The sequence below is a fragment of the Sphingosinicella xenopeptidilytica genome (assembly GCF_042676985.1).
Taxonomy (GTDB): Bacteria; Pseudomonadota; Alphaproteobacteria; order Sphingomonadales; family Sphingomonadaceae; genus Sphingosinicella; species Sphingosinicella xenopeptidilytica.
In genome coordinates this window covers 793301-884698 of sequence record NZ_JBHTIK010000005.1, presented here as the reverse complement: position 1 = coordinate 884698, position 91398 = coordinate 793301, and the positions used below count along the sequence as shown (strand labels likewise).

The window sequence follows — 91398 nt, the reverse complement described above, 5'->3', positions numbered from 1 at the left end:
TCGCTCCTTCCAAGCGCAAAATAGCCGAAACTCTCACTTTCAAAGCGGACCAGTTTTCAGGGGGAAGGCCAGCCCAAGAACCAGCTCCGTGGGTAGGCGAAGCTGGTGCGGCAATAGGCGCAAGAGTTAGGGTCTAGCTATGAGCAAAGCTCGCGTTGGTCCCTAACAACCGAAGCGCAAAATATCGTAGCGTTACGTCGGAACCTGATCCGCCCCCGCTGAGTGGCCCAGAGATTTATGACAGTCTGGACCACTCAGCGGGGAGGCAGATAGCTACGCTTGAAAGGTAACCACATAGCTTTGATAAAAGCGTGAGCATGTCGCTATCAGGAAACGTCTCGCGCACTAAGCCCTTCCAAAGGTTATCATTCGCCGCGCGAAGTTAATACGGAAAGCGGGCGTCTGAGGCGGATACGCGGCTGCTCTACAGACCTCAGTTAGCTTCAGCCATGTCAGAAGCAGCGCCATTACATAACGACCGCATTATAACTCACATGCAATCGATGATGCTAGTCCGAGACAGGGGCGTCCCCTTATTTTCGCGCGATAACGGGCCCGGAGCCAATCTTCCGGTCACACCGATAACCTAAGGGGGAGGAATGATAATGCATCATCATAAAATCGCTCGTAAATTTCCTATGCCGGGCTCCATCGCGCCGACGCTGATCTGCGCGTTTCTCGTCACCACAGGCCTCACTTCGACTACGGCATTCGCACAAGTCGAAACGGCTGACGACAGCTATGCACAGTTGCAGGAGATTGTGGTCACGGCACAGCGGCGTTCGGAACGCCTGCAAGATATCCCTGTCGCGGTCAGCGCCTTCAACGCGGAAGCTCTTCAGGCTAGCGGCGTCGCCAATCTCGCTGATCTCTCACATGTGGCTCCATCACTGCAGGTTTCCTCCACTGCTGGCGTCTATCTGCCGTTCCTTCGCGGCGTGGGAAACAACAACGGTTCACTGGGCAACGAATCCAGCGTCGCGACTTATATCGACGACGTCTATTACACTCGGCTTGCGACCGCCTATCTGGAGCTTGGAAGCATAGACCGCGTCGAGGTGCTGAATGGTCCGCAAGGAACTCTGTTCGGGCGCAATTCGTCTGGCGGCGCAATCCAGATGTTCAGCAAGGACCCGGGCAGAGATGCCGAAGTTAACGCTACGATCGGCTACGCCAATTTCGACAAAATCAGCGGGCAGTTCTACGCATCCACTCCCCTTACCGACACTCTTGCCTGGAATATCACCGTGGCAGGATCGGATCAGCGCGACGGATGGGGCAAGAGCCTCACCACGGGCGAGGACGCCAACCTTGGTTGGTTCGTGACCCTCCGATCCAAGCTCGTTTGGGAGCCAACTGATCGTACCGGGATCAAGCTCGTTGGCTTCTATGCGAAGTCGCGGAGCGATATCGGGTCGGTTCAGGACTTCTACGAGGGAACGTTCGGCCTCAATGTCGTCGAGGGAACCGTCCTGACGTCATTGAAAAACGACAAGGAAACGTTTTACGACACGCGCCTGGACCATCGCCCGGACTCATCGGAGGAAGGCTATGGTGGCTCGCTCAGGATAGACCAGGACGTGGGCTTCGCTGACATTGTCTCGATCTCGGCGTTCCGCAAATCCGATGGCGTTTATCGCACCGACCTGGACTACAGCGGGCAGCCCTTCTACAGCGCCGATCTCGGTGACCAGGATGACCAGATCACGCAAGAATTTCAGGTAAAGTCCAAGGGTGACTCGAAGATCAACTGGATACTTGGCGCCTATTATCTGCACTGGAAGGCGGGCTACAATCCAGCCGTGGGATATGGCGACCTGTTCAACTTGTTTGTGGCCCCGGGCGCGCAGTTGAACTTTTTCAGTCGGCAGATCGTCAACAGTTATTCCGGTTTTGTGCAGGTCACCGCGCCTCTTGGCGAGAGGACAAACCTGACGGTTGGGGGGCGGTACACGCATGACAGAATCTCGGGCTACGGCGAACAGAATTACGTGATCCCAGGCGTTGGTGAGGTTTCCGCAGCCGCGCCAGGCGTGCCGAACCCTTTCAGTGACAAGACGAAGACAAACGCCTTCACTTATCGTGTAGCGCTCGACCACCGCTTCACCGATGACGTGATGGCATATGCATCCGTCAGCCGCGGCTTCAAGGCGGGCGCCTACAACACGCTTCCTCTTCAGACCGAAGCTGCCGATCCTGAGAAGGTCCAGGCTTATGAAATCGGACTCAAAACCGAGCTGCTGGATCGCCGTATCAGGCTGAATGGTGCGGCGTTCTGGAGCGACATCACCAGTCCGCAGGTGCTTACGACCATAAATACCGGCACGGTTTCGGCTGTTAGCCTCACCAACGCTGAAAAGGCAAGGATCCGGGGCGCGGAAGCTTCGATCGAGGCCATTGTATCCAAAGGGCTCACACTTCGCGGCGCAGCGACGTACCTGGATGCGGAATACACTAGATTCACCAACACCCCGATCTTTTCCGGTGGGCTCACTCCGGGCTCGATCATCACCGGTCCGGTGCTAGGTGATGGCAGTGGCAACCGGATGGCCAACGTTCCGGAGTGGCGGTTCGACCTAGGTGCGAACTACGCGGTGACAACAGATATAGGCGAGTGGGTGGGCGACGTCAGCATGTCCTATACCGGGTCCTATCCGTGGACGGCTGACAATAATCTCGCTGCGAAATCTGTAACGCTCGTAAACGCTTCGCTGACATTCACACCCACTTCGCTCGACTGGCTGACGGTCAGCTTGTGGGGCAAGAACCTCGGAAACGAGCGCTATTATCTCATCGGACAGGAGTCGGCAGGTCCCGCTGGTACTGGTGGATATCCGGCCGCCCCTGCCGCGCCTCGCACTTACGGCGGCTCCTTGTCAGTGAAGTTCTAAGGCGAGCAGCTCAAGCGGAAAACGGGTGCCGGGATCATCTCGGCGCCCCTCTTTTTTTGGTCGAGCTTGCCGGAGCTTTTTTGGGGATGTCGACAATTTTACTTCCGCTTCGGTATGGCGGTTCTGCGGCACGGGATGCAGGTAGCGCTCAGCACGCGCCGGCAGATCGGCCTGTTGAAATTTCCGGTGCGTCAGCAAGCGATGACATCAACACATTTCAGCCTGGCCTGCCCCCGCATACGTGATCGGGTGAAGCCAGCTGCGTGACGGCGTTGAAAGGCTCCAAATAAGCCACGGTCAGTGAGCCGATCCGGCCGATGTGGGAGGTCGTCGCATGCGGGCCAGCCAGCGTAGTTGCCCTGGCAAGTGCTGCAGTCATACGCCCGACTCCGATGATCCCGCCTGTTCTGCAAAAAGCGCTCGCAGTTGCTTCTTGTCGATTTTTCCGACACTTGTTCTGGGAAGATGATCCATGATCCTGAAACGGTCGAGCTTCGCATAGCGCGTGATCTCACCGCTTGCGATAGCGTGTTCCACCGGGCCGTTGATGATCTCCAGGGTAAGGTCAGCGCCAGGCCGGGGCACCACGATAGCCAATGGCCGCTCTCCCCATTTTGGATCTGGCACCGCGATCACCGAAGCCTCTGCAATACCTTCAGCCGTCGCCACGAGCTCTTCGAGCTGGATGGAGTCAACCCATTCTCCCCCAGTCTTGACGACGTCCTTCAACCGATCGCGAATCTGCACACTGCCCAAGGGGTCGATCGTCGCGATATCCTGGGTATGCATCCAGCCGCCGCGCCAGAGAGCTTCCGACGCCTTGGGATCGCCGGCATAAGCAGCGGTCAACCAGGGAGCCCGCAGCACAAGTTCGCCGCGCGTCCGACCGTCATGGGGAAGCGGGTTCATCAATTCGTCGACGATTCGCACCTCGACGAGTGGAACGGAAATGCCTGAGGCCGTGAAGGTGGCCAACATCTCATCCTCGTCGCTGAACGCGACAGATGTGCGCCGGGCGGCCTTCAGAATCGTCGGGCACGTTTCGGACATCCCGTAGCCAGCGGCCGAAAGCATACCGCGCCGGCGGGCCTTCCCGCACAGCGCCTTGGCGAGCGCTGAGCCGCCGGTGGTCATCTTCCACCCCGTCAGGTCCGTTGCGGTCTGTTCGGCGGCTTGCAGAACCATTTCCAGCACGGTCGGAACGCAGTGCGAGTAGGTGATTTTATGGTCGTCACGCAGCTTGCAGATCATCTCCGGCTCGTAGCGCCCGGGATAGACCTGCTTCACCCCCAGCATGGTCGCAATGTAGGGGACCCCCCAGGCATGGACGTGGAACATTGGCGTTAGTGGCATGTAAACGTCTTCAACCCCCAGACTGGGAGAAGCCGTCGATGCGCCATATGGCCCGGCCACAGCAAGTGTGTGAAGTACAAGCTGGCGGTGGGTGAAGTAGACGCCCTTCGGATTACCCGTGGTGCCGGTCGTGTAAAAGGTGGTCGCTACGGCGTTCTCGTCAAAATCCACGAAGGGATAGTCAGCTGGCGCCTCAGCAGAGAGAGCCTCATATTCCCCGCGTGCCCAAGCGGGGAGCGGATCATGGATGCCGTCCATGATCGCGATGACCGCCTTGATGGTAGGGAGAGCGGGGAGCAGCGCCTCGACAATTGGGAAGAAGTCGCGATGGACGAGAAGAATCCCGGCCTCTGCGTGCTGCAAGGTGTAAGCGATCTGAGGTTGGGGCAGCCTGACGTTCACAGTTTGCAGGACGGCGCCCATCATTGGAACAGCGAAATAGGCCTCGAGGTAGCGATGGCTGTCCCAGTCCATGACCGCCACAGTCATGCCCTGCTCGGTCCCTAGCGTCTCCAGCAACGACGCCAGTCGTCCAACCCGGTCCACAAATTCGCGGTAGGTGAAGGCCGCCTGATCGCGATAGACAATCTGCTGATCGCCCGCCTTTGTCAGAACACCATCCAGCAGATGCCGGATGATAAGAGGGGCATGATAGGCCTCGGGGGCGGGGTTGGCAAAGCGCAGGGGCATGGCGATGTTTCCCGGTTGGTTTGTCGGTCAGGCCTCGGCATTGCCGAAGAGCGAGCCTCCATGGGCTGCGCATCGGGCGAGAAGAGGCGAAAGAGAAAAGGCGGCGCCGAGCCCGTCACAATAGCAGTTCAGGGTGTCTACGACCTTTGTCGAGTCCAACCTGTTCAGCCCGGAACATCGGACCACCTGTGTGCCGAGGCCAGTCATAGCCGTTGAGCCAGACCTCATCGATGTCCGAGGCGCATTTTCAGAGCGTGCCCTTGATGGTGGATCCGCCATCGACGACGATAGCTTGCCCGGTCACATAGGCGCCGGCTTTCGATGCCAGGAAGACTGCGGTGCCTGCTATCTCTTCGGGTTCTCCGATGCGTCCGAGCGGGGTCGCCCGTCGTAAGGCTGCTTCAGCCTCCGGGTCTTCCCAAAGCGCGCGCGCGAAATCGGTGCGAATGACCCCAGGCGCGATTGCGTTGATCCGGACATTGTGCGGGCCAAGCTCGGTCGCAAGGTTGCGTACAAGCTGGAAATCGGCCGCTTTCGAGACATTGTAAGCGCCAATGACATCAGAGCCGATCAAACCGCCGATTGAGGAAACCACGATGATCGCGCCTTCCCGTCGTTCAATCATCCCGGGCGCGACCATCCTTATTAGCCAATGATTGGCGAGCACATTATTGTCGAAAATCTTGCGGAACTGCTCGTCGCTGATGCCCGCCATCGGACCATAATAAGGGTTGGAAGCCGCATTGCAGACAAGCAGGTCGATATGTCCGAACCGCTGCCGGGTTTTGGCGATCAATGCCTCCAGAGCGCTCTTGTCGGAAAGGCTTGCCGCGACCGCGATCGCGCGCTCCTCACCATAGCGGGCATTGATGGTGCCGGCCACGGCGTCGCAGGCGGATTGCTTCCGGCTGGAAATGACGACGCGGACGCCAGCCTCCACATAGGCCTCCGCGATCGCTCGACCGATGCCGCGCGACGAGCCTGTCACAACGGCAACCTTGCCGGTCAGATCGAACATTTCCATTTTTTTCCCTTCATTCTGTCGATCCCGTCGATCGCAAGTTGCGCGATTCTGTGACCGCAAATCTCCCGTCATTCCGTCGCGCGGAGCAAGATGCATGCCCCGGGGGAAGGTGCAGCACCTTATGCAGTATCGACGGTAGCCGTTTGGCGCACCACCGCCGGAAGGATCAAACCATGAGGCCGGAGACTTGAGTTGCTGCCATCGCCGTTCAATCAGAAGCTGCTGAATAAACGCATCACTTCCGGCGCTTCAATCCATGCTTCTTTAACCGGCTGTCATTCCGCCATCGATCGGAATCTCGGCACCTGTGACGTGTCTTGCCCCGTTCGAGACCAGATAGGCCACCATTTCGCCTACCTCTTCGGAGGTACAAGCAACTCCGATCGGCACAGCGGTCTTGGCGACTTCGTCCGGCTCGATTGTCTCCAGGCCACGACCGTGACCAGCCTTGGTGGCGTCATCGATGTGCTTCCGCAGCGCCGGCGTATCGACAAATCCCGGATGGACCGAGTTGACACGGACGTTGTTGCGCATGCCGGCGCACTCAAGCGCTACAGCCTTACTCATCATCCGGATAGCGCCTTTGGAGGCGCAATAGGCCGTCATGCCGGCGATGCCTTTGAGGCCGGCCATCGAGGAAATGTTGACCACGGACCCGCCACCGGAGTTCGCGATGATGGGGACGGCGTGCTTCATGCCCAGAAAGGTGCCTTCCACATTCACGGCCATGATTCGCCGGAAGTCCTCCAGCGACATCGAGAAAGTGTCCGTTACCATCGAGGTGCCGGCGCAGTTGACGAGGATCTTCGTTTGCCAGTGTTTCGACCACCGCCGGAAAGGATGGCGGCGCGACTATATCCGGATACCCCTGGGCGCGCGCCGCCTCAGCGTCGGTAAAAATCGGATTGGACTCTCCCAGAACATTAGCAAGGAATTGCATGCGGCCGCGTTCGAGTTGCAGGGTGATGGGCGCGGTGACAAATCCCTTCGTCTCGCGCCTGAAAAGACGGCGCGGTTCGACCGGTGCAGTCGTGACTCCCATTCGTTTCCGCCCCTTCGACCAGCCCGGCTCGACGAGCATACGGCGTCGACGCTACATTTGCCCCGTCACCCAGGCCACGATCGAGACCAGCTGTAGCTGTCTTTTCTGCTCCCCAGCCCCACCGGGGCACTGAGGAGCGTGCGCCGCTGTATGCACGGCCTGCAAGGACTGCAGCAATGCTGCCCCGGTTATATTTCCGATGTCGCAATCTGACCTAGTCGCTGGCCGTCAGCGCCTCGAAAATAGCCAAAATGCCCGAAGCCGGGGCTGAGCAAATCAGGAGGGGAGTTGTGGCACATTGATGCGGAATGCCGAAGCCGCCCCCGACAATGTCTGCTTGCCGGCGGCCGGGTGTTTTCGGCAAACCTTACGATGCGGCGTGACGGCTCCTGCCCGACAAGGTGCACCGCTGCCCCAGCCTCGATTTTATTAGGAAAATGCGCCGACGCGGAACGCCCGCCAGCGTGTGGTCCATTGGCATAATTATCGGTCGAAGAAGAAGGAATACGCTTATGGATCAAGCAAGTGCCCGTCAGGCTGCCAATCTCGTCATCTCGCTCTATCGAGGAACCGCTGAGCGGCCGGTGGTGCGATTCCCCGAAGAATGTCGCCCCGCTTCCTTCTTTGATGTACAGAAAATATTCGACAGCCTTGTCGAAAATTTTGATCAGCCTGTGAAGGGATGGAAGCTCTATTTCCCATTCAAGGCGGGACAGCCTAATCTCGTCGCACCGATCTTCAACCTGCTCCGCTCGGGCGATCATATCACGCCCGAGATGTCGCGCATCCGGATCTGGGAGCCCGAGATCGTGTTCCGCGCCAACCGTGATCTTCCGCCACGTGCCGAGCCTTATAGCTACGAGGAGGTTGCACAGGCTGTCGATGCTGTTCCTGCGATCGAGTTCCTCGCCTTCCGGTTCGACGTCAACAGCATGCAGGACATGGCGGATCGCCCTTTCGAAGCCTATGCGGACAATACGTTGAGCGGAGGTTTTGTGGTCGGCGAGGCGCTCGCCGACTGGCGCGCTCTCGATTTCAGAAAAATGCGCCACGTGGCGCGAGAGGGCGACAAGACTGCAAGCGAGGCCGTCGGCGGTCACCCGGTGGTCGACCCGTTCATTCTGGTTTTCGTAGGTGCCAACACGGCACGTGAGCGGCAAGGTATACAGAAGGGCCAGATCCTTGCGACGCTGTCGCCGTCCGCATTGCTCACCGCCGGGCCGAACGCGGCAATCAGCGCTCATTTCGAGGGGCTTGGCGGCGTGTCCGCAGTCTTCGATTATTGAGCGGAACAAGGGGAGGTCACGTGGATCTAAACGGCAAAATCGCCATCGTCACAGGTGGCGGCACCGGCATAGGGCGTGCAACATCGCTCAAGCTTGCCAAGCGAGGTGCCCACGTCGCCGTCAACTACCGGGCCAGCCGGAGTGAAGCAGAGGAAACTGCAGAAGCTTGCCGCCAGCTTGGCGTCCGGGCGGTCGCCATCGCGGCGGATGTCGGCAGCGACAAAGATTGCCGCCAGCTGGTAGCGGCGGCGGAGATAAAGCTTGGCGGCAATGTGGGAATCCTTGTGAATAATGCAGCTGCCACAAAGTTCGTGCCCCACGCCCGGCTTGATGGGCTGTCCGACGAAGACTTTGCCAATATCTTCCGCACCAATGTGACCGGTGCCTACCAGATGATCCGCGCGGCAGTGCCGGGGATGAGAGCGCTCGGCGGAGGTACTGTCGTCAATGTCGCATCGATCGCCGGATTGTTCGGAGGTGGCACGTGTTCAGCCTATGCAGCGTCCAAGGCTGCCCTCATCAACCTCACGAAGACTCTGGCACGCGCGCTCGCTCCTGATATTCGCATCAATGCTGTGTGCCCGGGCTTCGTGGCGACCCGGTGGTTTGAGGACCGCATGTCACCAGAAGATTACGCCGTGGCGCTGAACGAGGTTACCGGTGCGATGCCGCTCGGGCGCGCACCGACGCCGGAGGATATCGCCGGCGGCATCACCTATTTCTGCTCGCAAGATGCGGCAGCGATCACAGGAGAGACCCTCATCATGGACGCGGGCGCCCATCTGGACCTTGCAATTTCCCGTCGTGCGGTGGGCAGGGAATAGCCGGGCGGGGTCGACACAAAATTCTCCGGACATGGCTGCAATGAGCGGTAGGCATTGGTCGCCTGGTCCCTTGTCCAGTTAAATTCCGAATAACCGACTTGACGTGGAGAGCAATGGAATGAGCAACAATTATGACGGCTTCGAATACCTCGAGGTCGACCGGCCCCGGGAAGCGATCCTGCGGGTGACGCTTAATCGTCCTCAAAAGCGCAATGCCATGAGCAACGGGTTACGGCGCGAACTGTTCTCCGTGCTGGAACAAGCGGATACCGATGACACCGTTCGCGTCATCATTCTGCGCGGCGCGGGAAAATGTTTTTCCTCTGGCTATGACCTTTCCGAGGGGTCGGTGGAGGGCAGCGGGGACAGGCCAGTTCCTTACTACACCGCGTCCGGCATCGGCTATTGGAGCCGCCATGTCGTGGAAGGCTGCTTCCGGATGTGGGACCTCGCCAAGCCGCTCATCGCGCAGGTGCACGGCTATTGCCTCGCCGGAGGAAGCGAACTCGCCTCGGCCTGTGACCTGGTCTATGTGGCGGATGACGCCGAGATCGGCTATCCGCCGATCCGCCTTATGAGTCCTCCGGACAACCAGGTTTTCCCTTGGCTGATGGGCATGCGACAGGCTGCGGAAATGATGCTGACGGGCGACTCCATCTCGGGCAAGCGGGCCGCCGAGTTCGGCTTTGCAAACCGGTCCTTTCCCATCGACAAGCTCGAGGCGGCCGTGCTGGACATAGCAGAGCGCGTGGCGAAGGTCCCCGCTCCGCTGCAGCAGATGAACAAGCGGGCGCTTCATCGGCAGATGGAGGCGATGGGCATCCGGGCCGGGTTACGCGCTGGAACGGAGATCCAGGCGCAGGCGTGGTTCACGCCCGAGGTCATCGCCTATGTGGCCGAACTCCGAAAAAGTGTCACCGGCGCGCTCGACCAGCGCGACGGCCAGTATGGCGATTATCGCACCACCGACCGGGTTTGATCTCCGGCTATTATCGAAGAGGGCTATCTATGAGCACCGAGGTCAATGCTGCGAGCCGGCTTCCGCTGATCGACATCGACAAGATGGAGGGACCTGCGGGAGAGACGCTGCGCTCGCTTCCCATGCGGATGAACATCATAGCAATGGCAGCGCACGCGAGCACCTGCGTCATCCCGCAGCTCATGCTGGGCAACGCGGTCATGAACGAGCAGGTGCTTCCAGGGCTACGGCGCGAACTGCTGATTTTGCTCGCCGCCCGACTCGACGGCGCACAATATGTCTGGTCGCAGCACCGCGTCATCGCCGAGAGGCTTGGAGCCACTCCGGCGATGGTGGCGGCGATTGAGGAGCTCGATCTTGCCTCTGCCGCGTTCGATGAAGCGGAGCAGGCTCTTCTGGACTTTGGCAAGCAGGTCATTGAGGGCGGCAATGTAGCGGATGAGGTGTTCGAGCGCTTTTCCTGCCACTTCACCGCGCAGGAGGTTCTCGAAGCCATTATCGCCATCGGTTACTACATGACGATGAATCGCCTTACACTCGCGACACGAACGCCGCTGGAGCCAGGCGCGGATGCAATGAGGATGCGCGAAGGCGCTTAGAGCAAACCTCGATCGGCAAGGGGCGATGCTGCGTGTCAGGAGCTGGCTTTGTTTCTGCCTTATGGCCGCAGCGTGGGGAACGACTCTCCGCTGCGGCCGATGCCGACGTTCATGCGAGGACATTCCCGGGCATCCTAAGATCCTGCGGGCTGTCCGGATCCCGCAGTCCCACCCCGGACTCTTCGCCGACAACATCCGTAAGACTCTGGCCATTGATGCCTCGCAGGCACTATTCTCCTGCGTTGCTTTTGGTTATCCGCCTCCTTTGCCGATTTACCGCGGCGAGCGACGCATCTCAACCAGCTTGAAAAGCAACTGCAAAGTCAGGATACGAGCCGTTAGTATTTTACCGAAGACATATCGTGTTTGAATAAGGAGATGATCATGGCAACCGCGAGCGAAAACTACAAACTTGTGACTGACTATTACGGGTCTTTTGGGGAAGGCGGCCCTGAGGGCCTTGCTCGGATGCTGAGTTTTTTCGCCGAAGGAAAGGCGAATTATACCGCCGGCAATTCGGAATTCGCGGGCACTCAGAATAGCCCGGCGGAATCGGAGAAGGTTCTCCATCGCATCCTCGAGCTGAATGAGGGCAACCTCCAGATTGTCGGTACGCCGACGATCCTGCTGGCGGGCGACGCGATGGTCGCAGTCCTGCTGAAAGAGAAGCACAAGCGCGCCGGGCACCCTGAATTGATCGTTCCCCGCCTCTGCGTCTACGAGATTGCCGACGGCAAACTGACCCGATCCTTCATCTGGCAGCTCGAGTCGGAGGCATACGATGCCTATTATCCGCGGCCGTAATCGGGGCTGTGGTGAACACTCGCGCACGCTGCCGGTCATCTACACTTCCACAGGCGCAGCAAGGGCGGGGTCAGCGCCCTCCTCGTAGCGGCACCGGCCACCCTTGCTGCCGCAAACCGCGCTTTTCGACGGCGTTGTGGTGCCTTGGCCTGCCTTGTAGCGATGCGCAAGGTGCGGGCGGGAGTCGATAATCTTGCGGCTTTTGCGGACCCGAGGATCGCAGATTTCTCGAGCGCCGCGATGTGCCCTACTGAATCGCAGCCCTCCAAAAGCAGGTTGGCGACATTACTTTACGAAGATCGCATGTTCGATTTGCCACCAGCCCTCAGCGTCGATCTGCTTGCAAAAGGAGCATCCGGTAACATCGATGCCGTCGGATGCTCCTGGGCATCTCATCCTGTCAGTTGTGGAAAATCACTGTCTCCTCGATCGAAGCCTTGTCGAGCGGGAAACTGTTCACCGGATTTCCCGGCTCTGGATAACCAAAAGAGATACCAAACAGCATCTTGTACATGGGATCGATACCCAGAACCTCCCGCGCCGTGCCGGCGAAGAAGCTCAGCAGTGTCTGGGGTACGCCGCCCAGCCCGTGGGCCGCGAGCGACAGAAGCAAGGATTGTCCGTACATGCCCACGTCACCTGCAACGCGCACGGTCTCGTATACCGGGGCCATGAAGAGCAGAGCGACATGCGGCGCGCCGAAAAATTGGAGATTTTTCATGACAGCGAAGTTGCGCTGTCCAGTGGCATCGCGTGAGATTCCGGCCGCTTCATAATAACCTGCTCCTTGCTTCTGCCGGCGCTCGGTATAAATGCCGTAGGAGCTGTCGAAGTCGAATGGAAAATCCCACGTGAAACTCTGCTGGCCCGCCGCGTTCAGAAACGCCGCGCTCAGCTTGTCGCGTGATGCCCCGGATGCTATGTGGATCATCCAGGGTTGATAGTTGCAGTTGGAGGGTGTGTTACGCGCGTCCTCGAGCACCGACTGGAGCACCTCTTGAGGCACCGGGTCTGGCAGGAAGCTGCGCGGAGACCTGCGGCCGCGAATGACATCCTGGAATAGTTTGGCTTCAGACATTGAGACTTCTCCGATAACAAAACTGGCATGGGTTGGTACGAAGGTTACGCGCCTATGCGGGAGTCAAACAGCCAGGCGAACACATTCCCGGCATAACCTCAATCTTATGGCTCACGCCCCTGCCCCAACCCTTTCCGCCTGACGCCAGGCGATGGCCATCAGTTCTGGCAGGACAGCAACCCGCTCGCGTGCTTGGGCCGAAGAGGCAGTCCCCCTGAGGACGCGGCCCTTGATCCCATGGAAGATTGCCGCCAGCCGAAAGAAGTTGAACGCGATGTAGAAATCGTAACCCGGCATGCCCGCCAGACCGCGCTGCGCGCAATATGCGGAGAGATAATCAGCTTCGGAAGGAATACCGAGAGCCGCAAAATCCGCGCCGCCAAGACCGGCCACGATATGCGGCGGCATTCGGAACATCATCGCGTGATAGGCAAAATCCGCGCCCGGGTGTCCCAATGTCGACAATTCCCAATCGAGCACGGCCAAAACCCTTGGCTCAGTCGGATGGAAGATCATATTGTCGCAGCGAAAATCGCCATGGACAATGCTGGTCTCGTCGCCAGCCGGAATGTGCCGAGGCAGCCAGTCGACAAGGCGGTCCATATTAGGGTCACGTCCTGCCTCGGCGTCTTCAAGATATTGCTTCGACCAGCGCGCGATCTGACGCTCGAAATAATTGCCTGATCGGCCGAAGTCGGCGAGCCCGATGGCTATGAAATCGATACTGTGCAATGCTGCGATAGCATCGTTCATCGCGTCAAAGTGAGCGGCGCGCGCGCCGGGCGACATGCCCGGCATCGTGGCATCCCAGAAGATTCGACCCTCGACCATCGCCGTGACATAGAACCAGGTGCCGATCACAGTCTCATCAGTGCACAGACCGTAGACATGAGCGACCGGAAACCCCGCTCTGCCCAAAGCCATAAGGACCCTGGCCTCGCGATCGACAGCATGTGCTCCCTTGAGAAGCTGGCCGGGGGGCTTGCGGCGAAGCACGTAGGATCGCTGCGGGGTCGTGAGCTTATAGGTGGGGTTCGATTGCCCGCCTTTGAATTGCTCGATCGTCAGCGGTCCGGCAAAGCCGTCTACATGATCTTTCATCCAGCGGTCGAGCGCGAGGATGTCGAAGGCATAGCCTTCGCGAACGGTGGTTGTACCCGAATTCGCGCCGGACTGCTCCGTCACTGTGCCACGCTTGCCCGTGCGGCCGACCAGTCATGCTTGATCTTCTTTGCGAGAGACCATTTGTGCACCTCGGTCGGCCCGTCATAGATGCGAAAGGCGCGTATTTCACGGAAAGCCTGCTCGACGATTGTATCTCCGCTTACGCCGCTGCCCCCCATGACCTGAACGCAGCGATCGACCACGCGGAAAAGAGCATCGGATACCGCAACCTTCGTCATTGAGCTCTCGACGGTACCAAGGGAACCGGTGTCGAGCACGCCCGCGCACCACGCGATGATCAGTTCCGACTGCCTGAGGTCGATGAGGTTATCCGCCAGCATGAAGCCCACGCCCTCGTGATCGATGAGAGCCTTGCCGAATGCCTGGCGGCGACAGGCATAGTCGCTCGCGATTTCGTTGGCGCGAATGGCAAGGCCCAGCCAACGCATGCAATGAGACAGGCGCGCAGGGCTCAGGCGCACCTGCGCATATTTGAACCCTTCCCCCGATGCACCGAGCATCTGGTCGGCTGGCACGCGAAGGTCCACGATGTCGATCTCGGCATGGCCGCCGGGCATCGAGCTGTCGATCGTGTCCAGCACGCGGGTTGTTCTGATCGCCGCATCGGGAAGGTCGACTAGGAACATGCACGCACCATCATCCGATCTGGCCATGACAATGCCAACTTTTGCGCCTTCGGCACCGGTGATGAACTTCTTCCGGCCGTTGATTACCCAGTGGTTGCCGTCCAGCTGACAGGTCGTCTTCATCATCGAAGGATCGGAGCCTGCGCCCCCCTCCTCCGCGGGCTCGGTCATGAAAAAAGCCGATCGCGCCGCCCCCGATACCAATGGTTCGAGAAAGTGCGCCTTCTGTTCGGGCGAGCCAACCTTGCCAAGCAGATACATATTTCCCTCATCGGGCGCCATGGTGTTGCACGCGAGCGGTCCCAACGGAGAAAGGCCTGATCGAACGAAAACCGCGGCTGTCTCGCTCTGCGTCAGATGGGTTCCGTCGCTCATGATGTGCGGCGTCAACACACCAGCGGCCCTCGCCTTCTCCCGCAGCTCCTGGACCAGTTCGTCGGTCGGCCCATGTCCACCAAGACGCGGGTCACGCTCGTAGGGAATGACCTTTTCACGGACAAAAGCGTCAACACGGTCCGCAATGTCCTGCGCCCGGCCACTCGACGCGGCGCCATATTCGAAACTCACTAGACAGACCTTCCTGTTGTCGGGCTGGCAGGCGGGATGCCGTTTCTCCCAATATATTCGACCTCGGTTGAGGCATCCAATCGTCAGTCTTTATTGGAGCCATGCCGGATTGCCCGGTGGCCGCCATAAGAACCGTCTCAGGTCAGGCATTTCTTGATGAACGCGATAGCCCTTTCATGCGCATCGGCGGCAGCTCTGCAGGGCATGGCAACAAAATTGTGCGGGGCCCCGGGATAGACCCGCAGTTCGCTCGGACTTCCGGCGGCCAGCCAGCGCATGTGCATGAAGAGGCTGTCCTCAAGCAGCGCATCTTCGGTACCGACAAGGAACAGCGCTGGGCATGCGCCGGCCAAATCGGCATAGAATGGGGAAACATCGGGAGATCGGCGATCGCGGTCAGGACCGATGAAAGCGTCCACAAAGCCATGCAAATCCGTTGTACGCGGGGTGCTGCGCGCGTCACCGAATTGCTGCGCCCAGGGCGTTAATGCAAGATCGAAAAAGCCGTAGACGAAATGCGCGCCGGAAAAGCGGACATCGAACGCATCGCGCATCTCGATCAGGGTCAATGCGGCAAGATGCGCCCCCGAGGAATCGCCGCCAACCACAATCCTGTCCACGCCCCATTTGTCTACCGCATTGTCCACCAGCCATTTGGCCACCGCCACACCGTCATCCAGCGCCGCCGGGAAGGGATGCTCTGGTGCCAGTCGATAGTCGACGCTCACGCAAACGACGTTTGCCTCGTCCGCGTAACGCACGAGCATGGGATCCTGGAGATCGGCAGCGCCCATGAACCAGCCGCCGCCGTGGAAATGGAGGTAAATGCCCTTGGGCGCCGGCGCCGCTATGACCCGGACGGGCACTTCGCCGTCAGATCGTTCAATATGCAGCGTCTCGGCTCGCTCTGAGCGGATGATTGTCGGAAAGCCGCCAACCCCGGTATTGCGCGCGTCGCGGATTGGCTTGGCGTGGTCGGGGGTCCATAGGGGCGGCAGCGTCGTGAGCCGGGCTTTTGCTCCGGCCGCCATCGCAAGCGTGTCCTCTGCGACCTCGCTCCCGTCGAATAACGATGACGTGAGTGCCTGCACTTCTTTTCTCCTGATCTTCGGCCTACGGGCTCGGTGTCCACGTGGATGAGCGCTTGAAATGCGTTTGCCGCATGCCTCCGTCACAATACAGCCATGCGTTGATTGCACGCCGACGACACCATCAGCTGACCAGACCGGTCACATCGAGAATGACGACGATCGCGCCGAAGATAATCGCCTTGAAGGCGCTGCGGGTGGCCACGCATCGACTGACATTTCCCGCAAGCGCTGCATTGGTGGCGGCCCGCCAGTACGCGTACATGCCCATGGCGAAGATGAGGATTTCCAGAGCCAATGCTGCCTCCGGCATAGTCCAGAGACCGAACCCGAACTTCGGCAAACCGCCAGGGCTTCCGGGAAGTAAGGGCAGATCATCCCGATGGACAATCACGTCGAGAAACCAGTGAGAGAGCGCCAGGGCTCCCACGAGCAGGCCGCTGCGGGCGCCCCATTTCCGCGCCGACGGGCAGGCCAACGCAACCGCGAGCAGTGCCGCCCCAACCAGGGAATGCGTATAGTCCGCGTGTATGGTGAGACCGCCATAGTGGGGCGCCCCGGGGACCCGTTCAATCCACTCGACGCCGACGGCAAGGAAGGGGATGAAAACGACATCCATCCAGACTGTCGCCAACATGAGTACCCAAAGAGGAATGGAGGGCTCGCGCGCCTTGACGGCGGCGGCCAAACCATAATGGCCGATAATCATTTCTCGTCTTTGCTCGAAGGCCAGGGCAGCCTGCGATCGGAAAGGCCTAGAAGCACGACGAAGAGAAGGAGGCTGATGATGAATGCCATAGACGTTTTTCCGTCGCGAGAGTTGGCTGGTGTCAGCCGTGGAACGGCACGCTTTCGAGAGTCGATTGCGCCGAAATTCTTTCGGCGCGCAGCTGGCTACGTCGCACCTTGCCCGCTTCGTCGCGAAGAGGCTCGTCGGTGAATTCGTAACTTGCGGGCAGTTTGAAACGCGCGAGCCTGGTGGCCAGGAAATCGTTCAGTGCTTCCGCTGTCGGCGCTTCCGGCATGTCCTGGGAAGGGTTCACGATAGCATGGACCACTGCTCCGAGGTCCCTGTCGGGTAGGCCGATCACGACGGCAAGTGCCACGCCGGGATGCTCCGACAGCGCATTCTCGACTTCGGCGGGATAGACATTCACGCCACCACGCAAGATCAAATCGGCGCGTCGATCGGCAATGTAGAGATACCCGTCCTCGTCCAGCCACCCGAAATCGCCGATGGTCTCGTAGCCATCGTCCGAACGATGCGGCTCCGCGCCTAGATAGCGATAGGTTGAGCCCGCGCCGGTGAAGGGCAAAAAATGGATCTCTCCCACCTTGCCAGGGCCCAACTGCTGGCCATTTCCACCAAGGATGCGAATATGGCAGTTGATCGGGCGCCCGACGGACCCGCGATGGGTCAGCCACTCGATGCCACTCAGGACAGTGTTGCCCTGTCGCTCGGTTCCACCGTAGATTTCCCAGACCTTCTCAGGCCCGATCCAGTCGATCCACGCCTCCTTGAGCCAGGCGGGCATCGGCGCGGCGGTGTGCCACACGGCCTCAAGCGAGGAAAGATTGTAGCGCGAGCGCGTTTTTTCGGGTAAGGCCCAGATGCGGCTCATCATTGTGGGCACCAAATTTGCCCATGCGACCCGATGGCGCTCAATGAGGCGCAGCGTTTCCTCAGCATCAAAACGCGGCATGCTGATGACGCTGTTGCCATGATGCAGCGCCATCGACATGAACGTGAACGGCGCATTGTGGCAGAGCGGGCCAGCGTTGAGCACTGTTCCCCCTTGGGGCAGGTTGAGCAGGGGCTGACCGATGTTCACGGCGCCCGGCCCCATGTCGACGATCATCTTTGGCCGCCCTGACGAACCGCCTGACGTCATGGCTTTCCAATGGTTTCCGATAGTCGAGGGTAACAGCTCATCGCTGCCTTGTTCGAGACCATAGTCAGCGGGCAGCGCCCCCGTTGCCGCACGGATAGCAGGATCGGACGCGAAGACGGCACGTGGACGGGCAAGATCGAGCACCGCCCTGAGCTCGTCCTCCGGCAGCCGTGCCGAGATGGACGATGGGGTGGCTCCAAGCTTCCAGAGAGCAAAGGAGAGCTCGAATACCGCATTTTCATTGGGCAGCACGAGCGCCACGATATCGTCTTTGCCGATACCAAGCCGCTTCAGGGCCCAGGCGCGACGGTTGACGCGTGTCGCCATGTCCCCCCATGAAAGACGGTCATCTTGATGGACGACGCACAGGCGGTCGCCACCAAGGCGCTCGGCATACAGGGCGGGGATATCGCCCATCGCGACAAGACTCATGTATCACTCCAGTTGAACGCCCTTCTGCCGTCGGAACGGCGCACTCTGCCCCGATGCTACGCGCTGCCTGCCCCGCCAAACAGCGCCCATAGCGGCATTTCCGGTATAACATTGCGGTTATGGCTTGATCTTTGGGGGCGGCTCTTATTTAAGCCTCCAGGGAGTTGACATGAACATATTGAGCTTGCGCTATTTCCTGAAAATCGCTGAACACGGCAGCATAACGCGCGCGGCCGGCGAGTTGCACATCACACAGCCGGCGCTCACCCGTCATGTCGCGCATCTTGAAAATCATTTGCGCGTGAAGCTTTTGATGCGACATGGTCGAGGTGTGCGGCTGACGGAATCGGGTCGTTTGCTCACCACGCGGGCGCAAGCCATCCTGGCGGACATCGACATACTTTCGGAGGAATTGCTGGCAAGGCAGACCGAGCCTCAGGGAGAACTCTCGGTGGGCCTGCCTTGGTCCTGGTCCGAGGGCATCACCGCACCGGTCGTCAAGCAGTTCAACGAGCAGTATCCGGATGTCCGGCTCAACGTTATCGCAGACTCAAGCGAAACGCTCGAGGGTATGCTCAAATCGCAATATCTTGACTTTGCGGTACTCACCATGGTCGAGGATGACCCCGAGATCGACTCCAGTCCGGTTGCTCATGACGCGGCATATCTGTTCGGCCCCAAGGGTTGCGGACTTGCCGAGCTTAAGGAGATTTCCATGGCCGATCTGGCTGAGCGACCGACGATACGCCAATATAACGCTACGGTAGTGGCCAAACGTACCGACCAGCGGCTGGCGCGGCTGGGGCGCTCGCAAAACGTCGTAATCAAGACAAGCGCGTCAATGATGCTGGAACTGTCCGAGCTCGGTCTTGGCTATGTGGTGATGACCGGATGCGCGATGGGCTCCAGGCGTTATGATATGGAGGCGGTGGCAATCGCGAATCTCTCGGTCACATGGACGATCAGTACATTGCGCACCCATCCCAGAACGGCCGCGGTCAATGCGTTCGAGGCACTCTTGCGCCAGACCATTCGCGCCCGTGTGGACGCCGGCGACTGGCCGGGTGTCACGCTGATCGAAGGTGCACTTTGAGACCCAAGGTCAGAATCGTGACGATTGGGCCGGCCGACGGCATGCAGGAGGGTGACGGTGTGATCTGCCTGGCAATGGACTATCAACCGTCGGTCACGGCTGGCGGCATGCCCTTGTCGCTACCTTATGATCGCAGCGCTTTCGTGAGGTCAGGACATGTCAGATATCGTTAGTGACGAGCGCGCCATTACCAATTTGATGGCGCGCTATGCATTCCTGATCGATGATGGCGACTACGCGGGAGCAGGCCAGCTGTTCAGTCACGGAGAACTCACGCTCAATGACAATCCTCCAGCTTCAGGTGCCGATGCGGTCGAGGCATTCTTGATCAGGGCGCTCAAAACCTATGATGACGGCACGCCGCGCACGCGCCACGTTACGAGTAACATCATACTCGAGATCGAGGAACCGCCCCGGGGGGCTTCGGCATGTTCCTATGTGACGACTTTTCAAGCCACCGAAGGTTTCCCGCTCCAGCCAATCGCCTGCGGACGGTATAATGACCGATTTGAAAAGGTCGATGGACGATGGCTCTTCCGGTCACGCCAAATCGTGACCGGACTCGTTGGCGATCTCAAACATCACCGCCGCTAAAATCCTCCACCCAAGCCGGATTGTTCAAGGGAAGCGCCAGGCTCATGATCGCATCTGGACGTTCTACGCCGACCACCGGGATTCAGCTGCCGTCATGAACACTGATTCGATGATGGCACCTCGTGCTTCGCCACAGTCGCTGACCCGCGCTTTGCAAGACATCGTCGGCAGGCGCCACGTCCTGACTGGCCCCGCGCGAACCAGCCGCTTCACCACGGGATATCGCTGGGGCGGAGGCCCCGCCCTCGCGGTTGTACGCCCTGGCACTCTCGTCGAAATCTGGCGCGTATTGTCCGTCTGCGTGGACGCGCGGGCCATCGTTATAATGCAGTCGGCCAACACCGGGTTGACCGGCGGATCGACGCCCCATGGGACCTATGACCGCCACGTTATCGTCATCAACACCCTTCGCATCAAGGGCATCCATCTAATCAATGGGGGGCAACAGGTTGTCTGTCTGCCGGGCACAACCCTCCACGAGCTCGAAACGCTTCTGCAGCCGCTCGGACGTGATCCACATTCCGTAATCGGATCATCATGCATCGGAGCGTCCGTGCTGGGCGGGATCTGCAATAATTCAGGTGGCGCCCTCATTCAGCGGGGACCCGCCTACACCGAGATGGCTCTGTTCGCGCAGGTCGGGAACGATGGTCAGCTGCGGCTGGTGAACCATCTGGGCATCACTCTCGGCGAGGAACCTGAAGAGATTTTGCGTCGGGTTGAAGCGGGCACTTTCGGGCCGGATGATATCGAGCTTTCAGACGACCGCAGGGCATCGGATCGCGACTATAGCGATCATGTGCGAAAAATCGACGAGCACACGCCCGCCCGCTTCAATGCAGATCAGGCCCGGTTATACGAGGCATCCGGGAGCGCCGGAAGGGTGGCGCTGCTTGCGGCGCGCCTGGATACTTTCCCGAAAGACGCCGCGACCGCGACCTTTTATATCGGGAGCAGCAGCGTCAGCGATCTCGCGCAGCTCCGCCGAGATGTGTTACGCGACTTCAACGCGCTTCCGATCTCGGGGGAATATTTTCATCGCGAGGCGTTCGACGTTGCGGCGCTTTATGGCAAGGATATGGTGATCGCGATCGAGCGGTTAGGGACCGCCCGCCTTCCGCTCCTGTTCTCCTTAAAATCACGCATAGACGAGCTAGTACGCAAGCTTCCCGTCCTGCCCGAACATCTCAGCGATCGCCTCCTCCAGCTCGCTGGCAGATTGTTTGCCGATCACCTGCCACAACGAATGCGGCAGTACCGTGATCGCTTCGCGCATCACCTCGTTCTCAAGATGGGCGGAACAGGCATCTCGGAAGCGCAACAATATCTTGAGAGACGATATCCGAACCAAGCGGGCGATTTTTTTCAATGCACCGAAGCCGAAGCTGCCAAGGCGTTTCTCCATCGGTTCGCAATCGCGGGCGCTGCGATGCGGTACCGGGCGCTCCACGGACGGGAAGTCGAGGATATCATATCCCTGGATGTGGCCCTCCGACGGAACGACGCCGAATGGTTCGAGCAGCTTCCTGTGCCGCTCGACGATAAGTTCGTTAAGAAAATCTATTACGGCCACTTTTTCTGCCATGTCTTTCATCAGGACTATGTTTTAGCCAAGGGCGCTGATGCGGCTGCAGTGAAACGCCAATTGCTCGACATCCTCGATGACCGCGGGGCTGAGTATCCAGCCGAGCACAATGTCGGCCATCTCTATGAGGCAAAGCCCACGCTCATGGAGCATTATCGCGCACTGGACCCGACAAACCACTTTAATCCTGGGCTTGGGGGCACCTCAAGGCGCGAGCACTGGGGTTAGCGGGAAATGCCTCAATCGATCATCGCACGGAGCAATCTGGCCGACAGGGCGCCCGCGATACCAGCAAGGGCCTGTCATAGCAGTTCGGCTATGGCTGGTATAATCGCATCATTGTAGCCTCCAGGCCGCCCAGGGACTATTTGACACGGCATTCATCTGCGAAGTGCTCGATGTCCGGTTGGACTGATCGCCGCAAAGGGCGAAGGTAAAATGGGGCGATCGGGCGCTCGTCTTGGGTAAAAAAGGTTGAGCCTGGAGAGGACATGGATGCCGACGCTAGCCCGCATTGGGTTCGGGCCGGCACATCGATGCCGCTGCTGCGGATCCATCAGCCTTGCAACCTGACAAGTCTGAGGAGCACCGCCATGGCAGCCAATGTGACAAACAGTGAAACCTTCAGGCGCTGGACCGTCGGTGCAGCACGCATCACGCGGGTTCTGGAGCTGCCTCCGCTCAATGGAGATCCGGCAGATTTCATCCAGACCACGAAGGACGAGATCGTCAAGCGGAACGACTGGCTCTGCCCCCATTTTTCGGACGAGGAAGGCAACATCACGCTGCACTTCCAGGCCTTCATCATAGAGGCCAGCGGCAAGCGTATCCTGGTTGATCCCTGCATCGGGAACGACAAGGAGCGGGATATTCCCGAATTCCACAAGCTCAATGGTCCTTTTCTGGAGCGTCTCGAAGCTGCGGGCTTGCGGCGCGAGAGCATCGATTATGTGCTTTGCACCCACCTTCATCTCGATCACTGCGGCTGGAACACGATGCTTGTCGATGGCGCCTGGGTGCCGACATTTCCCAATGCCCGGTATATATTCGCAAAAGCGGAGTATGAGCATATTCGCTCGGATGATCACCGCGATTCCATTGCCGTTATGGGCGATTCGATCAGGCCGATCATCGATGCGGGCTTAGCGGTCTTCGTCGACGCCGATCACGTCATTGTGGATGAAGTCCGTCTTGAACCGACGCCCGGCCATACGCCAGGACACTGCGCCATCGTGATTTCGTCCGAAGGCCAGGAGGCCATCATCACCGGCGATCTTATTCATCACCCTGTCCAGGTGGCGATCCCGCACATTGGTGACAATTTCTGTTGGAACCAGGACATGGCGAGATCCACCCGGCGAACTGTTCTGGAACGTGTCGCGGATCGCAACTCGCTACTGCTGGGCTCCCACTTCTCGGGTCCGACCGGCATTTATCTGAAGCCGGAGGGTGATGCCTGGATCGTTGATGAGGCGACGTTTGCCGAAGTTGCCGCGCAAGCCAGAACGCCCGCATGATAGCTATACGTTTGGCCGCCACGGCGATGCCCTGGCGTGAAACGCCTTGATCGCCTCGGCGCCAGGCGACTGGAAAGCCATGCCGAGCTATGCGCGAGATTACGGGCCAGCATGCAAGAAACGTTCACCGATTGGGCGAAATATATGACGAACAACCCGATCATTGGCAGCCCTAACAAGCTGAAGCTGGGTATCTTTTGCACGAACGGCCGGGGAACCGCCCAGCACACACGGGTTCCGGAAGCCAACCAGCAAGATTGGTCCCTCTCGCTGCGCGCGGCATGCGCGGTCGATGATGCTGGCTACGAGGCGATTGTGCCGTTTGCGAGATGGAAGGGCTATCTCAAGGACAAACCCGATCATGTTTCCGCCTATGCCCTTGATCCCTTCACATGGGCTGCCGGCATCGCGCAGGCTACAAAACAGATCGGGATATTCGTAACTTCACACGCAGCGTCCATGCATCCCGTCCTGGCGGCCAAACAGACGGCTACGATCGATCATATTTCGGACGGCCGCCTGACATTGAACGTCGTTGGCGGATGGAATCGACCGGAGCTCGAAATGTTCGGGGCTCCGCTTCGAGAGCATGCCCAGCGGTACGAGCATCTTGCCGAGTGGTTGAAGCTCGTCAGAATGCTTTGGCGTTCGTCTGAAGAGTTCGACCATCATGGCGAGTTCTTCGACATCGTCGGCGGGGTCTCTCTTCCCAAGCCCGTCCAGGGGGGCGGTCCCCTCATTATGAACGCCGGAACTTCCGAGCGCGGCAAGCGGTTCGCGTGCGAACACGCCGATGTGTGTTTCATCGGCCTGCCCTCGGAAGAGCCCGAGGATGTCCGTGAGGGTATCACATCCTATAAGCGCCTCGCTCGGGAAATGTTCGGACGCGATGTACAGGTATGGGCCCATACGTTTGTGGTCCAGCGCGATACCCAGCGCGAGGCTGAGGACTATCTGAAATATTATTCCGTCATTCATCAGAATCGCGCCAGCGTCGATGCCTTGATCGAGAAGACCGCTCAGGAATCAAATGGCCTCTCGCGGGAATTCCTTGAACAGGTTCGCGATCGGTTCGCGGCCGGCGCCGGCGGATTTCCACTCGTGGGAACCCCGAGCCATATCGCCGCGAGGCTGGAGATGCTATCCCATGCAGGCTTGGACGGCGTGCTTTTTACCTGGGTAGATTATCTCGACGGGATCGAACGCTTCAACAGCCAGGTGCTGCCTCTTCTGGAGCAAGCGGGGCTTCGCCGACCTTTCGGCCGCGTCGGCGGCCCGGAAGAGGTCGGTGCCTCAGATCCTTCTCTGTCGCTGGCATAGCGGCGCTGGAAGCCTGTAAAGCCGAACTGACGTACGGACCCTAGCTGGTGAAGACCGCCCATCTCCAACCAATAGCGCCGGAAAACTCATGATTATAAGTTCGGGAGCAGATTTTCGATCCGCCGCTCAGCGGCGATTGCCACGCTTTCTTTTCGACTATATCGATGGCGGCTCCTATGGAGAGGATACACTCCGCCGCAATGTCGAAGATCTGTCGCGAATTCACCTTCGCCAGCGCGTTCTCCGTAATGTATCGGACATCAGTCTTGAAACGCGCTGGTTCGGCAAGAAATATGGCCTCCCCGTGGGTCTGGCACCTGTCGGCCTGACAGGCATGTATGCTCGACGCGGGGAGGTTCAGGCCGCTCGCGCTGCGCAATCACGAAAAATCCCCTTTTGCCTCTCGACCGTTTCCGTCTGCGACATCGCGGAAGTCGTACGTAGCTCAGGTTCAATATGGTTCCAGCTCTATGTGATCCGCGATCGCGCATTTATGCGCGACCTTCTCGCGGTGGCAGCCGAAGAAGGTTGCGAAACCCTTGTCTTCACGGTGGACATGCCGGTGCCCGGCGCTCGCTATCGAGACGCGCATTCAGGTATGTCCGGCCCCCTCGCTTCCTCCCGACGGCTGCTTCAGGCCATCAAAAAGCCAGCCTGGGCATGGGACGTGGGAGTTTGTGGCAGACCACATCGCCTGGGCAATATAGCGCCTATTCTGGGTACTAACAGTGGCTTGACCGACTTTATGGGCTGGCTCGCCAAAAACTTCGACCCATCCATTCAGTGGCGGGATCTTGAGTGGATCAGATCCACATGGAAAGGGTCTCTCGTCATCAAGGGGATTCTCGAACCGGACGATGCAAGAGCAGCTCGCGATCTGGGCGCAGATGGTATCGTCGTTTCAAATCATGGCGGCCGACAACTCGATGGCGCGCTTTCGACAACGGCAGCGCTTCCTGCTATCGTGGAAGCTGTCGGAAGCGATCTTACGGTACTGGCGGACTCCGGCGTTCGAACGGGGCTCGATGTCCTTCGTATGCTCGCGCTCGGTGCCCACGGAGTTCTGCTCGGCCGCGCCTGGGTGTACGCATTGGCGGCTCGCGGCCAAAGCGGCGTTGAAACTCTTCTTGATCTCATCGAGCGTGAGATGCGGCTTGCGATGAGCCTCACCGGCTGTACACGCATCGAAGATGTCAACCGCAACATCCTGGCTTGAAGCTGCCCGGTCAATCCTGCCCGACATTGTGGACTTGAACCGGCTTTTCGCGCTTAAAGCGCGCAACAGGAGACCGGTGAAATAATCAGGCACACAGAAGAGTTCAAGCGGGAAGCGGTACGGATTGCATCGACCAGCGGGTTACCCCGCGAGCGGGTCGCACCGAATTGGGTATCGACAAATCGCGGTCTCCTCGCGATTAACGCTTCTTATCCTGTCGTCGGGCTTCAGGCACGGGCCGGACGGCGGCAAGGCCATATCTCCACCGCGTTCGGCATCCAGGCGCTCGAGCGCCATCGCAAGAACGTCTTGCCACCGCGTTTGCGACACTTATCATCGGCACAGGAAAAATCGTCCAAACCTCCAGTTGCATTGTTTGACAATCACGGCTTGTTTTTTCGCGTATCCACAAACGCCCGGGCGAGCGGCGACCCCGCGCTCGATCCTCACCTTGCAACATTGCTTTCGAGCTGAACCTGAAATCGAGATGGAGACAGCAGTGACAGGAAGCGCTGATATGATCGCCCGACATGCACGGCAGCTGCGGGAGGCACTTCTGACCGCCGACCGAGCGGTGCTCGACCGGCTCGTGTCGGACAGCCTCATCTTTTTTCATCTTGGGGGCACGCAGGACAACAAGGCCGGCTTCGTCTCGGCGGGAGACCGCATGCGGCTTCAGAAGATCGAGGTGAGCGATCAGGAGATCGCCATCTATGGTGAGGCGGCTGTCGTCACCAGCGAGGAACGCGTGGAAGCCACGCTGGTCGGCAAGGAAGCGCCAATCTCGCTGCACGCCCGATTGATGACGGTCTGGGCGAAGGAAGATGGCCGATGGCGCCTGACCCGTTACCAGCCCACACCGATCTTGCCGTTCAAGCCCACCGCGACCGGCTGAGGCGCTGTTTCAGCCAATTTTCCAGTCCGGATATTGGGGGAGTGCAAGCGAATTGTGAATTTCCCGGTTTTTCAGCGCCCGATCGTCGGGTGCAGCACTGTTTTGCAGCATCGCCAGCCGCTCGCGGCGAATCGCTACCGCTTCGGCGGATTTCGGCACGAGCGGCCAGCTGTCGGGCGGCGCGATCGCCTGGTTGTCCGCGACAAATTTACTGATTGTCCTTGATCGGGGACGTGCTACGATAAATAAAGATTACTAAGGCTCTGTCAGACGAACGCGGCAGAGTGTGGTGGCTGGCTGGATGCCGCGCAATTCCAGGGAATATCAGTAATCTTGTGCGCGAGACCGTTTTATCGTCATCAGATGACGAACCGTTCGCCGAAGATCGCGGCGAACTGGGTCTTTGCCTCGGACCACTGGCGCGGTGGCCGTTTCCATTCCTGAGCTGCGTTGTGCGCACGAGGTATAGCCGCCTGATCGCGGTATCGTCACCTGGGAAGTGGCCACGCGGCCGAACCGCACGGCGCAGCTTCGAGTTCAGCGCTTCGATTGCGTGCGTAGTGTAGAAGGTCAGTCGCACGCCCTCGGGGACGGCGAAGAACGGGATGGCGAAGACTTCCAGGACAGCATCGGCGATCGTCGAAATCAGATTGGGCGAAACGTCGATGCCGTAGCCATGCAGGGTTCGAACGCACAGATTGCGATTAAATCGATGTCCTCATCCGTCTGGATGCCCAGTACCGGAGTTCGATAGTCCGGGCTCATTGAAAATTGCGGGGGTCCGTCAAGAATTCTCAATGGAAAAGGCGGCGTTCCGCGAGATTATGTCCCGAAGATATCGCCGCCTCCGCCATTTATTCACACTCAGGGGGATAGCCGTCCCTGTTATCAGAACTTCACCCGCGCACCGGCTACGAAGAAGCGACCGACAACATCGTAGAAGCTGGTATTGCGCGATTCCGGCGGAGGCGCCTTGTCCAGCAGGTTGTTAACATTGAAATAGAGTGACAGCGTCTGGTTATCGTCCCGCTGGACGTCCCAGTTCACGCCTAAGTCAAGATACATGAAGGCGGGACGGCTATTATTCTGGATAGTATTGTTGTTGCGGTCATATTTCGATTTGGAAATGAACCGCGTACGCAGATTGGCCTGGAAGTCACCCTTAGCGTAGTAGAGTGTGGTATTCCAGCGCACTCGCGGAACCGCCAGAGAGAATTGTGAGCCCGTCATGCCAAGGTAGCTGACAGTGGTCCCGCTCAGCGGATCGGTTGTCTGGAACTTGCGCACCCAATTGACCGTACTTTGCAGTTGCATGGTGCCGAACGACTCCGGTACAGGCAGCTTATATTCGACTGCACCGTCGATACCGCTGGTCTTGAATTGCGAGAGGTTGACGAGTGAACCGACAACCTGGGTCAATACGCCGTCAGAGTTCCGCGTCAGGCCGGCACAGAATGCCGCAATGCCTTGCGCGCATCCGTTGATCTGGTTCTGGGCCGTTACCGTGCCGATCGCTCCATCGATGGTAATCGTGTAATAGTCTGCGGAAATGCTCAGGCCTGGAATGAACGACGGCGTGAGCGTTGTGCCAAAGCTGGTCGTATCCGACGTTTCAGGTAGCAGTGGCCCCGCGCGTCCGGAAAAGGTCTGAACAAAGACGGGGTCATTTCGTTTTGACGGATCGCTGTTTGCCGTATCAATAAGTGTGGCAAGGCCGACGGGCGCGATCGGCGCGAACAACTCGGCTATCGACGGCGAACGAATGTCGCGCGAATGTGCGAAGCGCAGGCGTATATCATCTGATACCTTGTTGGTCAGACCCAGCTTCCATGACCAGACCGATCCGCTGAGATCGTCGGTAATTCGCGCGGCGCCCTGGAACTCCATCAGCTGCGCGAGCGGAACATCTCTAAGCAAAGGGATAATGACTTCAGCAAATCCCTCCTTCGTCCACATATGCTCCTTGGGAAATTGCGCCTGGTTGACGATGCCGAGAACACGAGCACGGTCGTTGGCGCTGACATTCGCCAGGAGGGAATCACGTCGAACTTCGGCACCAACCGCGACTGAAACGGGCCCGGCCCAAAGAGATACCGGCTCGCCACGCAGGTTCAGGCCAAAGGCGTCGAGCGTGCGCTCAGCATGGAAATAGCCGGTGCCGAGCACATAGTCGCGCGCCTGCTGCGAGACATTACCAAGGCCGAAGATGTTGATCGGCACACAGGCGGAATCGTTGTTGCCCGGATCGAGATCGACATTGACCCGGCATGCCGGTGAACCCGTGCCAGGGTCGATTACCGCATCGACCGCGCGGTTGAAGTTCGGAATGATACGCTGCTGCGACATATCCGTGTTTTCGTTCAGCTTGCCGTGAACATAGGAAGCCGACCAACGCCAATTGTCGCCAATTTTTCCGTCGAGGGCCAGCGTCGCCTCTGTCGATTCACGCTCGAACTTCGTGATGGTTTGCGCAAAATCAGCATTGAAGCGTCCCATCGAGAACGACGTTTCACCGGCCCCGATCATCTGGTCGCGGACCGACGTCGGCAAGAAGGCGTTGTCAACACTGATCGAGATGTTGCCACGGTTGACGTCGACGAGCGTGTCAAACGAGCCGTAGACACGCGCATGACGCAACTCCGCAGTTACCTTCAGACTATCGGAAAGCTCGTATGTAAGCCGACCCAGCGCAGCATACCGCTTATAGGGTGCGGCCAGGGCGATCACGTCGTCGAGCGAAGGCTGTTCTCCGCCTACCGCATTCGACCCCGTAACACGACCGCTGTTGAAATCACGCAATGCCAACCCGTTGTCTGTAAAACTCTTGCCCGCATTGACACCGGACAGGATCAGACCTGCCCAGCTTACATTCGCAATACCGACATTGGGAGAAAGTATATTGGCCTTCTCCCCGTTGGTGGGCGTGTAATTTGGATTGCCCACCAACGCCCAGCGGCCTGCATTGGCACGCGCGGTTTTTGGGGTGATGCCGTCGCTCTGGATATACTCGCCGCCGACCAGGATATGACCGCGTCCGCCGGCGAAGTCACTGCCGAAGGCGATATCGCCTGCCTGCTCGGCATTGTCTCCACGCGACGAGATGCCGGCACGGGCACCCACTCGGAAGCCATCCAGTTTTTCATCGATAATTACGTTCGCAACACCAGCGACAGCACCTGAACCCCAGGCTGCGGACGCACCGCCGGTCACGACATCGACCCGCTTCACGAGCGACGATGGAATCAGCGATAGATCGCCGCCGCCAAAATAGGTGGTTGCACCGATGTAGCGGCGACCATCGACCAGGACCAGGGTACGCGGCTGGCCACCATTGCTCAGACCACGAAGATCGACCGGAGATAGCGCGGGATAGGTCGATCCACCGGTATTGGCCGGCGAGACGCTCGCCTTGAATTGCGGTGAATCCTGAAGCGCGAGGGCGACGTTCCCCCGAAAGCCTTGGGCAAGCTCAGCTTCGCCGAATTTTATGACGGGTGTCGGTGCGTCAAAATTGTCGCGGTCGATGCGCGAGGCGCTGACGACGATCTCGTTGTCAAAATTCTTGTTCTCTTCTCCTTGGCCGCCCGCATTCGCGCCGGAGTCCGTATCTTGTGCCAATGCGGACTGACCGCTCGCCAAGGCGATTACACAAACGGACGTCGCGAGATAGCGGACGATCAAGGATGTAGTGGATTTCATGATGAGAGCCCCTTTTTTCTGACCGGGCGACATGCACCCTGACGGCTAGACGCGCACTGCCACGAAAAATGCACTTGCCTTTTTTCGGGCAGGTCTGATGCAGACAGGCATTGCTGTACGCGGTGCGCTTTCGGTTGCCCTGCGCGTCCTTTGAGCAACGCTTCGACGGCTGGTCCTGCTCGACGGTCTTGAAGGCCAAACAACGGAGAAACGAATGAACGGTGCAGACCTGCTTATTTCCACGCTGATCGCAAACGAAGTCACCACATGTTTCGCCAATCCCGGCACCAGCGAAATGCAGTTCGTCGCTGCACTCGACCATCATCCCCAAATGCGCTCAGTTCTCTGCCTTTTCGAAGGTGTCGCAACCGGCGCAGCGGACGGATATGGACGTATAGCGCAATCTCCGGCCTGCACGTTGCTTCATCTTGGCCCTGGCTATGGAAACGGACTTGCCAACCTGCACAATGCCAGGCGGGCTTTCACACCAATCGTGAACATCATCGGGGACCATGCCACGGGTCATCGGTCCTATGATGCCCCGCTCCATTCCGATATCGAAGGCATTGCCGCACCCAATTCACTATGGGTAAGATCGGCGGAAACGGCCGACTCCGTCGCACTGCTCGCGGCTGAAGCGATCTCGGCAAGCCTGGCTCCGCCGGGTGGGCCCGTCAGTCTCATCCTCCCGGCCGATGCCGCCTGGAACAAAGCCGACGCGCAGCCGACAATCGCACAACGCCGTTCATGGGCTGGGCCCGCACCCGAGGCATTAGGGGAAGCCGCGCGGAGGATCAGGGCAGCAGGGCAGCCTGTCGTTCTGATCGGGGGCCACGCCTGCTCCGAGGCGGGTCTTGCCGCCGCCGCCCGCATTGCCGCAACGGGCGTTCGTGTGGTGGCCGACACCTTCATCGCCCGGTTGAGCCGGGGTGCGGGCAGGTTTGCGCCACACCGCATTCCTTACTTTGGCGAACTTGCGATGGAGGATTTGGCCGGTGCAGATTTGATGGTCCTGGCCGGTACGACGCAACCGGTGGCCTTCTTCGCCTACCCTGATCGGCCGTCCCTGCTTGTACCAGACGGCGCGTCGCTGTGCTCGATCGCCGATCGTCGCGAAGATGCGGTCGCTGCACTGGAGGCTCTGGCCGACACACTTGGCGCTCCATCGCATGGTTCAAGCCAACCTTATGATATCGCGGATGCAGCGCCACGCGGCGCCTTGACGCCGCATACTGCAGGTGTGTCGATCGCGCGCCATATGCCGGAAGGTGCAATCGTATGCGACGACAGTGTCACCTCGCGCACCGGTCTTACAATGCCCGCACTGACGGCAGCGCCGCACGAGGTCCTCGCAGTGACAGGGGGCGCAATCGGCGAGGGGCTGCCGCTGGCGATCGGCGCCGCCCTTGCCGGGCCGCAGCGCAAGGTCATCTCTATGAACGGAGATGGCGCGGCGATGTACACGGTACAATCTCTATGGACGATGGCGCGGGAACGGCTGGACATACTGGTCATCATCATGGCCAATGGCAGCTACCGGATTTTGAATAACGAGATGGCCCGCACATCGGCAGGTGACGCCGGACCGCGCGCGGCTCGTCTGCTGGATCTTGGTGATCCGCGGATCGGCTGGGTGGATCTCGCCAGGGGGCTTGGAGTGGAGGCATTGCGTTGTGACGCTGCTGAGACGTTCGACGCGGCCGTCGCGCAAGCAATGCGTCAACGTGGCCCTTTTCTGATCGAAGCCGTCATCTAAAGAGAATCCGACCTGCCAGCAACAACTGTCGCGAGCCGCACCAATCCGCGTTCGATTTGTGCATCGGCCGTGGCAAAGCTCAACCGGATGAAGCCGGGGGCGCCGAAGGCGGTTCCCGGAATCACGGCGACGCCAGCCTCGAACAGACGCGCGACGAAGGCCGGATCTTCATCTTTCCGCAGTCCAATCTCTGGCAGAGCCTCACGACAATCGACGAGCACGTAAAATGCCCCATCGGGCGGCGTAAAGTCTAGTCCGTGGATTCTGAGAAGGTGCGAAGCAACCAGGTCACGTCGCCGCCGATATGCCTCGCATGCGGCAATCCTGTCCTCCTGCGGACCGGTCAAAGCGGCAACCGCTGCCGCCTGGCTCAACGTGCTCGCCCCTGAGGTGGATTGCGACTGTATGACCGCCATCGCCTGGATCAGTTCGGGCGGCCCCGCAGCATAGCCAAGACGCCAGCCGGTCATGGCATAGGCCTTGGAAACGCCATTGACAATCAGGCAACGATCCCCAAGGTCTGGCGCGACCTGCAGGATATTCCTGACGGGTTGTTCGAAGGCGATGTGTTCGTAGATATCGTCACACAGAATGCGTACGTGCTGGTGCCGGCGCAGGACTTCAGCCACACCACGGAGCGTTTCCTCATTGTATATCGCTCCCGTAGGATTACCGGGCGAATTGAGCAATATCCATTTGGTGCGCGGCGAGATTGCATGATTCAACAGGTCTGCATCGAGTTGAAATCGTTGACTCACATGGGTTTCGACAAAAATCGGCACACCTGCCGCGACGCGAACCATATCCGGATAACTTGTCCAGTAAGGCTTTGGAATGACCACCTCATCGCCCTGATCGAGCGTGGCCATGAACGCATTATAGATCGCCTGTTTCGAGCCCGTCGAGACGATGATTGATCGTAGCCCGAACTCCAGCCCGTAATCCGAGATAAATTTGCCTATGATCGCCTGCTTCAACGCTGCCGTTCCGGTCAACGGCGGATATCGGGTGTCCCCCTTGTCCATTGCTACCCGCGCGGCCGCCACTACATGGCGGGGAGTTGGAAAATCGGGCTCTCCTGCCGTCAGCGAAATAATCTCGATACCCTGCTCACGCAGCGTCGCTTCCTTTTCGAGCATAGCCAGTATGATGCTCGTCCCAACACCTTCAATCCTTCGCGACAGAGACATGCGATCTCTCCATTCTGTATGTTGCAAGACGCGCGTGAGCGCCCGAAGCGCACCTTGCGCGCATGATAGGGAGCAGTGCGGATTGGGCTTGAACACGCGTCTTGTATAGACAGGCACAGAAGCGACAGTGTCGCCAGAGAAAGGAATCTTCGGTGACGATCCAATCGAACAGTGGGACCACCTTGCGCCAAGTCTCCTGCGAGGCTTCCGCTATCGCCGCATTGGGCGCGCGCAGCCTGGAAAGTGGGCCCTATCCCGGCCTCGTGCTCTCGGTATGGCGGGGTGGACACACCATACTTGAAGAGGGATTCGGGTACGCCGACCTCGAGAATCTCATCCCGGCCACGCCGCAGTCCGTTTTCAAAATCTGTTCGCTGAGTAAGTCCTTTGCATCGCTGATCATCGCCCGGCTGGTGGAGCTCGGCCTCGTCGACCTCGACATACCCGTGGGCCGCTACCTACAGGGCTATGTTGGTCCCGGCCGTGATATTCCCGTGCATTTCCTGATGAACCATCGCAGCGGACTGGAAAATTACGTCGATCTGCCGGTTTTCCCGCTCGGCCGTCGCGGCGATGTCAGTCAGGAACAGATTATTGCATCATTCGAATCCGCACCGCTCGTCTTCCATCCGGGCGACGCCTATAGTTACTCCAACTCAAATACCCATCTCCTCGGCCTGATCGCCGAGGCAGTGTGCGGGATGCCATATGCCGCAGTGCTTCGACAGTTCGTCACGTGCCCATTGCAGCTTGAAGACACGCAACTGGACGACCTCGAGCGCATCATTCCGCGCCGGGCCCGCGGCTATTTCCCTACATCCAGCGGGTTCCGAAACGCCCCGGAGATCGGAGGCTCGGCCTGGTTCGCCGCCGCCGGCATCGTCAGCACGGCCGCCGACATTCAACGCTACCTTGATGGGGTTCATCGCCGCAATCTGTTCGGCGACACCGTACGAGCGATCCTGTACACGCAAGACCGCTTGAATGACGGCACCCCGCTCCAGTATGCGCGCGGCGCGTTGATAATTCGCGAATGGGAAGGCCATCGCAAGATGGCGCATGCAGGCGATTTTGTAGGCTTCTCGGCCTATATGGCTTATTATCCGGACGATGATATCTCGATCGTGGTGCTCGCCAACACTCGCGATGTGTTGCCGAGCGTCATTGGTCTCGAACAGAAGATAGCGCGCATTCTATTCGGTGCCGCCTTGCCCGAGCCCTCCAATCAGCCCCTGAGTAGTGAGGAAATTTCCCTGTTGTGCGGCAAATATCTACCCGGACCAATCCGGACCAGTTTTGAGCGGATCGCAGTCGCGCCGCAGCAGGATGGCGTGATCGCGGCAGTGCCGGAAGGTCCAAAATGCGACGGCACCACGCATAGGCTTATCCATGTAGGCGGTCGAACCTTCCTGTCGGCAATCGATGACGAGATGCGGTTCGTCTTCAGCCCCGTTGAAGGCAAGGCCGACGCTGTCACGGTCGAATGGTTCGGCCGGAAGACGTGCTTTGAACGAGGCCGCTAACGGCATCCTTTTTCCATGCATCCTCACGCATACGCCTCCCCGAGCGTCTCGTTCGCTCGGGGGAACTTTGGGATGCCGAAAAGGAATATGGCCGCGTTAAGCACGCTTGCCGTTCCGCATACCAAAGCCAAGGCTGTACCAATCATATGCTCGCCGCCGAGCGCCCCGGACATCAGGCTGATCGTCAACGGCGCAAGACCGGTGAAGAAGACTGCGCCGATCACAATGGTTATGCCCAGATTAAGTCCGCGCAGTTCGCTTGGAATGACGATCAGATTCAGCCCCAACGCACAGGTGGCAATCGTAAAGCCAGCGACGAGAAACAGGCACATAACGAACGCGACAATCGTCACGCTGGGCAACAAGGCAAAGAACGCGCACGGAATACTGAACAAGGCAATAGCAGCCATGCAGGTGAGCACCAGCCGCGGCCCGCCGCGGCGCATGTAGAAATCCACGAGCGGCCCACCGAATAGCAGTCCGAGAATGCCGCTTATCAGCAATATCGAACCCATGATCGCGCCGATCTGATCCGGAGGCAGGTGAAATTTTCGAGCGAAGAATGGCGCGCCCCAAACGATCACAGCACCATCGGCAATGCTCAACGTCGCGCGGCCAAGCTGGATTGGGACGACTACGCGACGATAATTCCATAACATTCGCATTGCGACATGGATGGATAGGTTTCCGCCCGATGATGTCTGATGATGGCGGGGTTGTTCACGCAACAGCAGGAGCGGCAGAAGGAAGGGCAAGGCGAGACCGGCCATCCACAGCAGTGCCCAGCTCCAGCCCTGCAGCTGGGCCGCACCAATCTGGGGCGCGGTCGCCGGATCGTAGGTGACAAGTACAGCGCCGCCCAACGCGAACGCCAACGGCCCGCCACATTTCTCGCCAATCGCGACGAATGTCGCCGCACGTCCGCGCTGGTGCAGCGGCACCAGATCCCCGACCAACGAATAGGCCGCGATGAGCACACCCGACGATGCGATGCCGAGTGGGATGCGTGCGGCACCCAGGCCAAGGAAACTCTGCGCGAATGCGCTGATCACGATCGCCAGGAGGCCAAGCGCCATGAGCATGACGATCAGCCGGCTACGCGAGACACGATCGGTGATGAATCCCAATGGGATAGACACCAGAGCGACCGGGATAGACACCATAAGCCCCTGGATCAGAGCGATCTGGTTGTCGCTGAGCAGTAGCGAGAGACGCAAATCCTCCTGGAGCGGGCCAAGCGACTGACGAAAATAGGTCATTATCGTCACTGCGAGAGCGAGCAGAGCCAGCTGGAAGTAAGGGGCCCAGGGTTTTGCATTATTGAGCACGTTATCCTGGACCATCATATCCTCATTTTATTAAAAAGAAGAATGCCCACTCCTTCACAAGGAGCGAGAGAGAGATATTCCTAAAGTTCTTGGCTTTATATAAACGGTCGAAGGATAGAACAGATCGGACCCGGCAACCAATACTCCGCGTTCGTCTGTGATATTATTCAGGAAAACGTCTATCTTCCATTCTGAAAACCGGACGCTGGCACGTAAGTCTGTCCTGGTATAGCCGGGCAATTGCGGCCGTATTCCTGCGGGATCCGATGCGCTGGCAAAACCACCCTGACGATATCCGACATAGCTGAAGGATCCGCCGAGCGAGACACCTGCGGATCCGATCTTCAACTTCTTGTCGATCGTAACACCACCAGTGAAATGCGAGCTGAACGGCAATTTGTCTCCAACAGCACCCCGCACCGTCGTTCCACTCGGAAACGGCTTGGTCAGCTCCGCATCCGCCAGCACGCCCCACCCCGTCAATTCAAGCCCCGACCCCGGCATCAGCGTGAGGGATAGCTCGATGCCCCGGCTAAGGGCGCCACTGCCGTTGATGCGATATCCCTGGTTCCCGATCGGATCGATCGTGAACAGCTGGATGTTCTTCCAATCAATCCAGTAAAGTGACGTGTCCAGATAGATCTTGCCGTCAAGAAGGTCGCCCTTGATGCCGATCTCGCGATTGATCGTCTTGTCGGGGGCATATTGACAGGGGAAACTGTACGTCGAACAGAGCACCACATTCGCGCCCCCGGGCCGATATCCCGATGCCAATCGTCCATAAAGAATGAGCTCGGGTGTAATCCTGTATCGGGGTGTGATCATGTAATTGACCGGGTGCGCGCGCGCACGTTGAACATCGCCGACAGACGGCTCCTCGCTGGCGAACAGGGACAGGGTCGTTTGTTGGAAACTTTGCCGGATCGCACTGGCTCGCCCGCCAAACTGTACATCGAACGCCGGCGACACTCGAAAGGTGAGATTTGCGAATGCCGCCAGCTCGTTATAGGTACTGAGGAAGGTGGAATGATAGGGGACGCCGACGACGCGCTCGCTCGTCAATTCGCGCGCATAAATAGTCTGTTCGATTGGTGCATGTTCATAGGTATAGTAGGCACCAAGAAGGATATCGGTGCCCTCCGACAGCGTCCCTGAAGCGCGGAATTCCTGACTGAACTTTCGTTGCTGGCTGATATTAACGAGCTCGGCACCACCGACTCCATAAAGCGCGAGGACTGAGGCCCGCCGAAGAATGTGATCGATGGAGGATTGTGCCGTCCGGTTGCTGTACCCGCTTACCGAAATCAGGTCCCATTGTGCAAAGCTGCCGCGCAACTTGAGGCTGTAAGCCCCTACCGCGCCTTTGTTCCGCCCAGTCCCTACGATCTTCTCCTGTTTGAGATCGCCAAGCGACGGATTCACATCATTGCCGCCTTCGGCGTCGAAATTTTGATATAGCGCGTTCAATGTAGCCGAAAAATTAGTTGTTGGCCGCCACAATAGGGAAAGCCGACCGCCAAATACCTTTTGCCGGTTGACGCTCCTCAGCTCGAGGGCGTCATTGTCGATATAGCCAGCATCCTCGCGTTCAAATCCGCTTATTCGGACGGCGACCTGCTCCTGTACGGCAATATTGGTGGAAGCGTGAATACTGTAACCGGGCGTTGGTCCGTTTTGCACGGTATGGACGCTGGCCTCGACCAAGCCATCGCTCGTCCCGATCACCGGCTCGGATAATACATATTTGACCAATCCGCCGAGGCTGTTCGCACCGTAAAGCGTGCCTTGCGGCCCCCGCAAAACTTCAACCCGCTCCAACTCGCGGGGATCGAGGTCGGGAATGACGAGGCCATAACCCAGCGCGGTGGACGATCCGAGCTGCTGTTCATCCAGAGTAATGGCGACAGCAGGATTGCCTCCCAGGCCTCCCGCGGTGATTCCCCGAATGGAGAGGATTTGCCCGAATTCTCCTGCGGGCGTGACGCGTAGACCCGGAACCTGGGTCTGATAATCTTCCAAACGCAACTGATTGTGGGCCACCAGCTTCAAGGCATCGATACTCGTCACCGGGACAGGAACATCCTGCAACCGTTCCTCGCGCTTTTGCGCTGTGACAATGACTTCGGGGGCCGCCTCGCTTTCGATACTGGAAGACCGAATACCCCCCTTTTGATGATGAGCTGATCCGGCTGCTTCCAGCCTGGCACGATTGCTCTCCTTGTTCGCTCTCACTTTTTCCGTGACCAGCGTGAATCCACCATCCGGAAGCACGACCACGCGCAGGCCTGTGCCCGCGCTCAGCCGAACCAATGCCTCGTGTGGTGTCATTTCGCCCGATATCGCGGTGCTCATGCGGTCACGCACCAGGTCGCCGGGCATGAGCACCCCCAGGCGAGATTGGCGCGAAAATTGTGCCAGCGCTGATGCCAGACGCTGTGCCGGTATATTGAAGAAGAGCCGTGCCGACTGGCCGGGAGCACTTTGTACCGCCGCCGGTGACTGACTGGGCGTACCACACGTTGCAAGGGCCGCCAGGAGGACCCAGGTGCTGACGCTGGTATAGGCCGATGTCATGCCTCGGCCTTCCCCCTGTTGTGCGCAAAAGCCAACCCAGCAATCGCCACGCCAGACAAGCTGCGCCTTCTATTTCCATGAAAAGTCGTAATCATGAGGACTCACACATGCCGTAAGCGAACCTCGAGCCAAGAATTACGGTCTTCCTACAAGCAGCACTTCGTCGTCAGAACGCCGAACCGAGATTGGCATTGTGGCAGCAAGAACCGACAGCATCCCATTGATCTGTTCGGGACGATACGCCGCGGTCACGCGCAGGCCAGCAATGTTCGGGTCTGCAATGCGAATAGGCGTCTCGACATAACGGTTCGTGTCAGACACAATCTCGTCCAGTGTCGCGTTCTCGTATATGAGCAGCTTGTCCCGCCATGCTCCGGGCTGTGGACGTGCCGCCATGGCGACCGTGTCCACAGCGAGCAGCCTGGGCGTGACAAGGATCTGGCGTCCCACTGTCAGCCGGTGTGTGCGGTCGCCAGAAATCGCATTGCCTATACGCCACGGCTCTACAACATCCACAATGCCTTCCGCTACTGTGACACGCACGGCCGACCGGACGGCGTGAATTTCGAACTCCGTGCCGATGTCACGGATATCGATGCCCCTCGTCTCGACTACGAACGGACGTGCCGTATCCTGTCCGACGCTGAAATAGGCCTCGCCCGAGGCGAGACGGACACGGCGTTCTTCATCGTTGAAAGCGGTCTGGAGCTTGCTCTCGGGCGCCAGCGCAACCACCGACCCGTCTGACAGCTTGACTGTGCGAACCTCACCGTGCTTCGTCTCGATCAACGGGCTCCACTGAGGGTGCCCGGGCTGGATAAGGAAGAACAGCAGAGCGATGCTCGCGGCAATTGCCAGCCCTCCCGCCCAGACAGTACGCCAGGACCACACCCGCACTTCCTCGCGCGGCTCGCCGGCGAACCGGCTTTCGAGAGCTCCGAGCGCATAATAAACATCAAGCTCCGCCTCATAGGCAGCGGCATTGAGGTGATTGGAATCATACCATACCCGAAACGCGGCATGATCACCGGGGCCGACATCAGCGTCGGCCATGCGAAACACCCAGTCACGCGCCTCGCTTCGCAAGCCGGAAGATTGTTCGGACATCATAGCTTCATCATTCCGGCTTGATTCCGGAGCGGCGGCTGGACGCCTCCAGCGCGCTGACAATTTCTGTCATGGCGCGCATGACGTGCCCCTTGGCGCCGTTGGGCGTCATACCCAGTCGGCGACCGATCTCGGAAAAGGAGAGGTCGTCAAATCTATGCATCAGAAAGCACCGTCTCCGCATATCAGGCATCTCGCGCAAAACCGCTTCAGCAATGTTCAGTTGGTCTCTTGCGAGTATGACGCGCTCGGGTGTGCATTCGGAACTCGTCTTTTCAAGGTATTTCGTTTCCGCAGCATGTGCTGAACGTACCGCGCGCTTTCGCCGCTCGCTGTTCAAAAGGTTTTCCGCCGTCCGGTAGAGGAAAGCTCGAGGGTTTTCAATAATGGCAATTGTCTCGTCAGGGAGCGCCGCCAATCGGGAAAATGCTTCATGCATCACGTCTTCGGGCTCGGGAGGACCAGCGCCATATTTACGCCTTAAGTAGCGACATAGCGCCGCGCTTTGCTCATGATAAAGGGAGATGAGCCAGCGAGGCGGTTGCTGTCGGGCTGGCTGCTCTGGCCCGGCGGAGTCATTGCTATCCGCCATGCGTGTCAACTCAAATTGCGACACGACATCGCTTTGCTGAAATTGAAATACTTATTCCAACGTAGCTGCACTTCGCCGTCTGCCCCTGCGGGATGATCGACGATTTTGATGCCTGCGGTTTCGCCAAGTCAAGGCTTATGATGACGGTTTTGATACATAAGCTCCCAAACGCGCAAATTTTGCTCCCTGACGTCCGCTCACAAACGCTACTGAGCCCACGGATACACCTGGAGCGGATCAAATCGCTTATAGTTGAGCTGTCGCGGGTCGGGAGGCGCGGCGCCTGGCGCTGCCATGTAGAGGATATGGTCCGAAATCGTTGCAAAAGCGCTGTAAAAATGCTGCGTAGATTTGGGTACCAGAATTGATTTTTGCGTAGGATCAATGCCAAGCGCTGTGAATACCGACGGCGAAAAGCATTGGCAGCGCTTGCTGCCCACAACAATCTCAACACCTCCGCAGCGCAACGCGACGATATCGCCGGCTGGATAGAATGCCGGCTCCGCATTATCCTGCGGAAAGGGATGCATATAGTCGTCGAGCATGCTGAGGACTTCGACCTCAAGATCCAGGGGATCGCCGGAACTCCGACCGGTCTTGCCGCCGAGGCGGACTTGGATCGTGGCACCGAGTCCCGCCTTTCTGGCGATCTTGACCACTTCGGGATCATGCAGGATCGCCAGCCCGGCATTTTCGACGCGGTGTTCCAGGAGCCAGCGCAGCGCCAGCGTAGAGTCGCCCGGCGAGCCCAGCCCCGGATTATCCGACTGATCGGCCACGATTGTCAGGTCCGGATTGCTCGCCGCGCGGCTCAAAGCCTCTTCCAGCGACAGCGATGTGGTTTCGAAGCCGATCTCATGGCGCAGTTCATATAACTGCGATCCAAATTCGCGAGCCGTCTGCGCCGCTAACAGCCGATCGTCGTCAGCGACCACCAGCATCTTGGCCCCCATGTCCGGTCGATCAGCGAACTGGAATCCATGTCCAAGCGACACGGAAAGAATGCCCGTCCTGCGTTCTGCTTCCACCATTTGATCGACGAAGCCTCGCATTGGTTGGCGCGTAGTACCGTACAGGCCGACCATACCGCAATCGAACAGGGCCATCACGGGTTTGACCCGACCAAGTTTCGTCGCGACAGCGAGATCGAACAGTTCAGCGCCGCGCGCCTCTATGTCGGTATGAGGATATTCCTTGTAAATGACAATGACATCCACGGCTGCAATCTTCGTTTCGTTAAGATGGCAATGCAGGTCCAGCTCGACCCCGATAACAGTCTCCGGGCCAACCATCGATCGGACATGCTTGATGATGTCCGATTCACAATCCTCGTAGCCCTGCGCAATCATTGCACCGTGCAGATTCAGCAAAACGACATCGACAGGTAGCGCGGCGCGCAGATCGGCAAGCATTTCGTCACGCAATGCCTCATAGGTGCCGCAGGTGTTGATGCCTCCCGGCTGCGCCCAGGCCATGAGGCTGAATAAGAAAGCATGGCCCCCCGAGGCTGCTTGCTTGCCCCAGGTCTGGCACAGATCCTGCGACGGATAATCCATGGGGGAGCCCGGTGCGCCACGCTGCACCAGGTAATCGCTATAGGTGGTAGGCTCCGACACGAAGGTATTGGATTCATGTGCTATTCCGGCAGCAAAAATCTTCATACCCGCCCCTATCCCCACAGCTGCGCGCTTGGTGGAAACATGTCGCTGCCTCGATAATCGATCGCGTTGGCGATGTCCGTGCTGGACCATAGCGGTCCATCCAGGTCGACAAAAGCACAGCGTTGCGCAACAACGAATGCCGGCGCCATCGCAAGCGACGAACCCATCATGCATCCGGTCATCAATCCCAGGTCCAGCGCCTTCGCCTGGTCGGCGAGCCGTAATGCCTCGGTAAGACCGCCCGTCTTATCAAGCTTGATATTGATGAACTGATATCTATCGGCGAGGTCGGCCAGCGACGATGCCGTTTGAATGGATTCATCCGCGCAGATGGGAATCGGGCTTTCGAATCCCCGCAATGCAACGTCATCGCCGGCCGGCAACGGTTGCTCGATGAGCAAGACCCCAAGGTCGGCCAGCCCATGCACGAATGACTCGAGCTGAGCTGGACGCCATGCTTGATTGGCATCGACGATGATCTCGACCTCCGGTCTGATGTCGCGTACGGCGGAAACCCGATCGATATCACCCTCACCACCAAGCTTCAGTTTCAGGATATCGAAAACCGCCGCTTCGGCGGCGGCTTTCGCCATGGCCGCAGGCGTGTCGAGGCTGAGTGTGAAAGCCGTGCGCAGAACTTTGACTTCATCGATTCCCGCCAGCTCCCAGGCGCGCTTTCCCGCACGCTTCGCATCCAAATCCCACAACGCGCAATCGAGTGCGTTGCGCGCACCGCCGGCGGGTAACCGTTCCTGTAGGTTTTCGCGGGTGAGGCCGTCAAAAAAATGGGCGGGAAGCCCTTCCAGCTGTTGCTGAAGGCTGGCTGCCGTTTCGCCACGGTAGGCCACTCCCGACGCTTCGCCACGGCCGGCCAGGTCGCCGTCCCGCAGCTGGACCATCACCGTTTCAGCATGCGTGCTTTCCGAGTAAGAAATCCGGAACGGCGCCTTATGGCGCCAGTCGACCCGCTTGACCTCAAGCTTCACCAATACCCTCGTTCGCCAGTGTTCAATCATAGGACGCGCCAGCTAGGCGAAATCGAACCTACACCCGAGAAGACGCTTCGGGTTCCTCAGCTCTACGCACAACGCCTTGCAACGGGCCTCGGAACTATTGTTAACGCGCTGGCGCCCGTGTTATCGGTCGATTCTCTATCACTATGGTTGAATGTCCAAGCTGGAACGCTATTCTGGGAACTTCCTGCCGTTCGAAGTTCCCGGTTCACATCGATCCTCTTCAATCGGGGTATTATGGAAGAATCAATTCTTGTGCTCACGACAGGCGGCACGATCGATAAGCAGTATTTCGATGCACTGAGCGCGTATCAGATCACCGACACAGTGATTGCGCGGATGCTGGATATCGCACGGGTTACCCAGCCTTTTTCTGTCGAGGAGATCACGCGCAAGGATAGCCTCGATCTTGACGAGATCGACCGTGCAAAACTCCTGAAGCGGATCGAGACAGCTCGGGAAAAGCGCATCGTCGTCACGCACGGCACGGACACGATGACGGACACTGCCCGCATATTATCCGTCGTCCGTAGCAAAACCATTGTTCTGGTCGGCGCACTCACACCGGCGCGGTTTGCCGAAAGCGACGCCGCTTTCAATCTCGGGATGGCATTCGCCACTGCCCAGATCGCCACACGCGGTGTATATATCACGATGAATGGCCATGTCTTTCCGGCCAATAAAGTCGTCAAGAATCGAGCTCAGGGTGCATTCGTGCCAATCTTTTGATCGGATCAGGCCCGAACGTGCGGCCTCGGTGAAAGGCCACAATCGGGAGAGACACACTCTTCTTGAATTGGAAGACATGGCGACGGTCTCCGCTGAATTGCAAAAGCAATTGACACTTGCGCTACATCGCACAGGCCCCACTCATCAGGCGAATCCTTAAACCGTGCTCATTCGCAAAAAGGCAGCTGGACTCCAATTCGGGCTGAAGAAACCGGGGGACACGTCAGAAACCGTTAATGATGTCGCCGAACAACTTCCCTGACTTATTGATGAGACTATAATCAGCGCAGACTGCATGCCGCAATCAGCTACGTCAACACCGCGCAGCTCGAGAAGCAAATAGCCAACCTTTAGCCAATCAGCAGCCTGACCCTGTCCGAGTCCAGGGGCTACTCTACGTATCTCCGGTCCCACCTTGCGGGAAGCGGGCACCATCACTTCGAGCGCGCACCATGAATTGGAGGTTCCGCTTCACGCTCCGGACGCAAAGATCCGAGGCGCCAATGCCAACGGATCATAGCACGAATGCTTCGCACTCGCCGTGATCAATTAGCCATGGAAGGTGACCGTCTCGGCAATGGAGGCCTTGGAAAGTGGAAAGCTGTTTACCGGATTGCCAGGTTCGGGATACCCGAACGAAATTCCGAATAGCATTTTATACATGGGGTCGATGCCGAGCTCCTCGCGCGCCGTTCCAGCAAAAAAGCTGAGCAGTGTCTGCGGTATGCCGGCGAGCCCATGGGCCTCGAGTGAAAGCAGGAAAGATTGGCCGTACATGCCGACATCGCCGGCCACGCGCACCGTTTCGTAGACAGGGGCCATGAACAGCAACGCGACATGCGGCGCGCCGAAGAACTGGAGGTTCTGCATCATAGCGTAGCTGCGCCGTTCCTTCGCGTCCTTCATGATGCCGGCCGCCTCATAATAGGCGGCGCCTTGTGCCTGCCGACGCTCAGCGTAGATACCGTAGGAACTTTCGAAATCGAAAGGAAAATCCCAGGAAAACGTCTGCTCCGCCGCCGCCTCAAGGAATGCTGAACTCAGCTTGTCACGCGAAGCGCCCGAAACGATATGAACGATCCAGGGCTGATAATTGCAGTTGGACGGCGTGTTTCGTGCATCTTCGACAACTACCTGAAGCAATGCTTGAGGCACGGGAGTGGAGAGAAAGCTCCGTGGAGATCTACGGCTGCGAATAACATCTTTAAAAAGCTTGTCTTCGATCATCTATCTCATCTCCAGCCCGAAATTCATTACAAACAAGACCGACTGAAATTTACGCAAGTCCAGCGGAGACAACCAGCCGGGCAATTGTATTTCCGGCATAACGCCTTCTTATGACTTGATCGACCGGAGGGGTGTGTTGCGCTGGAGTGATTGCTTGCCTACGGACCAGACAAAGGCAGCGTCGCCGGGTTGGTACGGCCTCTCTCATGCTTTCGACCACGTAGAATTAGCTCATGATCTTCTGGATAGACGACCTCGACCGGATGTTTGGGCCCCAGGTTTAACGACCCCTTATCGCTGCAGGATGGAGCTCTATGTGGGAGGACTATCAGGACAGCGGTGGACCTTCCGGCCAGCCTTGACAGCGTAATGCTCAGCCATCGATCCAGTCGCGCTCGAGAGTTCGTGAGCAGAGCCAGAAGAAGGCAGCGCTCAGCAGGTAGAGGCAGACAGAGGCTAAAATCGAGTATTTCAGGGCATCATTGCCGAACAGGGGAGTCAGCAAATCTGACAGAAAGCCAAGCAGGACAATGCCGATCCCGATGCCGATGCTGTTGTTGATAAATAGATAGCTGGCAATACCGGTCGAGCGCATGCCTGGACGCACCAGATGTTGCACCGCCACATAGATCGGCGTCGAATATGCGAATGTCAGGATCATGCCGAGGAAGATAAATAACACGGCAACCCATAGAGTGCTCGCGCTCAGGCCCACGACATAGATCGGAATGGCAATGAGCCCCGCCACCGCCGGCAGCAGGACGTAGAGCCTGCGGTTGGAGCCACGTTTGTCCATAATCCAGCCGCTGATCCAGTTGCCCATTATACCCGCAACCGCCGTGGTCACGCCAAAAACAATAGCGCGCTCAATGATCTCCAGCTCGTAGGTGCGTTCCAGGAAGGACGGCAACCAGAAAAGCAGACCCTGCAGCACCATCGAGCTGAAACTGGCTCCGATGGCCAAACACCAGAACGTCGAGGATCTAAATAACTTCTTCAGCCCGTTCCTGCGTTCTGACGGAGCAAGCTTTGCCACGGCGACGACGTCTTCGCCGCGGGTCTGCTCCGAGGGATCTCGCACCGCCCAGCGGAAGTATGGCACGAACAGCAGCCCGCCGACGCCGGCAATCACGAAAGCTGCTCTCCAGTGGATGATCTCGGTGATGAGCGCACCAGCCAACGGTCCAATCGCCACGCCGAGGGGCGCGGCGAAATTAAGAAGGGCCAGCGCGCGGCCGCGTTGATTGGGCGGGTAATAATCCGAGACCAGCGAGAAAGATGGCGCCGTGCCGCCCGCTTCGCCAAACCCCACACCCAAACGACAGAGAAACAGTTGCGCCCCGGTCTGCACCACGCCGCACGCCGCAGTGAAGGCACTCCAAACGCCTAAGCCGATAGCGATCACGTTTGCTCGGCTCCAGCGGTCGGCTATCCAGGCAAGGGGCAGGCCGCAGGTCGCATAGAATAAGGCGAATGCCACACCGCCCATCAGGCCAAGTTCAGTGTCGGAAAGATTCAGGTCGGCTTTTACAGGACCAGCCAGGATCGATAATAATTGGCGATCGGCGGTATTCAAACCATAGCCGATGGCAAGCGCAATGAGCGCCAGGCGACGCCGTCCTGCTGACCAGCCTTGCGGGGTCGCGGTCATCACCTCGCTCATCGGATTTCCTTATAACGATGGCAGCAGATTATACACTGCCGTAATCGGGCGGCTATTACTGGCAAGACACGTGCTTCAGAAAGGCAATAGCGCGATCTTCCGCCTCCTGCGCTATGCGGCTGGGAAACGCTATGAAATTGTGTATCCCGCCAGCATATACTGCGAGCTCGCCGTCATTTCCCGATGACAGCCATCGCATGTACATGAACAATGAGTCGTCCAAAAGCGGATCCTGCGTTCCCACCGTGAACAGCGCAGGGCAGAGGTTTTTAAGGTCAGCGTATAACGGCGAGATATCCGGCGCAGTAAGTTCACCTTTCGGTGCGAACGCCCGCACATAGCTTCGCAGGTCGGTCGTCCGGGGCGCGATGCGATCATCGCCAAACATTCGTGCACTGGGCGTCAGCGTGAGATCAAAAAAACCGAAAATGAGATTTGCGCCTGCGAGCACGATTGCATGCTTGTCTCGTAGGCGCAGGAGAGTGACAAGAGCCAGATGCGCGCCTGACGACTCCCCACCAATCGTGACGATTTCGGTCCCGAACTCAGCTTCGGCGTTAGCCAGGATCCAGAGAGCAGCCGCTTCGCAATCATCGGGAGCCGCGGGATAGGGATGCTCGGGCGTTAACCTGTAGTCGACGCTCACACAGGCCAATTGCGCGCGCTCGGCAATAATTTCCAACCTGGGGTCCTGAAGGTCGGCTCCTCCCATGAACCAGCCGCCACCATGCATATGCAAATAGATACCCCTGGGATTGGCCGGAGCGATTACGCGAAGCAAAACCACTCCCCCAGGACCGGGAATTTCGATCATACGCGCACGGGGTGAATGGTAGACCGGGAGATACAAGCCCCCGCCCCGGGCGCGAGCCTCCCTTATGCCCCTGGCGGATTCAGGCGTCCAAAGTGGAGTTTGCGCGAGCCGCGTTTGCGCCGCCATTTGAATTTTGCGGACATCATCGTCCAAGGCAGCGTCATTGAACTGCCAGCCGTCAATTTTGCCCATTATTGCAAATAGTCTGGAAAACGTGGCATGGAGTTCCAGTCTGCGCGCTCGTGCTGAATAATGATCCTTGCACCCAGCTCTCGTGCCAGACCTTCTATCCGCGCCATGGATTCGAACGTCTGCTCGCGATCAGTATTATTCGAAGGAATATTCCGCGTTGTCCGGCAACGGCAGGTGTACCAGAGGTCTCCTGTGAATATAACTGGACCGCTCTTTGCGAGGTTCACTAAAAGTGCTGCATGACCGGGGGTGTGCCCGGGCGCTCGCAGTATGACAACGGATCCATCACCAAAGACGTCGTGGTCAGCCGTAAATGAACAGATTTCTGCGTTTTCGAGCTCGTGATAGTTCTCGAACTCCTTACTCTCACGCGCAGTATCGCGAAACATGAACTCTCGCTCCGCCTCATCCACGATCCAGGTGGAGCATTTAAAGAGATTGGCGTTCCCTGAATGATCGAGATGCGAGTGGGACAGCGCAAAATAATCAATGTCGTGAAGGTCGATAGCCATGTCTTCCAGTTGCTTGGAGACCTTCCTGGTAAGTGACCACACGGACCGGCCGGAGTTATAGCCATCCGGCAGATCGGCCAGGCTGTCAGAGAAACCGCAGTCCCACATCAGCATGCCCCGTGGATGAACAACGAGATAGCATGGATTCGCCATGTCCCAGTGTTCACCCTTATAGTTCCCATCCGCTGAGAAGATGCTCGCATCTTCCGTCACAAGACGGCCGCCATCAAGAACGTAAACTTTGAGGTCCATAATGGTTCCCATACATTGCGGGGCATCGCCAGTCGGCGGCGCATTCGTCAAGACGCGCCGCCGCCTGTACCTCGCAGTTTAGTAAAAATGCGCCAATAGGGTAATCCCGTAAGTTCTAGGAGCCGCCCGCATCTCCCAATCACCGCGACCTTGCACCTCGGCTTGCGAAATATAGTATTTTTCGTTTCCGAGATTCCGTCCCCAGATGCGAACCTGGTATTTGCCGTCGGCTAAATCCATTGTGATCGAGCTATTCAACAGCACGTAAGACGGTTGGCGGAGACGATTGTCTGCATGCCAGTAAAAGCCGTCATTATATACCATGTTACCAGACGCCGTCACCTGATTTCCGCCAATCTGCGTGCGGTATTCGACGCCGAAATTGCCGGTTATTTTCGGAGCTGCCACCAGCTGGTTACCGCTGGCGTCAATAATCGAGAATTCCCCGTTTGGGCCCACCGCCGGCGCAGGATTGAAACTCTTGTACTTTGTGTCCAGCAAGGACAAAGCGGCTCGGAGTGTCAGGTTATCGGATGCCGCCGCCTGGAGCTCAGCCTCGATACCCTGCACTTTCGCAGTAGCGGCGTTCTGAATCCGATTGCCAACAAGAACCGGCTGTTGCAGCTGGATATCCTTGTAGTCATAGTAGAAGGCCGCAACGTTCAGCCGCAGCCGACGATCAAGAAGGTCAGATTTTATACCGACTTCGTAGGCATCGACAACCTCTGGATTATAGCTTGGAGAAATATGGCCTGTGGGCCGATTAAGCGCTCCAACATCGAGAAGATTGAACCCGCCGCTTTTGTAACCACGGTTGTAGCTCACATACCCCATAACACCTTCGTTAAATTTCTGATCGAGTGCCAACCGCCACGTCAGCTTCTCCTTGCTGAACGAGTCGTTGAATGCATTTTCAGGCACGCCAAGATTGACAGACCGCATTTTCAGCTTTTCCGTCGTCCAGCGCAATCCGCCGGTGACTGACGTGCCAGTGCTCAGCCTTAGCGTCGCTTGCCCATAGCCGGCCCATGACCGGGTCGCCTGCTCAGCGCCCCATAAGAATCCGCCACCCACAGACTGCCAAGGATCATACCCACCCACTACGTCAAAATAATAGAGGCCGGCCACCCAATCCAGATTGCCCTCGGACTGGCTCGCAAGCTGGAATTCCTGCGTCCAGTTTCGAGCATAGCTTTGATAGAGTGAGCCCCCTTGCCTAAGCGGCCCTTGATCTGAGTCGAGATTAAAGTCATGCAGTGACTTTCTGCGCGAGGTGATGGAGACGAACTTCACCGCTCCGAGATCCTGATCGAGGCGTAATGCAAGGCCCCAGCCCTTGGTCCTGACCAGCTGCTCTATATCCCCGAGCGCATTAAATTCGCCGGCATAAAGAGCCTCGCCGTATGACGGCGTCACAACGCCGGGCCGGTATTGATAGGCATTGTTGTGAAACATCTTCGAATAGTCGCCGATTATCCGAAGCTCGGTACCCTCGGCCGGCGACCACAACAGCTTGCTACGCATGTCCGTATTGCGCTTTTTGAAAATTTCCTTGTCGAGGGTGAAGTTCCGTCCATACCCGTCGGCCTGGTTCTCGTGGACGACAGCAAAATCGATCGCAAGTCCGTCAGTAACCCCCGTCGTCCCGTAGAAGGCCTGGCTGAACGTGTTGAAGTTACCGTAGCCCACACTGATGTCTGCTGATGGGTCCTCGCTCGGATCGCGTGTCACGACCTGAATGACGCCCCCGGTCGCATTTCGGCCGAACAGCGTTCCTTGCGGGCCCTTCAAGACTTCGATTCGCTCAATGTTATTGAACGAAAAAAAGTTGGTCTGCGGCGACGAGATATAAACACCGTCAACATACGTTGCGACCGAAGGCTCGGAAGTCGGGTCGGCGAGGTTTGAGCCTACACCGCGCAGGTATATGCTCCCGAAGTTCGAAGTCTGGTTGATCTGGAGGCTTGGCGCTACCGCGGTTAGTGCAAGCGTTCCGGTAATCCCCTGGGCAGCCGCCTGGTCCGACGTAATTGCGGAAACGGCAATCGGTACCCGTTGGAGATTTTCGGCGCGCCGTTGGGCAGTTACGACAATCTCTTCCAGTTGCGCTGCGCTATCGCCTGCAGTTGTTGTCTGCGCAAAAGCAGATAGCGGCGTCAAAGCACTGGTCAAAAGAAAACCATATGACAGCCCGGCCACGAGCAGCCTGCACGGTCCACGCCCCTCGGAATTTGGATAATTCTTCATATTTCTCCCCTCAAATTTTCTTTTCTGAAAAATTGAACACTTCTATGTTTCTTCCGGCAGACTGGTCCATTCCGCGCAGCATTCAGGATTGTTTTTGCGGTCTCGGAGTGTAGCCATGTCTCCCCATTTATGTCGGGCGTTCTAAACGACGAAGGTTTGAACGCTCTGTTCTGCTAACACAGGCTAAGGTGGTGTCTGACGAAGAACTATCGTACTTTTGATTATGGAAGCCATACGTCTCGGGAGATGTGCGGCCCTTTCGCAGCTCCTGTCCGGGCTGGATCGCTAAATGGGGTCCAAGGTGCTTATTCAGAACACATAGCCCGCCGCAGTGGTTTTCTGCCAGCTTCGTGTATGGCAGGCAGAGAAGCGGTTATGCGAACTGCCTGCGCAAGCAACACCCTTCCTGTTCTCGCGTCGAATAGTCGAGATCGCAATCGCCTATTGAAGCACTCCAGAACTATTGTTTGAAAAATCCTGCAGTTGGCGGGAGCGCCATAAGCGCCTTGCTCATTCTTCAGGATGCAGCGAGGCGGTTCAGCGCCCGAGCGCGCAGTTCCGCCCGGCGCACCTTTCCGGCATCATCGCGGAGGTCGTCGTTTGTAAACTCGTAGGAGCGTGGCGTTTTGGATCGCGTCAGCCGCTGCTCGACGAACCTCGAAAGCGCCTCCTCCTCGAGCACCGCACCACACACTGTCCGTTTGATGATTGCATGCGGTACGACGCCCATATCTTCGTGAGGTATACCAATCACCACGGCGGTATCGACGTCCGGGTGCTCCATCAGCACACTCTCCACCTCAGCCGGGTATATATTGGCTCCGCCGCTGATGATGAGGTCAGTTCGACGGTCGGCAAGAAACAGATAGCCGTCTTCGTCAAGCCAGCCAAAGTCCCCTATCGACTCATAGCCGTCGGCGGCAATCCTGGGCGTGGCGCCCAGATAATGATAGGTCTGGCCTGCGCCCGCGTCAGGTCGCATGAAAACTTCCCCGATCTCGCCAGTAGTCAGTTCCCGCCCGCTATCATCAAGAATGCGGATGGAGCAGTTAAAGGCGCGCCCGACCGAGCCTCGATGGGTTTGCCACTCGGCACCGTCGAGGATCGTGTTGCCCTGGCGTTCGGTGCCACCGTAGATTTCCCAGACCTTCTCAGCACCGATCCATTCGATCCAGGCGTCCTTGAGCCATGCAGGCATCGGTGCTGCGCTGTGCCACACGGCTTGGAGCGACGAGAGATCGTAGCGCGCCCGCACGTCATCAGGCAGGCGCCAGATCCGGCTCATCATGGTAGGCACCATCATTGCCCACGCTATGCTGTGCCGATCGATCAGTTTGAGAGCCTCCTCGGCGTCGAACTTCGTCATGCTCACGACGCAGTTACCACGATGCAAAGCGCCGACGGTGAAGCGGAAAGGCGCATTATGGTAGAGTGGCCCGGGATTCAGGACGGATTTGTCCTGCGGCACGTTCAAGAGCGGCGCGAAGGGATCAACGGCCCCGGGCTGATGATCAATAATGACCTTGGGGCGGCCCGTCGAGCCGCCCGACGTCATAGCTTTCCAATAGGTACCGACGACAGCTTCGACCGGCAAATCTTCTCCCTCGCTCAGACCAAAGGAGGACGGCAGGGCCGAGCTCACAGTGAGAATGTCGGGATTCGATGCAAAGACCACCTTCGGCCGCACAATATCGAGGATTGCGCTGAACTCTTGCGGCGGCAAGCGATGGGAGAGCAGCGACGGGGTCGCGCCCACTTTCCAGCAGGCAAAGGCGAGCTCGTAGAGCGCATTGCAGTTTGGAAGACTGATGGCGACAATATCGTCCTTGGCCACTCCGCGCGCCAGCAACGCATTGGCGCGCCTCGTCACCCGTCGCGCCAATTCACCCCAGGTCAGGCGGTCGTCGCCGTGAAGAACGGCCAACCGCTCGCCGCCAAGGCGGTTCGCATGAAACTCCGGGATATCGCCCATGGGCATTAACATGACAGTCTCTCTCGTTCACGCATACTTGAAGGTCGCCGCGAGTGCTGCTCAACAGCGCCAATATCGCCGGAGATCTGATGACGTCTCCCCGAGGCTCAGCGAGCGACAGTTCCCGGCTGCCTGTCCAGGCTCGGCGGTTGCTCAACATCCGGCGCCTCGAGCGGCGTGAGTGTCGCCGAGGTGATGCGATTCATGGTCATGTAATAGCCGATCGCCAGGATCGCCTCGACGAGCTCACGATGAGAATAGCGCCTCGCCGCCGCGCGAAAGGTGACTTCATCAACCGCTCCGCCGCGCACCACCTGGGCACCGTAAACCAGCAGCGCTCGCTCGTCGGGACTGAATGCCTTGGAAGCTATATCACCTTTCTCCAGCGCGCTTATTTTCTCACGCGAAGCACCATGCTGGATAGCGATCGGAACATGCTGGCGCCAAACATACTCGCCATCCTCCAGATGGGCCGTGAGCAGGATAAGGAGTTCCCGCGAGAGCGGGTCGAGATCCTGCTCGCTGTTGACGGCGCGCCCAAGCTGCAGCTGCTGGACGACACAACCCTGCGCGTGGGCCATCATGGCCACAATGTTGAGTTTACTGCGCCGACCTCGCAATGCGTCGCCCACAGGCCCTTCCAGCGCCTCGACGTCGAGAAGCGGAATACGGGTGGTCATCGTCTTTGATCCTGCATCATCCGGTCGTTGAACTCCGGCCAGCACGCGGCCGCCACAATACTATTCAGACTTATTGGTCGTCCGATAATCACCGTATTTTCCGTCGCGGGCATCCAGCGCTTCGGTGATGTTTTTGCGCAGGGAATCGTAATATTCCTTCACTTCCGGGATGAAGATGGCTTGGGCCTGAATCTCGGCACCGGCGCGTACGCCCGCTCGAATTCCCATAATCTCCATCTGCCTGTGAACCGCGCGTTTATTCATCTGCTGTAGCGCCGGTGGCACCTTCGTCAGCCGCTCGGCCATGGTGAGCACCCCGGCCTCCAGACTGTCTAGGGCAAAGGCTCGATTGGCGAAGCCCGCTTCGACGGCCTCGAGGCCCGTCAGATAGTCACCCGTAAGCATCATTTCCATTGCACGTCGCATGCCCATTAACCAGGGAAAGATCTGATTATCGGGCGGGCTCATCATCCGAACCGGCGGATAGCCGATCTGGGCATCCTCGGCTACGTACACGAGGTCACAGGAGGAAGCGAGCTCAGTCCCGCCAGCCAGGCAGTAGCCGTGCACCTGCGCAATAACAGGCTTGGCGAGATCCCAGATGCGAAAGCAACCTTCGACCACATGACGCGACCAAAGGCCAATACCCCGTGAGGTATGATAGGGCCAGTTGTCGCGCTTGAAAGAAAGATCGTAGCCCGACGAGAAACATTTACCCGCACCTCGCAAGATGATGACACGGACCTTATCGTCGACGTCCGCGACTTCCAAAGCCTTGAAGAGCTCGATCCTGAGATCATTGCTCATCGCGTTTCGCTTCTCGGGTCTGTTGAGCGTAATACGTTGAACGAATGGCATCGGCTGGTCGATGAGTATATATTTATATTCCGACGACATTTCGACCATGGCGGCGATCTCTCTACGACTAATCAATTGAGCCCCTAGGCTATGGCCTGCCCGGACATGGAACCACATCGAAATTCGTGATCGAAGCCATGCCCCAAGCCGGGTTGATTGGCCGAATCCCGAAATCTCCATGCCAAATGCCGAAAAGTCGCTGCATTTGGATATGCTGAGTGTTTTTTGCCCTGGTGAATTCTTGCCCCCCAGCAGCAACCATCGACCTATAAGGTAAGAAACATGATTTTCTTTTATACCGGATCGGTTATCGTGACGAGAAAAGGAGGGGGACGTCTGTGAACATCCGAAGCTTGCGCTATTTCCTCAAAGTCGCCGAGTACGGCAACGTAACGCGTGCTGCCGCCGAATTGCATCTCACCCAGCCCGCACTTACGCGCCATATCGCCTTGCTGGAAGACGAGCTGCAGGCGAAGCTTCTGATGCGCCATGGACGCGGTGTCCAGCTGACCGAAGCGGGACGTCTCGTTACCGAGCGGGCAGCAATTCTGATCGCCCAGATCGAAGATCTTGCGGATGAGCTGGCAGCGCGCGAAACACAGCCGCAAGGCTCATTGTCGGTCGGCTTGCCATATGCATGGTCACAAATGGCCGTGGAGGTGCTTGCCCGTTTTCGCGAGTTACATCCTGATGTCCGCATTAGATGCATCATCGACTCCAGCGAAACCCTCGAGGGAATGCTCAAATCACGATATATCGACGCTGCGGTCCTTACTTTGTTGGAGGATGACGCTGAGATCGAGACACGTGTTCTGGCCAACGACAACCGTTTCCTTTTTGGGCCGATGGACTCCGATCTGCGCGATATTGACCATGTGCCGATGACTGAGCTTGCATACAGGCCGATCATCCGTCAGCACAATGCCACCGTGAGCCTCAAGCGCATGCACCAGAGGCTGTCCCGTCACGGTCTCACGGTGAACACTGTCATCGAGACGAGTTCTTCGATGCTACTTGATCTGGTCGAAGCCGGCCTTGGATATGTCGTGATGCCCGGATGTGCACTGACCCTGCGCGGCCACAATGTTAAAGCCACCCGCATCGAAGGACTGACAACGGTCTGGACCTTCGGCCGATTGAAGACGCGTCCGAGGACGGCCGCGATCGACGTGTTTGACACGCTCTTGCGCGAGACCATGAAGCCGAAAGTCGCATCCGGCGAGTGGCCGGCGGTCACTCTAATGGATGTTTAACCACTGAAGCGGCAGCACCGGCACGCGACATGGCAAGTTCCAAATGGGCGCCGCTGTCCATGATGAGGGTCTCTCCCGTCACCAGATTGGCGCCTTCTGCCAGCAGAAATATGACGCCATCGGCGACTTCCTCGGCCGTTCCAGAGTGCCTGAGCGGCAGAACATCGATCATACGCCGTAAAAGAGCCTGATATTCCGCCGGCGGAAGCCGGTTCTCGTACCAGCGAGTCGCGATGAAACCCGGGCAGACGACATTCACTCTGATTGTCGGTGCCAGGGCACGCGCCATCGTTTTCGTGAGATTGATCAGTGCACCTTTTGATGAGGAATAAGCAGTCGAAGATCCGCCGCCAAACAGGCCCGCGATTGAGGCGATATTGACGACAGATCCCCTCCCCGCCGCTTTCATGGCAGGCGTCACTGCTCGAATCATCTGATAAGCACCGACTAGATTGGTGCGATAGATCGAGAGGAAGTCATCTGCCGAAAGCGCGTCTAGATCGGAATGCGCGGCAAATTTGGTAGTGCCGGCATTGTTGACCAGCATGTCGATCGATCCGCCGAGCTCTTGCGCAATGTGCGCGAGTGCCCGGCAATCTCGGTCCTCACCCACATCGCCCTTGGCAGCGACCGCTTTGACGCCAAGCCGCTGGCAGCGCTCGGCAGCCTCTTCTGCTTCCATGGCACTCGATCGATAATTGATGATCACATTGGCGCCTCGCGCCGCAAGTTTCAACGATACGGCTTCACCAATCCCGGTGCCGCCGCCAGTAACAATCGCGGTCTTGCCCTGCAAATCCATCAATTCCACCATGATATTGCTGTGATTCAGAATGCGTAAGAGGTCTCGACCCTACCGAAACCTTCGAACTCTGCGACGATCTCGACACCTTTCTCGGCAGTGAGGAGTCCCGTCGGAGAGAGCGTCGCCAGGACCTGATTTTTTTTGACACCTTGCAAAGACCGAAGCAGATTGACACCAACGTAGATGAGGATGAACGGATCCTTTACCGGATGCCCCCCCGTCTCATCGGAAACGACCTTGCCGCCGAAGGTCGTGACGATCCGCATCCTCAGGAAGTCGAGAGCACGCCAGTTCGGATTGGCCTGGCCGACGACAAAGCCTCCGCTCAGCGTATTGTCGGCATAAATCTGCGGGTCCTTCTGTCCAAGCAGGCTTGTAAAGTCGCCGCTGAAGCGCGTTGCTAGAAACTCGAAGGCCGGCACGGCCACAAACGCGCTTGCAACCTCCTCATAGCTATAGGGTTCGTCGCGGGGCGGCAGATCGCGCTCGGCCCGAAAGAGGATTTCGGGCTCGATGAGATGAAGATTCGCAACCTCTGGCGTAATTGCTGCGCCGCTGGGCAAGATGTTGAAGATCGGCGCGAACAGGTTCGGCTGCGTCGCCTTGAAGGGGAAATAGCACTTATAGCCCTGTACGGGACGGCCCAGGCTGCCAGCCAGCTCGTTGAGGATTTGCTGTGCGTCGGCGATGGATTGCGGACGGCAGGATTCCGGTAACCTCTCCAGCGAGAGCTCGCCACGATAGAGAGAAGCAATGAGATTTGCGGCCTCGACAGCCTGACTATTTTCCATACAGACACCTAATTAGCTGCGCTGAATCCGAAAGATTTATGAGCACGTTTCCATCGAGAACCCTTCGAGAATCTCGAGAACAATACTTGCTGTTGCGAACTTGAGTTTAGTTACGGTCTGGCGACCCTATCCGGCGCCGCATCGCTCGACATCAGCGCTTTTTTTTATCAATGTCATAGCCACTTGCGGCTCTCCTTCGTTCAGATTTGAGGTCGCGTGAAAGCCGAACCAGTTCCTGGTTCTCCTTCAACCGCCTGCTGGCCTTATGCCCTGCCGTTCTGCACTGTCTTCGACAGCGATACTTCACTCACCAATTGTCATGGCCGGCTTGCCGAGCGTAGAGCCGCCATCAATGACGAGCTGTGCTCCGGTGACGTGGCGGGATTCTTCAGAAGCAAAATAGAGAACGCCATATGCCACGTCCGATGCCTCGCCCAGGCGTCCGAGCGGGACGAGGTCCTCCAACTTCTGGCGTGCCTTTTCGGCGGGGATTTCCATATCCTGCTCGATCTTGTCGAAAAGTCCCTGCAAGATCGGTGTTGCGGTGTAGCCGGGGTGGACGGAGTTGCACCGGATGCGTAGCGGCGCGCCGAACTGTGCGACCGACCGCGTGAACTGAGCGACTCCTGCTTTGGAGAACCCATAAGCTGCATTCATTGCAGTCGGCGTCGCCGAAGCTATGGACGACATGTTAATGATCGACCCGCCGCCCGATGTGCGCATTGCGGCGATCCCATATTTGCACCCGAGAAACGTTCCCTCGCCATTCACGCGCTGCATCTGTCGCCAATCGTCTAGAAGCCCGACATCCGGGGTCGATGGATGCGGCGCATTGCCGATGCCCGCATTGTTCACGAGAATGTCGAGCCGCCCTTCCCGCTCGAGGACGTCATCAGTAAGCGCCCGCCATCCTTCCTCATCGGCCACATCATGACGAACGAACCGTGCTGCGGGCCCAAGAGTTTGCGCATACACCTGCCCTTGGGCAGACACATCCGCGAGGATGACACGCGCACCCTGTTGCGCGAAAAGTTCAGAGATCGCCGCTCCTATGCCGGACGCCGCGCCCGTGACGATGGCCACCTTGTTCTGAAGTCGCCCCGCCGCGCTCACGCAAATTTCCTTTTCGATATTTGTCGTTTCGACACGATTGCTTCGCCTCGCACGACCTCGCCCACGCCCTCGACCTCGGCCCACAAAGCGACCCGAAGACAGATTTCCCCGGCGAACTCGACCTCTCCGCGGACTTCCGTGAAACATGTGGCTGAAGACAAAACGGGCGTGATAGACATGAATCGTACATTCCAACGCCGAATGCCGGACGGTCCCGCCCAATCACTGAGTTGTCTACCCAATTGCGCCATGACAAGCATTCCCGGCACAATGACGTCATCGAAGCCTTTTTCTTTGGCAACATCGATATCGATATGGATAGGATTGTGGTCACCCGAGCCACCAGCGAATAGCGCGAGCTGTGCCCGGCTGAAGGCGCCAGCGGATAAAGGTACCGGCGACTTCGGCAGAGTATCTTCAGACATAAAGCCTTTCTGGACCCGCGTCATGGATTTTGAATGACGCCAACCATCCGCGATCGGACGCAGAGTTCGTTTCGCTGGTTGGTGGCTTCGGTGTCGATGACGACGAACGAAAGTTTGCCGCCCTTCTTTTCATACCGGTCCACGACGTTGCGCCGTAGCAAGAGCACGTCCTGGGCATAAACAGGTTCAAAATATTCGAAAGTCTGCTCGCCGTGGAGCAGCCGGGCGCGATCGATGCCGAGGCATTCTGACAAGCTTTCGGAATCGAAGGCCAGGAGAGCCAACGAATAGGAGAAGGTAGGCGGCGCCAACGGGGCCGGCAGACCGGCGGCCTCGGCCGCCGCCGCCTCGAAATAGATTGGATTTGTTTCGCCGATCGCCTTGGCAAAAAGCTTCAACTGACCGAGTTCAACGCGGATTTTGCGCTGGGCATGACCCAGTGACCCCAATTCTTCCATGGCGATCCTCTCTGGAGAGGAAACCTATCAATGCGCGCGACGAAAAACAGGCACGAAACCCTTATGCCGTCGATAAGCTCATGCTGGTTGATGACGGTGCCTTGGCGCAACACTTCGCCCGATGCGCAATCCAAAACTTCAGACATTTTTAGGCTGTGCGGAGCAAGCGTGGCGAAATGGGCTCAGGAGCCTCGTCGCTACGTACACCAGCGCCACGACGGCAATGATGCCGGGTATTTGGGTCCGCCCCTCAACGTAATTTCGGCTCCGGGGAGCTTCTTGTGAATAGCTGGCCCAGGCTCGACCGGCAGGCCCGGAATTTGCGTGCGAAAGACTTCACGCGTTCGCAGGCCTGACCTCGGCCTGGTCGCCATAGTCCTCGCCGGACACCTGCGTCTCTACGCGACGACGCAAGCCGACCATAGCGACGATACACAGGACCAACGACGCCACGCCGCTAAATCCCCCCATCAGGGCCATTGCTCGCGCGTAAGTTCCAGGCCCCTCCGGCATGAAGCTGGCGATCCAGGGGAGCAACACCGGGCCCACGCCAACTCCTAGAAGCGCAATCACGAGATAGTAAGCGGCGATCGATGAACCGCGCATGCGATTTGGCAAGAGCAGACCGACCGCGATCGGCGGAATGGATGTGATGCCGATTGACGAAAATATCGCGACACCCAAAAAGACGAGTAGTTGCGCCGAGTTAGCAGCCAGAGGCAGCATAGCATAGACAAGCGTCGCTGCCGTGATGGCAATCGCACAGACAAGGACGAATGCTACACCTCGTTGCAGCCGTCTGAACAGGGCACCGGCGAGCGCGCCAAGGATAATTTGGCCGGTAGGCGCCGTGACGAGTTGAGTCAGCCCGAGCGTCAAACCGGCTTCAGCGATGCTATAGCCATAATCGCGCTGCAGGATGGTCGGCACCCACGCGGCGATCGATGCAGGCGCGAGCTGTGAAAAGGCCATCGCAAGAAAAAACGCCCCCATGCCCCACCATCGGCCTGTAACCAGGGACAGCAACTCCCGCACCCCAGAAGCCTTGTCATTCGCATCGACCCCGGTTCTTTTCGGCTCGCGTATCACGAATATCATAAGCATCGCGAGCAGAAGGCCGGGTACGCCGACCGCGATGAACGTCAAGCGCCAGGGTTCAGCCCAGCTCGGCATCATTCCCGATGCAATCAATGCGGTCATTGCAGCAACCACCGCGCCCCCGACGATGAACGAGCCGCCAGCACCTATCATGCCGGATGCGAAGAAAACAGAAATCGGAAGGGCTCTTGTCTTTGGAGAAAATAAATCCGAAATGATCGACGTGGCGGCAGGAGACAAGGTTGCCTCGCCGATTGCTACTCCGATCCTGCAAATGAACAACCATTGCAGCGCAGTTGCAAATCCCGCTAAAACCGTCAGCAAGCTCCAGACGGTCAAGCCACAGACCACGAGCCATTTCCGATTGCCTCTATCAACTACAAAGCCAATGGGAATACCAGCAAGAGCATAGACGACACCGAATGTCGCACCAAAAAGCAGCCCAATCTGAATGTCGCTGGCCTGGAAAGTGGCCTTAACCGGTTCGACCAGAAGCCCAAGGATCAAGCGATCAACATAGGACATGAAAAAGCAGATCGAAAGGGTCGCGGTCACGCCCCATCGGCCGAACGTCAGCTTACGTTGAGTCATTTTGATCGAACCAATCGACTGATAGGTCTGGAACGTGGCGCGGCCCACGAATTGAAGGGTGTGGACCGACTTACCCGCCAAGGAGCCATCAGTTCACACCGACCAAGAAGATCTTGCGGAAACCTTGCTTTTCCTGATCATTGTTGTGTCCACCCCTCACTCCGCAGAGAAACCTACCAGTCTCTCAGGCGAAAAACACGCATGAAAATCTTATGTGGCCGATAAGCGCAGCCGGGTTTTCAAACGGATAAGAGCGATTTTGACGCGGTGAGCGTCCCGTTGCCCGCTCGGCCGGTGACACGGTGAAACCTGCATAGCGATGCGTATCAATGCCATAATGATTTCGCTGTATTAGAAGCGGCGGAACCGCCCTAGGGTTGCTCTGCTCGGCGTCAGATACCCGCTGAAAGCGATGACGGACAATGCACCACCGCGAGTTTGATCGCAGAGCGCGACGGCAATGTGTGAGCAAAATTGTCAAGAAGGTTTAGCTCGGGGAGATAAAGATGAGTTTTGAGGGAAGTGTAGCCATTGTTACGGGTGCAGGCGGAGAGGGCGGGATCGGCGAGGCGATCGCGCTCAAGCTCGCGCGTAGTGGCGCATCGGTCGCCGTGGTGGATATTTGCCATGACGATCCGGAGGCACCGAGACGGAAGCTCGCTTCCTGGGACGAACTGCAAGCCGTGGCCGAGCGGGTGAACGCGGCTGGTGGAACCGGCCTGGCGATTAAGGCCGATCTTACAGACGAGGACGCGGTAGCCGATATGATTCGCCAGGTGGAGACACAGTTTGGCGCACTCAACCTCCTGTTCAACAATGCTGCTGGCGGGCGAAGCGCGGGTCCGATCAATCACACGCCCGTCACGCAACTCTCCCGCAGCGACTGGGATTTTACACTTGCGGCGAGCCTTACCTCGGTGTTCCTGTGCTGCAAATGGGCAGCGCCGTTGATCGCCCGGAGCGGTGGCGGGGCAATCGTGAATACGAACACCATGTCTGCCCATTATGGTGTGCGGGGAATGTCTGCGTATCTGTCGGCTAAATATGCCTTGGTGGAGTTCACCAAGATTCTGGCTCTTGAGCTGGCACCCGACAACATCCGGGTGAACGCCTTCTCGCCGGGCATGACGCTCACCCCGTCGCTGCGCTTCAGGTACGAGGAGATCGCGGCCGAAAAACCGGAACATAGCGCCGAGGAACATATGAAACTGCGCACAGTCGATATCCCGCTCGGGCGCATGGCAGATCCCGAGGAGATGGCATCGGTCGCCTGCTTCCTCGCCAGCAAGGAAGCGAGCTACATGATCGGTCAGACCCTGGAAGTCGACGGTGGAAGACGCGTATAGAACTCTGGAGTTGAACATTGACCTGCCCCATTAGGCGGGTCCACCGGATAAGAGAGAGTTCCGGCGGTCGTGGTCGCCGTGGTGGGCTGACCGGAGCGAAGCGTAGGGCAGACCAGCAGGGCGAGGCAAGATGGCTTGCGGGGCCGGAGGCAGATAGCCGATCGAGCTGTGCGGCCTGATGGTATTATAGTGTTCGCGCCAACGGCTGACCAAGATCTGGGCCTCCCTGAGCGTATAGAAGATCTCCCCGTTGAGGAGTTCATCGCGCAGCTTGCCGTTAAAGCTTTCGCAGTAGCCATTTTCCCAAGGCGATCCGGGTTCGATGTAGAGCGTCTTCACGCCGATCCTGCCCAGCCACTCCCGCACGGCATTGGCGGTAAACTCAGCGCCATTATCGGACCGGATATGGGCCGGAGGGCCATATTTTACGAACAGATCGGTGAGTACCGCCAGCACATCATCGCTTTTGAGCTGGCGCTGCACATGGATCGCCAGGCACTCCCGGCTATGTTCATCTATTACCGTCAGCATGCGGAACGCTTTGCCATCATGGGTTCGATCCGCGACGAAGTCGTAACTCCAGACATGGCCACGATAACGCGGCCGCAGTCGTACGCATGAGCCATCGTTCAACCACAGACGGCCGCGCTTCGGCTGCCTCTTTGGTAATCTCAGCCCCTCGCGACGCCAGATGCGTTCGACCCGCTTGGCGTTCACCGTCCAACCCTCCTGCCGTAGCAAGGCTGTGATCCGACGATAGCCATATCGACCGTAACGCGATGCCAGGCGGACTATATCCGCCGTCAGGCGCTTTTCATCGGATCGTGGTCGTGCAACACGGCGCTGGGTCGAACGGTGCTGGCCGACGGCCCGGCATGCACGACGCTCGGACACACCGAGCGCCGCACACGCATGGGCTACGCCAGCACGGCGTCGCGAGGGGCTCAGTACTTTCCCTCAATGACCTCCTTCAGGATCAGCGCATCCAGCGTCAGGTTGGACACCGCCTTGCGCAACCGCGCATTCTCCTTCTCCAGCGACTTCAGACGAGCCGCCTGCGTCACCTTCAACCCGCCATATTCACGCCGCCAGCGATAATAGCTCTGCTCCGAGATACCCAGGCCACGACATATCGACCCCGTCTTCTCACCTCCGGAAAGCCGCACCTCAGCCTCCCGCAACATCCCAATAATCTGCTCTGCCGTGTAATTCTTCCGTGCCATTCCTCGCTCCTTCCAAGCGCAAAATAGCCGAAACTCTCACTCTCAAAGCAGACCAGTTTTCAGGGGGAAGGCCACTCGCCTGCGTGCGCATTGCATCGTAGTTGCCGTAGCTCGCGTAGACGGTGCCCTCGACGGTATCCGTCGGCTCCTTGGTGACGATATTGATCACGCCGCCGATCGTGTTCTTGCCGAAAAGCGTCCCCTGCGGCCCGCGCAGTACCTCGATCTGTGAAATCTCCGCGAGATCTGCATTATAGCCTGAGGTGCGCGGAATGTAGACGCCGTCGAGATACATGCCGACACCCGCCTCAATACCGATGTTACGGGAATCACCCCCAACGCCGCGGATCGTGAGCTGCGCTGACAGGCTGCCACGTTCGGTGAACTGCACGCCCGGCATCAGGTGCGCTATGTCGCGAAAGCTGTTCACACCGGCGGTTTCGAGTGCCGCGCTATCAAACGCCGTCACCGACAGCGGAATATCCTGAAGGCTTTCAGCACGCCGTCGCGCCGTGACGACAATCTCGCCGCTCGTGACAACATCGTCACCAGCCGGAACGGGCTCCGCAGCGAATGCGGTAGCGATTGGCGCCAACATGATCATCACACCAAGAGAACTTGCTGATTTCAGAATGGATTTGGTCATTTTCTTACCCCCCTCGACGGTTCGAGTTTTTTGGACATGTTCCATCAATCGGTATTCTCTACCGTTTTAATTGAAAAACTGTTTTTACCGATCGTAAGTGATCACGATTTCTTATAGGCAGGCATCAGCACGGACCTTCCGCCGAGCCCGAACCAGGTCGCCCGCGCGAGCAGCGCCATGACGGCTGTCGATGCGAACATGGCGGGTCCGACAACAAGACTCATCGCGCTGCGCAAATCGCCAGCATCGGTCGCCATTCCCGTGGAAAGCGCACCAACAAGCGTGGGGCCGAGACCAAGGCCGATGACGTTGATCACCAGCACGTAGAGCCCGGACACTTGGGCCCGCGCATCCTGAGGCGTCGCGAGCTGCAGGAACGCCGGAACCACACCCATCGGCATCGACACCGCGAAGTGCAACCCGGCCGCGACCAGCAGCAGTCCATACGGACCCTGCGGCACGGAAAGCAGCAAGGCGAAGGGCAGGCCGATAAGCGCGGCAAGTGCAGCCACGCGCACGTGAGCATTCGCAGCACCGCGGCGCACGATAACGTCCGCCAGCCAGCCTCCGGCAAGGAGCCCAACGGGGCTCGCGAGCAGAACGGTGAAGCCGTAGCGCGCGCCGACCTCATCGGTGGACCAGCCGAACTCGCGGCCGAGAACGGCGGGCATCCACGAGACAAGCGCGTAGCTTGTCATGATGACCCCAGACATGCCCAGGAAAAGCGGCACATAAAGCGCGGCGCGAGCTTTCACGGCCGCGACCATACCGAGCTTCTGTTCGCCCCGCACACCGGCTTCTCCCGCCTCTCCCGGAACACGTTCCGGTTCCTTGATGAGCGCGATGAGCGCCACGAAGAGTGCACCGGGCGCAGCGATGGCAACGAAGGTTTGCTGCCACGGGCGAAGATCGGCAACGAAAGGTAGACCCGCACCTCCACCATCCGAGAAGTAACGATAGACATAACCAGTGATGACGAGCGCCAGACCCGCCCCGATGACACCGCCAACCTGAAACAGGCTGATCGCGCGCCCAAGCTGCTCTTTCGGGAACCGATCGTGGACGATCGAGTAGCTTGCGGGCGCCAGCGCCGCTTCCCCTGCACCCACACCGATCCGCGCGAGCAGGAGCTGCACGAAATTAGAGGAGAGGCCGCAAGCTGCAGTGGCGGCGGACCAAAGCGCAACGCCGAGCATGATGGTGCCCTTGCGCGTCCAACGATCGGCGAGCCATCCGAGCGGGAGCCCCATGACAGCGAAAAACAGGCCGAACGCGATGCCCTGCAGCAACCCGATTTCGGCATCGCTGATCCCGAGATCGGCACGAATAGGATCGACGAGCAACGACAGGGCGATGCGATCGACAAAGGACAGGATAAGCGCCGCCATCAACAGCAGCACCACCAGCCAATCTCTGATCCGTCCCTTTTGCACGCCCGTCATTCCCTCCCGTGCCATCCCTTTCGGGGTGACGTTATCAAAGCAGCATTTGCTCCGCCTGAGCCGCCTTTGCCTCACCATAGGCTTCCCGCACTGCGGATGGAGACACCCGCCCTGCGCGCAGGTCCGCCGCGATTGCCGCGACATCACGCGTCTCGGCCGGCCCAAAGCCGCCGCCGCCGGGCGTCTCGACGCGCACCGATTGCCCTGGCGCAAGCACGAGACGCGGCTGGTTCGCGGGGATTTCCTGCTCCGCAGCCGTGCCCCTGTCGCGAATGATGTGCGCCACAGCGCCCTTCCCGCCGCCGAACACGCCGTCGGCGGGAATGATCGTACCTTCGCTGGAGGCGTAGCAGAACGTCTCGTCGTCGAGTGCGCGAATCTGCCGGGCAATGCCCATACCACCGCGCCACTCGCCTGCGCCACCACTGTCGGTGATCAGGCTGTATTCGTCGACCACCAACGGGTACTCGTTTTCCAGCGCCTCGGCCGGCAGGTTCGAGGAATTCGTGATGTGGACGTGTGTACCGTCGGCGCCGTCGTGCCCGAAGCGCGCACCTGCACCGCCACCGATCGTCTCGACATAGACATAGGTGCCCGCGCGTCTGCGACTGCGCCCGGAAAAGACCATCGCCGGCATGGCGTCGTTGCTCGACGCCATCACCCGCTCACGCGGCAGGAAGTGGGAGAACGCGCCGATGATGGACGCGGAAACCCTCTGCGCGGTGTTGGAGCGCATACCGACCGCTGCCGGGAAGGTGGGGTTGGTGATCGTACCCTCGGGCAGCTTGATGCTGATGGCATCGAACATACCCTCGTTCGCCATCAGCTCCGGGTCCAGCATTGTCTTCACGACATAGTAGACGCTCGCGCGCATGGCGCTTTCAGGCATATTGTAGCTGCCGCGGCACTGCGGGCCGGAACCCGCGAAATCGACCGTGAGGTTATCGCCGTCCACGATCAGCGTCGCCTTGATCGCCACCGGATCTCCGCCGAACCCATCGTCGTCGAGATAGGCTGTATGGCTTCCCGTACCATCCTTCAGCGCGGCAACGCGGTTGCGCAGCCGACGGGCCGTGTAGGAGAGAATATCTTCGATCGACTGCTGCACGGCATCGATGCCGAGCTGGCGGACAAGCTCCAGCATCAACTGCGCGCCGCGGTCGTTCGCCGCGATCTGCACCTTGAGGTCGGCGATACGATCTGCTGGTTCGCGGCTGTTTTCCGCCAGCAGCGTCATCATCCCCATGTCGAGTTCGCCTTCGCGGACGATGCGGACGAGCGGGATGCGGATACCTTCCTCGAACACCGTTCGCGCAGTGGGCGATATGGAGCCCGGGTAGGTGCCGCCGACATCGGAATGGTGGCCGATGTTCGCTGCGAAGAAGCGGCAGACGCCGCCCCAGAAGATCGGCGTGACGATGGTGATATCCGGCGCATGGGTGCCGCCGGCGAGGTAGGAGTCGTTGCAGATGAAGGCGTCGCCCTCACGCACGTTCTCGATGCCATACTTGCCCAGCACGGTCTCGACACCCCCTGAAAGCGAGCCGAGGTGCATCGGGATATGCGCCGCCTGCGCGATCAGCCGCCCCTTGCGGTCGAACATCGCCACGGAGCAATCCTTCCGCTCCTTGATGTTCGGCGAGAATGATGCGCGTACGAGGCGGTTGCCCATGTCCTCGGTGATCGAAAGCAGGCGGTTCGAGAAGACCTCCATCGCGATCGGGTCGAAAAGCTGGCCGTCGGCCTTTGTGATCTGAGCGTCCATGTTTGCCACTTTCGCGCCTCCTACTCGAACACCGACACGATGAGATTCCCGACCGGATCGACCGTGACGGTCTGCCCTGGCCGCACGATGAGCGTGGAGCTCATTTCCTCGATGATCGCAGGCCCCGCGAAGGTCCGGCCGATGGGAAGCTGTCCCCGGCGGTAGATCGAGGTTTCGATCCAACCCTGCTCGCCGAAGTATACCGGCCTGCGCCCCTTCACCGCATCCACACCCGGCACCGGGATCGGCGGTGCGATGGGGACGCGCGACACGCGCCCGATCGCCTGCACGCGACAGTTCACGATCTCGACCGGCCGGTCGGAGACGTCGTAGCCGTACTCCTGCACATGCTGGCGGCGGAAACGGGCGATCAAGTCCTCAAGACCATCAGCGTCCACACCGTCCAGCGGCACGGAAACCTCGAAGTTCTGGCCATCATAGCGGGCATCCACCATGATCCGCAGCACCGTGTCGGCTTCGGGAACGCCTTCGCGGCTAAGCCATGCGGCGGCTTCGGCCTCCATCTCCGCAAGCACCTCGCACGCCCGCGACCATGCCGCCGGCGTGGCGATGCTGAGTTCGCTGCGCACGAAATCCATGTTGATGTCGGAGAGCAGGATGCCGCGCGCGCACAGCGTTCCCGGCTCCTGCGGCACGAGCACGGTGCGGATGCCGCAATCCTGCGCCAGATCGCAGGCGTGAAGCGGCCCCGCCCCGCCATAGGCGAAGAGCGCGAAATCGCGCACGTCGTGTCCACGCTCGGTGGAGACCGAGCGGATTGCCCGGCTCATGTTCGCGTTCGCGATGCGAAGGATCCCGTATGCTGCCTCCTCGACCGAAAGGCCGAGCGGCTGGGCGATCTGTTCCTCGATCGCCTTGCGCGCTGCCGCTGCGTCCACAGGCAGGCGGCCTTCCAGAAGCGCGACCGGATCGAGCCGCCCGAGCACGATGTTGGCGTCCGTGATCGTCGGCTCCGTGCCGCCGCGCCCGTAAGCGACCGGCCCCGGCGCCGCCCCGGCACTGCGCGGCCCGACTTTGAGCGCGCCCGCATCGTCGATCGCCGCGATGCTGCCGCCACCGGCCCCGATCACATGGATGTCGATCATCGGCGTCTTCACCGGATAGTCGGCGACCAGTCGGTCAGAAGCGAACAGCGGCTTGCCGCCGACGATGACCGAAACGTCCGTCGACGTGCCGCCAACGTCGAAAGTAACGAGATTGGGGAAGTTCGCGACCTGACCGATCTCCGCGGCGCCGATCACGCCCGCGGCCGGACCCGAAACGCAGGTGCGCACCGGAATCTCGCGCACCGTCGGCACCGACATCAGGCCGCCGTTCGAATGCACCGTGTTGAGCTCGCCCGTGATGCCGAGATCGGAAACGCGGCCGAGCAGGCGCTCGAGGTACGTCCCCATGCGCGGGCCCATGTAGGCATTGAGCACGGTGGTCGACATACGCTCGAACTCCCGGAACTCGGGGAGAACACTCGACGAGAGGCTGACGTAGGCGTTGGGCAGGATGGCGCGGACGATCTCGGCAGCGCGGCGCTCATGCTCGGGTCGACGATAGCTGTGCAGGAAGCAGATGACGACCGCGCCCACGCCCGCCTCACCGAGCTTCCGGGCGGCTTCCGCGACCTGCTCCTCGTTCAGCGGCACTTCCACCGTACCGTCGGACAGGACGCGCTCGTCGACCTCCAGCCGCAGTTCGCGGGTGACGAGCGGTGTCGGGCGGCTGATCGAATAGTCGTAAAGATGCGGCCGCGTCTGCCGCCCGATCTCCAGCGTATCGCGGAAACCGCGGGTCGTGATGAGGCCGGTCAGCGCACCCTTGCGCTCGATCACCATATTCGTCGCCACGGTCGTGCCATGGCCGAGATGGCGGATTCGCGCGGGATCGATGCTGTGAACGTCGATAAGTGCCGCGAGGCCCGTTTCGATCGCTTCGGACGGATCATGCGGCGTGGAGGGCACCTTGAAATAGTGAACCGACCCGCCGTCCTCATCCAGCATGGTGAAATCGGTAAAGGTTCCGCCGACATCGAACCCGATACGATACATTCAAAATCCCTCTTCCAGACGACCAGACCCGAGAACGGGTACCCATCGTTTCATCTTCGGGGTAACGCAGCGGCGGCGCGGGCGGCCAACGCGATTTTCCGATGAAATCCGATCAGCAATTGCAATAGGCGCAGAAAACCGGGGCTTTCGGACCACGCCAGCAACGCCTGATCGAAATCCATCGGAAGAAACGATGACGGGCCTGTGCTGCTCCGGCTGGATGTTCGCGGGCAGGCGGCTACCATGCGTGCGAAGACATTGTACCGAACGGAATGCCCGCATGAACACGCGCTTTCTTGAAACCTTCCTTTGGCTGGCACGGCTGAAGAGCTTCAGCCGGACAGCCGAAAAGCTCCATGCGAGCCAGCCTGCCGTTTCGGGACGGATCGTCGCGCTCGAGGAACTGCTCGGCGTCACGCTCTACGAGCGCCATGTCAAAGGCTTCGAGCTGACGCCGGCGGGTCGGCGTATCCTCGATCGCTGCGAGCAGATCGTGCAGCTTTCAAGAGAGCTGAAATCGGTGGCGTCGGAAGACAATGTCCTCGGACGCCCACTGCGGATCGGTGCGTCCGACGCGATCAGTCTCAGCTGGATGCCCGATCTGGTCTCCATGCTGACGACGACGTTCGCTGATTACCAGTTCGACATGATCACCGACAGCGCGCCCAATCTCAGCCGTATGCTGATGAACGACGAGATCGACATTGCGCTCATTGCAAACGGCATCGACGAGCCCCGCATCGTCAACGCCCCGCTTTGCAACTATCGCATCGAATGGCTCGCAAACCCGCGCAAGTTCAAGATCGACAAGCCCATGAACATCGAGCAGCTTTGCGAGCTGCCCATCATCATGCCGCCGCCCTCGACCCCCGGGTACATGTGGCAGGTGGAGTATCTGAAGCGCCACAATCCGAACTATTCGCCCGACGATCCGAAGACGATGCGCATCTCCTGCGGTTACTCGCCCGGCACCGGAATCCAGATGGTCGCGCTCGGCTTCGGCGTGATGCCGGTCCCCGTGCTGCTCGCCCGGCCGTGGATCGCGGCGGGCGACCTTGCCGTTATCAAGGTGAAGGAGAATTTCCCGCCCTGGGCGATGTACGCGTCCTACAAGACGCCGCCCACGATCCCGATCATCACCAGCCTCGTCGAAACGGCGCAGGCTGTCGCGAAAGCCTATGCGGATCGCCGGGGCGGGGAAGATTTCTGGCCCTGAGAGATACGCTCAGTTCAGAACGTCGGCGGCGTGCAGGCGCTGACGACACGCGCAGGCTCGGCACTTACGCAGCGAAAACGATGCGGTATCCGGCTCTCGAAGCTGTAAGCGTCGCCCGGGCCGAGGACGCGCCTCTCGTTACCGACTATCACTTCGATCTGGCCTGAAATGACAATTCCGGCTTCCTCGCCGTCATGGCTCAGCAGGATGCGGCCTGTATCCGAGCCTGGCTTGTAGCGTTCGTCCAGCATCTGCAGCTTGCGCCCCGTCATCGATCGCCCCACCTGGCGGTACGAGACATTCCCTTTGCCGATTTCGATCAGGTCGCTTGCCGCGTGGAACGTCGCGTCGTCCGGTTCCCGCTCCAACGCGAAAAACTCCGACAGGCCGACCGGGATCGCATCGAGAATGCGCTTCAGCGCACCGAGCGACGGATTGGCGCGATCCGCCTCGATGAGTGAGATCGTGGAGTTCGTGATACCCGCGCGTTTCGCAAGGACACGCTGCGAGAGGCCCGCCGCATGTCGCACATGACGCAGTCGCCACCCAACGCCTATATCTTCCGACACCGCGCTCCCTCCCTGCGTTCACGTTGTTGAACCCTACTCAACACCTCGCCTTCAATGCGCCGAAACGCGCGTAGAGCAAAGCACAAAGAAAACGCCTTGTTTTAACCCGCCCGGAGTGTTGGAGTGCTTGAGAAAGGACAACACATGCCGACCAATACCGCCGCCCTCGATAATTTCTGGATGCCGTTCACCGCCAACCGGCAGTTCAAGGCTGCGCCGCGCCTGCTCGCGGAAGCAGAGGGCATGTATTATCGCAGCGACGATGGCAGGCGTATTCTGGACGGCACTGCAGGCCTCTGGTGCGTCAATGCGGGTCATGGCCGACGCGAAATCGCCGAGGCCGTGGGCGAACAGCTCCGCACGCTCGACTATGCGCCCACTTTCCAGATGGGACACCCCATCGCGTTCCGCTTTGCCGAGCGGCTCGGCGAGATCGCACCTGCGGGACTCGACCGCATCTTCTTCACCAATTCCGGCTCGGAATCGGTCGATACGGCCCTGAAAATCGCCGTCGCTTACCAGCGCGCGATCGGGCAAGGCACGCGCACGCGCTTCATCGGCCGGGAACGGGGCTACCATGGTGTCGGCTTCGGCGGCATTTCCGTCGGCGGTCTCGTAAACAATCGGCGCGTCTTCCCGACGCTGACCGGCGTCGATCACCTGCGCCACACTCACGACCCGGCGCGCAACGCCTTTTCGCCGGACCTGCCGGAACATGGCGCCGATCTTGCCGACGACCTCGAGCGGCTTGTCGGCCTGCACGGTGCGGAAACGATCGCGGCGGTGATCGTCGAACCCATGGCGGGCTCCACCGGCGTTTTGCTGCCGCCGAAGGGCTATCTGGAGCGGCTTCGCGAGATCGCGACGCGCCACGGCATCCTGCTGATATTCGACGAAGTGATCACGGGTTTCGGCCGGCTCGGCACGCCGTTCGCAACGGAGAAATTCGGTGTTCGGCCCGACATCGTGACGACCGCCAAGGCCATCACCAACGGCGCGGTGCCGATGGGCGCGGTCTTCTGCTCGCGGGATGTTCACGATGCCCTGATGCAAGGCCCAGAGTCCGCCATCGAGCTGTTCCACGGTTACACCTATTCGGGCCACCCGGTCGCCTGCGCGGCGGGCATGGCGACACTCGACATCTATGCGCGGGAAGGCCTTCTCACACGCGCGGCAGAGCTCGAAGCGTACTGGAAGGAGGCTGTTTTCAGCCTGCGCGATCTGCCGGCGATCACGGACATTCGCGCGATCGGTCTCGTCGCCGGTATCGAACTCGCATCGCGCGAAGGTGCGCCGGGCAGCCGTGCCTACGACGTATTCACGGATTGCTTCCAGCGCGGGTTGCTCATCCGCGTGACCGGCGACATCATTGCCTTGTCTCCGCCCCTCATCGTCGAGAAAGCGGAAATCGATACGATGGTCGAGATGCTTCGGGAAACGATCACGGCGGCGGCGTAAAGGTCGCCGCCCTTACTTGAAGGGCGGCGTTTCGAACAGGACCTGCGCGTTCACGTAATCGACCTGTTCGGCGACGTGGCACGCCTGACAAGATGAGTTGGCAAGCTCATATGCGGCAACGGCCTTCACAGGATCGCTGCTTTCGACGCCTGTACGCACTTCGTCCCACGTCGCATCAAGAAACACCTGCCGCGCATTTTCTGCTCGACCCGGACGCTTTTCGATGCCGTTTTCTATGGTGACACGGATCTTTCGCCACTGATAGGCGGCGAGGTCATAGTTACCCCGGCCGAGTGCTTCCTTGAACGAACGGTAGCGTTCGCCGACCTCAAGCATAGGCTGGTCGAACCCGCGCATCTGCTTCTGCAAAAGGCGTGCACGATCATCCGGATCGGGAACCGAGAGCAGCCAATCGTTCGGAGAGAATTGAGGTGTGTCGTCGCCCGGAGCAGCAGCGATGATCGCGACAGCGGCCACGGCCAACCCGACGGCCATTTGGATTTTCATGGAACGGCTTCCTTGATGGATACGCCGCCATGCGCGAGCGTATCAGGTTTCTGCGAACAACCTCAAGAGGTTGGACCGTGATTTCGCGATGAGGTCAAAAGCCTCGCCTTTGCCCGTCGTTTCCAGAAGCTGCCGCTCCGCAATACTGAGGTCGAGCAGCATTTCCCGAACGCGCGGGTCCCGTACCAGGCTCTGTATCCAGCCGACCACGACAAGGCGCTCACCCCGCGTCACCGTGTTTACCCGATGTATCGTCGTCGCCGGATAGAGCACCATTGCACCGGCGGGGAGTTTCAGGACCTGGTCGCCTTGCGCGTCCGACACGACCAACTCACCACCATCGTAACTGTCTTCATCATTGATGAAGACCGTGAAGGCGAGATCGGTGCGGATCGGCGGATCCCCCATCACCGCATTATCCGCGTGGGGGCCGTAGCCCATGCCCGGTCCTGCACGACTGATCAGCAGTCGGGACATGAGACGGGGCAGTGCAGAAGCTGCAACAACCTCGTTTTGACTGACCGCCTCTGCAACAATAGCCGTGATTTCAGCATAGGCCGGATCGGTGCCCGGAAGCTGGTCCACCTTTTTGACAGTGCTTGCCGCACCCCCGGCAGTTCCACGGCCATCCATGAAACCACCACGTGCCGCAAGGGCGCGGATGCTTTCAAGCTTCGAACCGTCAAGGACATCGCCAATACAGATGATCATACGATGCCCCCGACGATCCTTTATTCGTCACACCTTAGTGAAGATGTGGCTGGAATGCAGCAAGCTCCTTGCCGGGAACGAGATCCTTGCCGCTTCCGTACATGCGCTTTCCATCGCCAATGATGACATACTTGCCCATGAAGCCCAAGTAGTAGCAGCCTCGGCCATCCGCGGCCTTGCCCGAATAGGCAGGCATACAGACAGTTCCATTCTTGATCTCATACGAGCCGACAACCGGATTTACGGTAGCGGTGTAGCAAATACCGTGCTCGATTTCATAGTTGCCACCGAGTGCCGTCGGGCATTCCTTCATGTCCGCCTTCGCCCAGTCCCGCTTCCAGCCCTCGACCTTGCCGTCGGCACCGAAATAAAGCGCCACGGCCTGATCCTTGCGAACCGTGTTGCCCACGAGCGATGCCTTCAGTTGCTTGTCGGTCAGCGCGTTGATGACGAACTGCTTCCCGCCCGAGGAAAAGCCGATACCACCTTCGCCGTTTTCGCCTGCGAGAACCTTCTTGAGTGCCGTAGCGAACGGATAATCAGGCTTGTGCGTCGCACCGAAATAATTCTCGGCAGCAACAGCCGCCGGAGTGCCGGCCTCGCCGCCTTCACCCGCCTCGCCAGCCTCACCCGACTGAGCGGCCGCCGTACCCGCACTGAGCGCGACCACACCAAGACCGCACCAGATTTTTCTCATAAGCATAACAACTGTCCCCTACCCTGAGTTAGAATGATGTTTCGATGGAGAACCGCACCGAAGGCGGTAGACCGGGCGCGAGCAGGCTCGAGCTGGCCGATGCCCAGTATTTCTTGCCGGTCACGTTATCCGCATAGACGCGGAACGTGGTTTCCTTGCCGATCAGCGTTTCGGTCGTATAGCTCGCGCCGACGTCGAAGGTCGTGTAGCCGGGAACCTGATAGGCATTGGCCGCATTGCCGTAGCGCTTACCGACGCGGAACACGCCCGCGGACACCGCCAGCCCCTCGACGACCGGGAGATCATATTCGAGGAACAGTGAGCCCGAGAACTTCGGGGCGTTCTCGATATCGTTGCCGATGTTGGTGCTGCCGCTGATCTGCTCGGTATCGAGCACGAGCGCCGACGCGTAAACTGACAGGCTCGGTACGATTTCGCCGGTCAGGCTGAACTCGGCACCTTTGTAGCGGGCAAGGCCATCGAGAACGAACCTGTTGTCGGCGTTCGTGAACGATGAGCCGCGCTCGATCTCGAAATAGGCGGCCGTCGCCATCAAGCGACCGAACTCCGCCTTGATACCGAACTCTTTCTGCTCGCTGACCGCGGCCGGAAGCGATTCACCGGCATTGATCGTGCCGGCGGGCGCGACGCGGGAATTTTCCAGACCTTCGATATAGGTGCCGTATACACTGATCCACGACACGGGCTTCACGAGGAGGCCCGCAGACCATGATGTCGGCTTGGTCTCGTAGGTGACGCGGCTCGTTTCCACGCCCGCTGCCGAGAAGTTACGCGTGTCATCCTTGAAATCGGTGTAGCGCATACCGACCGTCAAATAGACGAAATCGTTATAGGACACACGGTCGAACGCATAGAGACCGACATCCTCGATCTTGGACGTGTTCAGAAGCGCTCGCGCCGGCATCGGCGTTTCCGGCACAACGACCGGATCGAAATAGTTCTGCGCGAACGCGACCGTCGGCACGCGCGGATTGATGGCATCGCGACGGTTGCTGCTTGCGCCGGCTATGATCTCGTGACGCAGCGGTCCTGTATCGAACGTACCCGCGATCTCGCCGCGGAAATACACATTCTCATAGCTGTTGTCGTTGGCGAGCTCGACCGTCAGCGTACCGGGCCCGAGCGTGGGATTGGCAAGCGTGGGGTTCGTGAACCGGAAATCCGAGAAGCGACGATCACGCTTCAGGTTCGAAACGCCGGCATTGAGGGTGAGCGCCCAGGCTGGCGAAATCTTGTATTCCGCACGTGCCAGCAGGTTGTACTCACGCGCCGGCGACTTGAACCACTGCGATCCGACATTCCGCTTCATCGAAATGATCGGCGGCAGGGTCAACACGCCGCTTTGCGTATAAGGGCGAAGTGTCGTCGGTTCGGTGAGTGTCTTGTAGATATACTCGCCGTCGAGCTGAAGGCTGAAGGAATCGCTCGGCTCCCAGTCGATAGCTGCGGAGGTAAACCAGCGGTGTCCTTCGGTGCGCGCCACGCCGGTTTCGAGGTTCGCAGCAAGAGCGTTGACGCGAACGCCGAAGTCGCCGAACCGGCGGCCAATATCGACATGACCGCCGGCCTGCCCGTGAATATTGCCGAAGGCGCGCAAGGACGTGACAGGATCAGCCGTCGCGCGCTTCGAGACAAGATTGACGATGCCCGAGGGCGTGCTGAAACCATAGTAGAGCGCCGATGCGCCCTTCAGGGCTTCCACGCGCATCTTGTTTTCCAGCGGCAGGTCGATGAGGTTCACGATCGGCAGGCTGCCGTTCAAGCGCCAGTTGCCGCGGTTCTCCACCGGAATGCCGCGAACAGAAAGGTTGCTGTAGACGCTGGCATTGATGGACGCGGTCGTCACGCCCGGCGTGTTGCGCAGCGCATCGAGGACCGAAGTGGCGAGCTGGGCTTCCAGCAGTTTTTCGGGGATGACGCTGACGGTCAGCGGCGTATCCATCTGATGACCGTTGCGGAACGTGCCAGCCTGCAGGAAATCAGCGCCGAAGCTATCGGACCTGTCGGCCGTCACCACGATTTCTTCAAGCTGCGGCGATCCCGCGTCCTGCGCGAACGCAGCACTCGCGCCAAACGATAGCGACAGGGCCGTCGCAGATATCAGAACCGTTTTACGATTGATCACAGTTGTCCCCCTTTTTTCCGGCAACCTATGAATGCATTTTTCAACGCAAGAAAATATTGTTGTCTTTATATTGTCAATAGTACATTTTAAATCACATCAAAAACGCGGTGACGCCTCGACGAGAGCGCGCGTGAACTGATGTGCCGGATGCGCGAAAATCATCCCGGCATCACCGGTTTCAACGACCCGCCCACCGTCCATCACCAACGCCCGCGATGCGACCTGTTCGATTGCCGCAAGGTCATGCGAAATGAACAGACACGTGAACCCCCGCTCCGCCTGAAGCGTTTGCAGCAAAACCAGAATCTGCGCCTGGATCGTCATGTCGAGCGCCGAGGTCGGTTCATCCGCAACAACCAGATCGGGCTCGCGAACGAGAGCACGCGCGATCGCTACACGTTGGCGCTGACCACCCGAAAGCTGATGCGGAAGACGTTCGCCAAAACCGCCGAGTCCAACCTTCTCGAGAAGTGCGTTGGCGCGGTCGCGGCGTTCGGCCGCAGACAGATCCGCTTCGTGTCTCAACGGGTCGGCCACGGCATTTACCAGCTTGCGCCGCGGATCGAGCGATGAATAGGGATCCTGAAAGATCATCTGCGTTCGTGCCCGAAACGCCGGGCTGCGCGGCATGGAAAGCGGTTCGCCCACAAAACGGACAGAACCGGACGAAGGACTGACAAGCCCCATGATCGCACGCCCAAGAGTCGTCTTGCCAGACCCGGAGCCGCCGACGACCCCGATGAACTCCCCCTTCCATGCGTCGAAGGACACGTCATCAAGCGCGCGCTTTGCGGCTACGGATGCTCCACCGCGCGCCGGATACTCCACCGACAGGCCACGAACGGAAAGAAGAGGATCGCCATCTGCGCGAGGCGCAGGCATTGCAATCTCGCTCCTGCGCGGCACAGCCTCGACCAGTTTTCGCGTATAGGGCTGCGCCGGCGCCGCGAGGACCACCCTCGCCTGCCCGCTTTCGACGATATCGCCATTGTTCATCACCGCCAGCGAATCGGCATAGCGATTTGCAAGCGCGAGATTGTGCGTGATGAGCAGAACAGCGGCTCCGCTGTCGCGGCCCAGTTCAACCATCAGATCGAGCACTTCGCGCTGCGCGAGGGCATCGAGGGCTGTGGTCGGTTCATCGGCAATAATAAGTTCGGGTTTCAGCAGAAAGACCGAAGCGAGCATGATGCGTTGTCGCATCCCGCCAGAGAATTCATGAGGATAGGCACGCAGAAGCGCTTCTGCGTCACCGATTCGAACGCGCTCAAGCATCGCAATCGCGCGCTGCCTCGCTTCGCGCCGCGAGAGCTTCTCGTGCCAGAGGAGCGCTTCGACCAACTGATCACCGATCCGCATAGCCGGATTGAGCGATGACAGCGGCTCCTGCAGCACCATGCCGACCCGCTTGCCGCGTACCTTGCGAAGATCTGTATCCGCCATCGCCGTGAGATCATCGCCGCCAAGCCGGATACTACCGCTGAGGCGTCGAACGCCCGGCGGCAGCAAACTGACCACGGCCCGCGCGGTCATCGATTTTCCGCTGCCGGATTCGCCGGCAAGCGCGAGGATTTCCCCATGCTTCACGCCAAGGTTCACGCCCTTCACCAGCAGCTTATCACTGCTCGCGATGGACAGACCGCTAATCTCCAGGGCCGAAGGTGTCATGTTCAAAGCCGGCTCCTCGGATCAAGATAGTCGCGCAGCGCATCGCCGAGCAGATTGACCGCGAGAACCGCCGCCGTGATGCACAGGCCCGGAACAATCGCGAGATGGGGTGCGACATCAAGATGGGGACGCGCCGCCGCAAGCATGTTCCCCCACGTCGGCGCCGGCGGCGAAATGCCTACACCCAGAAAGCTGAGCGCACTTTCCGACAGCAGGACCCACCCGAACATGCTGGTCATCAGAACCAGCACCGGGCCCGCGAGATTGGGCGCCACATGGCGCAGCATGATCGTCACCGCACCATCTCCCGAAACACGCGCAGCCTCGATGAACTCCTTTTCGCGAAGGGAAAGCGTCGCGCCGCGCACCACGCGGGCGACGATCGGGATATAGGCGAGGGTCAACGCCCCGATGATTCCCCACCGGCTTGCACCGAACACGGCAACGAGCGCCAGTGCGAGCAGGATCCCGGGAAAGGCGAGAAGCGCATCGATCAGGATCATCCAGGCCCTGTCCGCCCAGCCGCGCAGGAAGCCCGCAACAACACCGATCGCGCCGCCGACCGCTGTTGCCAGCAGCACGGTGGAAAGTGCAATACCACTGCTGATCAGCGCGCCGTGCGCCGTGCGGGCAAGGATGTCGCGTCCGAATTCGTCCGTGCCGAACCAGTGCTGCATGGAAGGCTTGCCGAGCCTCAGCGCAAGGTCCACCATAAACGGATCTTGGGCAAACGGGTTCGCGCCGAGGATAACGACGACAGCAAGCGCCAGCGCAGCGGCGCCTCCTAGCCAGAGATTGAGCCGGGATATCGAAAGCATGGCGCGGCTCATCGATTGACGATCCGCGGATCGAAGACCGGATAGATGAGGTCTACGACGAGATTGACGACGATGTAGATGGATGCCGTGAAGAGCAGACAGGCCTGAATGACCGGATAGTCGCGGGCAAGGACGGCGTCGACCATCAGCCGCCCGAGCCCCGGAAGCGTGAAAACGGTTTCGATCACCGCGATTCCTCCGAGAAGATTGCCGAGTATGAGACCGACCAGTGTCAATGTCGGTGCGAAGGCATTCGGAAAGACATGCCGCGCGAGAACCGTATCGTCGTCGAGCCCCTTGGCGCGCGCGTGAAGCACATAATCGAGCCGCAAGACATCAACGGCGCTGGCACGCATCATCCGTGTAAGAACACCCGCTTCGACGAGTGCCAGTGCGATCGAAGGCAACACGAGAAACCGTATCGCCTCGTGCGCGTCTTCTGAAAACGGAACATAGCCGACGACGGGAAGCCATCCGAGCTTGAGCCCGAAGACGAGCAGCAACATCAGACCCAGCCAGAACGTCGGAATCGAGAGTAGCACAGTCGCGCCCGTCACGATTGCGAGATCGGCGGCTTTCCCGTGATGCAGCGCTGCCCACAGGCCGAGAAGCACGGCAACGATGGTGGCAAGCGCCACCGCAATCAACACGATCGGTGCGCTGACTGCGAAGCGATCGAGCACAAGCGTCCCCACGGACTCGTCGGTCATGAGCGAGGTGCCCAAATCACCCTGCAGCGCATTCGTTGCCCAGATCGTGAACTGCGTAAAAATCGGCTTGTCGAGTCCCATCGCGGCGTGCGCAGCGGCAAGGCTTTCCTCGTCGGCGCTATCACCCAGCATCACCTGAGCCGGATCACCCGGCACCAGACGAACCAGCACGAAAACGGCGACACCCACGAGAAGCAGCGTCGGGATGGCGGCAAGCACCCTTTTTGCGAGATAGCTCAGCATGACGCGGCTCTCTTTCCTGTCTGTCCCGCCATCATTTTTTGGATACACCCCAAAGTCGCTGCTGAACCGCGGGCCACGAACGCGCACCTTCAACCCCTGCGCGCGTGGCGATGATGTGCGCGGGATTGTAGGTGACGACGAGCGGTGTCTCGGTGAGCATACGCGTGTGCAGAGAATCGAATGCGGCTTGTCTGTCGGCGGCCGCGGTCGCCTGAGCGGATCTCGACAGCAGGTCGGCCGCAACCGGATCATCCCAGACCTTGCGCGGTTCGTCGTCCTTGTTGCCGATCACGGAGCCGTAGTTGAAGCTGGGATCGAGGCGTGCGGAATAGGCGAAGGTCATCGTTTGATACGTGCCTTCGCTGTAGTGATCGAGCTGCGTCGCCCAGTCGAATGTCTGAATTTCGAAGTTGATTCCAGCGTCACGTGCCATAGCCTGGATCAGAACGGCAGCATCGAACATCTGCAGATAGCGACGATTCGTGATCAACGTGATCGGCTCTCTGCGATAGCCCGATGCGGCGACAAGCCTACGCGCCTCCGCAAGATTCTGCTGGATCAGCGCCTTGTGCGCGCCTTTGTGGAATGGGCTTGGAACCGGCACCATCGAACTGTTCGCGCCCGCGGTGCCGTTGCTGACCGCCACTGCAAGCCCACCGACATCGATGGAAAGTGCAATCGCCTTGCGAAGGCGCGCGTCCTTGAGCAGCGGGTCCCGCGTCTGCAAAAGGAGGGCGTAGACATCCATCAGCGGCACGGACTCGATGCGGATGTCGTCAGTCTTCTCCAGAACATCCATTTCGTTCGGATTGACGCCATCATAGATGTCTATGCTACCACTCATCAGCGCCGCGGCCGCGGCCGAACTGTCCGGAATGATGAGGAAGCGCACACCGGGCACCAACGGTTTCTTGTTGCCTACGTTTCCGTCCATCGGCCCTGAGAGTGGCGAATACTCATCGAAGCGCAGCAGTTCCACATACTGGTTCGGAACATGTCGGGAGAAGCGGAAGGGGCCGGTTCCGATCGGCCGGTTCCAGCTGCCGTCCGCATTGACCGAATCGGGATGCAGAACAGGTGCGCCAGCACAATCAATGCGGGCAAGCGTCTTCAGTAGCAGCGGCGCGGCAGCGGCGAGCGTGATCCGCACATGAGTCGCGTCGAGCGCACTGACTTCCAGAATATCGGCGATTCCACCCGTGAGGTCGGAGCGACAACGCCAGTCGCTGTCCTCGCGGAGATAGCGGCGGAGCGACCACACGACCGAATCGGCGGATAGCGGGGCGCCGTTGTGGAAGCGCACACCGCTGCGCAGCGTGAAATCGTAAACCTTTCCATATTCGGAGATTTTGACGGCACTTGCGAGGAGCAGACCGACCGAACCGTCTTCCCGCAACCCCACGAGGCCTTCGCCGACATGCATAAGGACGCTGTCGGTATTTTCGTCGCGCTGATCGCCAGGTTCTGTGGAAATAATATCACTGTTGAGCCGTGAAATCAGAAAGCCGCCATGCCCCGTGCCCCTGCTTTCCGGGGCAAGTGCAAACCACGTGGCCACCAAGGCCACGATCAGTGCCAGGACAGTGAGTGCGATGCGTTTCATGATCAGCTCGTCCCGCTTTGCTTTTATCGCACGCCGTGCAGATTGTAGCGTGTGAATTCAGGCGCGAGCGCAGGCAGCATCGCGATTTCCATCGTCCCCTCAGTCGGATCCATGATGAGGGACGCAACCGTAGCGCTGAGATTGGTGAACGCCGACGGCCGCGGTGGGCGACAGATCGACCACGGCGAGCCGTAACCATCGAGAAGCACTTCGCGGATATCCTCGACCGTAATCGACCCAAGCTTCGGCATGAGCAATCCCTCAGCGCGTACCTGCCGCTGGTAGCTGCACGGAAACGCACGCGCGCCCGTATTCCGGAGCTTCACCTGCGCCGCCAAAGAGAGCCAATGGTTTGCGTGAATCATGAGCCCGTTCGCGGCCGGCACGTGAAACATCTCATCCGGCGCACACTCGAAATCGAGGATCATGCCGTCCCGGTCTGAAAGCACGATGTTGTTTGACGCCGACTTGCGCGTGCAGACGGCCTCGACCGCCTTCGCCATATGCGTCTGGTCCAGAATCTTGCGGCGGATGAGCGACAGCGGCACACCGAGGTCGCGATAGTCGCGCTCGCATTCCAGATAGTTCCCGGCCGTCGCCAGACCCACGCTGTTGAGCCCGAAACGTCCGAGTGCACCGGCTTCTGTAAAGGTCAGATAATCAGGCCCGTCGTCGCGGCGTACCCTGAGCACGACGGAAGTCTCGGCACATTCCGCCTTCCAGTCCCAGTTGTGTGCATGGATCACTTTGCCATCCCGGGTCGCACCCGGGCCGGCGACGATTGCCGTGCAGCCATCGGGCGCTTCCGCTTTGAAGCGCTTTTCCATTTCGGGATTCGCGGCGATCTTGAGCAGTTCGGTGCGCGCATTGATCAACATGATCTCGGAAAAGGAAACGCCGGCACCGCGCGCGATCGCCCGCATCTCGACCACATAGGCCTCGTCGAACGCCTCGACGATGGGAAGGTAGTGAGCAACGAGCAAGTCCAGCCGCGCCGAGTCGACATTGAACGCGGAAAGTTGTTCGGAATAATGGCCGATGCCGCGCCGAATGCGATCCGCAGCCTGGACGCCATAGGCATGGGCGCGCGCTTCCGGGGAACCGGAAACATCGATGAAAAAGCCCTGAACCATGAGACGTCCCCTCCTGACGTTGACAGGGTCTAAGAAAGCAAAATGCATTTTACAACACAAAAAAGCAATTCTATAGCAAAGACACGATGAGCATGATCGGCAGGACACAATGAGGGCGGCAGAAGCAGCAACAGCGAACAGCAGTGTTGCGGCGATCAATGCTCCGTTGTGGGCAGCAACCGCGCCGCCCGGCGCATTTTTCCCTGAACTCTCCGGCAGTGCAGACGCGGATGTGGTTATCATCGGGGCGGGCTTTACCGGCCTTTCCACGGCACTCGCGCTTGCCAGCCGGGGGCAGAAGGTCGCAGTTCTCGAAGCCGGAGAGCCGGGTGAAGGCGCTTCCGGGCGGAGCGGCGGGCAGGTCATTCCAGGCCTCCGCCACTTCATGAAAGATCTGAATGCCGCCTATGGAGAGGCCGCCGCACGGCGTGCGCATGATTTTGGCAGCACGGCGGCAGATGCCTGTTTCGATCTGATCGATGCAAACAGCATCGCGTGTGAAGCCGTCCGCTCAGGCAAGATACAGGTCGCCGATACACAAGCAGGGCTTGCCGACGCAAAGGTACGCGCCGATGCTTGGCAGAAGCGCGGTGCCCCTGTCCGGTTCCTGGACCGCGACGAACTTATCGCTGCAACCGGCACGCGCGGCTATCTCGGCGGCTGGATCGACATGCGCGGTGGCTCGGTGCAACCGCTGGCGCTGACACGCGGCCTGGCAAGCGCAAGCCGCACTGCCGGAGCTACGGTGTACGCGCGCTCCCGCGTCCGGTCCGCGGCGCGGACGGGCGCAGCGTGGCGCGTATCGACCGCGAACGGGCATGTAACCGCCCCCAAGCTGCTGCTTGCAACAAACGCAACGACGGACGCGCTCTGGCCGGGCCTATGCCAGACGTTTCTACGCGTCTGGTCATACCAGATCGCAACCACGCCTCTTTCGGCAGAGCTCAGAGCGCATATCCTCCCCGGCGACCAGTCAGTGTCTGACACGCGCCGGGTTCTGCGCTATTTCAGAACCGACGCGGCGGGGCGCCTCATCGTCGGTGGCAAGGGGCGCGCGAGAACACCTGCCTCGATAGACGATTTCGATTTCCAACGGCAGACGCTCGGTCGTCTCTATCCCGAACTTGCGGATCATCCGCTGGAATATGCTTGGGGCGGGGAAGTCTGCATCACGGCAGACCGGTTGCCACGGATCATCCGCCTCGGCCCAGATGCCTATGCTCACCTCGGTTGCAATGGCAAGGGCGTCGCCTGGTGCACTGCGATCGGCGAGGCCTTCGCCGAAATGTTCACGAGCGGTGACGAACGCGCGCTGCCGATCCCGGTCACACCATTGAAGCGCATCCCGTTCCACTGGCTGCGCCATGTCTATGTCGGCGTCGGCGGCGCCTGGCTGCGCCTACGCGACAGCCTCGATGCCGCGAGTGCGCCCACTCTCAAGGAAAGCAAATGAACAACGCCGAGTCCCTGCGCAGTTACTGGATGCCGTTCACTGCGAACGCGAAATTCGCGGCGGCCCCAAGGCTGTTCTCGTCTGCGGAAGGGATGTTCTACACCACGACCGACGGCAGGCCGATTCTGGATGCCATTGCCGGGCTTTGGTGCGTGAATGCTGGCCACGGCCGCCGAGAAATCACGGATGCGATCAAGACGGCGGCCGAAACGCTGGATTTCGTTTCGTCGTTCCAGATGGGACATCCGGCCGCCTTCGAGCTTTGCCGTCGCCTCTCCGAAAAGGCGCCCGAGGGGAAAGGCCACGTCTTCCTCAGCAATTCGGGATCGGAAGCTGTCGACACAGCGCTCAAGATCGCACGCGGCTATCATCGCTCGCGCGGCGAACCGTCGCGGACGCGCTTCGTCGGCAGAGCACGCGCCTATCACGGCATGGGCTGGGCAGGTCTCTCCGTGGGCGGCATCGGCCGTCACCGCCGCGATTTCGAGCCCCTGCTCCCGCAGGTTTCCCACATGCGGCACCCCTATGATCCGCAGAAATCCGGATTTTCGCGGGGACTTCCGGAGTGGGGAGCAGACTTCGCCAACGATCTCGAAAACGTTCTCGCCGTTCACGATCCAACGACGGTCGCAGCCGTCATCGTGGAGCCGGTGGCGGGCTCGACCGGCGTGTTTGCGCCGCCCCGCGGCTATCTCGAACGGCTTCGGCAGATCTGCGACAAGCACGGCATTCTTCTGATCTTCGACGAAGTCATCACCGGCTTCGGGCGCCTCGGCTCCACCTTTGCGGCAAAGCGTTTCGGCGTGACACCGGATATCATCACCTGCGCAAAGGGCCTTTCGAATGGCGCTGCGCCGATCGGCGCGACAATCGCTCGCCCCTTCATCTACGACACATGGATGAACGGCGCGCGAGACGCGATCGAATTTTCGCACGGCTACACCTATTCCGGCCACCCGCTTTCCTGTGCCGCAGCACTCGCCACAATGGACGTTTTCGACAAGGAGGATTTGTGGACACGTGGGCTCGGCATCGAACAGATGTTCGAAGATGCCGCACATGATCTCGCTGATCGGAACTGTGTCCGCGACGTGCGCAACATTGGTCTTCTGGCCGCCATCGATCTCGAGCCGGAACCCGGCAAACCCGGCGTTCGCGCCCAACAGGTGAATGCCGCCTGCTTCGAGGCTGGCGTACTGATCCGTACAACCGGAGATACGCTGATGATCTCCCCACCGATCGTCGCCGAACCGGCGCAAATCGATCGAATCTTCAGCACGCTACGCAACGCGATTGGCACGATTGCATGAGCGGAGACGCTTATCCCGCGCATCGTCTGTCACTGCGCATCGACGGCGAAGAGATTCGGAACGAGCGGGAAAAGATTCCGGTGGTCGACCCGGCAACCGAAGCCCCGCTCGGCCAATTGGCGTGCGCCACGCCCGAAGATGTCGACCGCGCCGCAGATGCAGCTTCGCGGGCCTTCCCGCTCTGGCGCAAGACGCCGCCTCATCAGCGCGCGCAGGTGCTGCGTGGTGCGGCCGCACGCATTCGCGGCAAGCTGGATTCGCTCGCCCTCATCATGACGCTGGAGCAAGGAAAACCTCTTGCCGAATCCAGAACCGAGCTAACGGCAGCAGCGGACCTCTTCGACTGGTTCGCCGAAGAGGGCCGCCGCGTCTTCAGCCACATCATTCCAGGCCGAACACATGACGTTTCGTACCGTGTCGACCATGAGCCGGTCGGTCCGATCGCCGCCTTCACGCCATGGAATTTTCCTGCGACCTCTCCCGTGCGCAAGATTGCCGCTGCGCTTGCCGCCGGATGTACGGTCGTCATCAAGCCCGCCGAAGAGACGCCGGCGACCGCACTTGCAATCGCAGACGCTCTTACCGATGCGGGCCTGCCAGCCGGTGTTCTGAATGTGCTGTTCGGTGATCCGGCGATGATTTCCGAGCGCCTTGTCGCCTCGCCCTTCATTCGCAAGATTTCGCTGACCGGCTCGACGCGCGTGGGTCGTCTCATCGGCGAGATGGCAGGCCACCATATCAAGCCCGTCACCATGGAACTCGGCGGCCACGCACCCGTGATCGTTCTGGAAGATGCAGATATCGTGCGCGCAGCACGCCTTGCGGCAGCAACGAAATTCCGAAACGCTGGGCAAGTCTGCATCGGGCCGACACGCTATCTCGTCGCGCGGGATGCCTATCCGGCCTTCCATGAGGCCTTTCGCGAACATGCCTCGGCTATCCGTCTCGGTAGCGGACTAAGCGTTGAAACCACGATGGGTCCGCTCGCACATGCACGCCGTCCGGAGGCCTTGTCCGCGCTTGTCGACGATGCCGTGCGAAAGGGCGCGGGTTTGTGGACCGGTGCGCACGCCTCCACGAACGCCGGATACTTCATGGCACCGACGATTCTCTCCGAGGTGCCCGTCGATGCCGCTATCATGAATGACGAGCCGTTCGGCCCTGTCGCCATCGTCAACCCCTTCGACAGCGAAGATGAGGCCGTCGCGGAAGCGAACCGTCTACCTTACGCGCTCGCCGCTTATGCCTTTTCGGGCAGCCCAGGAAGGCTCGCGGCACTCGGCGAGCGGATCGAGGCGGGCATGGTTGGTCTGAACGGTTACGGCATCACGATTGCGGAAACCCCCTTCGGTGGCAAGAAGGACAGCGGCTTTGGCTCGGAAGGCGGACGCGAAGGGCTCGAAGCCTATCTTTCGGTCCGTTTGACTGGAACAACAATGAGCTAAGAGCAGTTGCCGAGTGGGAAACGAAAGAATAACAGCGGAACAACAGGACGATCAGTTCCGGAGGCAAGTGGAGGATCATGGCGAACGCTGCACGTTCGGCACCGGTATCTGCGACTGCACCTAGCAAGTTGCAGCAAAACCTTGCTGCGCAGATCGCCGCGCTGATCCGCGCGCGCGGCTACGCGATCGGCTATCATCTCGTCGAGGCCGATCTGTGTTCGCACCTCAGCGTTTCACGAACACCGATCCGCGCCGCTTTGGCGCTTCTGGCACAGGACGGCATTGTCGAGTATCGGCCTAACCGCGGTTTTGCGGTCGCTTCCATTCCCAAGGCCGTCGACGAGCCGCCGCCCGCCGGTGAGACGGACGAAGAGGAAAATCAGCTTTTCATTGCCATCGCGCAGGCGCATCTCAACGGGCGGTTGCCAAGCACGTGCACGCAGCAGGAGTTGCTGCGCCTGTTTGATGCACGACTGCCTATCGTCGTGCGTGTCCTGCAACAACTCGCAGCGTTAGGCCTTGTAGAGCGCAAGCCGGGAAATGGCTGGTCATTCCTTCCGTCGATCGATTCCACGCAGACGCAGAAAGAAAGTTATCAGTTCCGCATCGTCATCGAACCCGCGATCCTTCTGCAAAAGGAATTTCGTGCGACACCGGAGTGGGTTGAGGACATGCGGGATCGACACGAACAGTTTCACAAACGCAGGTGGCGCGATACGCTGGCCATTGAATTCTACGAGATGAACGCCGAATTCCATCTCGGCCTCGCCGAGGCTTCCGGAAATCGCTACTTCATCCAGGCGATGGAACAGCAGAACAAACTGCGCCGCTTCCTTAACTACAATTGGGATTTTGGTATCGAACGTGTTCACGAATCCATTCGTGAGCATCTCGATCTTCTACGCGCGATCGAAAGCGGTGATCAGGAACTCGCTGCCGTTCTGATGCGCGGCCATTTGATGCGCGCGAGCGATACGCCGACCCTGACTTCATAGGGTTGATGCACGTCGACGCCTGATGAGCCAAAGCCGGAAGCCGTAAACGGTCAGAGCGATCAGCCACAGGCCGACCGAAAAGGTGAGCAGGCGCCCTGCAGTCCCTGCCCATTCCCCCGTATGCAGAGCATATAAGGAATCGACCGCAGCCGCGACCGGATGCCCCTCCTCGGGGCTCCATGCCGCAAGAACGGTGCCGTCAGCGGCGTCCACATAGACAATCGTCGTGCCAAGCGTGGCCCGAAGTTCGGAAGGCCGCGTCAGCCGGATTAGATACCATGGCCGCTCCGGCGTCGGCATCACGAGGATCGCAAGCTCTCCGTCCGGATAACGCGCCTGTGCCGCCCGAATTGCCGTGGTCGGGCGAATGACAACGGGCTTTACCGTCTCCGCCACCTCCGGCTTTGGTGGTGCGATACCAAGCCCTCTCTCGATCTCGCCCCGCCAAACCATCAGCGTGCCGCAAAGGACGATGAAGATGGCGATCGGCGCCAACCAGAAACCGATCGACCTATGCAGCAGCATTGCGGACGAGGATTGTGAGCGCGTTTTCGGGGGAAACAATACCTGCTTCCAGCGCCCCCGAGCCGGCCAAGCCAGCCACAAGCCCAGCACGAGATTCGTCAGGAGCAGAAAACCCGACAGACTGACGAAACGCTTGCCGAGTGGCCCAGAGAAGAATTCGTTGTGAAACAGATAGGCAAGGTGCAGGGGTTCCATTTCACTCAGCGGCCCCTCCCAGAGATCGCTCCCCAGAATGCGACCGTCCGCTCCATCGATCCAAACGCGCGTCTGGCGCTCCGCTTCGTGTTGCAGCAGCACATCGAAACGCCCGGGCTGCGCGCCTCCGGCAAACAATTCTTCCACTGTCCCGTATTGGGCACTTACGCGCGCAATAGCCGTATCGACGGCCTCGGCGTTCACCCGGTGACCGGATACGCCAAGCCACTCATCTTCGAGCTGGCGATGGAAGCTCAGCACCAAGCCGGTCGCTGCCTGCAAGAGCCAGATTCCCGCGACTGTGAGGCTCAGATAACGATGCAGGCGCAGCATCCTCAAAACGAACTCCTCTTATGGCCTGATTCGAAGATGGCAATAATGTTCTTTTAAACTTATAAAGACAATATAGCGAAAGCTGCAGCGATCTGGCGCGCCGGTTTGCTTGAGGGACTTCGTGCGCGTTTAGATAATCGAGGCTCTCAAGCCTCTCGCACCCTTCATCAGAATCCCGATATCGGTTCCGATCGACACCAGCGAAGCGCCCGCAGCGATCCTTGCCTTTGCGTCGTCGACAGACAAGGCGAATATTCCCGAAGCCTTGCCGGTCCTTCCTATTCGCGCGAGCGCGTCGCTGATGGCGGCTTGCACGTCGGGATGATCCGCGCCGCCGAGGTGCCCAAGGGCCGCGGCAAGGTCTCCGGGGCCAATGAACAGGGCATCAACGCCGTCTGTCTCTGCAATCTCTTCGATCGCATCGAGCCCCGCACGGCTTTCGATCTGGACGATGAGACAAATATCTTCATGCGCATCCACCAGATAACGGGGGTTGGATCCGAAGCCGGATGCACGGCTCGTCGCACTTGCAACGCCGCGTATGCCGCGCGGCGGGAACCGTGTCGCCGAAACGAGCATACGCGCCTGCTCCGCGCTTTCGACCATCGGGATCAGAAGCGAGCGGAAACCGATATCGAGGTACTGCTTCATGATGGCGGGATCGCCAACTGGCGGACGCGCGATCGGCTCCACGGGATAAGGGGCTACGGCCTGAAGCTGCGCGAGGAGCGTTTGCGGGGTGTTTGGGGCATGCTCCCCGTCGAACAGGAGCCAGTCATACCCGGCCCCCGCGCAAATCTCTGCCGTGTAAGGATTGGCGAGCGCCTGCCACAGACCGATCTGCGTTCGGCCTTCCCCAAGTGCTACCTTCAGGGGATTCATGCGAACCTCACGGAGATCGAACCCATCGGTCCAAAATCGACATGGAAACTATCGCCAGCGTTTGCGAACACAGGCGCGGTGAAACTGCCACCAAGAACAATCTCGCCCGGCATCAGCTTTTCACTGTGCAGCGCGAGCTTGTTTGCGAGCCATGCCGGGCCCTTTGCCGGATGCCCGAGAACGGCGGCAGCAACACCCGAGTCCTCGATCACGCCATTGCGATGAATCAGCGCAGAAACCCAGCGCAGGTCCACTGCGTCCGTCTTTACTGGCCTACCTCCAAGAACAAGGCCCGCGTTCGCGGCATTGTCGGAAATCGTGTCGAACACTTTGCGCGTGACGCCCGTGTTTCGGTCCAGACGCTCTATGCGTGCATCGATGATCTCTATGGCCGGCACCACGTAGTCGGTCGCGTTCAGAACATCGAAGATCGTGCAGTTCGGTCCCTCGATGCGACTTTTGAGTACGAAGGCAAGCTCCACCTCCACACGCGGCTCTATGAAACGGGAGAAGGGGATATCGTTTCCGTCTTCAAACAGCATGTCATCGAGAAGCGCGCCGAAATCAGGCTCGTTCACATTCGAGGAGCGCTGCATGGCGCGGCTGGTGAGGCCAATCTTGTGGCCAATGAGCGTGCGCCCCGCAGCGATCTTCCGGCGAACCCATGCGCGCTGGATCATGTAGCCGTCATCGATGGTCATGTCGGGATAAGCCAGCGAGAACTGGCCGATCTGCGTCCGCGTGCGCTCGGCTTCATCAAGCTGTACCGCGCAAGCTTCAATGATGGATGGATCGAGCGGCATCAGTCCGCCTTTCTAAATCGCTTGTGAATATTATTGTGCTTGAAGCTGCCCGCCTCGTCGGCTTCTTCCACATACAGAGACAGGGCCAGGTAGCGGCGCTCGTAAAGCGTGGCGAAGTGCGTCTTTACCGCCTCGAACAGTTTCCCGAAGAATTCGCGCTTGAACTCTACGCTGCGCCCTGCCCCCATCTTCACGGTGATGTTCACGAAGGCATCGTCGACTGCACCGTCTGCGATCACATAGTCATCAATGCGGATACCGCGTACACGAATACCGCCCCATGGGAACACGCCGCCGGAATCGCGCATGTTGGCTGCGATCAGTTCAAGAAGTCCCTTGATATCGGCTTCATCCGCAAGGTTTGCGGTCCATTCCACGATCGCATGCGCCATCAGACGATCTCCAGTGTACCGATCGTGCAGCCCACGGCGAAGATCGGAATCGGCTGATAATGATGCACCGCTCCCTTGCCGCCCGCCGCCGCAGCAGCGGCAATGAAGGTGCGGATTTCGAAACCGCCCTGACCACCTTCGGCATAGGTCTCGGTGTCCGTATAGGCCAGCATCGCATCCTTGTCGCTGCGCGACCAGCGATCGAGGAAATCCCGATCCCATGCTTCGTTGATGCGGCCGCTGTCCGGCGTTGCCGGCCAGTGCGAGATGCCGCCCGTGCCGACAAGGGCTATGCGTTCCGGTACTGCGTCTGCCGCGCGGCGTAGTGCCTCACCGAAGGCCCACGCGCGATGCAGCGGTGTCAGCGGCGGCCCCTGACAATTGATATTCGCCGGGATGAC

At 59.3% G+C, this 91398-nt stretch carries 77 protein-coding genes and 2 pseudogenes (1 of these 79 running past the window's edge); 24 read left to right on the top strand and 55 right to left on the bottom strand.

Translation table 11 applies throughout. The features are described 5' to 3' along the window. Nucleotides 1-605: 605 nt before the first annotated feature. Entirely contained in the window at nucleotides 606-2891 is a 2286-nt protein-coding gene (locus ACFQ00_RS11900) for a TonB-dependent receptor (RefSeq protein ID WP_381490848.1), read from the top strand. On the opposite strand, the gene ACFQ00_RS11895 is transcribed toward ACFQ00_RS11900, so the two are convergent. The 5 genes and pseudogenes from ACFQ00_RS11895 to ACFQ00_RS11875 all read right to left on the bottom strand — a co-directional run. After that, entirely contained in the window at nucleotides 2877-3089 is a 213-nt protein-coding gene (locus ACFQ00_RS11895) for a hypothetical protein (protein WP_381490845.1), read from the bottom strand. The genes ACFQ00_RS11900 and ACFQ00_RS11895 overlap by 15 nt on opposite strands. 177 nt (nucleotides 3090-3266) lie before the next feature. Next, complete coding sequence (locus ACFQ00_RS11890) at nucleotides 3267-4934, bottom strand: long-chain-fatty-acid--CoA ligase (protein WP_381490842.1); 1668 nt, start codon at nucleotides 4932-4934, stop codon at nucleotides 3267-3269. Between the two features lie 247 nt (nucleotides 4935-5181). Next, on the bottom strand, nucleotides 5182-5958 hold the full coding sequence (locus ACFQ00_RS11885; protein WP_381490906.1) for an SDR family NAD(P)-dependent oxidoreductase: 777 nt from the start codon (nucleotides 5956-5958) through the stop codon (nucleotides 5182-5184). 264 nt (nucleotides 5959-6222) lie between these two features. Next, nucleotides 6223-6762, bottom strand: a complete 540-nt coding sequence (locus ACFQ00_RS11880; protein WP_381490903.1) for an SDR family NAD(P)-dependent oxidoreductase — start codon at nucleotides 6760-6762, stop codon at nucleotides 6223-6225. Next, nucleotides 6749-7000 (bottom strand): annotated as a pseudogene (locus ACFQ00_RS11875) (FAS1-like dehydratase domain-containing protein); the annotation flags it as partial. The gene ACFQ00_RS11880 and the pseudogene ACFQ00_RS11875, both read right to left, overlap by 14 nt. Nucleotides 7001-7464: 464 nt before the next feature. Between ACFQ00_RS11875 and ACFQ00_RS11870 the strand changes: the two are divergent. The 5 genes from ACFQ00_RS11870 (at nucleotide 7465) to ACFQ00_RS11850 (ending at nucleotide 11492) form a co-directional block, all read left to right on the top strand. Then, entirely contained in the window at nucleotides 7465-8286 is an 822-nt protein-coding gene (locus ACFQ00_RS11870; RefSeq protein WP_381490840.1) for a hypothetical protein, read from the top strand. Between the two features lie 20 nt (nucleotides 8287-8306). After that, nucleotides 8307-9110: an SDR family NAD(P)-dependent oxidoreductase gene (locus ACFQ00_RS11865; RefSeq protein ID WP_381490837.1), complete on the top strand. Its 804-nt coding sequence runs from the start codon at nucleotides 8307-8309 to the stop codon at nucleotides 9108-9110. Between the two features lie 118 nt (nucleotides 9111-9228). Further along, nucleotides 9229-10089, top strand: coding sequence for an enoyl-CoA hydratase-related protein (locus ACFQ00_RS11860; protein ID WP_381490834.1), 861 nt, complete (start codon nucleotides 9229-9231; stop codon nucleotides 10087-10089). A 29-nt stretch (nucleotides 10090-10118) separates the two neighbouring features. Beyond that, on the top strand, nucleotides 10119-10688 hold the full coding sequence (locus ACFQ00_RS11855) for a carboxymuconolactone decarboxylase family protein (protein WP_381490831.1): 570 nt from the start codon (nucleotides 10119-10121) through the stop codon (nucleotides 10686-10688). Nucleotides 10689-11072: 384 nt separating this feature from the next. Further along, nucleotides 11073-11492 (top strand): hypothetical protein, encoded by a 420-nt coding sequence (locus ACFQ00_RS11850; protein ID WP_381490828.1) that lies wholly within the window; start codon nucleotides 11073-11075, stop codon nucleotides 11490-11492. Between the two features lie 400 nt (nucleotides 11493-11892). Here the strand turns inward: ACFQ00_RS11850 and ACFQ00_RS11845 are convergent, their stop codons facing one another. The 6 genes from ACFQ00_RS11845 to ACFQ00_RS11820 form a co-directional block, all read right to left on the bottom strand. Further along, nucleotides 11893-12570, bottom strand: a complete 678-nt coding sequence (locus tag ACFQ00_RS11845) for a nitroreductase (RefSeq protein WP_381490825.1) — start codon at nucleotides 12568-12570, stop codon at nucleotides 11893-11895. 111 nt (nucleotides 12571-12681) lie between these two features. Then, nucleotides 12682-13755 carry a phosphotransferase gene (locus ACFQ00_RS11840; protein WP_381490822.1) on the bottom strand — a complete coding sequence of 358 codons (1074 nt, stop codon included), beginning with the start codon at nucleotides 13753-13755 and terminating at the stop codon, nucleotides 12682-12684. Continuing rightward, the gene (locus ACFQ00_RS11835) at nucleotides 13752-14948 is read right to left on the bottom strand and encodes an acyl-CoA dehydrogenase family protein (protein ID WP_381490819.1); all 1197 of its coding nucleotides are present in this window, start codon (nucleotides 14946-14948) and stop codon (nucleotides 13752-13754) included. The genes ACFQ00_RS11840 and ACFQ00_RS11835 overlap by 4 nt, the downstream gene beginning before the upstream one ends. A 137-nt stretch (nucleotides 14949-15085) precedes the next feature. Then, entirely contained in the window at nucleotides 15086-16039 is a 954-nt protein-coding gene (locus ACFQ00_RS11830; protein ID WP_381490816.1) for an alpha/beta hydrolase, read from the bottom strand. Nucleotides 16040-16160: 121 nt separating this feature from the next. Then, nucleotides 16161-16745 (bottom strand): hypothetical protein, encoded by a 585-nt coding sequence (locus ACFQ00_RS11825; protein ID WP_381490813.1) that lies wholly within the window; start codon nucleotides 16743-16745, stop codon nucleotides 16161-16163. 121 nt (nucleotides 16746-16866) lie between these two features. After that, nucleotides 16867-18360, bottom strand: coding sequence for an AMP-binding protein (locus ACFQ00_RS11820; RefSeq protein ID WP_381490810.1), 1494 nt, complete (start codon nucleotides 18358-18360; stop codon nucleotides 16867-16869). 169 nt (nucleotides 18361-18529) lie between these two features. Between ACFQ00_RS11820 and ACFQ00_RS11815 the strand changes: the two genes are divergently transcribed. The 7 genes from ACFQ00_RS11815 (at nucleotide 18530) to ACFQ00_RS11785 (ending at nucleotide 26580) form a co-directional block, all read left to right on the top strand. After that, entirely contained in the window at nucleotides 18530-19453 is a 924-nt protein-coding gene (locus ACFQ00_RS11815; protein WP_381490807.1) for a LysR family transcriptional regulator, read from the top strand. Between the two features lie 156 nt (nucleotides 19454-19609). Then, nucleotides 19610-20047 carry a nuclear transport factor 2 family protein gene (locus tag ACFQ00_RS11810; RefSeq protein ID WP_381490805.1) on the top strand — a complete coding sequence of 146 codons (438 nt, stop codon included), beginning with the start codon at nucleotides 19610-19612 and terminating at the stop codon, nucleotides 20045-20047. Continuing rightward, the gene (dld, locus tag ACFQ00_RS11805) at nucleotides 20019-21860 is read left to right on the top strand and encodes a D-lactate dehydrogenase (protein ID WP_381490802.1); all 1842 of its coding nucleotides are present in this window, start codon (nucleotides 20019-20021) and stop codon (nucleotides 21858-21860) included. Before ACFQ00_RS11810 ends, dld begins: the two co-directional genes overlap by 29 nt. Nucleotides 21861-22225: 365 nt before the next feature. Then, nucleotides 22226-23149, top strand: a complete 924-nt coding sequence (locus ACFQ00_RS11800) for an MBL fold metallo-hydrolase (protein ID WP_381490799.1) — start codon at nucleotides 22226-22228, stop codon at nucleotides 23147-23149. 36 nt (nucleotides 23150-23185) lie between these two features. Next, nucleotides 23186-24469, top strand: coding sequence for an LLM class flavin-dependent oxidoreductase (locus ACFQ00_RS11795; RefSeq protein ID WP_381490796.1), 1284 nt, complete (start codon nucleotides 23186-23188; stop codon nucleotides 24467-24469). A gap of 88 nt (nucleotides 24470-24557) precedes the next feature. Continuing rightward, a complete protein-coding gene (gene lldD, locus ACFQ00_RS11790) occupies nucleotides 24558-25685 on the top strand; it encodes an FMN-dependent L-lactate dehydrogenase LldD (RefSeq protein WP_381490793.1) in 1128 nt (375 codons plus the stop codon). A gap of 517 nt (nucleotides 25686-26202) precedes the next feature. Next, nucleotides 26203-26580, top strand: a complete 378-nt coding sequence (locus ACFQ00_RS11785; protein ID WP_381490790.1) for a nuclear transport factor 2 family protein — start codon at nucleotides 26203-26205, stop codon at nucleotides 26578-26580. Nucleotides 26581-26589: 9 nt separating this feature from the next. Here ACFQ00_RS11785 and ACFQ00_RS11780 read toward each other — a convergent pair whose 3' ends face one another. From ACFQ00_RS11780 to ACFQ00_RS11770, 3 genes and pseudogenes are all read right to left on the bottom strand, one after another. Then, nucleotides 26590-26739 carry a hypothetical protein gene (locus ACFQ00_RS11780; RefSeq protein ID WP_381490787.1) on the bottom strand — a complete coding sequence of 50 codons (150 nt, stop codon included), beginning with the start codon at nucleotides 26737-26739 and terminating at the stop codon, nucleotides 26590-26592. 200 nt (nucleotides 26740-26939) lie between these two features. After that, nucleotides 26940-27187 (bottom strand): annotated as a pseudogene (locus ACFQ00_RS11775) (transposase); the annotation flags it as partial. 281 nt (nucleotides 27188-27468) lie between these two features. Further along, the gene (locus tag ACFQ00_RS11770) at nucleotides 27469-30279 is read right to left on the bottom strand and encodes a TonB-dependent receptor plug domain-containing protein (RefSeq protein ID WP_381490784.1); all 2811 of its coding nucleotides are present in this window, start codon (nucleotides 30277-30279) and stop codon (nucleotides 27469-27471) included. 214 nt (nucleotides 30280-30493) lie between these two features. On the opposite strand from ACFQ00_RS11770, the gene ACFQ00_RS11765 reads away from it, so the two are divergent. Further along, the gene (locus ACFQ00_RS11765) at nucleotides 30494-32035 is read left to right on the top strand and encodes an acetolactate synthase large subunit (RefSeq protein WP_381490781.1); all 1542 of its coding nucleotides are present in this window, start codon (nucleotides 30494-30496) and stop codon (nucleotides 32033-32035) included. Here ACFQ00_RS11765 and ACFQ00_RS11760 read toward each other — a convergent pair. Continuing rightward, a complete protein-coding gene (locus tag ACFQ00_RS11760; protein WP_381490778.1) occupies nucleotides 32032-33225 on the bottom strand; it encodes a pyridoxal phosphate-dependent aminotransferase in 1194 nt (397 codons plus the stop codon). The two genes, ACFQ00_RS11765 and ACFQ00_RS11760, sit on opposite strands and share 4 nt — an antisense overlap. Before the next feature lie 152 nt (nucleotides 33226-33377). Between ACFQ00_RS11760 and ACFQ00_RS11755 the strand changes: the two genes are divergently transcribed. Continuing rightward, nucleotides 33378-34748, top strand: a complete 1371-nt coding sequence (locus tag ACFQ00_RS11755; RefSeq protein WP_381490775.1) for a serine hydrolase domain-containing protein — start codon at nucleotides 33378-33380, stop codon at nucleotides 34746-34748. 23 nt (nucleotides 34749-34771) lie between these two features. Here ACFQ00_RS11755 and ACFQ00_RS11750 read toward each other — a convergent pair whose 3' ends face one another. From ACFQ00_RS11750 to dgcA, 6 genes are all read right to left on the bottom strand, one after another. Then, nucleotides 34772-36094, bottom strand: coding sequence for an MFS transporter (locus ACFQ00_RS11750; RefSeq protein ID WP_381490772.1), 1323 nt, complete (start codon nucleotides 36092-36094; stop codon nucleotides 34772-34774). A gap of 36 nt (nucleotides 36095-36130) precedes the next feature. Beyond that, on the bottom strand, nucleotides 36131-38650 hold the full coding sequence (locus ACFQ00_RS11745) for a TonB-dependent receptor domain-containing protein (RefSeq protein ID WP_381490769.1): 2520 nt from the start codon (nucleotides 38648-38650) through the stop codon (nucleotides 36131-36133). Between the two features lie 135 nt (nucleotides 38651-38785). Beyond that, nucleotides 38786-39760, bottom strand: coding sequence for a FecR family protein (locus ACFQ00_RS11740; protein WP_381490766.1), 975 nt, complete (start codon nucleotides 39758-39760; stop codon nucleotides 38786-38788). A 7-nt stretch (nucleotides 39761-39767) separates the two neighbouring features. Beyond that, nucleotides 39768-40349, bottom strand: coding sequence for an RNA polymerase sigma factor (locus ACFQ00_RS11735; RefSeq protein WP_381490763.1), 582 nt, complete (start codon nucleotides 40347-40349; stop codon nucleotides 39768-39770). A gap of 206 nt (nucleotides 40350-40555) precedes the next feature. After that, nucleotides 40556-42010: a M81 family metallopeptidase gene (locus ACFQ00_RS11730; protein ID WP_381490760.1), complete on the bottom strand. Its 1455-nt coding sequence runs from the start codon at nucleotides 42008-42010 to the stop codon at nucleotides 40556-40558. 8 nt (nucleotides 42011-42018) lie between these two features. Further along, nucleotides 42019-42996 carry an N-acetyl-D-Glu racemase DgcA gene (gene dgcA / locus ACFQ00_RS11725; protein ID WP_381490757.1) on the bottom strand — a complete coding sequence of 326 codons (978 nt, stop codon included), beginning with the start codon at nucleotides 42994-42996 and terminating at the stop codon, nucleotides 42019-42021. Between the two features lie 264 nt (nucleotides 42997-43260). Here dgcA and ACFQ00_RS11720 point away from each other — a divergent pair, with 264 nt between their 5' ends. Then, the gene (locus tag ACFQ00_RS11720) at nucleotides 43261-43752 is read left to right on the top strand and encodes an asparaginase domain-containing protein (RefSeq protein ID WP_381490754.1); all 492 of its coding nucleotides are present in this window, start codon (nucleotides 43261-43263) and stop codon (nucleotides 43750-43752) included. Between the two features lie 549 nt (nucleotides 43753-44301). On the opposite strand, the gene ACFQ00_RS11715 is transcribed toward ACFQ00_RS11720, so the two are convergent. The 8 genes from ACFQ00_RS11715 to ACFQ00_RS11680 all read right to left on the bottom strand — a co-directional run bounded on the left by ACFQ00_RS11715 (nucleotide 44302) and on the right by ACFQ00_RS11680 (nucleotide 54217). Then, complete coding sequence (locus ACFQ00_RS11715) at nucleotides 44302-44979, bottom strand: nitroreductase (RefSeq protein WP_381490751.1); 678 nt, start codon at nucleotides 44977-44979, stop codon at nucleotides 44302-44304. 373 nt (nucleotides 44980-45352) lie between these two features. Next, the gene (locus ACFQ00_RS11710; protein WP_381490748.1) at nucleotides 45353-46642 is read right to left on the bottom strand and encodes a spinster family MFS transporter; all 1290 of its coding nucleotides are present in this window, start codon (nucleotides 46640-46642) and stop codon (nucleotides 45353-45355) included. 55 nt (nucleotides 46643-46697) lie between these two features. Continuing rightward, the gene (locus ACFQ00_RS11705; protein ID WP_381490745.1) at nucleotides 46698-47648 is read right to left on the bottom strand and encodes an alpha/beta hydrolase; all 951 of its coding nucleotides are present in this window, start codon (nucleotides 47646-47648) and stop codon (nucleotides 46698-46700) included. Continuing rightward, nucleotides 47648-48412 (bottom strand): N-acyl homoserine lactonase family protein, encoded by a 765-nt coding sequence (locus tag ACFQ00_RS11700; protein WP_381490742.1) that lies wholly within the window; start codon nucleotides 48410-48412, stop codon nucleotides 47648-47650. The genes ACFQ00_RS11705 and ACFQ00_RS11700 overlap by 1 nt, the downstream gene beginning before the upstream one ends. A gap of 78 nt (nucleotides 48413-48490) precedes the next feature. Further along, the gene (locus ACFQ00_RS11695) at nucleotides 48491-50659 is read right to left on the bottom strand and encodes a TonB-dependent receptor (RefSeq protein ID WP_381490739.1); all 2169 of its coding nucleotides are present in this window, start codon (nucleotides 50657-50659) and stop codon (nucleotides 48491-48493) included. Nucleotides 50660-51176: 517 nt separating this feature from the next. Continuing rightward, nucleotides 51177-52643, bottom strand: a complete 1467-nt coding sequence (locus ACFQ00_RS11690) for an AMP-binding protein (protein WP_381490737.1) — start codon at nucleotides 52641-52643, stop codon at nucleotides 51177-51179. 95 nt (nucleotides 52644-52738) lie between these two features. Beyond that, nucleotides 52739-53311, bottom strand: a complete 573-nt coding sequence (locus ACFQ00_RS11685; protein ID WP_381490734.1) for a carboxymuconolactone decarboxylase family protein — start codon at nucleotides 53309-53311, stop codon at nucleotides 52739-52741. Nucleotides 53312-53371: 60 nt separating this feature from the next. Further along, nucleotides 53372-54217 (bottom strand): enoyl-CoA hydratase-related protein, encoded by an 846-nt coding sequence (locus ACFQ00_RS11680; protein WP_381490731.1) that lies wholly within the window; start codon nucleotides 54215-54217, stop codon nucleotides 53372-53374. 290 nt (nucleotides 54218-54507) lie between these two features. On the opposite strand from ACFQ00_RS11680, the gene ACFQ00_RS11675 reads away from it, so the two are divergent. Further along, the gene (locus tag ACFQ00_RS11675; protein WP_381490728.1) at nucleotides 54508-55422 is read left to right on the top strand and encodes a LysR family transcriptional regulator; all 915 of its coding nucleotides are present in this window, start codon (nucleotides 54508-54510) and stop codon (nucleotides 55420-55422) included. Here the strand turns inward: ACFQ00_RS11675 and ACFQ00_RS11670 are convergent. From ACFQ00_RS11670 to ACFQ00_RS11645, 6 genes are all read right to left on the bottom strand, one after another. Then, nucleotides 55403-56236 carry an SDR family NAD(P)-dependent oxidoreductase gene (locus tag ACFQ00_RS11670; RefSeq protein WP_381490725.1) on the bottom strand — a complete coding sequence of 278 codons (834 nt, stop codon included), beginning with the start codon at nucleotides 56234-56236 and terminating at the stop codon, nucleotides 55403-55405. The two genes, ACFQ00_RS11675 and ACFQ00_RS11670, sit on opposite strands and share 20 nt — an antisense overlap. 14 nt (nucleotides 56237-56250) lie before the next feature. Continuing rightward, complete coding sequence (locus tag ACFQ00_RS11665; RefSeq protein ID WP_381490722.1) at nucleotides 56251-57018, bottom strand: hypothetical protein; 768 nt, start codon at nucleotides 57016-57018, stop codon at nucleotides 56251-56253. A 303-nt stretch (nucleotides 57019-57321) separates the two neighbouring features. Beyond that, complete coding sequence (locus tag ACFQ00_RS11660) at nucleotides 57322-58131, bottom strand: SDR family oxidoreductase (protein WP_381490719.1); 810 nt, start codon at nucleotides 58129-58131, stop codon at nucleotides 57322-57324. Further along, nucleotides 58128-58556 (bottom strand): MaoC/PaaZ C-terminal domain-containing protein, encoded by a 429-nt coding sequence (locus ACFQ00_RS11655; protein ID WP_381490716.1) that lies wholly within the window; start codon nucleotides 58554-58556, stop codon nucleotides 58128-58130. Before ACFQ00_RS11655 ends, ACFQ00_RS11660 begins: the two co-directional genes overlap by 4 nt. Before the next feature lie 20 nt (nucleotides 58557-58576). After that, nucleotides 58577-59014: a MaoC family dehydratase N-terminal domain-containing protein gene (locus ACFQ00_RS11650; RefSeq protein WP_381490713.1), complete on the bottom strand. Its 438-nt coding sequence runs from the start codon at nucleotides 59012-59014 to the stop codon at nucleotides 58577-58579. A gap of 336 nt (nucleotides 59015-59350) precedes the next feature. Further along, nucleotides 59351-60784, bottom strand: a complete 1434-nt coding sequence (locus ACFQ00_RS11645; RefSeq protein WP_381490710.1) for an MFS transporter — start codon at nucleotides 60782-60784, stop codon at nucleotides 59351-59353. 425 nt (nucleotides 60785-61209) lie between these two features. Here ACFQ00_RS11645 and ACFQ00_RS11640 point away from each other — a divergent pair, with 425 nt between their 5' ends. Then, nucleotides 61210-62049 carry an SDR family NAD(P)-dependent oxidoreductase gene (locus ACFQ00_RS11640; protein ID WP_381490707.1) on the top strand — a complete coding sequence of 280 codons (840 nt, stop codon included), beginning with the start codon at nucleotides 61210-61212 and terminating at the stop codon, nucleotides 62047-62049. 30 nt (nucleotides 62050-62079) lie between these two features. Here ACFQ00_RS11640 and ACFQ00_RS11635 read toward each other — a convergent pair. The 5 genes from ACFQ00_RS11635 to ACFQ00_RS11615 form a co-directional block, all read right to left on the bottom strand. Further along, nucleotides 62080-63272, bottom strand: a protein-coding gene (locus ACFQ00_RS11635) for an IS3 family transposase (RefSeq protein WP_381490704.1) whose coding sequence is annotated in 2 segments (ribosomal slippage) — nucleotides 62080-63008 and nucleotides 63008-63272 — 1194 coding nt in all. Because the reading frame shifts where the segments join, the coding sequence is not laid out codon by codon here. Continuing rightward, entirely contained in the window at nucleotides 63217-63918 is a 702-nt protein-coding gene (locus tag ACFQ00_RS11630; RefSeq protein WP_381490701.1) for a TonB-dependent receptor, read from the bottom strand. Before ACFQ00_RS11630 ends, ACFQ00_RS11635 begins: the two co-directional genes overlap by 56 nt. A 101-nt stretch (nucleotides 63919-64019) precedes the next feature. After that, the gene (locus tag ACFQ00_RS11625) at nucleotides 64020-65360 is read right to left on the bottom strand and encodes an MFS transporter (RefSeq protein WP_381490698.1); all 1341 of its coding nucleotides are present in this window, start codon (nucleotides 65358-65360) and stop codon (nucleotides 64020-64022) included. Between the two features lie 34 nt (nucleotides 65361-65394). Continuing rightward, nucleotides 65395-67125: a hydantoinase B/oxoprolinase family protein gene (locus ACFQ00_RS11620; protein ID WP_381490696.1), complete on the bottom strand. Its 1731-nt coding sequence runs from the start codon at nucleotides 67123-67125 to the stop codon at nucleotides 65395-65397. 20 nt (nucleotides 67126-67145) lie between these two features. Next, nucleotides 67146-69185 carry a hydantoinase/oxoprolinase family protein gene (locus ACFQ00_RS11615; protein WP_381490693.1) on the bottom strand — a complete coding sequence of 680 codons (2040 nt, stop codon included), beginning with the start codon at nucleotides 69183-69185 and terminating at the stop codon, nucleotides 67146-67148. Between the two features lie 280 nt (nucleotides 69186-69465). On the opposite strand from ACFQ00_RS11615, the gene ACFQ00_RS11610 reads away from it, so the two are divergent. Continuing rightward, nucleotides 69466-70401 (top strand): LysR family transcriptional regulator, encoded by a 936-nt coding sequence (locus ACFQ00_RS11610; RefSeq protein WP_381490690.1) that lies wholly within the window; start codon nucleotides 69466-69468, stop codon nucleotides 70399-70401. Nucleotides 70402-70415: 14 nt separating this feature from the next. Here ACFQ00_RS11610 and ACFQ00_RS11605 read toward each other — a convergent pair whose 3' ends face one another. Next, on the bottom strand, nucleotides 70416-70970 hold the full coding sequence (locus ACFQ00_RS11605) for a cupin domain-containing protein (RefSeq protein ID WP_381490687.1): 555 nt from the start codon (nucleotides 70968-70970) through the stop codon (nucleotides 70416-70418). 144 nt (nucleotides 70971-71114) lie between these two features. Between ACFQ00_RS11605 and ACFQ00_RS11600 the strand changes: the two genes are divergently transcribed. Then, nucleotides 71115-72428, top strand: coding sequence for an aspartate aminotransferase family protein (locus tag ACFQ00_RS11600; RefSeq protein WP_381490684.1), 1314 nt, complete (start codon nucleotides 71115-71117; stop codon nucleotides 72426-72428). A 12-nt stretch (nucleotides 72429-72440) separates the two neighbouring features. Here ACFQ00_RS11600 and ACFQ00_RS11595 read toward each other — a convergent pair whose 3' ends face one another. The 9 genes from ACFQ00_RS11595 to ACFQ00_RS11555 all read right to left on the bottom strand — a co-directional run bounded on the left by ACFQ00_RS11595 (nucleotide 72441) and on the right by ACFQ00_RS11555 (nucleotide 82907). Continuing rightward, the gene (locus ACFQ00_RS11595) at nucleotides 72441-72935 is read right to left on the bottom strand and encodes a hypothetical protein (RefSeq protein WP_381490681.1); all 495 of its coding nucleotides are present in this window, start codon (nucleotides 72933-72935) and stop codon (nucleotides 72441-72443) included. Between the two features lie 42 nt (nucleotides 72936-72977). Further along, nucleotides 72978-73646: a Fe2+-dependent dioxygenase gene (locus ACFQ00_RS11590; RefSeq protein WP_381490678.1), complete on the bottom strand. Its 669-nt coding sequence runs from the start codon at nucleotides 73644-73646 to the stop codon at nucleotides 72978-72980. A 34-nt stretch (nucleotides 73647-73680) separates the two neighbouring features. Further along, nucleotides 73681-74349, bottom strand: a complete 669-nt coding sequence (locus ACFQ00_RS11585; protein WP_381490675.1) for a hypothetical protein — start codon at nucleotides 74347-74349, stop codon at nucleotides 73681-73683. A 22-nt stretch (nucleotides 74350-74371) separates the two neighbouring features. After that, nucleotides 74372-76489, bottom strand: a complete 2118-nt coding sequence (locus ACFQ00_RS11580; RefSeq protein WP_381490672.1) for a TonB-dependent siderophore receptor — start codon at nucleotides 76487-76489, stop codon at nucleotides 74372-74374. 96 nt (nucleotides 76490-76585) lie between these two features. After that, nucleotides 76586-78157 (bottom strand): dipeptide ABC transporter ATP-binding protein, encoded by a 1572-nt coding sequence (locus ACFQ00_RS11575; RefSeq protein WP_381490669.1) that lies wholly within the window; start codon nucleotides 78155-78157, stop codon nucleotides 76586-76588. Nucleotides 78158-78159: 2 nt separating this feature from the next. Continuing rightward, a complete protein-coding gene (locus ACFQ00_RS11570) occupies nucleotides 78160-78975 on the bottom strand; it encodes an ABC transporter permease (RefSeq protein WP_381490666.1) in 816 nt (271 codons plus the stop codon). Nucleotides 78976-78983: 8 nt separating this feature from the next. Then, nucleotides 78984-79928 (bottom strand): ABC transporter permease, encoded by a 945-nt coding sequence (locus ACFQ00_RS11565; protein WP_381490663.1) that lies wholly within the window; start codon nucleotides 79926-79928, stop codon nucleotides 78984-78986. Between the two features lie 31 nt (nucleotides 79929-79959). Continuing rightward, the gene (locus tag ACFQ00_RS11560; protein WP_381490659.1) at nucleotides 79960-81531 is read right to left on the bottom strand and encodes an ABC transporter substrate-binding protein; all 1572 of its coding nucleotides are present in this window, start codon (nucleotides 81529-81531) and stop codon (nucleotides 79960-79962) included. Nucleotides 81532-81554: 23 nt separating this feature from the next. Continuing rightward, a complete protein-coding gene (locus ACFQ00_RS11555) occupies nucleotides 81555-82907 on the bottom strand; it encodes a C45 family autoproteolytic acyltransferase/hydolase (protein ID WP_381490656.1) in 1353 nt (450 codons plus the stop codon). Here ACFQ00_RS11555 and ACFQ00_RS11550 point away from each other — a divergent pair. The 4 genes from ACFQ00_RS11550 to ACFQ00_RS11535 all read left to right on the top strand — a co-directional run bounded on the left by ACFQ00_RS11550 (nucleotide 82897) and on the right by ACFQ00_RS11535 (nucleotide 87867). Next, complete coding sequence (locus ACFQ00_RS11550; protein WP_381490653.1) at nucleotides 82897-84117, top strand: NAD(P)/FAD-dependent oxidoreductase; 1221 nt, start codon at nucleotides 82897-82899, stop codon at nucleotides 84115-84117. The two genes, ACFQ00_RS11555 and ACFQ00_RS11550, sit on opposite strands and share 11 nt — an antisense overlap. Next, complete coding sequence (locus ACFQ00_RS11545; RefSeq protein WP_381490650.1) at nucleotides 84114-85427, top strand: aminotransferase class III-fold pyridoxal phosphate-dependent enzyme; 1314 nt, start codon at nucleotides 84114-84116, stop codon at nucleotides 85425-85427. The genes ACFQ00_RS11550 and ACFQ00_RS11545 overlap by 4 nt, the downstream gene beginning before the upstream one ends. Further along, nucleotides 85424-86872: an NAD-dependent succinate-semialdehyde dehydrogenase gene (locus ACFQ00_RS11540; protein ID WP_381490647.1), complete on the top strand. Its 1449-nt coding sequence runs from the start codon at nucleotides 85424-85426 to the stop codon at nucleotides 86870-86872. Before ACFQ00_RS11545 ends, ACFQ00_RS11540 begins: the two co-directional genes overlap by 4 nt. 77 nt (nucleotides 86873-86949) lie before the next feature. Then, complete coding sequence (locus tag ACFQ00_RS11535; protein ID WP_381490644.1) at nucleotides 86950-87867, top strand: GntR family transcriptional regulator; 918 nt, start codon at nucleotides 86950-86952, stop codon at nucleotides 87865-87867. Here ACFQ00_RS11535 and ACFQ00_RS11530 read toward each other — a convergent pair. The 5 genes from ACFQ00_RS11530 to ACFQ00_RS11510 form a co-directional block, all read right to left on the bottom strand. Continuing rightward, nucleotides 87862-88920, bottom strand: coding sequence for a PepSY-associated TM helix domain-containing protein (locus ACFQ00_RS11530; protein ID WP_381490641.1), 1059 nt, complete (start codon nucleotides 88918-88920; stop codon nucleotides 87862-87864). The genes ACFQ00_RS11535 and ACFQ00_RS11530 overlap by 6 nt on opposite strands. Before the next feature lie 129 nt (nucleotides 88921-89049). Beyond that, nucleotides 89050-89802, bottom strand: coding sequence for an HpcH/HpaI aldolase family protein (locus ACFQ00_RS11525; RefSeq protein ID WP_381490638.1), 753 nt, complete (start codon nucleotides 89800-89802; stop codon nucleotides 89050-89052). Beyond that, the gene (gene hpaH / locus ACFQ00_RS11520) at nucleotides 89799-90605 is read right to left on the bottom strand and encodes a 2-oxo-hept-4-ene-1,7-dioate hydratase (RefSeq protein WP_381490635.1); all 807 of its coding nucleotides are present in this window, start codon (nucleotides 90603-90605) and stop codon (nucleotides 89799-89801) included. The genes ACFQ00_RS11525 and hpaH overlap by 4 nt, the downstream gene beginning before the upstream one ends. Beyond that, nucleotides 90605-90997: a 5-carboxymethyl-2-hydroxymuconate Delta-isomerase gene (locus tag ACFQ00_RS11515; RefSeq protein WP_381490632.1), complete on the bottom strand. Its 393-nt coding sequence runs from the start codon at nucleotides 90995-90997 to the stop codon at nucleotides 90605-90607. Before ACFQ00_RS11515 ends, hpaH begins: the two co-directional genes overlap by 1 nt. After that, nucleotides 90997-91398 carry the 3' portion of a DODA-type extradiol aromatic ring-opening family dioxygenase gene (locus ACFQ00_RS11510; protein WP_381490629.1) on the bottom strand. The gene runs 417 nt beyond the window's last position, so 402 of the gene's 819 nt are visible here — the last part of the coding sequence; its start codon lies beyond the right edge, outside the window; the stop codon is at nucleotides 90997-90999. Before ACFQ00_RS11510 ends, ACFQ00_RS11515 begins: the two co-directional genes overlap by 1 nt.

Excerpts from the sequence above, each read along its gene's own strand:
- ACFQ00_RS11900 (WP_381490848.1), top strand. The coding sequence starts at position 606 with ATGCATCATCATAAAATCGCTCGTAAATTTCCTATGCCGGGCTCCATC.
- ACFQ00_RS11890 (WP_381490842.1), bottom strand. The coding sequence starts at position 4,934 with ATGCCCCTGCGCTTTGCCAACCCCGCCCCCGAGGCCTATCATGCCCCT.
- ACFQ00_RS11885 (WP_381490906.1), bottom strand. The coding sequence starts at position 5,958 with ATGGAAATGTTCGATCTGACCGGCAAGGTTGCCGTTGTGACAGGCTCG.
- ACFQ00_RS11860 (WP_381490834.1), top strand. The coding sequence starts at position 9,229 with ATGAGCAACAATTATGACGGCTTCGAATACCTCGAGGTCGACCGGCCC.
- ACFQ00_RS11855 (WP_381490831.1), top strand. The coding sequence starts at position 10,119 with ATGAGCACCGAGGTCAATGCTGCGAGCCGGCTTCCGCTGATCGACATC.
- ACFQ00_RS11850 (WP_381490828.1), top strand. The coding sequence starts at position 11,073 with ATGGCAACCGCGAGCGAAAACTACAAACTTGTGACTGACTATTACGGG.
- ACFQ00_RS11845 (WP_381490825.1), bottom strand. The coding sequence starts at position 12,570 with ATGTCTGAAGCCAAACTATTCCAGGATGTCATTCGCGGCCGCAGGTCT.
- ACFQ00_RS11825 (WP_381490813.1), bottom strand. The coding sequence starts at position 16,745 with ATGATTATCGGCCATTATGGTTTGGCCGCCGCCGTCAAGGCGCGCGAG.
- ACFQ00_RS11820 (WP_381490810.1), bottom strand. The coding sequence starts at position 18,360 with ATGAGTCTTGTCGCGATGGGCGATATCCCCGCCCTGTATGCCGAGCGC.
- ACFQ00_RS11815 (WP_381490807.1), top strand. The coding sequence starts at position 18,530 with ATGAACATATTGAGCTTGCGCTATTTCCTGAAAATCGCTGAACACGGC.
- ACFQ00_RS11810 (WP_381490805.1), top strand. The coding sequence starts at position 19,610 with ATGTCAGATATCGTTAGTGACGAGCGCGCCATTACCAATTTGATGGCG.
- ACFQ00_RS11800 (WP_381490799.1), top strand. The coding sequence starts at position 22,226 with ATGGCAGCCAATGTGACAAACAGTGAAACCTTCAGGCGCTGGACCGTC.
- lldD (WP_381490793.1), top strand. The coding sequence starts at position 24,558 with ATGATTATAAGTTCGGGAGCAGATTTTCGATCCGCCGCTCAGCGGCGA.
- ACFQ00_RS11785 (WP_381490790.1), top strand. The coding sequence starts at position 26,203 with ATGATCGCCCGACATGCACGGCAGCTGCGGGAGGCACTTCTGACCGCC.
- ACFQ00_RS11770 (WP_381490784.1), bottom strand. The coding sequence starts at position 30,279 with ATGAAATCCACTACATCCTTGATCGTCCGCTATCTCGCGACGTCCGTT.
- ACFQ00_RS11765 (WP_381490781.1), top strand. The coding sequence starts at position 30,494 with ATGAACGGTGCAGACCTGCTTATTTCCACGCTGATCGCAAACGAAGTC.
- ACFQ00_RS11760 (WP_381490778.1), bottom strand. The coding sequence starts at position 33,225 with ATGTCTCTGTCGCGAAGGATTGAAGGTGTTGGGACGAGCATCATACTG.
- ACFQ00_RS11750 (WP_381490772.1), bottom strand. The coding sequence starts at position 36,094 with ATGATGGTCCAGGATAACGTGCTCAATAATGCAAAACCCTGGGCCCCT.
- ACFQ00_RS11745 (WP_381490769.1), bottom strand. The coding sequence starts at position 38,650 with ATGACATCGGCCTATACCAGCGTCAGCACCTGGGTCCTCCTGGCGGCC.
- ACFQ00_RS11740 (WP_381490766.1), bottom strand. The coding sequence starts at position 39,760 with ATGATGTCCGAACAATCTTCCGGCTTGCGAAGCGAGGCGCGTGACTGG.
- ACFQ00_RS11735 (WP_381490763.1), bottom strand. The coding sequence starts at position 40,349 with ATGGCGGATAGCAATGACTCCGCCGGGCCAGAGCAGCCAGCCCGACAG.
- ACFQ00_RS11730 (WP_381490760.1), bottom strand. The coding sequence starts at position 42,010 with ATGAAGATTTTTGCTGCCGGAATAGCACATGAATCCAATACCTTCGTG.
- ACFQ00_RS11720 (WP_381490754.1), top strand. The coding sequence starts at position 43,261 with ATGGAAGAATCAATTCTTGTGCTCACGACAGGCGGCACGATCGATAAG.
- ACFQ00_RS11715 (WP_381490751.1), bottom strand. The coding sequence starts at position 44,979 with ATGATCGAAGACAAGCTTTTTAAAGATGTTATTCGCAGCCGTAGATCT.
- ACFQ00_RS11710 (WP_381490748.1), bottom strand. The coding sequence starts at position 46,642 with ATGAGCGAGGTGATGACCGCGACCCCGCAAGGCTGGTCAGCAGGACGG.
- ACFQ00_RS11705 (WP_381490745.1), bottom strand. The coding sequence starts at position 47,648 with ATGGGCAAAATTGACGGCTGGCAGTTCAATGACGCTGCCTTGGACGAT.
- ACFQ00_RS11700 (WP_381490742.1), bottom strand. The coding sequence starts at position 48,412 with ATGGACCTCAAAGTTTACGTTCTTGATGGCGGCCGTCTTGTGACGGAA.
- ACFQ00_RS11695 (WP_381490739.1), bottom strand. The coding sequence starts at position 50,659 with ATGAAGAATTATCCAAATTCCGAGGGGCGTGGACCGTGCAGGCTGCTC.
- ACFQ00_RS11690 (WP_381490737.1), bottom strand. The coding sequence starts at position 52,643 with ATGTTAATGCCCATGGGCGATATCCCGGAGTTTCATGCGAACCGCCTT.
- ACFQ00_RS11685 (WP_381490734.1), bottom strand. The coding sequence starts at position 53,311 with ATGACCACCCGTATTCCGCTTCTCGACGTCGAGGCGCTGGAAGGGCCT.
- ACFQ00_RS11680 (WP_381490731.1), bottom strand. The coding sequence starts at position 54,217 with ATGGTCGAAATGTCGTCGGAATATAAATATATACTCATCGACCAGCCG.
- ACFQ00_RS11670 (WP_381490725.1), bottom strand. The coding sequence starts at position 56,236 with ATGGTGGAATTGATGGATTTGCAGGGCAAGACCGCGATTGTTACTGGC.
- ACFQ00_RS11665 (WP_381490722.1), bottom strand. The coding sequence starts at position 57,018 with ATGGAAAATAGTCAGGCTGTCGAGGCCGCAAATCTCATTGCTTCTCTC.
- ACFQ00_RS11655 (WP_381490716.1), bottom strand. The coding sequence starts at position 58,556 with ATGTCTGAAGATACTCTGCCGAAGTCGCCGGTACCTTTATCCGCTGGC.
- ACFQ00_RS11650 (WP_381490713.1), bottom strand. The coding sequence starts at position 59,014 with ATGGAAGAATTGGGGTCACTGGGTCATGCCCAGCGCAAAATCCGCGTT.
- ACFQ00_RS11640 (WP_381490707.1), top strand. The coding sequence starts at position 61,210 with ATGAGTTTTGAGGGAAGTGTAGCCATTGTTACGGGTGCAGGCGGAGAG.
- ACFQ00_RS11630 (WP_381490701.1), bottom strand. The coding sequence starts at position 63,918 with ATGACCAAATCCATTCTGAAATCAGCAAGTTCTCTTGGTGTGATGATC.
- ACFQ00_RS11625 (WP_381490698.1), bottom strand. The coding sequence starts at position 65,360 with ATGACGGGCGTGCAAAAGGGACGGATCAGAGATTGGCTGGTGGTGCTG.
- ACFQ00_RS11620 (WP_381490696.1), bottom strand. The coding sequence starts at position 67,125 with ATGGACGCTCAGATCACAAAGGCCGACGGCCAGCTTTTCGACCCGATC.
- ACFQ00_RS11615 (WP_381490693.1), bottom strand. The coding sequence starts at position 69,185 with ATGTATCGTATCGGGTTCGATGTCGGCGGAACCTTTACCGATTTCACC.
- ACFQ00_RS11610 (WP_381490690.1), top strand. The coding sequence starts at position 69,466 with ATGAACACGCGCTTTCTTGAAACCTTCCTTTGGCTGGCACGGCTGAAG.
- ACFQ00_RS11600 (WP_381490684.1), top strand. The coding sequence starts at position 71,115 with ATGCCGACCAATACCGCCGCCCTCGATAATTTCTGGATGCCGTTCACC.
- ACFQ00_RS11595 (WP_381490681.1), bottom strand. The coding sequence starts at position 72,935 with ATGAAAATCCAAATGGCCGTCGGGTTGGCCGTGGCCGCTGTCGCGATC.
- ACFQ00_RS11590 (WP_381490678.1), bottom strand. The coding sequence starts at position 73,646 with ATGATCATCTGTATTGGCGATGTCCTTGACGGTTCGAAGCTTGAAAGC.
- ACFQ00_RS11585 (WP_381490675.1), bottom strand. The coding sequence starts at position 74,349 with ATGCTTATGAGAAAAATCTGGTGCGGTCTTGGTGTGGTCGCGCTCAGT.
- ACFQ00_RS11575 (WP_381490669.1), bottom strand. The coding sequence starts at position 78,157 with ATGACACCTTCGGCCCTGGAGATTAGCGGTCTGTCCATCGCGAGCAGT.
- ACFQ00_RS11570 (WP_381490666.1), bottom strand. The coding sequence starts at position 78,975 with ATGCTTTCGATATCCCGGCTCAATCTCTGGCTAGGAGGCGCCGCTGCG.
- ACFQ00_RS11565 (WP_381490663.1), bottom strand. The coding sequence starts at position 79,928 with ATGCTGAGCTATCTCGCAAAAAGGGTGCTTGCCGCCATCCCGACGCTG.
- ACFQ00_RS11560 (WP_381490659.1), bottom strand. The coding sequence starts at position 81,531 with ATGAAACGCATCGCACTCACTGTCCTGGCACTGATCGTGGCCTTGGTG.
- ACFQ00_RS11555 (WP_381490656.1), bottom strand. The coding sequence starts at position 82,907 with ATGATAACCACATCCGCGTCTGCACTGCCGGAGAGTTCAGGGAAAAAT.
- ACFQ00_RS11545 (WP_381490650.1), top strand. The coding sequence starts at position 84,114 with ATGAACAACGCCGAGTCCCTGCGCAGTTACTGGATGCCGTTCACTGCG.
- ACFQ00_RS11540 (WP_381490647.1), top strand. The coding sequence starts at position 85,424 with ATGAGCGGAGACGCTTATCCCGCGCATCGTCTGTCACTGCGCATCGAC.
- ACFQ00_RS11535 (WP_381490644.1), top strand. The coding sequence starts at position 86,950 with ATGGCGAACGCTGCACGTTCGGCACCGGTATCTGCGACTGCACCTAGC.
- ACFQ00_RS11530 (WP_381490641.1), bottom strand. The coding sequence starts at position 88,920 with ATGCTGCGCCTGCATCGTTATCTGAGCCTCACAGTCGCGGGAATCTGG.
- ACFQ00_RS11525 (WP_381490638.1), bottom strand. The coding sequence starts at position 89,802 with ATGAATCCCCTGAAGGTAGCACTTGGGGAAGGCCGAACGCAGATCGGT.
- hpaH (WP_381490635.1), bottom strand. The coding sequence starts at position 90,605 with ATGCCGCTCGATCCATCCATCATTGAAGCTTGCGCGGTACAGCTTGAT.
- ACFQ00_RS11515 (WP_381490632.1), bottom strand. The coding sequence starts at position 90,997 with ATGGCGCATGCGATCGTGGAATGGACCGCAAACCTTGCGGATGAAGCC.